This is a genomic window from Nitrosopumilus sp. (assembly GCF_025699125.1).
GTDB lineage: Archaea > Thermoproteota > Nitrososphaeria > Nitrososphaerales > Nitrosopumilaceae > Nitrosopumilus.
The window spans coordinates 509108-623326 of the sequence record NZ_JAILWC010000001.1; the positions used below are offsets into that span (position 1 = coordinate 509108).

The following is a 114219-nucleotide window of genomic DNA, read 5'->3' on the forward strand; positions in this document are numbered from 1 at the left end:
ATTGTAAATCATTAACAGAAAAAATATCAATTAATAATGTTCGAGTGGATATTGATGATAGAAATGAAAGTATTGGAAAAAGAATTCGTGAAGCAGAAAAAGAATGGATTAGATACATTTTGGTAATTGGTGAAAAAGAAACAAATTCTCAAAATCTAAGTATTCGTGATAGACATACAGGTACTGTTAGAGAACTGTCATTTGATGATTTCTTAAACGAAATAAATGAGCAAACTAGAGGAAAACCTTTCACAGGTTTGAATTTGCCGAAATATCTCTCAAAGAGACCGCAACTGATGGTGTAAAAAATGAGTTTTTTTGATTTATACATGAATAGGAATCCGCTGATTACGTCGTCTGATGATGACACTGAACCTGTAGCTACCGTCTTTGGTGTTCCGTTCGACTCGACTCACTCTTACAAACCTGGTTGTAGATTTGGACCTGACGCAATTCGTGATTCTTTTAACAACATCGAGATATTTCATCCTGATTTAGGAGTTAACTTAGAAACTGTAAACATTGATGATCTTGGTAATACTCGTCATACTGTTGTCGCATCTGAAATGATTGACATGGTCAAGAAAATTACAACAGAACTTGTTGCAAAACAACGTCAACTCTTCATTCTGGGTGGTGAACACTCTATCACTTATGGTACTTACACAAGTTTTCCAAAAGAGACAGGATATGTTGTGTTTGATGCTCATTATGATTTACGTGATGAGTTTGCGGATATCAAATTAAGCCATGCATCATATCTTAGACGGGTAGTTGAGGAGAGGGGCTCTGAAAACATTTTGCATGTTGGTGCTAGAGCCTTTGTAAAAGAAGAATTGGAGTTTCTTAAAGAAAATAATATCAAAACAATTTCTGACAGGGAAATTAGGGATGGAAAAGGCCCTCAATTACTAAAAGATTATGTGTCTACTTTTGATACCCTATATTCTAGTTTTGATCTTGATGTGCTTGATCCTGCGTTTGCCCCAGGTGTAGGAAATCCTGAAGCCGTTGGCATTACATCTAGGGAGTTGTTTGATATGATTCATTCATTTTCAGAAACAAAGGTAATTGGTGTGGATGTTGTAGAACTAAATCCATACCATGATAATGGATCAACTGCATCACTTGCTGCAAAAATAATCTCTACATTAATTGCCATGAATCTTTCACCTAATTAACAAAATATTCTTTTTCATGAATTCATTAAATTTGACTCTAGATTGCTTCATTTTTGGTGCTATTGCCTTTATTAGCTAGTGGCGTTGGGATTATCACGTGCTAAATAATCTTCGTGAAACACTTAGACCTACACTTGAAAAAATTGGAAAAGGATTTGCATCTACAGGATTGTCTCCAAATTTTTGGACAGTTATTGGCCTTGCATTTGCGTTGATATCTGCTGTAATTTACGGTATTGGAATTGAATACGGATTAATTCTAGGTGGGGTACTGTTACTTGTTTCAGGATTCTTTGATATGGTGGATGGTCAGGTAGCAAGAGTTACTGGTAAGACATCAAAAAAAGGATCTTATCTTGATTCTATGTTTGATAAAATATCTGAAGTTGCAATATTCTTGGGAATTCTGATTGGAGGATATGCAGAGCCTTATCTCGTTTTACTTGCAATCACTCTGTCATTATTGGTAAGCTATGCTAGAGCAAAATCTGATGCTATAAACATAAAACTTCAAGGAATAGGAATTGGTGAAAGAGCTGAGCGATTATTAGTAATTTCAATTGTTGGAATTATTGGTTTTATGGATATTGCGGTTGTAATTGTAGTGATTATTGCTGGTATAACTTTAATCCAAAGAATGATTGTTACTGCTAAAAACATCCATGAATAATACTAACGTAGTTTTCCACGTTTTCTTCTACTGTCTTCTGATCTAATTTTAAGAATTTTAAAATGAATTGCACATGAAATACAATACCATTTCAAGACTGTTGGAGATGCAATGTAAGCCCCCTGTGCCCGTAATTCTTTAGCTAATGTATGTTCCACCAAATTTAATCTGGATGTGACTTTTTTTGCTTTGTCTTTAGGAACTGTTTGACCGCAGTTTGTACATTGGACTGTACCTGATGATCCTTTTCCTCCTTTGGTACGTCCTCTACTTGCACGCTTAAGTGGCATGAGGATAAACAATTTTGCCTACTTATAATCTTGTGGACAAAAGGTTCTGTTGGGTTGTCGAATTCAATCAGTATATCTCTCACGAATACTGATTTTGTACCTGTTTCCTAGATTTCATATGGCAGAATCCACGGTTGATCATTTTGATCACCTTGATTGGTATTAATACAAAAATCATACTAGAATCAATGCAACAGCAAGATTTAGATCCTAAAAATTTTAGAAAGAATGAACTTGGCATAATTGAGCATGTAAATGATGTTAGTTTGGAATTTTCATCAATGCTGGGATTGGAGTTTCAGGCAGGACAAATTTACATGACTTTGCTGAGGGTGGGGCCCACTACGACTGGGGCATTGGCAAAAGAGATGAAAATTGACCGAAACAAAATCTATCGTGTAATCGAAGATCTTGTAAGTGCTGGTTTTGTTTCAATGACGATATCTAGCCCAAAATTATGTATTCCAACAGATCCTGAAAATGCGATTGAACTAGTCTTAAATAAAAAGAAAAAAGAGATAGACAAAATTAACAAATTCAAAAAAGAGATGATTCAAAAAATTGACGGCGTCATAACTGCACCATTTGGCACTTCAATTCCTACATTTCGTGTGATTCAAGGATTGAACAATGTTTATTCTAGTATTGGTATTTCCATTGAAAATTCTAGTGATGTGGTCTACATTGTTACCTCTATCAAAGACATTATTCGAATGTATCATAGTGACATCCCTGAAAAAATCAAAATATGTACAAAAAATGGTGGCAAAGTTTTTGTAATAACAAACTCTGATGAGAAAAAAATGTTGTCATACATTAAACGTCTTAATGCAACTGAAGTAAAAATTGGTAAACTTCCGTCAAATGGAAGAATATTGGCATTTGAAAATAAACAAATGTTTATGTCGGATTCTACCAATGTTAATGACTTTATGGATGAAAGCTCAGATATCTCATTATGTACTGATGCAACTGAAATGACTCATAATATTACAAAACTATGTCAATTTTTATGGGAAGTATCAACACCAATAAATTTAAAATAATTCTTCATATGAAAGTAAGATTGACTTTAATTCGATGATTTTATGTTAACTCTTCAACTGACACACTGATGTTAAGTAAATCTGAGATTGCAGTTGCGTTTGTAGTGGAAATTAATTGATTCGTAATAATTCCGTTGGCTGGAATGGATGACGTAGTTGTACATGCTGGGGTGCTACCGGCAGATGGATTGAATATTCCGATCGGCCCTTCAATTACTAGACATACTTCATACGAATGTGAATTAAGCGGATCTTCATTTCCGACTGAAAAATTTATCGCATCTGTCTCTATCACTCCGTTTACTGCAACTTCTTGAATGAAATCAATTGACGTAATATTGACACTAGGGGCGGGAACTTCTACATTATCGCTAGCGCCAATTAGATTGAATGAAAGAGGTGTTGAAATAGTAGCTCCGAAAGCCAAAGTCGATGTTGTTAAAATGGCAATTCCTATAATTGCAGTTATTGCTGTACTATTCATGATTTCTCCTAAAAATTTTTCTCGACGTATTGCCTCTGTTGTTTTTGATATTTTCAAATTTGTTCCAATAGGGAGTTTTACAGCTAGCACATCGTAATGGTTTATCATCAAACCTGGACAACCATTCATGTTCACAAATATCGCATTTCCACACCGGTTTTGTACCAAGCCCCATTACTAATGGTGTACACTATTTGAAATTAAACCGTGTTCTGCTTAAATTGAGCATATTTTTTTTACATTTGATATTGGTCACTAATATTGCATCTGAATTGATTCCAAAATGTGGATTTCTGTAATAATATGAATGGGAAAAATATGGAATTGCTAAATTTTACATAATTCAACCAAAAAAGATCTTGTTTTAATTCTAGTTGATTAATTTAAAATGTAATAATGCGTGGGCTTTGTCATAATTGCTTTCGGTCTGGTGTTGACCTTGTAATAGAAAAGGGCACCATTCTTTGTAAAGATTGTAATGACAAAAAAAATGCAAAAAACTAAATCTCTAGTCTCTAAAATAAAAAAAATGAAACTAGCCATATTTGCTCATTGTGCGATTGATACAATATCTATTGGTGATTCCAAATATGAACAAATTGGAGGTTCATCCTGTTACTGTGGAATCACTGCAAGGCAATTGAAATTTGATGTTGATCTTTTTACAAAATTCGGCCCTGACTTTCCTAAACAATATCTTGTTGAAAACAAAATAAATTTCATAAATTCTGAATCAGAAAAGAATACCACTAAATTTCTTATTTCAATTGATGGTTCCAATAGAACACTGCAACTTGAAAATGAGTGTGATCCTATAGATTACTCCAAAATAGATGCTGATGGGCATATTGTCAGTCCCATATTCCATGAAGTCTCTCAAGATGTTCTCAAAAAAATTAAAGACGACTCAAATTTTCTTTTTATTGATCCTCAGGGATTTTTGAGACAAAAAGATGCTCAAAATAATATTTTCTTACAAAAAACTGAACTTGATTTGTCAAATGTGAATGCAATTAAAATTAATCCTGAGGAAGGTGGATGTCTTGTTAATGGTTCTCATGATGAAATGATGTTGTCTTTACAAAAAAAAGGAGTTCAATATGTTCTTCTTACAAATAAGACCGATGTATCTCTTTTGGTAAAAGATAAAATTTATTCAATCACACTTCCAAACAAGAACATTCATGACACAACTGGAATCGGGGATATTTTTTGTTCTGCATTCACATGTACAATGTTAAAGGAAAAAGATTTTTTATGGGCTCTGTCTTTTGCCGGCGGAGCAGCTCAGGCTGCACTTGATTCAAAAAATATGGGATTGCAAAAAATCCCTCAAAAGGGAACAATTCAAAACAACGCATCGTATTTTTACAATTTAATAAAATTCAGAGATTTATAGCTCTCATAATTTTTTAAAAACTATTCTTTTTTTATAATGCTGTTTTTACGGATTTAGATTTTTAAAATCTAGACATTTGGAATCATATTCGTCCAAGTATCGTGGTTTTTTAGTTAAACTGTCTTCAACCCAAATTTCACACGTTTCAACATCTATGAATTTTTTATCTGAATCGTTGCTGGCAAATTGTACTATTAAAATTCCTAAAAGTATGACAATCAAAATTATCGGTAATTTTTTTGAAGCAATATCCATAAATCTGATTTGAAAATTTTCAAACTTAAGCCTATTGTTTTGAAATTATCTTGTAGGACATTATTTTCATGATGTAACTTAAAATCAACAAAGACAAATATTCAACAATCCTTTAATTTATTCAAAGCATGGATGGTCCATCAGAAATCAATTCTGTATACTGGGATGAACATACCAAGTCTTGGCAATACAAGATTGTCAAAGTTGAGGAATATCATGGATTTGTAGAATGCCAGCATTGCAGAAAACCTATGTCTCATAATGTGAAATCTGATGGCGAATTCAAAGTAATCTATGTTAAATGTGGATGCACTAGAGATGGCCGATAACCCGTAAATTCCAATTGGCTGTTTCTGACATACAAAATTTTACGCACAAAATACCAAATATTCTTTTATTATACTGAATTGATTGTTTCTTCTGTGCAAATAGGAATATACGGTTCTGGAACTGCAGAAAATGCAGCAAAGATAATCAAAAAAATTTTAGATGAAAATGCCATTAAATCATTTCCTATAACAAAATCAAAAACAAAACCTGCTGACTGCGTTATTGTTTTGGGGGGAGATAAGGGTGTGAGAAATTATTTTCATAGGACATTTGATTCCACTTCCCCTGTGTTGGGTATCAGTGAAGGAGAAGCAAGCGGATTCTTAGCACAGATTGAACTTAGGGAATTTTCATCATTTGTTGGTATTTTAAAAAAACAAAATTATACAGTTGAAGAAGTTCCGCGGCTTGGAGTCAAAATTGATGGGAAAAGTGTATACCCGGTTCTAAATGATGTTGCGGTATTTTCATCAAAGAGTGCCATGTTAATGGAGCATTCGTTGAGAGTGAATGGTGAGGAAGTGTGGCATGATAATAGCGATGGAATTATTGTATCCACTCCAATTGGTTCTTCTGCATATTCAATGTCTGCAGGTGGACCTGTTCTATTTCAAGATTCAGCAGTATTTGAAATAATTTCTGTCAATTCACTTGATGTCACAAGAAGACCAATCATTGTATCTAATGAAAGCCTGATTGAAATTGATGATGTCTCTGCAAGAATACATTGTGAAGCTATACTTGATGGTCTAGATAGATTCAAGGTGAACAAAACTGTCGAATGTACTCAATTTTTCCCTCCAGCTAAAATTATTCGTCTAAAAAAAGATTCTACGGCAATCTCTGCACTTGCTAAGAAAGTTCATTTGGCCGAAGAATTACTCAGCATGCCACCAAGCTCAAAATTACTGTTGAAAACATTAGAATATGAAGGCGCATTAACCCAAAAGGATCTTGTAAACAAGACATTGCTTCCTGACAGAACTGTTCGATTGGCATTAAGCCATCTATTGAAAAAAGGATATGTGAAAAAGAAAGTCTCCATTCGAGATGCTAGGCAGAAAATTTACCAAATATCTAAAATTGAATGATCATTCAAGAATCTTCTCTGGAAATTTTTTTTGTATGTGAAGTGTCATTTTCTACTGCTTCATCAATTCGTTTCTGAATATTTTTCTTAAAACAGTCATCAGAACAACAATCTTTTACACCTATCTCGTATACTTTACCGCATTCCTTACATTCTGTCAAAACTTACAAAAACTTGATTTTTTAAGTATATAGTGAAAACTGTCATTTCCCATAATTGGGATTCAAAATTCCCTATTTCTCAGATGCAGCCTTTACAAACGCCGCAAAAACTTCTTCCGGAAATCCCGGCCTGCTGTTGAACTCTGGATGGAATTGAACTCCGATATAGAATCTATGTGATGGAATTTCTAACATTTCCATTCTTTTTCCTCCGTCACTTTCTGCAGAAAATATCAATCCATTTTTCTCAAATTCTGGTATGTATTTTTTGTTTATTTCATATCTGTGTCTGTGTCTTTTATTTATGGAACCTGCGTTGTAAATTTTATGCGCCTTTGTGTTTTCTTTGATTATTATTTCATTTGCTCCTAATCTGAGTGATCCTCCCATGTCTGAAACATCTTTTTGTTCTGGAAGCAAATCCACTATTGGATTTTTTGCATCCGTCTTTATCTCAGTAGAATTTGCATCGTCTAATTTCAAAACATTTCTGCCAAATGCAATTGCTGCTAATTGAAATCCAAAACAAATACCAAGATATGGTATGTTTTTTTCCCGTGCAAAGTTTGCAGTATTAATTATTTCTTCAGAGCCTCTTGTACCAAATCCTCCTGGAACCAAAATCCCGTCATATTTTGTTAGTATGTTGTAGTCGGAAATTGACTCAGAATCTATCCAGTCTATATCTACTGATTTTCCAATTTTTGCACCTGCATGCTTTAATGCATGATTTACGCTAACATAACTATCTGCAAGTGTGACATATTTTCCCACCATTGCAATCTTTACTTTTTGGTCTTCATGATTTACCATGTTCTGGGCAATCTCATTCCATTTGTCCCAGTTAGCTGAAGCGTTAACCATTCCAACCTTACCAAATTTGGTAAATATGGAATCCATAATTCCTTGATCATACAGCATTTGTGGAACTTCAAATATTGAATTTGCATCATGACACGATAAAACATCATTTGGCATTACATTTGTAAACATTGCAATTTTCTTCTTCGTTTTTTCTTCTAACGGTAATGTACATCTGACTGCTAAAAAATCCGGCTGAATACCAATTCTTCGGAGTTCTTGTACGCTGTGTTGCGTAGGTTTTGTTTTTTGCTCTCCTACTACATCTAATGATGGTGCTAATGTTACATGAACAAAGATTACTCCTTGTGGCCCCTCCTCCACTCTTAATTGTCTGAGTGCTTCCAAAAATGGCAGAGATTCAATATCTCCTACTGTTCCGCCACATTCTACAATCAAAAAATCAAGTTTTTCTTCTTCAGCAATCTTTCTAATTCTATTTTTTATCTCATCCGTTACATGAGGAATTATTTGTACACATGCTCCCAGATATTCTCCTCTTCTTTCTGCCTCGATTACTGACGAGTATACTTGTGCGGTAGTAATATTGTGACTTTTTGGAATATTTTGATTTAGGAATCTTTCATAATTTCCAATATCCATATCGCATTCTCCTCCATCTTCTGTTACAAAGACTTCTCCGTGTGCAATTGGATTCATTGTCCCTGCATCATAGTTGAGATACGGATCTATCTTGATACATGATACTTTCTGGTCAGCTAATTGTAATAATTTTGCAATTGAGGAGGTAGTTACGCCCTTTCCAAGACCCGACATCACACCGCCTGTAACAAAAATGAACTTTGTCTGCACATTAATGAAACGAGTATCTGGTTTTTGTATGTTTTGTCGATCAAAATAGTTGAAATAGGAGTTTGTAGTTTGTTATTCTATGAGGTTCACTCTTGTTTTACCAGTGTTGTTTATACTGATTCTTGGTTCATCCACTCTTGCTTTTGCCGCATCCACATATGAAATCAAGATTCCTTCTGGTGCATCTGATCCTGGCGCTCCATTCTTTTGGTCAGAAAAATCGACTGGTGTGACAACTGGTGTCATTACGATTTACCCTGGAGACTCTGTTACGTGGAAAAACGCTGACACTGCATTTCATACAATTACCTCTGTAACTCAGTCCGGTGAAGAAAATGGTCTTTTTGATAGTGGTTTTTTTACTGCAGGTGATTCATACACTAGAGAATTTACAGAGCTAGGTGATTTTTATTATTACTGTAGTCTTCATCCTTGGATGAACGGGGTAGTTCATGTAGTAAAGAATCCCGGCAGTGTACAATCTATTTCTCGTGTAGCCTCGGGATACAGTGATGATGGATTGGGATTTGAAATAAAATACATTTTAGACACTAATCTTGCAAATGCTGTACATGTTGATCCTAATGGACGTTCTTTGACATTCACTATTACAGGCGATACTGAAAATGAACAAATAACTATAATTTTGCCACCTACATTAATTGAAAATCCTGATACTGTTTGGGTGGATGGAGAATTGGCAGAAATTCAAATTGAAGAAACTGCAACAGGCTCTAAATTAATAATCCCAATAAAACCTCATTCAAAAGAAATCAAAGTTATGGGCTCTTATGTTATTCCGGAATTTGGATTTTTGACAATGGCTATTCTAAGTATTGGTGTTTTTTCAACTTTGTTTGTTGTTCGATCAAAATTGTCAATTGTTAAGTAATTACACAATCGTACAGAAATTATTCCTTTTTTAAACAAGTTTTAGAAATTCTTGTAGAACTTTTTTTATTTTTCTTTGTGTGTATATTATTGAAGACATTCTAGTTTGGTGGTCATAACTGAAATGAAGTTCCCCCCTCCATGCATGTAAAATACTTGACCACCATCTTTGACGGTTTGATAATTACTTGAGAAGTGTTTGTTTTTTGAGCTTTTTTGTAAACGCTGCTATCGTTGATTCTAATTTGTTTTGAGGAGTATTTTCAATTAATTTCAAATATGCACTGCCCACAATTACTGCATCTGCACCTGCGTTGATGTATTTTCTCACATCATCTGGTGTTGAAACTCCAAATCCCACACCTATAGGGATTTTGCCACCTGTTTGTTTTTTAACATCTTTAATTGCTTTTAATGTATAATTTTTTATTCCTGTTTTGATACCTGTCGTACCATAAACTGCTACAAGATACAAAAATCCTGTGGATATTTTTGAAATCTTTTCTATTCTTTTTTTTGTAGTATTTGGAGATATTAAAAATACTGTGTCTGCATTGTTTTTGGCAGCATGTATGTATTCTTTTGACTCTTCAATTGACATGTCCGGAAGAATGAATCCATCAATTCCTGCATTTTTTGCATCTTTGATAAATTTTGAATATCCTTTATGATACAAAATATTTGTATATGTCATTAACACTAGTGGTATGCCTGTCTCTTTTCTTATTTTTTTAACAAGTGTAAAAAATTTATTTATTTTAGCTCCTTTTTGAAGTGATACAGTACTTGCATTCTGAATAACAGGTCCATCAGCTAGAGGATCTGAAAATGGAAATCCTAACTCTATGATGTCTGCTCCACCTTTGACAAGACCTCTTACTGTTGAAATTGTGGCCTTTTCATTAGGAAATCCTGCCATGATATATGAAATCAGGGCTTTTTGATTTTTCTTCTCTAATTCCATAAATTTTTCTTTAATCTTTGACATTTACTTGGCCTTGCTTGGTTTGATTATCTCATTTAATAAAAACTGTTTTGAACTATTCAATTATTTTGTTTTCAAATCTGATGAGATGCAGTTTAAAATTATGGACAATTTCTAATTCTCATTTATGCTATTAGTACCTGAAAATAAAATTATTAAAAATAAAAAACAAGGATTCAAAAGATTATTTCTTTTTTGAAGCCTTTGTTGTTTTTTTTGCTGTTGTTTTTTTTGCTGCTGTTTTTTTAGCTGCCATGTTTAGATGATTATTTGGATGAATTTCTACAGATGAAATTAAAAAAAATACACTAAATAGGTATTATTTGGTATGTGTTTTTTTATTTTTATTTAGATAATTTTGCACTTCTTCTACGTCTTTATCACCTCTTCCAGAAAGTGTCACTACGATTGATTCTGATCTCTTTCCTTTTCTAGCCACTTTGATTGCCTCAGCTACGGCATGAGCTGATTCAAGAGCTGGGATTATCCCTTCTGTTCTTGTAAGCGTTAAGAATGCATCAATTACTTCAACATCTGTTGCTGAACGGTATTTTATTCTCTTGGTATCTTTATAGTATGAATGCTCAGGTCCAACACCTGGATAATCTAGTCCTGCTGAAATGCTGTGTGTCTCAGTAATCTGCCCCTCTTCATCTTGAAGTAGATATGTCATCATACCATGTAGTACTCCTTTTGAACCTGCTGATAGTGTTGCTGAATGCATTTTTGATTTTAATCCTTGACCTGCTGCCTCAACACCAATGATTTCTGCATTGGTATCTACAAGTGGATAGAAGGTTCCTATTGCATTGGAACCTCCTCCAACACATGCAATTACAATGTCTGGTGTTTTGTTATTGATTTTTTTCATTTGAGTTTTAATTTCTGCACCGATCACACTTTGAAAATCTCTTACCATTACTGGATATGGATGTGGACCAACTGCTGAACCAAGAAGATAATATGTCGTCTCTACATTTGTAATCCAGTCCCGAATTGCTTCATTGATGGCATCTTTGAGCGTCTTTGATCCAGATTTTACAGGATGGACCTTTGCACCTAACAAATCCATTCTAAACACATTAAGCTTTTGACGTATGGTGTCCTTGTGTCCCATATACACTTCTGCGTTCATTCCCAAAGCAGCACATGCCATAGCTGTTGCAACACCATGTTGTCCGGCCCCCGTTTCAGCAATGATTCTTTTTTTGTTCATTTTTTTTGCTAATAGTGCTTGACCCAAAGTGTTATTGATCTTATGGGCTCCTCCATGCAACAAGTCTTCTCTTTTTAGATAGATTTTTGCACCACCTAGTTTTTCTGATAAATTTTTTGCATAGTATAATGGTGTTGGACGTCCTGCATACACTTTTAGATAATAGTCTAATTCCTTTTTGAAATTTTTATCATTTTTGAATTTAAGATAGTTTTCTTCTAATTCCTCAATTGCTGGAACAAGTGTTTCTGGGATGTATTTTCCACCAAATTCTCCAAATTTGCCATTTTTAGGATATTTCAATATGCATTCACCAATTTTTTTACCTGTTCTTGAATGTTGTCGCTTTTCATTATGCTTGAACCAATCAGAAATGCATCTGCGCCGCATTTTTTGAGATAATTGATATCTTCTGGTGTTTCGATCCCACTTTCAGATAGAATTATCCTTGATTTCTCGTATCCTTTTAGGACATACTCTGTAGTTTTAATATCGATCTCTAATGTGTCTAGATTTCTATTATTAATTCCAATGATGTCCGCATCTGTCTTTAGGGCATTTTCAAATTCTTCTTTTGTGTGGACTTCAAGTAAAATTTCTAATCCTTGTTTGTGTCCATAACTGATGAACTCATCAATATCTTTGAGGAATTTTTGATCAAATAATGACTGAATTACTAACATGTAGTCTGCACCTATCTTTTTTGCTGCATCGATCTGAATTTTATCAATCATGATGTCTTTCATTAATAATGGCACATCAAATGCTTGTCTTACTTTCATGAAAAATTCAGGGGAGCCATTGAATAGGTGTGGTTGAGTTAAAATTGACAATGCTTTGGCGCCTCCCGTAATCATCTGGTTTGCAATGCTTACCGGATCTGATGTAGTTCTAATCTTTCCAAGTGATGGTGATGCAAATTTAATTTCAGTTAAGAGTGTAGCATGAGGATTTGTTTTAATTATGTGCACGAAATCTTTACTTGATTTTTGCAGTTTTGGATTAACATCGTATACTCCATCATCAATTGCCATCTGAGAATTATTTACTAATTTTCTAAGAATGTTTTCTGCCATTATGTTAACTCATTTAATTTTGAAATGTCTCCTGTATCTGCAACAAATTTCTTTAGCAATGAAAATGCTTTACCGTCTTTAATTGTATTTAATGCAATATCTACGCCTTCCTCGAAATTATTGGCAATGTCTGCAACAATTAACCCACCAGCTGCATTTAGTGCTGTGGTCTCAATCATAGCTTGGGTTGCTGTATTGTTGAGAACTCCCACAAATGATTTTATGGCTTCTTCTTTTGTCTTGATTTGTATGTCTTCAAGTTTTGATTTGTGTAGTCCTACCACAACTGGATCAATTACATTCATCAATACTTTGTTATTTCTCAAAATACATACTCTGTTGGTAGCACTTGTAGAAAATTCGTCCATTCCATCATCAGAACGTACTGTCATGATGTTTTGTGCCCCCTTTCTTTTCAAAATTGCAGGTAACCTATCAAGGTATTCTATTGAGAATACTCCTATTAGTTGATTTTTGACTCCAGCAGGATTTGATAGCGGTCCTAGCAAATTAAATGCAGTTCTTTTTCCTAGTTGTTTTCTTACTTTAGATATGTGCTTCATTGCAGGATGAAATTTTTGTGCAAACATAAAACAAATGTTGTGCTTTAGCAAAATTTCTGAAATTTGTGCAGGCTCTAGGTTCAAATCATATCCAAAATATTCAAAAATATCTGCACTTCCTGAAATTCCAGAGCTTGAACGATTTCCATGTTTTGCAACAATTCCACCAGCAGCTGCTACGACAAATGATGCGGTAGTTGACACGTTAAATGTCTGAATCTTATCTCCTCCTGTACCACACATATCAATTATTCTTCCTCTGTTTTTTGTTTGGACTTTGAGTGAAAACTCTTGCATTTTATCAAGCATTCCTAATAACTCATCATCTGTTTCTCCTTTTTCTGCAAGGTATGATAAAAATTCTGTATTTTGCTCATCATCTGTTTTTCCTGACAGAATATCTGTCATGACCGAATTCATCTCATCATAATTTAGATCAGTTTTTTGTTGAAGTTTTGTAATGATCTCTGAAATCATTTTATCTCTCCTGATTCCGGCTTTCGTTTAATCTCATCAGTGACTGTATTTAGAAACTTTAGTGTGTGTTTGGGAATCTCTTCAAACTCTCTTTCTGAAAAACTCTCATAAAATACCCAGTCATCAAATTTTTTCATATAATTTTGAAAATCAAATGGAACGTTACTCTCTTTTGATGCATCATCGATTCCTTTTCCTACTGAATAAACAAAAATTAATGCCTCTCTTGCATTTTTTTTGAGATAATCTCCCACTGTGAATGGCTTTGGAATATCTGAAATTATTCTTTTATACAAAACTGATTTTTCAATATTTTGCATTGTGGATTCTATTGTAAATGTCAAAAAATTATCTAATCCTTTTATCTCTTTTTTCAGATCAACTGTTTCTAGATTTGTGTTTTTTTTAATGCACTGCTCTACTAACATATGAATAAAATCGTCTGGAATATTTTCATCTGAATAGTATTTTGTGAATCCATAGACTGAAACAAGTTTTTCTCTATCAGTAAGTATTTCTGTCATTGGAATCATCTCTTGCTCTATTTTGAACGTGATTTTTTCTCCTTTACTTGATTTATAAAATTCTCTAGAATCTTTTTACCATTCTCTGTCATAATTGATTCTGGATGAAATTGTACCCCTTGGATTAGGTATTTTTTATGTGTAATTGCCATTACTTCTCCGTCATCGTCAGCTGTGGCAGTTACCTCCAAAATATCTGGAATTTTTGTTTTATCTCCAACCAAGCTATGATATCGTGTTGCTCTAAATGGATTCTTTACATTTAGAAACAATCCTGAATTTGTATGCTTCACTGGACTTGTCTTGCCATGTCTAACACATCCTGCATTAGTTACTTTGCCACCAAATGCATGAATAATTCCTTGATGCCCTAAACAAACTCCTAGAATTGGAGTGGTTGGACCAATATCTTTGATAACGTCTGAACAAACACCAAAATATTTTTTATCTTCTGGTGTTCCTGGACCTGGAGAGATAATTATTCCATCATAATTATTTTGTTTAATTTGATCTAATGTAATCTTGTCATTTCGTATGACTTCACAGTCAACTCCTAATTCTCCTAGATACTGTGCAATGTTATATACAAATGAATCATAGTTGTCAATAATTAGAAATTTCATTTTGATGCCTCTTTTAGTGCTTGAAGCATGGCTCCTGCTTTATGTTCTGTTTCTTTGAATTCGTTTTCGGCAATTGAATCTGAAACAATTCCTGCCCCTGATTGTATGAATCCTTCATTGTCTTCAATGAAAATACTTCTAATTGCAATTGCAAAATCACAACAACCATTGTATGAGAAATATCCTACCGCACCCGCATATGGGCCTCTTGCTTCGGGTTCTAATTCATCAATAATTTCCATGGCTCTAACCTTTGGTGCTCCTGAAACGGTTCCTGCAGGAAAAACTGCTTGAAACGCATCAAACATATCGTTTTTAGGATCTAAATTGCCTATGACATGACTCACTATGTGCTGGACATGACTGAATCGTTTTATCTGCATCAATGATTCTGGATGGACTGTGCCATACTTGCAAACCCTTCCAATATCGTTTCTGCCCAAATCTACTAACATTGTATGTTCTGCCAGTTCTTTTTCATCATGAATTAATTCATCTGCCAACTGTTTGTTTTCTCTCTCATCATTGGTAATCTTTCTAGTTCCTGCAATTGGGAATGTTTCAACTTTGTCTTTTGTGATTCTAACTAACATTTCTGGTGATGCACCAATAATGGTTTTTCTATCCTGTTTTAAATGATACATGTATGGGGATGGATTCAGTTTTCGTAGTGTTTTGTATAATGTTAAGTGGTCTCCGTTGTTTTTGAATGCAAATTTTCTAGACAATACAACCTGAAAAATATCTCCATCATGAATGTATTTTTTTGCTTTGTTTACAATTTCAGAAAACTTTTCTTTATCCATATTTGGAGTCACTTCACTTGAATGAAATTCTTCAAAAATATCCTCTCCCATTATTAATTTGTCAAATCTATTCTCATCATGATAGAAATAGAATAATTTTTTGTGTAAATTATCATAAAGTATTCCATCATCATAAATTCCAAACTCCATTAATGGTTGTTTCGAATTATGCGAATCTGCAATATTCTCTACTAGTCTGATTGCATCATAGTTTACAACTCCTACTGCTCCTCCTAGGTATCTGTAACTTTGATCATCTGTTTTTCCTACTATCTTTTTTAGTTCTAAAAACGGGTCTGTGGTTTGAATCGTTTGTATTTTTCCATCCGAAATTATTTCAACTTTGTCTGAATATCCTTTGAAAACAATTTTTGGATCAAATCCCATCACTGAAGTTTCTGCCAAAACCTCCGGACCAGTTAATGATTCAAACAGGAATGAATGCGAGTAATTTCTTGAAATTTTATTATAAATTTGAAATTGGTTTTCAGATAAATCTAGGGGTATTATTTTTGCTTGAGCATTTCCAAAGATGTCCACCCATGTACAAAATTTTGATGTATTATTATTTAAATTGATGAGTGGGGGCAGACGACGCTGTTTTTGTTTAAAATGTTCATTCTAGGCATGATAAAGTTACGGTATAGTACGGTACCTTTATATCGTATTTGAATGTATGTTAATTACCATGCAGGGGGTTAATCAAACGATTATGCATAACATGCATAATCTTGTAAAATCACATTCTTCAGTTTCTAAGGTTGAATGCTATGTTTGTGGCAAAGGATTAGAAGATGGACATTGTATTACGGCAAAAACATTGCCTAATGGAACTGTTTTGTTCTGTGATGTGCACTATTCATTACAATGAACAGCGTATTTTAAATTGTAGAAATTGTTATGTCGTCAAACAATTCTTCTGCTTTCTTTATGATTTGTTTGTCATCTGCATCAGGTTCTGCTGAAATGAGTATCAAATTATCCCCAATTGGAACACTTATGAGCAATTGTTTTGTTCTTCTAGATGCAATATAGTCAATTGGTCCAAGAATATCGTCAAGCTCTTTTCTCATTTTAAAATCCAACTGCATTTGCATGTATATCATGGATATTTTTTCATCTTTGATCAACGGTGACTTTCCTTTTTTGAATCCACCTGCAATCAATCTTCCAAGTTCATTAATTATCCCTACATGCCTTACTTTTTCATTTTTAGATAGTTCTAAACACGCATCATCTAATTTTTTAATTTCTTTAGCAGTAAGCAATACCATTATGATCATATGCTGCATCCGTTATTTTTAATATACTTTTCAAAATCTTAGAACTGCTTTTACCCTCTAAAAACAGATTTATTTTAAACTCTCTTCTATTATGACCTTTTACTGTCTGTTTTGACATGAGTGTGTTGGTCATCTACTTGTCTTGGTACTCATAAATAGTCAAATGATCTTGAAAATATGTGGGACTTTCAAATCAAAATCTGTTGGGATTGAAATTGTTTTCGCCAAGTTCAATTAACGATAAATCTTTGGAATTTTTTGAATTTCTAAAATATGAAACAAAAATATTTCGTAATGATTCCACCATTCTAAAAAAGAATTTAATTGATGAAATACCTAAAAGTCTCAAAATCAAACAAACTCCGAGAAAACAACAAACACTAAAAAAATTTGAAAAATTTTTACAAAATCTTGATAACATATTATTCATCAAAATCTCTGATGATGAAATTTCTGAGATTAAATGGGATGATATTGATGATTTTTGTGGTTTATTGCGTTTAATTGAAAGAAGTGATGAAAGAAAGGTCAGGTGGGCATTATATCATTTATTTGCAAAGGGTAATCTTGAAATTTCTAAAACCCAATTAGCTGAATCATTAAAAGAATTCAAAATTAAACACTTTGATAAGATTCTTACCAAAATCATTAAAGCAGAAACACTTTCTGGACTTGATGCTGAATTTAATGGAACTACATTCATAATTAATCATGATGCTGGGGACAAATTGGTATCTCATTATTTAGCTGATGCCATCGAAGAACAGTCAAGGCGATCTCCGGGTGAGCTAGAAGAAGAAATTTTAAAATTGATTGATGAGGGTTCGTATTCTAATCAAGAAATTTCCCAATCTCTTTTAATTGATGAAGGCCTTGTATCTAGAACAATTAGTAAATTACGTGATCAAGATAAAATCATCTTGTCTAGTTTTGGTCAACGTGGTGCTAGATACTTTACTACAAATTGTGATAACTGTCCTTTTGGAACAACAAAAACATCCTGTAGAAAAGAAGCATTATCTTTCATCATTTCTTCATTTATGAAAGATTTTGAAGTGAATCTTTCTGCAAACGATTTTGATTCTGTTGAATCAAATCAGGCATTACTAAAAATTAAACGAATTATTATGATGGCACGAAAAGAAAAGAATACAAAACTTGAACGTAATCTAAGTAAGAATCTAGATGATATACTTTCAAAAGTAGTTGAAAAATTCATAAAAATTGAATTTCCAGATAAAAAATCTTCTGGTGGTTCTAAAATAAATTTTGGTGTATCTTCAGCCATATCTAATCTTCCAATATTATATCAATTAGGGCTTAGAAAAGGAGCACATGAAGGAATTCGACTCATGAATGAACTGTTACTAGAATCCAAAACCATGCAAAAGGAAGACCGTATGAAAATACAAAAACATGCTATGAAGGAAGCTAACAAATTTCTCAAAAATCTAGGCTTGGAATATAATAACTCTGTTTGATTTTGTTAATTTCTTGTTTTGCTCTATTGTCGTATTTTTAAGGCATCTTTTGTAACATTTTGGTATAATTGAATATCTCTCACTCAACTCACATCCAGTTATTTAAACTGCAAATGAATTGATTTCATTTAAAATGAACTCAATTATCTGATATTTTTTAAACAATACTTTTGTATCGTCAACAATTGCTAAATTATCGTGAACCTGCATTGGATGCCAAATCATATGATCCATCTATTCATTGTAATTACTGTGGTGAAAAATTAGATAATAAGATGGAATATTGTTCTGATTTGTGTAAAGAAAAAGATTCAATTTGGCACAACTAGACGTGGTGTTACTTTAATGGATTATTCAAACCCCAATATTGAAGAAGACGGAGTTGAAAGTAGATTCGACAAATTATATCCTGAATATGACTACTCTTTAAAATCCTCCTCTAAAGAAAAAGATCAAAGAAAAAAGAAAAGAATGAAAACCATGTATTGAAATTGTATTTCTTAATACGTTGATTATCTTTAGAATTATGAGTTGCGTATCTGTAACATATCTTGTTGATTGTAATTTGTAGCAATCAGAGTAAAAAACTATTTTTCTTAAAGACAAAATATGATAATCTAAAAATTATCTTTTTAATCTACAACACAACAGAACCGAAAAAAGATATGTTAATAGAATAAATTGTCCGTCGTGTTTATATTGACGAATAATTTCGTAGAAATGCCGTCACAAGGTTTGTAGGCAAAACCTAACTGAATAAAATCATACGGAAAGAAAAACCTTCAATAAAAATTTTAAAAATTAATTACTTCTAAGATGCATAGTTTTCACTGTTTAATTTTAGAAAAATGGAAAACAATTCGCCGTCTGGATGACGATTGTTAGTTTGTTGACGATGTTATCGTCTTTTAGCTGCTGCCTTTCTTTTAGGAGCTGCTTTTTTAGCTGCTGCCTTTCTTTTAGGAGCTGCTTTTTTAGCTGCTGCCTTTCTTTTAGGAGCTGCTTTTTTAGCTGCTGCCTTTCTTTTAGGAGCTGCTTTGGATGCAGCATTTCTTTTTCTAGTTATAGCTGCTTTTTTAGCTGCTGCACTTCTTTGTGCTTTAGTTTGTACCATTTCTAAATTTTTAATAATTTACTGTATCTTATACTACAGCAGTGAAATTTTTTTATCCAAAAATACCTTTTTTGTAATTTTTTATCTTTACCCAGATCAGTATTTGTAGTGGTATGTCTTCCAATTATTAATGCAAATAGTATTCGTATTAAACAAAATTTCTTCTAAATCAAAGGATATCATACAAAATTGAATCTTGAAAAAATAGAAAATTCTTTTAGATCAACTACCAACAAAAAATCCTCTTTTGCAAAAAAAGGCATGGTGTCTTCTGCATTTCCTGATGCCACAAAAGCTGGAGTAGAAATGCTAAAAAAAGGCGGAAATGCTATTGATGCGGCATGTGCTACAGCACTTGCATTAGGCGTATGTGAGCCTCAAGCTTCTGGACTTGGAGGTCAATCCATGGGAATTCTCTATTTTAATGGAAAATCCTATGCGATAGATGGTTCTAGTCGATCTCCTTCTTTGGCACATTCATCATTTTATGTTAAAAAGAAAAACCGTCGTTTAGGATACAAATCTACAACAATTCCGAGCACTTTGTCTATGATAGGATTTTTACATGAAAGATACGGTCGGTTAGAATGGCAAAAGATTGTTTCGCCATCGATCCATATTGCCAAAAAAGGATATAAAATTACACAACTTCAACATAGTTTACAGCAAAGAGAGTTGGATAATTTTCATTCAATTAAATCAAAATCTGGTGCAAAATATTTTCTAAAAGATGGCCTTGTTCCATATGATGTAGGGGATAGATTCATTCAGGATGATCTTTCTGAAACACTATCGTCTATATCCGAATATGGATATCGTATTTTTTATCACGGAAAAATTGCAAAAAAGATTGCAGCAGATATGAAAAAAAATCATGGTTTAATTCAAGAAGAAGATTTGGCGTATATCCCAGAGGCATTAATTCGAAAACCTATTAGTAGAAAATATCGTCACGTTACAGTTGTCACTTTACCTCCGCCTGCAGCAGGTAGAACTTTACTTCTTACATTGATGATGTTGAATCATCTTCCTTCAAAATTTCTTAGAAGTTCAAAACCTAGCTCATACCACTTTGTTGCTGAGACATTCAGAAAAGCATTCTTACATCGATTACAGCGGCCATTTAATCGTCATACATATGATCAAATCCAGGATAAATTACATTTACAAAGAACTTTTGCAAAACAAATGGCTGATTCTATTCATAATTCTATGGATGCTACTTTGCCTATGGAAGATCCTGATTTTGGAGGTGAAGATACTACGCATTTTTCAACTATGGACAATGAAGGCAATGCCGTTGGTATAACCCAATCAATAGAACTCGCATATGGCTCAAAAACTGCAGCTGAAGGTTTGGGATTTCTATATAATAATTACATGTCAGCGTTTGAATTTAACAATCCTAATCACCCTTATTTCATTAGACCAAATGCAATACCTTGGACATCTGTGTCCCCTGCATTAATTTTTAACAATTCTAAACTGTGGATGGTTGTGGGAAGTCCTGGAAGTCAGAGAATATTTTCTACAATAACTCAATTTCTATCTAGAATCATTGATGGTGATTTACCAATGGATCAGGCAATTGAGCGACCCAGATTTCATTGTTCTATTGGTGGTACTATTAGTATAGAAGATGGGGGATTTAGAACTGAAATTATTGATTATCTCAAAGAGATGGGCTATGACATTTCTGTTAAAGAACGATATTCATTTTATCATGGTGCAATTCATGCAACAATGAAACTGCAAACACAAAATGGATTTCAAGGAGTAGCAGAAGTAAGACGTGATGGGATCGCCGAGGGATTAAATTAGACCCACTGCCTGTTTTGTTATCTATTCCACATGGTGGAAGAAAGAAACCTATAGAACTTGATGGGCATTTGTGCATTACAAATAAAGATCTTTTTGATGACTCTGATCCTTATGTTATTGAAATATTTGATTTGGGAGAAAAAGTTCAACGTGTAATTAAGACAAATATTGCTAGAGCGTTCATTGATCTTAATCGTTCACAAGACGATTTGCCTCCAAAAAATCCTGACGGTTTGATTAAAAGTTCCACTTGTTACACAAAACCAATTTATCTTGATGGAAAAGAGCCTGATTCTTCTATGAGAACTTTATTAATTGAATTATACTATCTTCCATATCATAATTCCATACAGAAAAATCTTGATGAGTTGAAACTACAATTATGTTTAGATTGCCATTCAATGGCATCTTTTGCCCCCAGTATTTCACCAGACGGCAAGAATAATAAAAGACCAAAATTTTGTCTGTCAAATAATGATGGGCAAACCGCATCCGAAGAAATGCTGGAGTTATTGGCTTCGTGCATTTCCAAATCTTATGAAATTGATAGAAATGAAATTTCCTTAAATGATCCGTTTCATGGTGGTTATATTACAAAAACATATGGAAATAATCCTGTTCCATGGATTCAAGTTGAGATGAATAGAGATTTGTATATGTCAGATCCTTGGTTTGATAAAGAAACACTTACTGTAGATTTGGCACATTTACAAAAACTAAATGAGCAATTTGAAAATTCTTTAAATCTATTCTTTAAAGAATTCGATGGAGTGAATTCTTGGAAGTAGAAGTCACACAATTTCTTGCACTATTAGCATTACTGCTAGGTGGTGGAATGGTCGGTGCAGGAATTATGAAAAAGATAAAGTTTCCAACAATCATCGGATTTATTCTAATTGGGATGATTGCAGGTCCGTATGGACTTGGAATTGTTGATGATGTGGGGTTGATTAATCTTTTAGCAGAATTGGGAATAATCATCCTACTTTTTGTTGTTGGTTTAGAATTCAGTCTTCAGAAATTACGCAAAGCTGGAATGAAAGCAATCACTGTGGGGATGACTGAACTATCTATAATGTTTTTTCTAGCATACATTGGAGCATTTTCTTTTGGATGGTCGCATTTGGAGGCGTTATATCTTGCAGGAATTTTGTCGATTAGCAGTACTGCAATTTCTTTGAGAATAATGCGTGATTTAAAACTGGTTAAAACAAAAGAATTTGATACAATAATTACCATTTTAATTATAGAGGATCTTGCAGCCGTTTTACTTTTAGTGATTTTAGGAAATGCTTCTGATGGCGCCCAACTTGATTTTACAGGAATTGGGATTTTAATTTTACAGAGTATGACATTTTTTGTAATTGCTCTAGGCCTAGGCATTAAACTCATCCCAAAACTACTAGAAAAAATTCATGGATTGGATATTCCGGAGGGTCCGTTTATCACCGCTCTTGCTCTGGGATTTGGATTAGCAGTTTTAGCACATTTTCTTGGTCAAAGTTCTGCAATTGGGGCATTCATCATGGGAATGATAATTGCATCCTCAAAACACTCTGAAAGTATCACAAAAAAAGTACTACCTCTTAGGGACTTTTTTGGAGTGATATTTTTTGTATCGATTGGAATGCTGGTAAACGTTATGGTAATTCCGGATGTTGTTCTGATCTCCATTCCGATAATAATTTTAGCTGTGATTGGAAAATTCATTGGAAATTTCTTTGGAGCTTCAATAGGTGGGCATGGTATGATTAGTTCTTCCACTATTGGGTCTGTTTTGGTTCCTAGAGGTGAATTTTCCTTTATCATGGCAAAACAGGCAGTAGATGGAGGTTCAGTTAGGGATACATTGTATCCAGTTACAATGCTTGTTACATTGGCTACCATGTTTTGTATGCCTTTATTACTAAAAATACTTCCAACTCTTGCTGATAAACAAAGTCATATCCCGTTGAATGTTTTAAATCCAATTTTCATAGTTGGAAAATTCTTTAATAATTTGATGAACACTCCTGGTGATGACAGTCAGTTTAATAAAATTCTGAAAAAACACGGTCCAAAATTCTTCGTTAATTTGATGATTGTAATTGCAATTCTTGCACTAATTGATTATTTTCACGATTATATTGTAAACATAATCTCTACACTTGGAATTCCCCTTCCAATAGAGCCTGAAATTCTTTTAGCAATTATTAGCATATTGCTCATTGTCTATCCTGTTATCACAATGCTTGGTAAAATAGAAAACTTGGTAACTAATATCTCAGATATACTCTCTACAAAATTAATCCCTGCTGACACTAAACACATTGAAGAAAAACCCCTTCATAGATTGCTTAGAAATATTTTCTTTACTGGTTTTATTTTGATAATTATAGCTGTAATTCAACCATATATGGCAGATGTTGTTCTCTTACCGTTTTTGCCCTTTCTTATATCTGGAATTGGACTTACTATTGCAATAATTTTGATAGCCGATTCAGTGTTTGTATTCCAAAAACTATCTCATGGTCATATTATGGATAGCCTGATGAAAGAAGATGAAAGCTCTGAGCCTAAATAATTCTTTTCTGACTAATTCTCAAGGCTGACTTTCCTAAAAACACTGATATTAAAATAATACTTATGTATTATAATCTTAGATTCCGATACTCCATGGTGACTGAAAACAAAAAATCTGAAAGTTCTGATACGATGATTAAGAAAAAACAAGAAAAGATAATGAGTACTATAGAACATACAAAAAACTTGGGAAAAGAATCTTTGGGAAAGATATCTGAAGTAGGTTCAACAGGAACAGCATTTCTAAAATCAAAACCTTACTGGGGATCTTTGAAAAACAGCTCACAAAAAATTAAAGAAAAAACTTTGGAGCATGGTGCAGAATTTAAAAAAAATAGCCCTAAATTTTACAAGAAAATTAGTAGTGGATTTTTTTATTTCTTTGAATCAATAATAGGAAGAATCAAACTCGGTACCCAATATGGAACTCCTAGTCTTGAAATCTTAGAAAGACTTGCCAAACTCAAAGAACTTGGAATCCTTACAGAAGAAGAGTTTACAAATAAAAAGAAAAAAATCTTAGATAGGATCTGATAATGGCTAAAAATCTAATAATTTCTACGCTCGTTATCATCATTGCGGTATTAGTTGGTTTCATAATCATGACAAATTATGACTGGTTTTCCCAAGAATGGTTAATTGGGTTGAGTGTTATCGTTGGCGGTGTAATCGCTGAGGGCATTATACTTTATTTAAAAATTAAAAAATGACTCATTCAGTATGTCTTATGTCAATTATCATTGATTTGAGTTGTGATTAGGAAAATTTTCTAGTTTAGTTTATGAATATAATTAAATCATGTAGACAATGTGAAAATGAATCTTATGATCTGAATGGAGTTTGTTACTCTGCAAAATGTGCTTGGGGGATTTTATAATATAACGATGGCTGACGAGAACACCCATTTTTCAAAATATTTTTCCCTTCCGCAATTTATTGGAAAATCTGTCTTTGATAGTAAAGGGCATGATTGTGGAAAGATAAAATCTGTATTAGTTGATCCACAAAAATTTTCAATATCTGGCGTAATAGTGAAAAAAAGATTGTCAAAAGAATATTTTTTATCTCGAGACTATTTCGAAGAAATCAACGATTCTGGACTCAGTTTAAACACTGTTCCGATAAAACCTGGGGATAAAGTTGCAGATGTTGATGGAAAAAACATCGGCAAGATAATTCAAATCAATCTTAATCCTGATACGAACAAACTGGAATCTCTGGAGATAAAATCTCGATTCAGGTCAGAAATAATCTCTTCTGATAGAATTGTTGCAGTTGGTGAAAAAATCAAAATTAAATCATTCTAAACAGTTTTTTACGACAAAAAACAATATCTCCTTTTTTACCTTTTTCATTATCTTTATTTACTTTAAACATGATGCAGAGTATGCAAGCATACGTTCTGATAAATTGTAGCACTGGTAGTGAAACTACATTGATTTCTGAACTTAAAGAATTACCTGAAATAATTGAAATTAATGGAGTGTGGGGGAAGTATGATATTTTTATAAAAATATCTACTGCAGATCCTAATGGAGTAGAGCAGATTATCAAAAGACTTCGAAATCATCCTGATGTTGTAGATACCTATACCATGCATGTTTTATATGGACAAGGTGGCACAATCGACAATGAATAAAAATTCAACATAACGAATAATTAATTTCATTCATGTTCTGTTTATGATCAATCTCCTGTACTGTGCAATTTGTAATGAAAAGAAAACTCAAAAATTAAATCTTGTGATTCTAAATTCATTTAGATCTTGTAGTGTGGATGAATTATTTTTAATTTTGAAGCACACACAAGATAAAAATTATTAAACTTCTAATAGATTTTATCGGTATTATACGATCTGGTTCTGGGTAGGCATTCATACACAAAGCATTTTGGTCAATAAGTACTTGTAAGGGAATTGAACATAAGTTTTTAAAATTATGGGAGATTTGTTTGAGAATTGACTTTTGAATCTATTTTGTATATAGGAATTTTACTCTTAGCTGCCAAACTGTTTGGTGAAATCATGCATCGTATAAATCAGCCAACAATCTTGGGAAATGTTCTTGCAGGAATTATTGTTGGTCCTGCACTTTTTGCTCTTGTTCAACCAATTGACGAAATTGAACTGTTCATTTCTATTGGAGTGTTTTTTCTATTCTTTTTGATAGGCCTTGAAGAAATTGATCTTGCAGGCTTATTCCGTGTAATGCGCGGAAGAATTTTTGCTGGTTCTGCAGTTGCATTTTTAATTCCTTTTGTTATTGCCGGTATTTTTGGACTGGCCTTAGATATGGATTTTGTAAAATCATTTGCAATTGCCAGTGTAATTGCAGCATCTAGTTTGGGTGTTACTGCTAAAGTTCTAAGTGATCTTGGAAAATTAAAATCAACAATAGGTCTTGAAATTTTTACTGTTGCAGCACTAGTAGAATTTATTGCAATTATTGTTACAAGTATAATGATTCAGATCAATACTAGTGAAACACCTGAATTTTCTGAATTTATTTGGTTATTTGTTAAAATGATCATATTTTTTACTGTAGCTGGACTTGTTTCAGTCTTTATTTTGCCACGTTTTTTCCGTTTCATAAAAAAACATCTGCGTGTTACCCAAGTATATTTTGGAGTTGTAATTGGGGTAATCTTACTTGTTGCATATTTTGCTGAGATTAGTGGGGTTCATGGTGCTATTGGTGCACTGCTTTTAGGAATTGCTGTTTCCAGAATGAGTAAAGATGATTATAATGAAATTTCAAAAAATGTCCATGCAGTAGGGTATGGGATTTTTATTCCAATATTTTTTGCAGGAATCGGACTTCATTTTAGTACTGCATTTCTTGATTTAGAATTATGGGTTATTGTTGGATTTCTTGTAATAATGATTGGGGTAAAATTTTTGGGTTCGTATATTGCAGTACGTATAGCTCAAATGCGTCCTGCAACAACTGTGGCGTATGGTGTGATGTCAAAAGGTGCAGTTGATTTGGCATTGATGTTATCTTTACTACAAGTAAATATTTTAAACAATAGCCTGTTTTCCCTTTTGGTTCTTGGAACTTTAATGACCATGATAATTTCTAGCGTTGAACTTCAACGTAAATTAAAGAAAATCATACACTTTAAAGTAGGTACGATTGAAATGGGATTGGTTCCTGGTTATTTTAGAAGAGTTGTATCTGATATGACTGCCGTATCTGTAATTAACACAGCATTCCTTAAAACAAAAAAGAATCTCACAATTAAAGAATTTCTTAAAAATAATGACCTTGACAAGAAGCCCTTTTTGGTTTTTGATGAAAATGATGTCCTAGTGGGAATCATTTCAAAACGTGAAATTGAAAAATCACACAAGAAAACCCGTGATATTACTACTGTTGGAGATATAATGTATGAAAAATTCCTGACCGTATTGCCTAATGATTATCTATATTCAGTAATTCAAAAGATGAATTCTTATCCATTTGATATGATTCCAGTAGTTAATCCTGAAGAAAATAAAAAAGTCATAGGGATTATTTCAAATCAAGATATTATGAATTTACTCGTGGAACCTAAGAAATCCTAATTTTATAGGTTATCTATCATAATAGTTAAAATTTCAATTGCTTGTAATAATTGAAAATTCTATATGTGTGAATGCTTTCTTATAATTATGATCCCAAACAGAATTAAAAAGATTGTAATTCCCTTTGATGGTTCAATTCACTCAAACCATGCCTTTAACATGGCATTAAATCTTGCACAAAAATACAACTCAAAATTAATTCTAGTAACATGTGTTGAAAAGATTAACGGAAGTTGGTATGGTAAAGAATTTGCCCCCTCTTACAATAAAGATGTAAAACGATACAAGGAAAAAATTCTTCGAGAAACATCAAAATTAGAAGAAATTTCAAAAAAGAAGAAGATTAAAACCATAACAAAAATTTTTGTTACTGATTCAATTGTAGAACAAATTCTATCATTTTCAAAATCAAATAAAGTGGATGTGATTGTAATGGGCTCTCATGGAAGATCAGGAATTGATAAATTGATTCTAGGCAGTGTTGCCAATGGTGTTGTTCAAAGATCAAAAATCCCTGTTTTGGTAGTACGATAGAGTGCAAAAAATCCCTAATTTGGAATAGTCTATTGTTTATTTTCAATTATGAGATTCTAAATACCATTTAACTTTTCAAAAAACAGTGATTGGTTAAATGGAATTTGTTGAACTTGAGATAATTATTATTATGATGTTGGTTGGATTATATGCTCTTTTTAGCGGACTTGAAATTGCAATAGTTGGAGTGAGACGATCAAGAGTAATCAGATTATATAGAAAGCGTGTTCCTGGCTCTTCACCTCTATACAAATTAAAAATGAATCCTGCAATGATGACTTCTAGTGTTAATTTGGGAAATACCTTGGTAAATGTTGCATCCTCAGTACTTGCAGCAGATGTTGCAATAAAGTTACTTGGAAGTCAGGGCGTTGGAATAATAATTGGAATAATGACATTTGTGATTTTGATTTTTGGGGAAATATTGCCTAAAACATTTTGTAATGTAAATCCCGAAAAAGCATCTTTGAAATTCAGTAGGGTCTTACTTGTTTTCACCTATGCGATGTACCCATTTGTTAAATCATTAGAAATTCTAACTGGAACAATATTGAAACTTTTTGGAGGCTATTCTCCAAGACCTAAACCCATCACTGAAGATGAGATAAAGGAAGTAATTGAAATGGGTTACACAGAAAAAGCAATTGAAAAAGAAGAACGTGATCTTGCACGGAATGCATTAGAATTTGATGACAAACCTATTCAAGATGTAATGACTCCAAAAGATAATGTCTTTTCATTAGATGGAGCACTTACTTTATCTACAGTAATTTCAAAAATTGAAGATAAAGGATTCTCTCGAATTCCAGTTTATGAAAAAACAACTGAGAATATTGTTGGAATATTACACATATGGGATATTGCAAGGCTGTCTAAACAAAAATTCACCACCACTAAAATTAATACTATGGTAAGAAAACCATTCTTCATCTATTCTAGTGATAGAATAAGTAATCTTCTCATTGAACTAAAGAAAAAAGATATGCATATGGCTGTTGTTTTGGATGATCAAGATAAATTAGTTGGGATAATTACTGTTGAAGATTTGTTAGAGGAAATTGTAGGAGATATTGTAGGTGAGGCTAAAAAACAATGACACTACCTGAAATCTCAGTATTTTTTATCTAATTATTTAAATTCCTCAAAAAAACTAGTCGTGTATGCCTGAAACCCGTGAAAAACAACATGATGATTTTGATGTATTTGACAAAGTTAACCAAAGATATTTTTCTGAAATAGAGCATTCTGTTCCTCATTTTCAGCAAACATTGTTTGATTTACAAAATGAGTGTTACAAGTCATGGAAAAACACTATCAATGCAAATGTACAATTACAAAAAGAATTTTTAGGCAAATCTGGATTTAATTTCGCTTTGCCAAAAATTACTCAAAAAATAATTGATAATACTGGTGAGGAAATTGTAAAATATCGACTAGCCTGTATAAAAATAGCAATAACAACAATAGAATCGGGCACAAAAAATGTTAAAACCTGGAATGATAGTGCAAATACGTTTCTTGATTTGAATAGAGAAATAATGCACAGTTGGTTTTTGTCGTTTATCCCCAAAATAGACATTGAAAAATGAAAAAATCTACCATCGGCATTATCGTTATTGCAATCTCTGTTGCAGTATTTTATGGCATAATGAGTTTATTATGGCAACTCTAAAAATACAAGTACCTTTAACAAATGAAACATGTTTTTTACAAAATTAGATCTCTTTTTGCGAAAAATGATTTCTATTCTTCATCAGGATCGTCAGCTTTATCTCTGACTTTTTTGAGAATACAAAATTTACTTAATTTTTTGAGAAATCCCATTGATGTAGTTACAAACTAGAGCTTTATGTGTGTTGAAATTTTTGCTTGATCTCTACTCTTCATCAATTTTTTTGTTATATTCATCCACTTTGTAATTATATTCTTCAATCTCTTTGTTCTCATTATCGATGCCCTCTTCAAATAATTCAGGATTTTCTTCCTGGGCCTGTTTCATAAGTTTCTTGAATGTGTCAGGATCGTTTTTTTGAAGTTCGAGTAGAATTTTTCCTATTGATTTATCTAGGTTGCTCATCACTATTTATGATTCAAATCTCATATTTTTACTATTCCTAAAATCAATACCCAGAAGCCATGTTTCTGTTTTTCCCATTTGCTGAATAATCATATAGCATTCTTGCCTCTTTCCATTGATACCACACAAAATTCCATACTAGATCATCTATTGACTGACGTTCTTCTTCATTGATTTGTCTATCTCTTAGATTGTAAATTATTTTACTTCTAATTGTTCCTAGTCGTAATCCTAGCATTACACACTCTCTGTTGTTACTGGGAAGTTCTTTTCCTCTAAAACTGTTTGATTTTGAATCAAAAATATCAAAATGTTCCTCATGCCACCTGAATTTTGACTTGTCAAATATCTCAAGAATTAAAGTGATTGTGTCATAATCTAGTTTTTTCTGATCAAGTTTTTCTTTGATTATCTGCTCTGCTTTTTCTTTTCTTTGCTTGTCGAGTTTTCTCTCTAAATCTTTTAGTTCTTTTGATATTTTCTCTTGCATTAATTCAACACTGTGTAGAGTGGTAAATTGTCTCTTAATAACTATGAAATCAAGTTAAAAAATTATTAATCAAATCACACCCATTTCAAATATGCCATTAGATAAAATGCCTGATGTTGAGCAATACGTGCCAACTCACAAATCTGTAGTTTTACATGTAAAAGGTAAACCTGTAGCATGTATAATTGATGACGCAAGTAATGAATTGCGATTTAAATCCGTATCAAAAAATACTTCATTGAGGGCTAGTTTGATTGGTTTTTTAAACAAACATGATGATTTAGGTCTTCTATTGGGATTCAAATTAAAGGTTCAAACTGATTTGGAGAATTTTGAATACACTGTATATCCAAATGCTGAATTTATTGAAACAGTGATCTTTGATGAATCGATTTTTATTATTAACGAAAAATTGGAGCATCTTTTTTCTTTGAAAAAAATAGTAACTGATCAATTTGTTAAAACTAAAACAGAGTTTGACAAATTTCAGTCATTAATAAACAAAAAAACTTGAAATAACTGCTTTCCAAATATTCAATAAATGCATTTTTCTAAAATTTTTAATGACAAATTTTTCTCACATGTTAAAGATCAGAGAGCCTGAACTACTAGATCGTGAAGACGGTCATTGGTATAAGACAAAATTCGATGCAATTTATCCCTCTATTAGCACGATTCTTTCAGCTACTTCCTCTGATGAAAAACAAAATATCTTGAATACTTGGAGAGAAAATGAACCCGCACATGAATACATTACAGCACAAGCACAAGATATTGGTACACAATCTCATAAGATTATTGAAAATTATCTGAACAACTGTTTGTCTTTAGACGAGTTTGATTTGTTACCTATTGCTCATTTTAATAATCTAAAACCATACTTGGAACATATTTCTGATGTTACATCAATCGAACAAAGGATGTATTCTGATAAATTGAAGGTTGCAGGAACTAGTGATTTGATTGCCAGATACAATGGAGAATTATCCATCATTGATTACAAAACTAAAAGAAAACCTCAGAGGGATGAATATATGTATGAATATTATTTGCAAACTACTTGTTATGCTCAAATGTTTCATGAAGTAACTGGAATGAGAATCAACCAAGTCGTAATTTTAGTCAGTAGTGAAAAAAATACTCGTCAGGAATTCATTAAATCCTGTGATGACTATGTTGAACCTCTCAATGAAAGAATTGAAAAATACTATCTGAATAGTCTTAATTGACCATATCTGCCTAGATAATAAAACAAAGGCTTCTATAGTGTCAAAATTGCCAGAATCAGATATGAAGTATTTGTGTAGAACCTGCAAGAAAAAATGCGATGATATTCCAAAACATATGATGTCTGTTCACAATTTTTCAAAAACCATAGTTGAATCACAACTAAAGGCTAATCCTAATTGCTATAAAAATTCCTTTGAAATTATCGAATAAGCAAAAATAATTTTGTGTTTTAAAAATGATATAGGTTTAACTATATGTTCTAAATAACTGTGGTTGAATTTCTTTGAAAGTTGCATTGATCTATAATGAAGATGTTATTGATCCTAATGATGTAATTAATGTTTTTGGTATGACAACAAAAGAACATTACAGCACAAAGGCTGTGGAGAGAGTTGCAAGAGCTTTAGAAAAAGGGGGACATACAGTAAAAGTTGTTGAAGGCGATATTCATCTTGCTGATGAATTACGTGAATTCATGCCAAAGGTAGTTGCTGGTGAAAATCCTGGGATGGTTTTTAACATGGCATATGGTATTCAAGGTCAGAATAGGTATACTCATGTTCCTGCTATGATGGAAATGCTTGGAATACCATACATTGGATCAGGACCAGCAGGTCATGCAATTGTCCAAGATAAGGTTCTGACCAAGATTGTTTTACAAAAAAATAATATTCCGACACCTGGATTCTGGGTGTTTAGAACTCCTGATGATACTTATGATGATTTAGTTTTCCCTGTAATTGTAAAACCGAAACTAGAATCTACATCTATGGGGATGGAAGTGGTAAATAACTGGGACGATCTTCATGCCGCGGTAAAAGTACAGATTGAAAAATTTGAGCAAGACATACTGGTGGAGCAATTTATTTCTGGTAGAGAATTTGCAGTGGGGTTATTAGGAAATACCCCTAATGTAGATGTTCTTCCAATTGTTGAAATCAATCTTGATCATCCTGATCAAATACAAACAATTTCAGATAAAAAACAAAAAGGCGGTGTTAATAAAACATGTCCTGCAAAACTGTCCAAAGAAAAAACAGAGGAGATAAAGCAATTATGCATAAAGGCATTTAGCTGTTTGGGGCTCAATGATTACAGTCGAGTTGATTTCAGAATGGATCAAGATGAAAATCTTTACATTCTTGAATTAAATTCTATGGCAAGTCTTGGAATGAGTGGTTCTTTTTATTATGCTGGGCAGACTGCTGGGTATACATATGATTCATTAATCAATAAGATTTTAGATGTTGCAGTTATTCGATATTTTGGATCATCAATACAACCTCAAGATGCCGATGTTGATCTTACTCAACCATTACGTGTTGTTGCTAGAACCTATCTTAGAGGCCACCTACATAGTTTAAAGGAAACTCTGAGGGGATTTGTAAATCTAAATACTCATGTATATAATATTGAAAATGTAAATCAGTTAGGAGCGACAATTTCCAAGCGATTAAAGCATCTTGGGTTTAGGGAACATATTCACAGACAACACGAGGTTGGAAATTTCTATTATTTTAAAAATCATTCTGAATCTCAAAATGATGTTTTACTAGTATCTCATCTTGATACTCATTATGGGCCAGATGATTTGATTAGTTATTACGAGGATAATGACAAAATTGTCGGTTCTGGCATAGCTGAAAGTAAAGGTGGGTTAGCAGTTATGTTGGGTTCATTACACGCATTAAGATTTGCAAAAAAACTCAAAAAAATAAGATGTGGCATATTGCTTACCACTGATGATAGTTTGGGAGGTCGCTATAGCAAGAGATTTGTTAAAGAATATTCTAAAAAATCTAGATACATTCTTGGGTTAAAATCTGCAAGCAAAGATGGTGGAATAATTACTACATGTTATGGAAGAAGTGACTATCAGATTCGATTTACTAGTACGGGTGAACAATTAACTTCTGACATTCATGGCATAATTCCAGTTTTAGCAAAAAAATTATCTGCTATTGAAAAACTTTCAAAAGATGAAAAAGACTATCGGTTAAGAACTACTTCTATTGTTTCAAAGGGCTCTCATGGTCAGACTCCTAATTTTGCAACACTGACATTGATTTGCAGTTACAAAACAACAAAATTAGGTGATCTACTTGATACAAAAATCCAGTCAATAATGAAAAAGAGAGAAACTGGTTCACAAAAGTTAGATGTATCAATAAATAAAATTCAAACAAGGCCTCCTGTGGTAGAAGAGCCATCGGATACAAAATTCTATGAACTAGTAGATGATCTTGCTAAAAAACATGAAATAAAAATCAAAAAACACTCTCAACTCATATCTTCTGATATCTGTAATGTCCCAGTTAAACTTCCTGCATTAGATGGATTTGGCCCAATCGGCCATAATTATCGTTCGGCAAAAGAATACATTCTTCATGATAGTATTGTTGAGCGTGCAGCACTGTTGGCATCAGTTCTCTTCAAATGTGCTGAGAAATAATTTTTATTTTAATACTTTTTTCCTGTGTTGAATTAAACAAAACCTACAAGTTGACTATCAAACCTTACGAATAATTTCAGAATCATTGTTGACAAAATTTCCACATGTTTCACAAAGCCAAAATGTTACATTTTCTTCTTTCATCCATTTTGGTAACCTTCGACTATTACATGTTTTACAAAACAATGACATAATCTCTTGTATTTTTACCTCTATTTGTACTGGCGTTATTTTTCTAATTTGTAAAAATTACTGGTTATTCATTCCAAATAGGTTGAGTTTTTAGCCATGCAATCAAATCTTGATATAATTTACTTTTTTGCATGTTTAAAACTCCGATTTCTAAATTAGTTGATGATTTTACTGTTTTTGTATATTTTTCATAGACTGAAAAAATTATCTTGTCTAGAAACATCTCATTTTGCATTTCTTTTTTTGCCAATTCTTCAGATTCTGTCATGGCAAAACTTGCAAATAATACCCCATCCACCCAATATGCATTTGCTGCCTCCAAGGACGACATCATTCCAATCAAATCATCAAGATCTAGTTTAATCATATCTCTAACATAAATTTGATCATATGGTTTGTGTACAAATTCTGTCATGAAAATTCATTTTTTGTAGAGTCTAATGAGTATTTGGAAATTTTATAACTAGTTTTTCTTAAATTATATCATGACTGAAAATGATGATTTGTCTGAGCACGATCTATTTGTAACAGAGTTTCCAAAAAAAAATTTTGGAATTGTAGATTATCTTCAAGGACGGGTTCATTTTGCACTACTAGACCAGATGAAATTCATGAGTGCATCTGGCATGACTAAAACCCAAATCAAAGAAATAATTCTTACCAATATTACTGAAATCATTGATAATCTTGAGGAAAAAGAATCAGAAAGTTTTTGATTCCATTTTTCCTGATTCTGCCATTATAATTTTGTGGCATTGACAATAGCAATTTGTATGAGGCATGTCATGATCATTTCGGTATTTACACTCTTTTGTATGCTCTATCATTGACACTTTTGACAAAACCTGCCCGTCTATTCTTTTGTCGGATCCCGACTTAGTATGTTTAAGACGTGTTGAACAATTTGTTGTTGACCTCCTGCATGCATGTCTGTTCGTACTGAATCAGAGCCCATGCTGACAAAAATCAAATTTTCATTACCTAATGGGAACGTCATTCTTGTAATTTTTTCAAATGCTGCTACTGCATATAGCCCATCTCCAATTTTTGGAGACAATGCTTTTCTTCCTTTCCATGCAGTAGCTGCTCTTTTCAACGAAGCAGCTGTTTCTTCTGGAGATAGATAATTTGTAATTCCCTCTCTGTGGCTTGTAGCAAGAATGTTTCCTTCAGTGTCAGTGATTATGCTGTGTCTGATGTTGATGTCTGAATCCATTATTCTCTGTAAGAGATTTTCAAAATTCATACCAAATATGACCTGAAATATTACTTAAATTATTCTGAGACTCTTATTTTTGATTTTTGTATTCAAAATAGTCTAAAAATGCATCATTGAGATTCTTTAGCAATACTTCATCCTTAAATCCCGAATCTCTTAATTCGTTCCATTTTCGTTCGATCTCTTCTTTTAAAACATAGAGCGTTCTTTTATCGTCACAATGCATGTTGGATGTATCCTAATCTCAAATTTATGGATTTTTTTAAACTATTGATTACGTATTGTTAATTCTCTTTTTTCGCGATATTAACAACGTTTATCGCATTATATTTTCTGGCAAATATGTCTGTAGAAATTCTACTATTTTTTATCTATGATTTCAGATTTTCACTTACACCAATAGTTAGAACTATGTGCGTGATTATACCTAGACATATCATTCGTCAGAAATAAGCCATGATATTCCTATTGCTTCTTCCCATGATGATTGGTTATTGTTATCTTGCATGTTTTGTTATAGAATATTTTGTATTTAACATCGATGAATGATTTATCAGTATCAACAATATGTACAATTTAGTAGTGATTCTTTATATTCAAATTGAATAATCTTTGATGCCCGACCATAGATGGTGAGAAATTCAAATCTGTGTAGTTTTGAATCTCACCATTTTAATTTTGATTCTGCATACTCGCACTTTTCTCATAATAGTATTCTTGCTTCTTCAAGTCTTTTTCAGAGATTATCCGGCATTTTCTCATTGGAACCAATCTTGAAATTTGCTCGTATGTGTTCATATCTCTAACATCTGCCGCATATGCAATTTGCAATAATGGTGATTTTTCTTCAATCATTGGCTTTGCTTGTTCATATCCGCCACTTTGGCGCATTCCTGTTCGAAATAGACCTACATGTGTGGTACTTTTTGAAATTTGAGGATCCTGATAACAACAGATTGCAAACTCATCATCATCTTTTTCAATTATTGTTAATCGGGTGAATTTATCGCTCCAATCTTCTACTTCTTTTGCTATAGAAATTGCTTCTTTTTTGTCTTCAAATACTGTTGAAATCACCAATCTGTCTTTTTCGTATGCCCATGAAATGCCATAGAAATTTTTGTGCCAATTAATCTCATAAGACATGTTTTTTATCAAAAAATTATCAAATTAATGCTTTCGAATTTCTTTTTCATGGTTTGTCTGGATTTCCTTATGCATGATTAATCTACAGTATTTAAAAAAATTCCCTAGCACAGTTTTTTGCATTCGCATTGTCTGCTTGTAAAGATATTTTTGAACACTTCTAATCTTGACTGGACTATTGATGGTTTTACCCTTCCGACAATTTTGAACAATTTGATTCCAGTCTCGGCACTAGTGCCTTTAAGAGCCCATGATCCATTCTTCATACGATATGGCTGCGGGTTTTTCATTAGTACTTTTTTCCTTGCCTTGATATCGTATGCCTCAATTCCTGACATGGCAAATACTATCATAGAAACTATTACCGATTTGGAGTGAATTTTTTCACAGTTTTTAGTTTAAAATTAATTTTTAATCACGCATGGACTGATTCTACTCTGTAAAAATGAGATTATGATGCAAATGACAGAGATTTAATCTCACATTCACATCCTTCACGCTTCCCACAATAAGGGCAATTACAATCACAGTAGATCAATGCCTGATTGCATGATACGCATTTTGTGTACTCTGCAAAATCCTCCTTCAAAAAATCTGACCTCTCATGTGTAGTATACTGTTTTAAACTTGATAAATCACACGATTTGATTACTGTAAATTCGGTTTATTTTTTAATTTGAATCAAACAAACGTTTGAAAATTGATACAAATTTCTTTTATAACTTGAACTTGATATTATTTTGACGCCTTCGTATAGTGGTCTAGGCATGCTATAAACGACCACTATTCCAAGACGTCTTGATTTCGTTTTTTTAATAATGCCTCTTCAGGTGTTTTCTCTTTGTTCGATTCCCAATGCCAATTGTGATGTTTCTTCCAATGTTTTTCTAACTCTTCAACAGTTGGGTCTTTTCCAAGTGGAGTCCCACATAATTTACACTGCTTCATTGTTTATGTCCTTCTTTCTCTTTCGTGATTTTATTATAGGATGGCATTGTGTAGGAAGATTTTCATCATAATCCATCAGTTTCATCCATTATTCTTCAAAATTAAGAGTTTTGGATTTTGCCGTTTTTGTAATTTCATATATTCTTTTGAATTTTTTTCTTTTTTAAAATTGGTTTATTATTTTTTGTTGTATGAAATTTGGCTCTCTTTCTCTTTTTTTCTAAATCCATAATAGAATAAATTTTTCCAGTCTCGCAGAGTTTCATTTCTCCAGTAACTTCATCATGAAATGATTCTAATGTTCCACTTGATAATAAACCTCCAACTATATTCCATGTGGTGTCCTCTGAAATTTCAAACTTGTATGGGATGGTCGAAACTTTAGTAAAATACCCATTTTTAGAATTTCTTATGATGAACTGTTCTATCTTTTGTTCTGTAGTCAATGAAGGTTCTCTTTTTTGAAATCTTCTGAATGGTTTTCTTTCAGACAACATTTTTTTGAATCTTTTCTAGTATTTTAGTAATCATTTGGAGTTTATAGTGTCAGGATCATTATTGCCTGGCAAATACTTGTCCCCTAATCGCTCTTTCATCTTTTCGTCAAATTCTTCTTGAAGTCGGGTAAGATAGATCTCAGCTTCTGTCTCATCATCTGGAATGCCCGTATCTACATCATAATTGAATCCTGTTGCTAGATGATAAAACTCCTCAAAAAATTCTTTACAGTCAATTACATCTGCACTGGAATCAATTGACACTACTAAACAATTATTCTCATATCGAAAATTCAGGCAAATTTCCTCTTCTATCATTATGTCTGTCATTACGGCCATAAGATATGGTATGTATTGATTATCTAGTCTTACTTGGTCTTTGTTTGCAATCCATAACTCCTTCCCATCTATTAAATTATCAAAAGTTCTGACCGTTACATCTCTTATTTCTGAGTCCACAAATGCAAGTTTTGATTTCCAAGAATTTACTCCATAACCTCTTGGCTCTGTAAAAACTACGTCAAATCTGAGGTTTTCATTTAGTTGTTCAAATTCCCATACTTGCTTATTTGTCCACATGGGAGAATGTTGATCAATTAATTTCCTCGTACTTTGATTCAATAAACAATTTTCATAATTGTGTTGTTTATTCTTATCTTAAACTAGTTAATTCCTGATTTGAGATACTCTAGTGTACATTCTGCTAATTGTTTATCTGAATGTTTTTTAATATCATGTTTGCAATTTGGGCATTTTCCTGCTTGTCCTTCGTTGAATTCCTCTCCTACTTGTTTCATACAGCATTCCATTAATTCCGTTGTTGAATGAGATTCCATTAAGAGTTTGCATGTTGGACATTGAGTCAATTATTGAATTTATTTTTAACCGATTCTTAATAAATTATATTTGAATTTTCCATGGTTTTATTATGACTTTAGTTGATAAATTCCAAAGTAAACTACGCTGTAGTTGTAATGATGTGGTTCGTTTTGATATAATTGATGATATTGAATGTGATTGGGGGAATCATGTGGTAATTCAATGTCCTAATTGTGAGGAACTTTTTAGTATCGACAATCAATGCCCTGCCTTTCAAAATATCTCTAAACTAATTGATTGTAATGTGGGATTATATTCTAAATCTGAACTTACAAATTATTTATCAAGCCCGCACCCCTCTTAAATTTTTGGCCACAGATGATTTGACAATCAATGTCGTTTGGATTGCCAATATCCCAGCCTATCCATGGCGATATTTCTGATTAAAGAATAATCCTAAAAATAAAAAAGTGCGTAAAAATTGATTTGTCAAATCAAAATTTTACATCAAAAATTTTGTTGATTTTTCAGTCTTAGGAAATCAAAACATTCTAAGTTATTCAAAGTGATTTTTGGAATTTTTCTAATTGTGAGCATAATTGGATTTGTTTTGTATTTTGACATTTGGAGGAATAAATTCATCTGTCAAATTTACTTCAGCAGTAGACTGTTCAACAAATATTTGATGTTTTACTATCTGTGAAAATCCAATAATTTACTATTCATTTGAGTACCAAAATCCCAACAACGCATTAAAAAAATCAATTGATTAACGCAAATTTGATAACTCTGTTTTAAAATTTCATAGTTATCCAAACAATAAAATAAATCCCACAACCAATGCTGCAATTGAAATGCCCATGGTGATGTAAAATTTGGTATTCATTAATAATACTAATTTCTTCTAAAATTAATAGATTCGGTGTCTAATTAGATCTAAAGACTTTTTTTAGCAAAAATAATTTAGAACGCATAAAAAATTTAGAATCAAGTATTTCCAATCAAATATGACCGTAGAATCCTTGTTTTGCTAATTCATTATCTATAATATTGCCTCTGTACTCAGTACTACAGTGTGTGTTTTCAAGTATCTCCAACATTCTATTTGTTTTTTATTTGTATTGCGAATAGACGCCTCCTCATGGTATGCAAATGAAATCTCTGACAACTCATTTTCAAATTTATTTGATTTGCGGACATTGATAATCACAAAATCTTTTTTTGAGACATTAGTTGTTTTGCAGTAATTTCGTCTATCCAGTCATGTTAGGAATACTGAGGTTCATTTTGGCTCTAGATTCTAACATGTCTCTTGTTTCTGAAGAAATATCTTGTCTACATTGATAATTTAGAAAATGAAAGCAAGCATGTTTGAAATCTTTTTGCATCGACTCTTTGGGAGTTACGGCAGATTTCAAACAAGCAATCATCTTGCTTTCAACACTTCTAATGATTTTGATCTTCAAAAATTCTTAAAATAAAACATGTCTTGAAATTTAATCAAAATGGGTTGAAAAAATGATCCAATTCTTATTTTTCCAAAAACAGGTCAATTTTTGAAGAAAATGCTGCTTCAGGCACAGTGTGTTCATTGTGCACACACAGTTTCTTTTAGTTCTCACTATGTATAGTATATTGAGTCATCCGTTTGACGGTATTCCTACGTTTGCCTTAACCGACCATACCCCTAGAATTCGTTTGCCGTCAAACATTTTTCTTTAACAATATATTTTTCAGTCTTAAAATACATCTAAAATTGATTGATAATACAATGTAAAGGCGTGCAAAAAAATCACAGATTCGAGAAATGTGAGTTTATTCATGCAGGCAATTGGGGCGACATTTCGTTAATTGAACATCAAAATTTCCATAAATCCTTGGAAAATAACAACTATTCTTGGTTAGGCTTTGATTCCTCACAACCATTTGGAAAATTTAGTGGTCGTGATGGAAAGCGAATTTAATTCATTTTTAATGATTAATTTTATTTTGATATCCTATTATAAAGAAAAACATCCAATTTTATCGTCAGATAAGTGGTATGTGATATGAATGAAAATGATGTTGTTGTTTGGTCAAAGGAGACATTTCTCAAATGGTCTGATTTTCAAGCAGAATCAAACCCTGCAACATTTGAAGATTCTCATAGTGTAATAAAATATAGATTCACATGGACAATAAATTCTGAAAAAATCGATGAACAAATTTTATTCCTAATTGAAAACATTCGTATCTATGTAGAATTCTTTCCTCATCTTTCTTGGGTAAGAATTTTACAAAATACTGATCGTCTATTAAATCATGAACAAGGCCATTTTGATTTAGCAGAGATGATAAGACTAGAATACATTGAAAAATTACAAACTATGTTTTATGGAAAACATTTTCCCACTAGAGGTCAGAATGAAGAACAACAAAAACAGTTTGCAAAAGAAGATTCTGGAAGAATGATTGCTGAAGAAATTGAAAAACTAGAACATGTATTAGAACAACGACGTCAGGAATATGACACTGTGACTGAATTTGGTCATAATCTTGAAAAACAATTAGAATTTAATTTAGAATTTGATAAACTAAGATCTTAGATGATTTGAAAAGTCACGATGACTGATTTTTAATTACTTTGCTTTCGGGAATCGAATTTATGTAATTTACTAAACTTCTATAATATTTCAAATGAAATTCCAGATCTCTAATTTCAGTTTGTTTTAATTCTTCAAGTTCAGGACCAAAATCCCGTGTATCTGTTTGAATTTGATCTAATGTATTTTCATTTACTTCAATCATATGAAATAAACTGTGAAGCACTTCACTTTTTGTAAGTGTTCTTTCACATGATTTTTTCAGAATCATTTCGACCCAATCCATACTTAATGAAATTAAAATTATTATATCTGTCCCTGAATTGGATAAATTCTGACCTTTACTCTATTTTTTTTACTTTAGTCTAAAACAATTATTTTTTTCCTAGTTTCTTTTTTCTTTCCATGATTTCTTTATTTCTTTCAATGTCTGAATGAACTTCAACGTGCTCGTATAACTGTTCTTTTGATTCAAATAATTGTTCGCAATAGTAACATTGATGCATTCCAATATTACTTTGATCTTAGATTAATTGTTTTCCCTAAAATAATGATTTTCTATTCATAAAATCTGGATATTTTATCATAATTCAAACATCTAGAATGTCCATTTTCTGCCAATAAAATAAAAAAAGAATTAAAATCTGAATTAATTATCTTCCGTTTTGTTCTCTGATTTTTTGGGCCAAGTCTCCAAATGGATCCTCATGCCATTTCTCTTTGTTTAAATCAGCTCCAAGCATTCCTGTCTTTGGAAGTAAACCTTGCTCTGCTGCGGGTGCCAATACTGCATCTTCTGAGATGTAGTTTTGTTGATTTGCAGTGCCATAAGCAATTGCCCCTGCCATTGCGACCACACCAATAGCAATTCCTACGTAAATCATTGCATTAGACATGATTAGATTTCTTTTTGTTAATATTAATTCAGTAGGATTTCAATGCAATGCAGTGCATTTTTTAATGTGTTTCTAGTTGAATCTCAGAATTACACGAAGGCATTTTTCCTGTTTCGTTTTTGAAATCTTCAATCAATTTTGTTTGAAATTCTTTGGGGTTTTCTAGAAACACTCTTTGATATGATTGTGTTTTTTGTTTACATTCATTTCCCTCAAAATTTGTATCTACATATTTTGTAAATGTCTCTTCAAGATTATCTGTTTCTCCAATGTATATCGGTTCTTTACTTCTGTTATAGAGAACATATACTCCCGAGGCAGGTTTTACAAATTTGGCACTTTCAAGCCACACTCTCATTTTGTCTTCTAATAATTCCATAATATGTAATGATTTTACTAGATATTAAACAAGTTTCTCCTTTTCAATATTAAATATCATAAATCCTTATATTTACATCATAATGACGATTGCCTATCTTAATGGGGGATGTGCTAACGATAGTATTGCACATGAACTATTAGAGAAAATTACAAACAAATTTCAAAATTTTAAACAATACGCTTAAGTTCATTATTTTCAGATTATAGTCATGGTTGATTATGATCTAGATGAATATGAAACAATACTAATTGAATCAAAAATTAGAGAGGGAGTTTTTCATAAAGTTGTCAAAGACTTGAAAAGTGGAAAAGCTGTTTCTTGTTCTTGTAAATGCTGGAGTAAAGGTAACAAGCCTTGTGTGGGCATGAGAACTGTGGGTTTTGATAATTGATGGCATTCAAGAAAGGTATTCACAAATGTGTTGAATGTGAGAAGAAACAGAAAGAAGATCCACAAGACATGGGTTTATGTAGTAAATGCAGTGCAACTGAGACCAGACTAGAAAAAACAATATACAAAGAAATGATCAATGATGGAAGTTTTCCTTAGATTCTAAACCTTTTTGGACCTGTACTATTCGTCTAATTGTCCCCATTCTCGTTCAGGCTCCTCTAATTGATTCCATTTACTTTGAATTGCTTTGAAGAACTTTTTATTTTTCAACTGAACCATGACTTTGTAATACAAAATTTCTATTTAACCTCCACTCAGGAATTATACGTGAAAAACAACCCTAGATTCTAAAACTCTTTTGATAACACGCAATACGCTTAAGTTCGTACATTTTTCAAATATGATATGGCAGATCTTAAAACGTATGATAAATTGAATGAGGATATTCAATTCACAGAAGAAGAAACCGGAGAACTCTTGAAGTTAAGTGAAAAGGAAATATTGGTTTTGATTCTTTCTGAATTGAAAAAAATTACCGAAAATACGAAGAAATGAAACGAACAGTATATCTCACAATAGCCGGTGTTTCTTGGATTGGTTTGTTGATTGCATGGTTGGTATTGTGATTTTTGGAAAAAATCAATACGCTTAAGTTCGCACAATTCTCTAATAATTATTGAAAACTCTTTTCAAGGGCGTTATCATAGTTGCAGGAGTTATCTTTGTTGTTCTGTTGACTATAAGCAGTCTTGGATTCTAAACTCATCAAACTAAATTATCCATTCTGCCCAAATGGGCAATGTGCCAAACATGTTTCACGATGCCAATTTTCATATCTTATTCATGTATCTTCAAATGGAAGTTGCTCATTACAACATGACCAAAGTATTAGCATTGTTTCTGAATAGTCTTTTGAATTAAAGGGCGGTGATTATTCTAAAATCAAATTTTTTTTAGTGACTAAACGTTAAATTACTACAATGAATTTCTAAAGTGCATGGCAACCAGTAAAACACGTAAAGTAGATGCTGCAGAGTTAAAAAAATTACAAAAAGATGAAAAAATACGAAATGATGCTAGACGTACAGGTCAAAAAAAGGGCGTGAGCATATCTACGGATAAACCAAAACTAAAAACTGAAAAAGTTGATAGACCAGCACGTAAAACTACTAAAAAACGAGTTGCAGTTAGGTAAAACAGGAATCTAGATAAAGAAAAAAGAATCTAGGTATTAAACTAGATTGCTGACTTTTGATATCACTAGAACCCTCATGCTTTTAATATTGAGAAAAAATAGATTTGATCCTGTCTCTTATAGAAAAATTTCCTGCACATTTTACTCCACGTGAAATACAAAAAGAAATAATTTCAAAAATTGAAGAGAATTTAAAATCAGGATATAAAAAAATTATTTTATGTGCTCCTACTGGTGTTGGAAAATCCCTTGTAGGAGCTACTGTTTCTAATCATTTTGATAGTTCATTTACAGTTACTGCATCAAAACATCTTCAAGATCAATATATCAAAGATATTCCATTTCTAAAACCTGTTAAAGGTAAACAAAATTTTCCATGCTTGAAATTAATGGATTTGGAGAAAATTGACAATGACAGACGGGCTATGAGATGGGGTCTAACTTGTGATAAAGGAGTTTGTCAAGAGAGAGTCAGTAAAAACGGAAAAGAGATAGTTGAGATATGCAAATTCAAACCTACAATAAAACAAGTTGAAGATCATACGCAGGATGAAAAGTCCTGCCATTATTATTTACAAAAATACGATGCTCTTACATCCAAACACTCTCTGTGGAATTATCATGCATTTTTCACAATTATGAAATTCAACAAAAAACTTTTTGAAGATTATCTCGCCAGGAAGGTGACTGTCTTTGATGAGGCACATAAAATTGAGGACCAAATAATTCAATTTGTAGGGTTTGATATTTTCAGTGGACAAATTGATGAATGTAATCTGAATTCGGAAAAGTATGATTTCACAGATTTGGATTCGGTGATTAAACTAACTGATGATATGGCATACTCATATGCGAAAAAAATCCAAGATATCAAAGAAAGTTCTGCATTTCAAAAAGATCCTGACTATGAATTGCTCAGCGGATTGGAACGACGTCATGATAGAACGGCCCAAGCAAAAATTGACATCATGTCTGATAAGGATAATTTTGTAGTCAATGATCCCGTGAAAGATTTTAACGGAAATTTTAGAACAATTTCAGTAAGGCCTATAGATGTTTCAAAATTTACAAATGCCTTTTTTGAGACAGAATATCAAATATTCATGTCTGCCACAATTGACAAATCAAGTTTTTGTGAAAACATGGGGTTAGAAAAAGATACAGTTGCCTTTGTAGATACTGAAAAATCTCCTTTCCCTATTGAGCACAGGAGCATCGAACTTCTAAATATTCGAAGATTAAGTTATGGTTCTAATGATGAGGACGAGCTTGAAGTAATCAAAACAATTGATAGAATTTTAGATGAACATTCACATGAACGAGGTTTGATCCTCACATCTTCTATTCCCAGATGTCAAAAAATTCTTCGATATCTTTCCTCTAAAAACTCTAAACGAATCAGAATCTGCCACAGTAAAAACAATGACGGGAAATCACAAGATGATGTGATTTCAGAACATGCTTCTGATCCTACCGGTGTGTTATTGTCCTCTTCTCTTTGGGAAGGTGTTGACCTAAAAGATGATTTGTCCAGGTTCCAAATTATCGCAAAGGTTCCTTATCCAAATTACACAGAAAAAAGAACTAAAGCAAAAATGAATAAATTTCCTTTATGGTATACCTCTCAAACTTTAACTAAGATATTACAAGGGTTTGGCCGTTCAATTAGAAGTAATGATGATTGGGCAAAAACTTACGTATTGGATACTGCTGTAAATAATGTCTTTTTCAAGGGACAGCAGATGATTCCAAAGGCATACTATGACGTACTGGGAATGGAAAATCAATAGTTGAATTTAGAAAATAACAAAATCAAAAAACTTTATCCTTTGCGATCCTCAAAGTCATAGTCTGGAAAGTCATCATAACCTTCTATTATGTCAAAATCATAATCGGTTAGTTTCACGTTATTTTTAGCAAGTTTTTATTATTAGGTTTGGATTAAATGAATTATGAAAATTCTGTAATCTATATAGAATTTGAAATTTATCCTATTTTTGTCATTATATTCCTATCAAAAAATTCACGCCTGTAGGATTAATTTTAGAAAACCTGTAGTAGACAACAGTAATTTCATAGAATAGTATTATTTTTTCCTGTTATCCCTATGAACAATTCTTGATCTTGATCTATAAATCTTGTGGACGATTTGTTCATCATAATTCTGAAAATCTACAAAATCCTTATTTCATGATTACTTCTTTGTTGTCCCATGAGCGTGCCTCATTTCATTGTCAGCATCAAAGGAAAAAAAAGAATGTCTTCAAAAATTCGACTATATCTAATTGATAAAGAAAAACATTATTTTCTAAATGACGGCGTATTGAAAAATGGATTTAATCCAAAACTGTCTATTTCAAAAAATAGAGACAGCGTGTTATCTGCATTTTCAAAAATGGCTTTTTTGTTTGATGAAATAATTAGATTGAGAATAATCGGCTATTCTAACAACCGTGATAGTGCTGAATTGCTCTATCTGCTAAATCTTGTTCCAATTAATCGAAAAATTAGAACTTTTCTTGATTGGAAAGTGTTTGCACCAGAATTTACACGAAATATGTCTCGTTTATTTGAAGTCAGAAATGCTACTGTTCATTGTATATCTCTAAATGAAGTGAACTATGCCCCAAAAAACAAAATCTCTTTATCTTCAACATCTGGTTTTAATAAATTTGTGAAAGATTTTCAAAAAGCATGGGATGTATTGTTGAAAATTTATGTTAAAGAACAAGAAAAATTAGACTGGAAAAAACTGTCTCAAAAATTATAAGATTGCACTAGTAATTGCGCCTTGTGCTGCAGAACCTACTAGTGTTGCATATTTTGCCAAGGCACCTTTTGTGTAATTGGGTTTGGGAGGATTCCACATCTTTCTTCTTTCTTCTAATTCTTCTAGTGATACATGTAGATCAATTATGTTGGTTTCTGTATCTATTGTAATTTCATCATCATTTCTCACAAGTGCAATTGGGCCACCAACATATGCTTCTGGTGCAACATGGCCTACCATGAATCCGCGTGTTCCGCCTGAAAATCTTCCGTCAGTTACCATTGCAACTTTCTTACCCAATCCTTGTCCTACAAGTGCAGCAGTAGTAGCTAGCATTTCTCGCATTCCTGGACCTCCCTTTGGTCCTTCATATCTTATCACTACTACATGACCCTCATCTATTTCGCCTTTTGCAACCGCATCAAATGCATATTCTTCTCTGTCAAAAACACGGGCTTTCCCAGTAAATTTTGTCATTTCTACACCCGCTGTCTTGATTACTGCTCCTTCTGGTGCAAGGCTTCCTTTGAGAATTACTGCTGTACCTACCTGGTGAATTGGATTCTCAACTGATCTAACAATATGTTGTTCTACATCTGGCATTTTCATAGATGCCAGATTTTCTTTGATGGTTTTTCCAGTAACTGTCATACAGTTTTCATTTAACAATCCTTTTTCAAGAAGTTTTTTTAGTACAAATGGTATTCCTCCAATTTTATCCAATGAATTCATCACATAACTTCCTCCTGGCTTCATATCTGCTAAATGTGGTGTTTTCTTTCTTATTCTTTCAAAATCATCATAGGTCAAATCAATATTAACTTCATTTGCAAGTGCTAGCAAATGTAATATTCCATTAGTTGATCCTCCAACAGAATTCAACATCGTAATTGCATTTTCAAACGCTTCAAAACTCAAAATTTCTTTTGGCCTGATATTCATCTCTAATAATCTAGCACATGCGACTCCTGTATCATATACCATCTTGTTTCGTCTATCGTCTTCTGCAGGGGGACTTGCACTTCCTGGTAATGCAAATCCAATAGCTTCAGAAATTGATGCCATTGTGTTTGCAGTAAACATTCCACCACAAGATCCTGAATTTGGACAAGCAGTATTTTCAATATTTTTTAGAGATTCAAGTGATAATTGACCGGAGTCATATGCTCCCACTGCCTCATACACATCAACTATTGTCAATTCTTGTCCGTCAAGCATTCCCGGCATGATTGTTCCTCCATACACAAAAACTGATGGTACATTTAGTCTGGCCATTGCCATCATTGTTCCAGGTAAACTTTTGTCACATCCTGCAATTCCTACTAGTGCATCATATTGGTGTGCTCTGACCATTAATTCAATTGAATCTGCAATTACTTCACGAGAAACTAAAGACGATTTCATTCCTTCATGACCCATTGCAATACCATCACTTACTGCAATTGTTGAAAATTCTCTAGGTGTTGCACCTGCATCTGACACTCCTTGTTTTGCTTGTAGAGCTAATTTGGGAAGGTGAATATTACATGGCGTTGCTTCATTTCCAGTATGACAAACGCCGATAAATTGTTTAGATAAATCATCATCATTTAACCCCATAGCTTTGTACATTGCTCTTTGTGGAGCTCTGGATGTTCCTTCTACCACATTTTTACTTGAAATTTCCATGATGTCTAAATCTCAGTTTGCTATAATTTAGACTTTTATTACAATATTCCAATGAAAACTTTCATTGAGTTTAAACTCGTAGTCAAGAAATTTAGAGTGGTTTTATCTCACTAAAATTCAAAAGTTTTCATTGAAGAATGATTGAGAATTTTACTGATTTTTAGAATAATTCATACAAATAATCTGTTAAAATTATCTAAATCGATCCCAATGGCAATCACAGTTGCATCCCTTATGACAATGAATCCTCTTGCAATCAGAACATGTGTTTTGTCCCCAAGAAATAGGATTTATCATGTTTGATTTCATTCTCCAATAATCTTCTTCCACACATTACACGCAGGACAACGGTATGCCCTTTTAGACAGCATAGTTTTTGAGAATACATTGCCACAATTTTCGCATATTTTTAAATCATCCATTGTAATCATTATGTTATCACCTCAGTCGAAACAGTTTTGTTGATTTTCAAATGAGTTTTTTCATGGTCTAGTACTTTGTAAAAAGTATCTGTGTTTCCTTCCCACCTGTATTTACAAACTCTACAGTTATACTTAATTTTGATTCATCTCTTTTTCATGTTCTTTGAACGTGTTTACATCTTTTGATGTCTTGTTTTGGTTTCCTTTCAGTTTTGAAATTATTCTTTTTAACATGATTAACTATATTTCATCTTGCTTATCAACGACAGAGTAGTTGATTTGATAAGGGCTATAATCAACCACATGTTGGCTTAATAGGTAAGAAATGCTCTAAGACTTATGCTGAAAAATCTATTTGCAAGAGTAATAAGAAAACAAGAAAATTCATCAACTGATGAAAGTCCAGTCATAAAAATACTACATAAAATTAGAGATGAACTTGCCAATCAGATTTCATTGGCAAAAAACATAGATGAAAAAATAAACATAAAAACAATCTCTCAAAAGTCACATGAACTTGATAGAATAATCATAACATCCAATCTTTCTGATGAAGACAAACTGATGTTACAAAAATTTTCGGCAACACTTGTTAAAGGTGATGTGACCGTTAAGAGTCTTAGATATGAAAAACAGGATATTGCAAGAATACTTTCAAACCTGCAGGATGTTTAGATTCTTTTGACATACAAAACTCCCACCCAAGAGACATGTTTTCATGATGCCAAAGTCAAGATGGCAGGATACAGGAATTTGTACGAGTGTACACGATGCCATAAATTCATTCCCATTGATATATCAAAAGAGATAGTTCATACTTCGCTTGCATCCTAAACTCATATCGTATGTACTGAACTGATATGAATTAATTTCATGATGTCATTTGGCTGTCCTAAATTATCCAATGTGACTATGAGAAGTAATTCTTTCCCAAATGGAAAAATGCATCTCATCAGATTGTCGTATACTTGTAGCGTATAATTTGCATTGCCAATTTTTTCTGAAATTGTATTTCTAAAATTCCAAGATTCAATAGTGTGTTTTAAGGCAACCCTAACACTCTAAAATCCCTAAATGAAAACTCTGCGTGCTCACAATAATATTTTAATGCAAACCTTTTGACTAGAATCCAGACTTTATTGATATTGTTATTGAAAAATTTTCATTGAGTTTAAATTGTAAACATTTTGGAGAAAATTGTGGAACAAAAAGCCCTAGAATGTCCCGTTTGTAAAAGTAATAAAGCAACAATTGCGGGAGAAAACATAAAACTCAGTGGGCGATTTGAGGACAAAGAATTTCTTACAACTGAATTAACTGTATTACGTTGTACTAAATGCGGGTATTACATGTTCTTTGATAAAATGGCTCAATTTACAACAAAAGATGAATCAGAAAAACCTATTTGATTAATTCTCTGCTTTCTAATTTTAATAACAACGCATCAATTTCTTCTGGAGTTTCTGCACCATACGCGATTAGAATTTTATCGTCTTCTTGAATTTCATAATCTCTGATATCTGGAACTTGTTCACCGTTTATGTAAAACACAAGTTTGTAATCCTCATTAGTACAGAAACTTCTTCCATCTTGGAATACAAAGCATTGATCATCTAGACCTAGAGAAAGTGTGTCAAAGAGATATCCTAGTGTGACCCCTGTTGCATGTTTGTGGACTGTAGAGCCATCTCTTCCTTCAAAATGAATCCAACTTGATTTAATCTGATAAGCCGGAGCTGAAAAATCAAATTCATCGCCAAAAATAGATACCAATAACCCTGCATGTGAGTGTTCGCTGCCTAATGCTCCTGCATTTTCTGGCCCTCCAGGCACATTATCTGACATGTTGACAAATATCCATCCTGCATATCCTACAATAACTGCGATTACTGCTAGAACTCCTACGGCGATTAGAGTCTGCTTTCTTTTTTCTGCTGAATGTCTAGTAGCGTAATTATCACGTTTTAGTTCACGCTCTCTTCTTTCTTTTCTACCCATAGGATGCACACAGTTTGAAAATTGGCCTAATTAATCATTCGATAAAAACAATAAATAAAATCACAAAATGCTGATCCATATGAATTGTATTTTTTGTGAAATCTTAGATGGAAAAAGAGATGGACATTTACTTTATGAAGATGATTTTCACATTGCATTTTTAGATAAATATCCCATTGATGTGGGTCACAGTTTGATAATTCCTAGAACTCATCATGAAAGAATTACTGATATGGATTCAGAAGATGTTGGAAAAATATTTTCATTGGTGCCAAAAATTGCAAAGGCGATATTAGATGCAACTGGCGCAGATGCATTTAGTTTGGGCCAAAATAATGGAAGAGCTGCAAAACAAATCATCCCCCATGTTCACATACACATCATTCCTAGATATAATAGCAAAGGAACAGTTTGGACAAAACGTCAAATTTCTAGTGATGCTGAACTTGTTGAACTTTCCAAAAATATTCGTAGTTTTATAACTTAACCGTGACCTGGATTATATCTTAAAATGGCGCCAATCTTTCCCAAACTCGCAAGCATGTTTCCATGTTCTGAACTTCCTGAAATAACCTCTAATTGAGAACCGGTTTTTGCTGCTAATAATTCCAGATAGTCTACAATGTCTTGTTCATTTACTTCTACTTCCATAGCATTACAGCCTGGACATGGACTATTTGCAAATTCCGTTTTTTTAGGAATGACTTGTGGCCTCTCTACAATTTCTTCTTGAAAATGCTTGCATCTTTTGCAAATCCCTTCAACCCTATGCAAATTTGTGTTATCTGTAATCAGGACAACTTTGACAACATTGTTCTTTAGGAACTCTATTACTTCTTTTAATCCGTATGATCCTTTTCCAGAATTGGTGTTTATTTCTCTGAATAAATCTTCTACTAGTTTTTTCTCTTCAACCATTCTAAAGTCTCCTAAAATATCTGAAGATTTTCCAAAAGCTTCTCTAATTCCCTCTGCACCAGAGTACGAAGCGTCAATTGTATTGATGATCATATTTTGTAATCTATATTCTAGATAATTTCCATTAATGAAATCTTCTTTTGTAGGACCTGGTCCTGAAATCACCAAACCTTTAATCGGATAAATATCAATAAAATACTCTTTTGTTGTTTCTGCAACTCTATTAAAATAATATGTCAATTCCATCTCTCTGAGTTTTTGAAATCTTTTTGCAGATTGGCCTCCTTGTCTGTGTTTTCCTGCTACCCCTGAACCTGTTTGAGCTAAAACTTCAATTTTATCGCCATGTAATAATCCCCACCCTGCATCTTTTGCATCAATTGCCAAGAATCCAATTAAATTGTCATCTTTTAGCATATCCTTTAGAATGTCTACGTGAAAGTGATCATCACATCTGTACAAATATTGGTTCAAATCTTTTGGTGGCTCAATTTCCCAAACAGTAACAATTTCACTTCCAAGAGGCCCTCCTCCTTCTGGAGGCAGAGCACCACAAAAAACCACCAATCCTTTTTCTGGAGTTTTTTTATACATTTTTAGTCTCTGAACAACTTTACCTAGTGAATCTACCACATGTGATCTAGTAAGATCTGATTTGATGTTATCTGCTGTTCCTTGCTCTTGTTGAAGTGAGCTAATAATTTCATGAAGTTGTTTTCCTTTGGGTATGTACACTGTAATTAGCTCAGTTCCACGACCTGATTTTTTTGATAACTCTTCTAATATTTTTCGAATTTTATAGAGTTTAACTGAATCTTGCTTTTCTACGTCTATTTTCTTCATTTATGATTACTCCAGATCATGCGAATATTAATTTTGATTGTATTTGTTCTTCTTTTTCAAATTATAATTCTGCAAATGTTTTTAGAAATACTTCTAGTGGTTGATTTCCTCTAATTTTGATTATTTTGTTATCATTAAAAACCAAAAATGAAGGTGTAGCATCAATTCCTGCTTCTTTTCCAAATTCATGTAGTGCAATTACTTTATTTTGATATTTCTTTTCATCTAGACATTTGTTAAATGCATCTAAATCCAAATTTACTGTTTGCGCAAATTTATCCAAAGATTCCCTAGTAATCCATCCTGTTCTTTCTCCCCCCCAATTATTGTACAATTCATCATGATATTCCCAATATTTTTCTTGATCATCTGCACAATATGCCGCCTCTGCTGCTAAAAATGAATCAGAACCATTAAGTGGGAAATCCTTGAAGACTAGTTTTACTTTGCCTGTTTTGATATATTCTTCATAAATGATATCTAATGTATTTTGATGAAATTTATAGCAAAAAGTACATTGGTAATCCCCCCATTCTAAAATTGTTATTGGGGCATTTGGATCTCCCATTATTGGTGAACCGTTGTGAATCAGTTTTTGGACTGTAAGTAATTTTGAATCATGATTTTCAGGAAAATACACCATTAGCATTCCAGTTGTAATTCCAATTATTATGGGAATTGTTAACAGGTAAATTTTTGTCATGTTTTAAGAAAAATCATTATAACTAAATATCTTCGTTAATTTATAGCCGAGTCCACAATGTTGAATTTTAGCAGAAATTTCTGTAACAAATAGATCGTCTGATGATGAAATAATACTTACATCTGCTCAACTGGCACTAGATTTTCCAAAATATGCTTTTTAGTTTTTTTAGATCTTTTCCTGAGAATCTTTTATAATTGGACAAATTATCCAAGTGCTTAAATAGATTCAGATATTGCTTTGATTTATGTCTGAAACGAGACAAATTAGTGTGTCCAAAACTGGTGTATCCAAACTAGCAATAGTTGCACTGGCCATAATCTTTACAGCAGGATTATTTGTTGTAGGATTTGATCAAGGACATGTATTTAGTTTAGTTTATGGTGACCAAGCATTTACTGATCTTTATCTCCATGAACTCACTCATGATATGAGACATGCCGCAGGTTTTCCCTGTCATTGAATCCTTCATGAGGACATCTCTTTTTATTATATAGTATTAATTTCTGGCGTGTTTGATGATTTCATGACGCTTAGCTTTGCAATTGTAGAGTTATATCATGATCAAGTAATTGTAATTGAAAATCAACATCTTTTTGCATATGGAGAAAAGGGAGATATTCCTGAATTTTGGTAATACTAAGTTTGATATTTTGATTATTTTGGAATCAATTTATATCTAAAAAACAAATAACATTTCATTATAATTAACTATTCTAGTTCTTTAGAATGAGAATCAAAACATCTCGTTTAAATATCTGAAGTATTTTTTTGATATTTACATGTCAAGAAAAATCACTTTACCTCAATTAAAAAAATATGATATCACTCAAAAAGTCATAGAAGCATTAGCAGATTCTGAATCTAGAGCAATACTATTTTCAATTATTAAAAAAGGTAATACTGCTGCAGAACTTTCAGATAAATTAAAAATCCCATTAAGCTCTGTTTACAAAAAATTAGGAGATCTTGAAGAATTGACATTAATTGAAGTTGAAAAATGGTTACTATCAGATAAAGGTAGAAAATACAAGGTTTATCGAAGTAGAATCAGCAAGGCAGATATCTCCATTAGAAAACCTGAACCTACATTGACGTTGGTAGCCAATTAAGTGATTTTTATGTCAAAATCTAATATCATCCAACTATCTGAATTTGATATAACCCAAAAAATCATTGAATCGCTTACCAATGTTTGTACTAGGGCTGTTTTGTTTTCAGTTAAAAACAAATCAAAAGACGCAACACAGATAGCTGAAGAATTAAAAATTTCTCTTTCTACGGTATACAAAACACTATCTGTCCTTGAGGATCTTGCGCTTGCCGAAGTTGATAAATATATTATTTCTCCAGAAGGTAAAAAAATAAAACTTTATCGTAGTAGAATCGGAAAAGTTGAAATCACTTTAGATAATTTAGAGCCTAGTTTGAATTTATACCCGAACACCGAAAACCCTAAATCAAATACATGATTCATGTTCTCATTCTATAGAGTTAGAATAGTAATCTGGAATGAAGACCTACATTAAATAACTTAGTTCATCCTAATATTTTTGTAAATCATGAAACAACAAAACATGTTGACATTGATTGCTGTAATTGCAGTAATTGGTGTTACAACTGTATCCTTGGCCCAAAATGTCCAAGCTGAAAGTTTGGTTCCTGAATGGATCAAATCAAATGCTGGATGGTGGGCTGATGGTACTGTAGATGATGCAACATTTCTTAATGGAATTAAATTCCTAATTGAAAATGACATCATCAACGTTTCATCTGAATCAAACACTGTTGATGTTGATACCTTGACCATTGGTTTTATTCCTGTTGAAAAAGCTGATGAACTAACTCCAAAGGCACAATCTCTAGAAAAATTTTTAGAATCCAAACTTGGTATTGATGTTGAAATAGTGGTGCCAACAAATTATGAGACTATAATCGAAGGTATGAGATTTGGTCATATTGATGGAGCCTTCATGGATACTGGACCTGCATGGATTACTCATCAAAGAACAGGTGCAGAAGCTGTTTTGGCAGAACTTGTTTCTGGCAAAGTAAACTATCAGGCAACAGTTTGGGCATTAGCTGATAATGATTCTATTCATTCAATAGAAGACACTGTTGGCAAAAGAGTTGCATTTACTAGCATTACTGGTTCATCAGGATTTGTTAGACCTATGGGCACACTTGTCACTGATGGGCATATTGTAATTGAAGATGGTGGCGATATTGTTGCTTTAGAATCCGCACTAGCAAAAAACTTTGAAAGTTATACTTTTGCTGGAGGATACAAGGCTGCATTAGAATTGCTGCTCAATGACAATGTAGATGTTGCGTTTGGTTCAGATATTGCTCCACAACAATATCTTGAATTAGAAGATCAAGTTAAATTACGTCCAGTTACTACAATTGGACCTGTACCATCGCATGTGTTTATGGTAAGTGCTGACATGTCAGACTCTACCAAAAATGCACTTGTTGATGCACTAGTTGAACTCAATTATGATGAGAAAAACTACATTTTGAAGGATCTCTATGGCGCTGAAGCATTAGTTCCAACAACCACAACTATGCATATTGGCGAATTTGGAACTTTTATCGATGCTTTGACAGGACTAGATCAAGTAATTCTAGATAGTTATAACAAGAGCAAATAAAAACTGGGCATCCTGAAATGAAACAAATTCAGATGACCAAAAACCCTTCTTTTTCCTTAATTTCCACAAAGAAAATCATTCAGATGAATAATGTGTCAACATCATATGATTCTAAAAATTTTGCGCTTGAAGGAATCAATCTTTCAATTGACAGAGGAGCAAATTATGCTATTGTAGGTCAATCAGGTTCAGGTAAATCCACATTACTCAAATTAATGAATGGCATGATGATTCCAAGTAAAGGTACTATCAAAATTGATTATATGACTCCAAACATGAATAATAAAAAATTCAAAAAAATGATGCATGGAATTGGATATATTCCTCAAAGTTTAGGATTAGTAAAAAATATCAGTGTCTTTGAAAACATCATGATTGGCGCATTACCTAGATTAAACAAAATTCAATCATTGTTCAAAAAATTCCCTGATGATGAGATTCAAGAAGCAATGAAAATAATTGCTCAAGTTGGATTGAGTGGAAAAGAAAACCGTAAAGCATACATGCTCAGTGGCGGAGAAAAAAGAAGAGTCGCCATTGCTCGTGCACTCATGCAAAAACCCACAATTTTGCTTGCAGATGAAATCGTTTCAGAATTAGATCATGTTACTTCACGTGAAATTATGGATTTAATTGCTGAAGCTCAAAAAAGAATGAATCTGACTGCAATTATGGTTCATCATGATATTCAACTTGCATTAAAATACGCAAATAGAGTGGCAGTAATTAAAAAAGGTCAGAAAATTCTGGAAATTGGTGTTGAAGGGGACACAATAGTTGATTTTCAAACAGGGGATATGAATACTGAGGAAATTATGGAGATGTATGCAAATGACACCAAAAAATAACATCATCATAGGAATTATTGTTGCATTACTTGTCGCCGCATCATACAATGTAGATGCAAACCCGATGGAGTTTGTTGATGGACTACCAAATCTTGTAATAATTATAGATGAAATGCTTCAAGTTGAACCAAAATACATCCCTACCGCTTTTTTGGCAATGTTTGAAACAATTCAAATGGCATTTATAGGAACCGTTGTAGGAGTTGCAATTGCATTACCTCTTAGTTTGTTAGCTGCACGAAATCTGAACAGTAAATTTGTTTATGCTCCTACACGTGCATTACTGGCAGCAACTAGAACATTTCCCTCTATTCTATGGGCACTTTTGTTTGTAATTATGGTGGGCTTGGGTCCTTTTGCAGGGGTATTGGCAATCATAATGTACACAGTAGGATTTATTGCCAAATTACAATACGAGGTAATTGAAACAATAGATTCTGATCCGATGGATGCAGTTAGTTCCATTGGCGTTTCAAAATTACAGCTTATTCGGTATGTGGTAATTCCTGAATCTGCATCTCATCTTTTAAGTCAAATCCTCTACATGTTTGATTACAATGTCCGTCAAACAAGCATTTTGGGATTAGTTGGTGCAGGAGGAATAGGATTTTACATTATAAATTATATTAAATTCTTTGAGTATGGAAAAGCAGCAATTTTCATGATTGTGGTATTAGTTACAGTGTTGATCATTGATTGGGTTAGTGTAAAGGTTCGAGACAAGTACATAATAAAATCGCAACATGGAATGGAAGTTACTATAAAATGATTATTAATTAATTTTTTATGTAGTGATTTTATCTAATTGATTTGTTTCCGCAGCTATCTTTATCTCTCTTGCTATTCTTCTGCCCATACTCATTGATTCATTAAACAAAAGGGAATAGTACGGTGAGCCATCCATATAGATATTAGTTCCTGCTACAATTCTTGCTGAAAATTCAAATGATGTAAATTTTGCATTTTCGTCATATACTCCTTCTATACAAAAAGGGCCATTCATTCCAGGGAATACTATTTTTTTAGACGCATCGACAAAATTCTCTCCCATATTGTAGACTTCTTCTAAAAGAGATTCTCTCAAAACCAGAGGACTGTTTCCAATTACGTTAAATGATGGAACTTTCTTTGATTTTAATTGCTGTTCGGAGGGGATTCTAGCTATGCCTTCAATATCTGATTCATGTCTTTGATCAACTCCAAAAAATTCCAACTCTTCATTTAATGGTGAATAAAAGAATTGTAAATATGCTAAAACCCCTGCAGCATATTCTTGAATGTAGAGTGTTTCTTCTTTTGAAATTATTCCATCTGCAATCAATTGATTTTTTTTTATGTTGTAATCTTCTTCGTTTGCTGCCATAAAGTATCCTTTGCCACCTGCAGCACCCTGTCTTTTGACAATTACTAATTTGTTAATGTCTTTAGGATTTGAGACTGGTTTTGGAACTGGAAGTTTTGCTTCCATCATGAGTTTTTCTTTCATCTCTCGATCTGATTCCCATCTTAGAATCCACTTGTTTCCAAAAACAGGCGTCTTGATTGATTCAATTTCTTCCGAATTCATTTGAGCAATTAATGTGCCATGAGGAATCAATATTGCCTTGTTTTCTTCAAGAATCGATTGACATTTTTGATCTAAAACTTCTTTAAAAGAATCTACGAGAATTAATTCATCAATAAATGGAAATCTTCGATATAGTTTTTCACGTTTCTTTTCACATATCAAAATACTTTTGATTCCCTCATCTTTAGCACCTTTGAGCACTTGCAAAGCACAATGAGATCCTAATGTTGCTATGGCTACCATTATGATATTTTCAATTAACTTTTGTACCTTATGAACTATGTGTGGACGTGACGAATTGGAATACTTCGTCTATTAGTTCTACACTTAATTCTGATTTTATATTTTCAGGCACTATTTTTAGAATGAAATCATACATTGTGGTGTTTTTTGGAAGGCTGTCTCTTTCCTGTAAAAGCGAAAAAACTGCAATTCCATTTGAAATGATGGCAATCATTTTTTCTTTATCAGTAAGAACCACAAATTGGTACAAAAACCATGGTAATTTAATGTAAATCTAATTTAACAAAAATTAGATGTGTGTTTTAATAATGATGGTGTTTTGAACTGTTTGCTCAATTCCAGAATTATTATTTAAAAGTTCAAATTCCACATTATGGCCTTTTGTTTCTTCTACTGGTTGCTGCATTGCATGATATCCTACATATACTGCAGTTATGATAAACATTGCAATTACGAGTCCCATTAGAATATTCATCTTATTTTGATGTGGAATTCCTGCCGGCTATAAGCATTATGAAAAATATGGATTTTTTTGTGTAAAAATTAATTACACCATCAAATATGCAATAAAGTAAATTATGATTGAAACTGAATTAGGAAAATTACGTAGATCTCATTATTCTGATGAAATCAACCCCTCTATGGATGGATCTCAAGTAACAATAATGGGATGGGTCTTGACAATTAGAGGTCATGGGAATATTAGTTTTGCAACAATTCGTGACAAAAATGGAGATATTTCAGTTGTGGCCAAGAAAGGAGACTGTTCTGATGAAATACGTGAAACTATTTCATCATTAAAATCTCATTCATCTATTGCCGTTACTGGAAACGTCAAAGCTTCAGAAAAATCTCCTAGTGGGTTTGAAATAATTCCAACAGAATTAAGAGTTTTTTCCAATGTTGAAAAGATTCCCCCTTTTGAACCCACTGCAAAAACAGTGAAAAATATTGATACTAGATTAGAGGTACGACCTATTGATCTTAGACGAAGTTCTTTACAACATATTTTCAAAACTAGAAGCTTAGTTTTAAAATCAATTCGAGATTATTTTAATGAGCAAAAATTTATTGAAATCAATACCCCTAAAATGATTGCAACAGCTACTGAAGGCGGTGCAGCATTATTTCCGATATTTTATTACAATAAAGAAGCATTTCTAGCTCAAAGTCCGCAATTATACAAAGAGCAATTAACGATGAGCTTTGAAAAAGTATTTGAAATTGCACCTATTTTTAGAGCAGAACCTTCTAGAACAAATCGTCATCTTGCTGAAGCAATATCTATCGATTTGGAAGAAGCATTTGTGGATTATAATGATGTGATGAATAGAATAGAAGAAATTATAAAAATTTCAATAATGTCTGTGAATAAATATGTCAATGAAAATGCAGATGTTGAATTTACAACACCTTCTATACCTGAAACCATACCACGGTATTCTTATGATGAATTAGTTGATAAAATGCAAAAAGCTGGAGCGAAAACTGAATGGGGGGATGACCTTTATCCTTCTAATCTAAAAAAGATTGGCCTGGACGGATTCTATTTTATAAAAGATTGGCCACTGGCACCAAAACCATTTTACGTAAAGGATAGTAAATCCAACCCTAAAGTTTCTGAATCTTTTGATTTAATGTTTGGTGATTTGGAATTATCCTCGGGCAGTACCAGAATTGAAAAAAGAGAAGAGTTAGCCGAGAGAATGAAGAACAAAGGGATGAACACTGATGCATTTGAATATCATTTGGGGGCATTTGATTATGGTGTTCCTCCTCACGCAGGTTGTGGGATAGGTCTTGAACGACTGATTATGGCACTTACAGGCACAGAAAACATTCGGGATGTAACATTTTATCCCAGAGACGTTGACAGATTAACACCGTAGGTGTATTGAATGGGTATAGAAGAAGAAATAGAACATGTTTCAAAATTAATGAAAATCGATATAGATGATCATAAAGAACATGTTGAAAAAGTACGTATGATGATCAGTTATTTTGATATTTTAGATTCTGCAGGCGTTGAATCTGAAGAAATATCTGTGCATGAAATATCCCTTTCAAATCTGAGAGATGATGAATATATTCCATTTAATGAAAAATTAATTGAACAGTTAAAACACTACAAGGGAACATATGTTCGCGCACCCAAGATGTCTTCATGAACCTAAAGATATCAGCTCTTGAATATATTCAGGAAGTAAAAAATGGAAATATTTCTGCAGAAGATTATGTTGCAAAAACCATAGAGCGTATACAAAGTGTTGATGATAAACTTCATGCATTCTTATCTGTAAATAATAATGCTGTTGATCAAGCAAGAGAAATTGACAAGAAAATAAAATCGGGTAAAAAGGTAGGAGATTGTTTTGGAATGCCTATTTCAATTAAAGATAATTTATGTATCAAGGGAAGCAAAACTACATGTGCATCAAAGATGCTTGAAGATTTTATCGCACCATATGATGCTACAGTAATTACAAAATTAAAAGAACAAGATGCAATATTTGTTGGAAAAGTTAACATGGATGAATTTGCAATGGGGCTTACAACAGAATTTAGCGCATATGGTCCTAGCAAAAATCCTTGGAATATAGAATATGTTCCCGGTGGTTCTTCTGGAGGTAGTGCAGTTTCAGTAAGTGCATTTGAATGTGTAGCTTCACTTGGTTCTGATACCGGAGGTTCTGTTAGAAATCCTGCAAGTTTTTGTTCGACTGTTGGTTACAAACCAACATATGGTTTGATTAGCAGATTTGGCCTAATTTCATATGCTAACAGTATTGAGCAAATAGGTCCTCTTACAAGAACTGTCAAAGACACTGCATTTATGCTAAATTTGATTTCTGGAATAGATCCTAATGACAATACTACTATTGATAATCACCAGGAAGACTATCTGTCAGGCATAGATTCTGGTATTGAAGGCAAGAAAATTGGCATTATTCAAGAAATGATAGGAGAAGGAATAGATCCATCAGTACTTCGTGCCACAAAAGAGGCAATATCTAAACTTGAAGGATTAGGAGCAATTTGTGAGAATGTGTCCCTTGACATGGTGAAATACTCCGTGGCTGCATATTACACCATCACTGCGACTGAAGCCGGAAGTAATCTTGCTAGATATGATAACTTGAGATATGGTTATGACTTTCCAGTTGAAGGATATGAATTCAATTCTTATATTTCAAAAGCAAGAAAAAACTTTGGTCCTGAAGTAACAAGAAGAATGATTCTTGGTGGGTTTGTGCCATCATCTGGACACGCCGGAAAATATTTTCTAAAGGCATTAAAAGTTAAAACTAAACTTACAAAAGAAATCAATGATGCATTTGAAAAATTTGATCTGTTAATTGCTCCAACTGTACCGATACTTCCATTCAAATTTGGTGAAAAAATTGATAATCCTATCTCGTTATTCTTAGTTGACATAAATACAATCACTGCAAATCTTACAGGTAAACCTGCAATTTCCGTCCCATTTTCTCATTCAAATGGATTACCAATTGGAATACAATTAATTGCAAATTCAAATCAGGACAAACTATTGCTTCAAGCTGCTTATGCCTTAGAACAAACTGTTACTTTGCCGGTGGTACCGCTATGATTGGATTAGAAATACATTGCCAATTAACGAATTTGCAAAGCAAATTGTTTTGTTCATGTAAAGCAAACTATCGTGAATTTGAAATAAATGAAAACATTTGTCCTATTTGTATTGGATTGCCGGGAAGTTTGCCTAGATTAAATAAAGAAGCCGTAAAAAAAGCAACAACTATTGCGATGGCATTAAGCTGTACCACTCCTGAAAAAATTGCTTTTTTTAGGAAAAATTATTTTTATCCGGATTTACCTAAAAACTTCCAAATAACTCAACTCAACATTTATGGAGATACAAGCGTTGGAGGACATGGTTCCATCACGGTAGGAAATAAAAAAATCAGAATCACTCGAATACAGTTAGAAGAAGATCCGGGCAGGCTCGTTTATGAGGGAAGCTCATCAAAAAATATGATCACACTTGTGGATTACAATCGTGCGGGTACGCCATTAGTTGAAATTGTAACAGAACCTGATTTTGAAACTCCAAAAGAAGTAAGAGACTTTCTAAACATATTGTCAGATTTGCTTGAAAATCTGGGAGTTTCAGATCCTAGTTTAGAAGGAGCAATGAGAGCAGATGCAAATGTTTCAATTAAAGGTGGCAAAAAAGTGGAAATAAAAAATATTGGTTCATTTCATGATTTAGAAAAAGCTGTTCATTTTGAAATCACCCGTCAAGAAAGTTTGAATTCCCGTGATATTCCCATCATTCAAGAAACACGCCATTGGGATGATAAGAGAAAAATTACTGTATCTGCACGTTCTAAAGAAGAAGAACATGATTATCGTTATTTTCTAGAAGGAGACATCCCGTGGATTAAAATCGATACTGCAATCTTGGAAGAATTGAAATCAGAAATGCCTGAAAGCATAATCTCTAAAAAAGAAAGATATGTTTCAAAATACAATATCCCTGCCCAGGTGGCAGATGTTTTATCTTCGGATAAATTTTATTCAGATTTATTTGAAAAAGCACATACCGAAAAAAATGCTAAAGAAATTGCAAATATTATCACTACTGATTTGATGGGGTTAGTAGATACAAGAGAGAAACGGGAATCATCAAAACTTACTTCAACACATTTACGAGAACTAGCAGATTCAATACAATCAGGTAAAATTTCAAGAAATTCTTCTAAAAACGCATTACAAGAAATTGTAAAAAGTGGAAAAGATTTATCTGTAATTATTTCAGAATTAGATCTTGGAAATGTTTCTGATGCTTCGGAATTGATTGCCATTATTCAACAGGTACTTTCTGAAGAGCCTCAAGCAATAGAACAAATAAAATTAAATCCTCAAGCAATTAATTTTCTCGTGGGAAAAGTAATGCAAAAAACAAAAGGGAAAGCAGATCCAATTTTGACATTGGATTTGTTGAAAAAACAAATTGGTAGTTCATGACAGAATTATCCTTGACAGATATTGAATTTATCAAAATTCTTGCAAATTCTGACGCATCCATCCTTCAAATCGGCATGAATAATGCAACTAGAAAGAGATTAGATGAGCAAATAGGCGTAATTTTGAGAGAATATTATCGGGAAAATACGATGAATCTAAAAACTGGATGGACTGAAAAGTTTCTAAAAGCAGGAATCAATGAAGATGATGGAAAATCGGCCCTGGCATGTGCTAGACGACTTGGATTGGACATATCATAAATCAAAAAATCTTTTTACATCCTTTTAGTTTTCATAAAATTGAGTATTGTCCAATTTTGAATTTACCCCAACTGAAAAACAAATTCGTGAATCAAATATTTTTCAATTCATGAAAAAACACAATATCTCTTCCTTAGACGATTTATCTCATAAGGCCAAAGATAATTTAGAGTGGTATTGGGAATCTGTTGATAAAGACATAGGAATTGTTTGGGATGAACCTTATACAAAAACTCTCGATATGTCAAAGGGTATTGCATGGTCGAAATGGTTTGTAGGTGGAAAAACAAACATTTACAAATCGTCCGTAGAAAAATTTGCAAAATCAAATCCACAAAAAATAGCATATTATTTTGAATCAGAAGATGGTCGAACATCAAAAATTACTTATTCAGAATTGGATTCTAAAGTATCTAAACTTGCTAATGCTCTAAAATCATTTGGCATAAAAAAAGGAGATGTTATTGCAATTTATCTTCCGATGATTGAAGAGGCAATACTGGCAATTCTTGCTGCTTCTAAGATTGGTGCAGTTCAAACAACTATTTTTTCAGGATACAGCTCACAATCATTACATGTACGTTTGCAAGATTGTAAGGCAAAAATTCTATTCGTTTCAGACGGATTTCATCGAAAAGGGAAACCCATTTCTCAAAAACAAATAATGGAAAATGCAGTAAAAAATACCAGTGTTGAAAAAATCATAGTTGTATCATACAAAGGGATTGACAAATATATTGAATCTGAAAATACTATTTCATTCAAAAAAATCGTGTCTGATAAGACGGACTTGTGTGATACTATGGTAATGGATTCAGAAGATCCTTTGTTTATATTATATACTTCAGGCACTACGGGTAATCCCAAAGGTGTAATTCACAGTCATGGAGGTTTCTCAGTATTTGCGGGTCATCAATCTGCCTATCTGATTGATACGCATGAAAATGATATTTTGTTTTGGCCTGCAGATATAGGCTGGATCACAGGTCTCGTATGGAATGTTTATGGACTTTTGATCATGGGGGCGAGTGCTGTAATTTATGACGGCGCACTTGATTTTCCAACATCTGATAGAATTTGGAAAATGATGTCAGATTACAATGCGACTATCTTTGGAATATCCCCAACTGCTGTTAGATTGTTTAAAAAAAATAATGTAGAACCGTTGAAATCACATTCATTAGATAAAATCAAAAATATTCCTACTACGGGTGAGCCTCTTGATGAAGATTCGTGGTGGTGGTTGTTTGAAAAAGTTGGCAATAAAAAAATTCCTATCATGAATTTATCTGGAGGAACTGAAATTGGTGGTGCAATGTTGTCAGTATTTCCAGGAATGAAATTAAAACCATCTAGTGTGGGAATTCCAGTTCCCGGAATGGATATTGATGTTTTTGATGACGATGGTAATTCTGTAAAGGGAGAAAACGGATATTTGGTTATCAAATCACCTTGGCCCGCAATGACTCGAGGTTTGTTAAATGATGATGTTAAATATCTTGAAACATACTGGTCTAGATTTGAAAATATCTGGTTTCATGGAGATTATGTCTATGTAGATGAAGATAATTTATGGTATATGCGTGGAAGAACCGATGATGTGATTAATGTATCTGGCCATCGTATGAGCACAGTGGAAATTGAACACACAGTAATCTCACATGATAATATTTCAGATGCGGCTTCAATTGCAATTCCGGACGAACTTACTGGGGAGGCCATCGTTGTATTCGTTGTTACAGATAAAACACCCAACATAGATTTCGAATCAGAAATTTCAAACTATATTTCTGAAAAAATAGGGAAAGTTGCAAAACCAAAATATATTTTCAGGTTAACTGAATTGCCAAAAACCAGAACAGGTAAAATTATGCGAAGACTGTTGAAATCAAAATTGTTGGGAAAGGAACTGGGAGATTTATCATCACTTGAAAATCCTCATGTTTTAGATGAAATTCGTGAATTAGGTTGATAAAATTCACACATTGATATTTTCTGATTAACGTTTTACACCTAAATCTGCATGTGAGAAAATTGATTATTGAAATTTGTAGTTGATCAGCAGGTTAAAGATATCGAGATGCCTGAAAATCTTAAATTAAACACATTTTTGCAGGAATTTCATTCTGATTGCCCTCATCCTGAATGCAGTTTTGGATTCTACGGTTTTGCTTTTGGACAATCGCCGTTCCCAGTACCTACATTAATCCAAGATGCATTAGTAAAAAATGCATGTAAGGGTGCATATGCACCGATATCAGGAATTCCAGAATTACGTGATGCCATATCGAAGTATAACAAACATTATTTTGGAATGGATGTCTCAACTGAACGAATTCATGTCGGTCCTGGAACAAAAGAATTGATCTTTAATTTATTGGAAATTTTGCATGGAACAGTAATTTTACCAACTCCTGCATGGCTAGGATATCTTCCACAAATTAGATATTTGAAGAAAAACTACCATATGTTACCAACTAGATCAAATAAAAAAATATCTCCTACATCTCTAAAAAAACTAGCTTTACGATTACATGATAGACAAAAGATTCTGATTCTAAATAATCCGAATAACCCTACTGGGTTACTTTATAATAAATTGGAACTGGAAGAAATTTCTGATGTGTGCAGAGAGCAAAATATCACGGTAATCTCTGACGAAATTTATGCACAAACAACATATGATTTTCCAAAATTTGTAAGCATGGGAAAAATTTACCCTGAAGGCACATTTGTAACAAACGGATTATCAAAATCTCATGCTGCAGGCGGATATCGTTTAGGCTATGTGATTTTTCCTCAAGATACAGTAGATCTGAGTACCCAATTCAAAAAAATTCTTGCTACCGAATACACTGCAGTTTCAACCCCTATTCAACATGCGGCAGTTGCAGGATTTGAAATAAGTAAAGAAATGGAAGAGTATTTTGAAGTTACTCGCAGCATTCATCAAATAATGGGAGAATACACATACAATGGATTATCTTCTATTAAGGGGGTGACAGCTACAAAACCCGATGCGACATTCTATCTTTTAGCAGATTTTAATTATTACGCAGCTGATTTGGAAAAATCAAAAATTCTTACATCTCAGAAATTATCTGAATCATTGATAGTACATCCCTACCATACAGCAATTGTGGGTGGAGATAGTCTAGTTTTGGAAAGAACTGATTTTAGTGCAAGAATTGCTTATGTGGATTATAATGGTTCAGAAGTGTATCAAAATTATCTTGATAACAAACCAAAATCTAATTCTGAAAAAATAGCCTTTGTAGAGCATAATGCTCCAAAAGTTGTTGCAGGAATTGAAATGATTAAAACATTTTTTGACAATATTCAAACAACATCTGTGAGAGATTCACAATCTCAAAAAAATTCTATGATGACTCCCAACTAATCTAATTTTGATATTATCTGGTCATATTCATCTAAAGTGATTTCCCCTTTGACCAGTCTAGTTTGAAGGATATCTTTTGGATTTAAACCAATTATTGGTTGAATAATTTTTTTTATTGTATTTTTATTGATTGAAATTTGTTTTGAATTGCCATCTACTTTTTTCTTGATTCCAATAACTGCTCCGAACAATATCCCCAATCCTGCAATAGCAAGAGAAACTTCTGCTATTTCCGAATTATTGCTAATTTGTTGTGAATCATGAACAATAGATGACGCTTCAGCTTCTGGTATAATTTTTTTATCTACGAATTCTTGTACTGTAGAATTGATTTTGTTTTCTTTCCCTACTGCCTCTTCAATAGTTAACCCAGGATAGTTTCTATCAAACCATGATTTGTATAAAGCCTCGGTATAATATCGATCAATGTAATGTTGTGGATCTTTGTTTGGGTCAACAAAATCTGCAATTTTAGATTCTTCAACACTTGCATCAATAAGGGGCGTATCATCTATGGTGTTTTTGTTTTCTTCTTCAACGGGTGATTCTTCTTCCACATCAATATTTTTTTTTGCATCCTCTAAAATTATTGGTATGCCGTTTAATGAAACGTTAAAACTTGTTGTGATGCCTTTTGTCATGTTAAGAATGAATGCAGTTGCATTATACACTCCGTGTTCAGAAAAATTGTCATCAATTTTTATAATTTTGTCAAATGAGTAATCATGATTTATTGATGCTTGTGTAAGTTGAATGAATTCATCATCATGATCACGAATAACAATTGTCACCAATCCCTTAGAATTCTTTTCAACATTTCCAGAAAATTTTATCTGATCTCCTTTGTAAACAGAATCTGGACTAACATTAATATCGGTAACTTCTGCAAATATGGGGGAAATTGTAATTGCAATCATTAATGTAATTATTCCTGACAAGTATTTGATACTCCCAAGTATTCTCATGAAAAATAGTATGTTTTTTTTAATTTAAAACGAACGTATTATTTATTCAGTTTTTTAATACGTAAAAGTTAAATGTAAAATTATTGTTTTTGAATTTTATTCCCATCTGCTATTAATTGTTAAATGATTTCTTCTTGTCTCGGATTCGATCTGTGCAATTTTATTTCTTATTTTATTCGATAGAATTTCTAATACTTCTTCTGTTCTAACGGCGTTAAATTTGGTCGGTTTACTAAAAGTGGAGAAAACAACTCCTTTTCGTTGCAATGTGGATAATAATCTGTATGTTTCTGTTCTTGGAATGTTCAGAATTTTTGATATATTTGAAGCTGTTTCAATGCCATTTTTATTTAAAAACAAGAAAATTTTTGTTTCTTCAACTGTAAAATAATAATCTATAATCATTAGATTTAGTTTGTTGATTGTATTTTCAATTCCTAAAGAGGAATGCGTTTTATTGGTATTAATCACATCCATTAAGAATGTATGAAGATTTTTTAGACATTAATGGAAGTATGTCATATTGTATTACATCATGTTTTATTCCTAAATATCACATTCCCAGAAATGTGCCTAGAAGTATGTCGCCAAAAAACAATTGAATTAGAAATCCTCCTGTGATTAATGGGAGGTAAGGGATTCCTGGAGTAATCCAAGTGTCGGGTTTAGTACAAAACTCGTGGTTTTCTGCATGATGTAATTTCAAATCTAACCTTTTTTTACCTTTTTTAGTTTTTTCTATTGAAAATCCAAATTTTGGATTTTTTGCTCTATACCCCATGAATATGGCAATAATTTTTTTTCCAGTTGTTTCATCAAATCCTTCAAAAATATTTTTCCCCTTTAGATGTGCTATCGTATTTCTCAAAACATTAACAATGAATGGAATAACAAACAATATGACTGCGTTGGATAACGTTGTAAATGGTGTGATTGGGTTTTCACTTAATGTTGCCATTGGCGCAATAATTGCTAATGCTATAAGTGCAAAAGCATCAGCACCACCAAATAGACCTATTCTCCACATCAAAATTACAATTGGCGCAATAATTAATGCAAACCCTAATGTAAATAAATCAGACATTAAATCAGGGCTTAAAAATATGAGTAAAAACCCTACAATGCCAAATACGATCCAATAGTAATCATGTATTTCTCTTTTCCAAACATCGATAATTGATGCAACCACTAACATTATCAAAGCTAGACCCATTCCTACAACATGATAGTCAGGGAGTAATTCCATCCATTAGATTTGCATATGATGAACTATATTTGAAATGAAATGAAAAAGTCTTTTCTTTTTGTCATATTTTTTAATGATTTTTTTAGTTAAACTATGGATTGATTTCAAGTGTCACTATAATTCCGTGTTAGGGGGGGAAACGTGTTGAATTATGGAGAATTTTTCTTATATGCTAATATGATATTACTAAAATTTGAGATAAAAGACACAAAAGTGAGATTGGAGTTATTTGTTATTTCATAAAATTCATGATATTTTTGTGTAACATTATATATGAATGCATTAGATAAATTCGGGCTAACAGATCAACTAAAAACCCATATTTTCCACAAAAATTAAGTGTATTTCTAAATTAAATCAATATTCATGCCTGGATATTTTTTATTTTGAGTTCAAAATAGATAAAAACGATCAAGCCGATCTAACAAATTTAGCTTTACTACAATATAGTTTAGTGTTTTCTTAATGAAGATCCTGAAAAAAGATGGTAAAAGATACTCAAGAATCCGTATTTGATTCCGTTCCCGATTCCAAAATGTATGAATACAAACTATCTGTTGAAAAAGTTCAAACGGAGTTACTTCAATATGGGTTGACTTCTAATCAAAGTAAAGTTTTCATCTATCTTGGAAAATATGGTTCCAAAACTGCGCCCGAAGTGTGCAAATCTCTAAAATTACCAAGAACAGAAACATATCATTTACTTTCTGCATTACAAAATAAAGGAATTGTTTCTGCAACTTTTCAACATCCAATACAATTCACGGCATTACCATTAAACAAAGCAATATGGATATTAGTTAACGCAGAAAAAGAACGAGTAAAATCTCTTGAAAGAATGGAGCAAGGGTTATCAAAATTATGGGACAATATACCTACGTTTAATTCAATAGATTCAGATGTGGAAGAAAAATTCCAGATGTTGCAGGGTTCTAACCAAATACATTCAAAAATTACTGAAATGACAGATAGTCATAATGATGAATTTTTGATTTTAGGATCTGAAAAAGATTATCTTAAATTATATCATGGAGATTTTCTTGAATCTTTTGTTAAGTCAAAACAAAAATTTAGATTGTTAAGCGGGTGTTCTGATAAAACTACATACATATTTGATGATTTAGAGAGAAAAAATATCAAAAAATTACATAACGACATAAAAAATCATCTGTGTTTTATCGTAAAAGATGACTTTGAAATGCTGTTTTTTACTAAAAATGCAATGTCTCCAGATGAACCATTTGCTATGTGGACAAACTCTAATTCAATGGTATATGCAATGAAATTACTATTTGAATCGTTGTGGTCAAATTCTAAAAACATTCATTTGTAAAAACAACATTCTTGTTTTTTGTAAGACTTAAACTAGTACCCTTCTTTATATAGAAAATTTACGTTATTTTCTTTATTGATATGGATGCGACATACTCTAAAGTAAAGACAGGGATTCCTGGATTAGATTCGGTGATTTCTGGAGGAATGAAGTCGGGGCGCTCTGTGACAGTTTCTGGTCCTGCAGGAAGCGGAAAAACAACATTTGGCCTACAATTTCTCCATTCTGGCGCTAAAGATTTCGATGAACCAGGAGTTTATGTAACCATGTCTCAAAATATCCGAGAGATTAAAGATGATTGCAAATCATACGGTTGGGATTTTGACAATCTCATTTCAGATGATAAAATTTTAATGGTTGACGCCAGACCCTTTAAAATTCAAGAGGAGTTAATTGGAAAAGATGATTCTCTTTATAGAGGAGAACAATTGCCGTTTGAACATTTGACAAAATTAATTCTAAGTAGTATTAAACGCATTGAAGCAAAAAGAGTTGTAATCGATTCTGTCACTATTTTATCAATTCAATATTCAGATAAATTTAGTATGAGGCAGGGATTGCAAGCAATGGTTCAGGCACTAGAAAATTTTGGTGTGACAAGTTTAATTTTATCTGAAAATTCAGATCATTCTGAAATTCCTTTGGAATGGTTTGTAACTTCGGGAATTATTCAACTACGTCATACACGAACAGGTGATACAATGGAAAGAACTATCCAAATTACAAAAATGAGAGGGATAAAACACAGTGAACAAATTCACCCAATTGAACTTGATGCTGACGGAATGCACTTATTGCATCCTCGATTATTACCTTAATTTTTTCTTTTTTCTAAGTTGATGTGCAACTAATGGCAGGAATGCACCAACATCAGAAACAATTCCTAAAGCTTGCCATGTTCCTCTATCCATGAGTTTTGTTACTGTAGGTTGATTGATATCCACTACTATGACCTTGACATTAGCTGGAAGCATGTTGCCAGTTGCAATGGAGTGAAGCATTGTTGAAATCATGATAACCATGCTTGCATCTCTTACAATTTTTTTATACTCTCTTTGAGCTTGAGCAACATCTGTAATGACATCGGGTAAAGGTCCATCATCACGAATGGAACCTGCAAGTACAAAAGGAACTTTGTTTTTTATACATTCGTACATTATTCCTTTTTTCAATTTCTTAGTTTTCACCATATTTGCAATAGAACCTGCTTTGAATACGGCATTGATTGTATCCATATGGTTTCTATGTCCATGATATGCCAAAGTAGCATTGTGTACATTCATTCCCAAAGACGTTCCTAATGTTGCATATTCAATATCATGAACTGCTAGAGCGTTTCCCGCCAATACCCCGTCAATATAGCCTAATCTTATTAATTCAGATACTGAATCATCGGCACCAGTGTGTACAATTGCAGGACCGCCTACTATGACAATTTTTCCACCATTCTTTTTGGTTTCATAGATATCATCTGCAACTTGTTTTGCAATGTGTTGTGTTGGTCTTTCACTAGAGCTTGAACTTCCCATGAATTCAAAAACATTGACTCCTTCTCTTGGACGTTCAGGAGGTGTAATTTTGATTCCTTCTTCTCCAACAATTATCTGATCCCCTTTTTTTACATCTCTAACTGGAACGCAAAACGCTCTATTTCGTTTAACTACAATGCATTTATCCATCATCATATTTTCTACTTGAATCCATCTTTTTTTATAGAAAACTTGCGTGTGGTTGTTTGTTGTACTGTAAAAATCATCAGGCATCACATAATTCTTTGGAGATTTTTTTAATGTAATTTCTTTTTGTATTTTGGATACTGCACCTAAACGATAAACTGTCTCTAAAATTTCATCTAAATGTTTTTGATTTTTACCTTTAACTAATAATCTGACATATGATTGATCTTTTTTTCTTTTACCAATGTTGATTTCTTCTACTTGAAATTCTCCATGCAAATCCATAATCTTATCAAAGATCTTAGTTAGAATTGATGAATCAATTAAATGACCACTAACTTCAATTTCTTGAGAAAATTTGCTCATTTTATATCACTCAGTATAATGATAACTAAAGGTTACGTTTTTCTTTATCGGTAATGATCATACCGGCAGAATCACCTTTCCTTCAAATTTTGGTATATTATCTGCCTTGAATACTTTCTCCAAATTTTCTTTTTGTTTAGGAGTTACCCCTTGAACAATTGTTTTAGAAGAACCTGTTTTGTCAACTAATGCTAGAATATAACCACTGTTATCAGTTAAAACAAATCCTGCAGATTCATCTACAAATGCATATAGATTTTCTTCTCCAACAGGTTGCCAAATATTTGAAGTTGTACTTGCCAAGGCCAATGCAGGCATAGCACGTCCGTCTGTTAATGTATTTAGATACGCTCTTGCTTCTGCGACTCTTTTTTGTCCTAATTTTAATGCCTGAAAATATTGCATGTTCTCAAATTATTGAGTTGCTATAAAAACAATTTCGCTACAAAAGATAGTTATAGAATCCTAGTTATTTTGCTAATATGCCATTGACAAATAATGTCATCATAAAATTAAATGAAATAACTACAATGATTGAAGACAAATCAAAATTGTCCGAATCGGATATTTCAGTGATTAAATCTATTTTTCAAAATCTTGTTGAGAATAATGAGAGATATGATGTTGATGAAATTGAATTTTGGTTTGAGAATGAAGGTAGTTGGACTAAAAAAGAATCAAGAATACGGATTGCTAATCTTTCAAGTTATGTTCAAGACAAATACCAACAGACAGCACATCTAAGAATTATCTCTGATGATGACTGTGGTTGTGGAAATTAAATTTCTAACTGTTCTAGCAGTCTTCCAACAATTTTGGCGTTTTCGGATCTTTCATTTAAAATTTGTTTAAGACGGGTTTCATCTTTAATTTCTTCAGAGATGATTTTAAAATATTCGTCATCAAGATCGTTGTTTGATTGTAATCTCTTTATCACTTCAAACAAAATTCCAATAACTTGTTTTTGAGCATCAATTAATTCATCCTTATTTTTTTCAGACATTTTCTAATTAATTCTCGTCCACAATCTTTGTAAATAATTCTTTCAGAGTTGGATCAACAATGTCTTTTTTTGCATATTCAAAAAACGAGTTCAATTTATCTTTTGAGTGACCCTCTTTTTGATATATTTTGGCTTGAAGTGTCATTTCTAATCGGTCTATCTGATGAACTAACATAGATTCTTTAGATATGTCATCTTGGTATTCTTTCCAAATTTCTGAATAATTGAATTTAATATTTTCAGGTAATTTTTCTATAATTTCATTGAATGCATTATTTTCTAACTCTTTTTTATTTTCTTTGCTTAGTTGATCTGGTGTATAGTCTCCAATTCTTGCTTCAGCCAAGTCATGAAGTAAAACCATTTTGAGTATTTTTTCTGTATCGTAATTTTTCAAGTCAGATAATACCATACCCATAATTGCCATTGAATACGTGTGATCTGCAACTGATTCCGAATCATCTATCGAAAGTTTGTCAATCCATCCCTGTCTTGAAATTTTTTTAAGATTTGCTGCAGTTTTTAAGAAATCTACTATCATGATAAAATGAAATAATTGTTTTCTCCTAATGAATTTTCATATTTTATTTTCGAATCACATAATAGGTCATTCTGAGATGAAAAACTATTGAAAATTTACACAAAGACTGGAGATGATGGAAATACAGGTCTTCAAGGAAATTTTCGAATATCAAAGTCTCATCCAAGAATAATTGCATATGGTGCTGTGGATGAAGTCAATGCCGCATTAGGAATAGTTTTGACAAACATTCTAGATGACGATATAGGAAAACTTTTGACAAAAATCCAAAATGATTTATTTCTGGTAGGAGCCGATCTTTCAAACCCCAATCTAAATGATGTTAAAAATAGAGTTACACTAGAAATGATTCAAAATTTAGAACGCTCAATTGATAAATTTGAATCCGAACTGCCTCCTTTAACCAATTTTATTTTACCTGGAGGAAGTATTGCGAGTGCACAATTACATTATGCAAGAACAATTGTGCGAAGGGCCGAAACTCAAATAGTCCAATTAAGTGAAAAAGATGAAATTAATTCAAATTGTATCATATATCTTAATAGATTATCTGATTTATTTTTTGTAATGGGACGATTAATCAATAAGCGAAAAGGTAAAGACGACATTCTCTGGAAGATCTAAAAAGATAAACTTTCGCAGACGTTTTCTAACAAAGATTAATCAGGTCATTCTGGAAAAGTTGTAAAAACCGCATTAAAGGATATCTAGTGAACTGAAATTATCGTAAAAAGATTTGAGTCTTTATGTGATTGAATCTAAAATAACCTAACTTTAAAATAAATAACTTGAATTGATTGAATCTAAGAGTTACGGTTCGTATTTGTCGTAACAAGGTTTGTAGGTAGATCTAATTAGAGAAATCCATATAAAATGAAAACCCTATAACCCAAGAATTTAATTAAAAAACACAGATAAGTGGAATGAGGTAACTGAGCTTGATAATGTATGGGATTGGATTTGATGATTAAAAAATATTTATTTTTATTATTTTCTATTGGATTTTTTATTCCAATTGCATATGCACAAACAGTTGATGAAACAACATTATTAGAAAATGCTAAAAAATTTCTTATGGATAAACAATATGATGATGCAATTATTGAATTAGATAAAATTTTAGCAGGAGATCCAGAAAATGTCAACGCATTAATTGAAAAAGGACATATTCGTCTAATTCAGGGAAAATATGTAAAAGCATTTCAAAATTTTGAAAAGGCCTTGCAATTTGAACCTAAAAACATCCTTGCATTAAATGGTCAAGGGACCGCACAATACCATCTTAAACAATATGAAGATGCCTTGGATTCTTTTAATTCTGTTTTGAAAGTAGATAAAGATAATACTGTTGCACTTGTTGGAAACGGGAACATACTACTCAAAGAACAACAATACGATAATGCCATGTTATTTTTTAATATAGTGTTAGAACGAGAGCCCAATAACATTTCTGCAATGATTGCTAAAGCAAGTGCATTATCTGGTATTAATCAATATGATAAATCCCTTGAGTTACTTGATAAAATACTTCAATTAGATTCAGACAATATCTTTGCATTAAATGAGAAAGGTCAAGTGTATTTGGAGATAGAAGAATATGCATTGGCACGAGATGTTTTTACTGATCTGATGGAAATCAACGAAAATGACATTCAGGTACTGCTTGGGATGGCAGAGTTGAATTTCCTAGAAAATAAAAACATCAAAGCGGAGCAACTTTATGACAAAGCGTTGTTATTGGATCCAGATAATGTGGAAGGCTTGCTAGGAAAAGCCAATGTTTTAGAAAACCTAGGACGGTATGATGACGCATTAAGATATTTTGATGAAGCCTTGGAAGTAGATCCTGATAATTTGGAGGCATCAAATGGAAAAGATTCTATTTTAGAACACGAAGTAAATGCCTCATTGGATTTGATCTTGATAATTACAATTATCGGTAGTGTTACATCAGTTTTTTCTTTTATTGTAGTGATGATCAAAATTAAAGAAAATAAAAAATTACAAGAACGAGTACTTATTGCCGATGAACAGATTGAAGATATGGTTGATAAATTCATGAAAAGACAGAAAAAAATAGAAAAATCACCATAATTGATTTCATACATAATAACCAATCGCGGGGTTCAATGATAAGCAATGTTATTCCATAAACTGAGATTTAAGAAATAAAGAATATGAAGATAATAATATTTTTTATGGCATCCTTAAAGCCATTTCTTTCGTTTAAACCACAATATCATCATACCAGAAACAACAGCCATTCCGGTTAACATGGAAAAATAGCTTCCTTCCCATTGTAATTCTGGAACATATACAAAATTGGTACCATAGATACTAGCTATGAATGTAATGGGTATGAAAATAGATGCAATTATTGTAAGTGTCTTCATCACCTCATTCGTACGGTTACTAACACTGGACAGATATGTGTCAAGCATGCCTCCAATCACATCTCGTAATCCTTCGATAGTATCAATTACCTGAATTACATGATTGTAAACATCTCTCAAATAAGTTCTAGTATTATCTAAAATCAATATTGTAGAATCCCTCACTAGGAAATCAATAATTTCACGAGCAGGCCAGATTGATTTTCTCAAAGATATCATTCGACGTTTCAATGTTTGAATTGTCTGCATAGTTTCTGCAGTAGGATTTTGCATCAATTCTTCTTCTAATTCTTCAGTAATATCGCCAATTTTTTCTATAACAAGGAAATAACTATCAATAATTGCATCAATAATTGCATATGCAAGATAGTCACTTTTGAGATTCCTAATTGTACCTGTTTTACTTCTAAGTCTTTTTCTAATTTGATCAAAAAAATCAGCCTCAATTTCTTGAAATGTCACTACATGATCCTTTGCAAGAATTATTGAAATTTGCTCCAATTCTAGCTTTCCTGTTTCGCTTATGTAGTGAGGCATCTTCAACATGATCATAATGTAATTGTCAGAAATTTCAATTGAGGGTCTTAATTCGGTATTCATAATATTTGCCTGATGAAGAGGATGAATTTCAAAACTATTTCCAAACGCTTCAATTATTTTAGGATCATGTATGCCGATTACATTTATCCATGAAACATTTGGCTTGTCTTTGGATTCTAAACATTCTTCAATTTTTACATCACTTTTTTCTGTAATTGTTTCAGGATCATATTCCACTATGTCTATTCTGACATTTTCTACTCTTTGTTGTCCAACATGAATAAGCGCGCCAGGACTGTGTCCAATTGTATCTGCTAATGATGTTTTCTGAGTCATTGTTTTGTTGAGAATTTTTGAAATTTTTGTAATATCTTGCAGTCCGATATCTTTTGTCATTTCTTTAACTTTTGATGTCTTGCCAGCTACACCCACAATAATGAATCCTGCAACTATTGAAAAGATAATGCTGATTACTAATGGGACAAAATCACCCACAATTGCTGCCTGATAAATTGCCTCTACATCAGTTGCAGTCCCAGATTTTATAATTAATCCAATTATAGAATCTAGTAAGAAGAACAAGAAAGAAATCAAAGCACCAATAATTATTGCTGTGACTATAGTGATTCTTGGTGGAACTTCAATATTTTTTTCATCCTTGTAAGGAGATAGATATTTTTTATATCTAATTATCATTAGTGCCATAACTGTGATTATAATTGTAGAAATTATCCACCATGCTACTAGCCAAGGACCCTGTTGTGAATCTATTTGTTCAACTCCAGATATAAGATCTTGAATGTTGCCAGTTAACGGTAACGAAAGTAATGATGTGGCTATTCCAATGACAATTTGATACAAAAAAGCAAAAGTGAAACCATAAACCAACCTATTGATAATTATTCCTATTTTATTTCTCAAGTTTCACCCACCATTTTTCTAATAGATGGAGAATAAAAAAATTATTCATGTTTGAGTCCATGGAAATTATTTATCTCGGATAACATCTGATCTGCAAAGTATCCCTATAATGTAACAGTATCTATTTTTTACATATTTCATGATTATTTTTAGAACCTTTGAAGAAAAATTGTTCGTCTGAACTGAAACTAAGATGGACCCTACGGAGACATTTGGATGCTGTTGCAGTTCATTTATGTTTGAAAAAGAATATCATACAATAAGAGTTGAATGTGAAAATACTATATTTGAAACAATGTGAATATTACAATTCACATAACAGATTGGTTCAGAATTTGTAAAATAATTTGTAGATTTTAGTTTTGAGCAGAATCTAGAATGTTTTTTTGAAAATTCCCAATTACTCGATTAAAAACCACAAATGATAATGCAGCACCGATTCCTGCAAATGCAAGCATTGCAATGGTAAAATCAGAACCTGTAAAATCTAACAAACTGGAATATGGATCAAAATAAGGGGTTCCAGAACCTGCACTTGGATTTGAGACTACGGAATCCACCTTTGTTTTTGCCATATATAGTGATTCATCAACAGAATTGACCAGTCCAGTTCCAGAAATCTTTACAGGCAAACTAAAATCAGAATACCAATTTTTTATAGGATTAAGAAGGCTGCTTTCTGCTGTAACCATAACTAATGAAAGTGCAGTTATTGCTGAAACAATTCCCATTCCAAAGAATTTAGAAATAGAATTAAAGGATCGAATCAACAATTTACTTTGTTTTGTTTTCTCAGTAATCTTTGATGGAGTTATTATTATTGCAAGATTGGATGTTTTGTAATAATTCATGTTTCGTGCTTTGCAGTTTTTTTCAATCTTGGAAATTTGTATCAATCCAATCTGTTGCATTTTATCCAAATAATACTTTACAAGCTGCAGAGACATGTTTGTTTTTTGTGCAATTTCGTTTGCAGTCAATTCATTATAAAATAACAAATTCAAAATTTCTATGCTGGATTTGTTGGAGATAATTTTGGCTAAAATTTTTAATTTTTCATCATCCAAAGAAAAAATATTTACAGAATTACCTGCATGTAAATTGTCATTGCTCATAGACAACATATCATATGACAACATAGTATGTAAGTATTAGTGAAATAATAATTTCATCAAACGCTTTATGTGAATTTCACGTAGTTGTATCAATGAGTGAAAAGAAAACAATCATTGTAGCAGGAGTGATGTTGAGCCTTTTGATATTGCCTTCTGCCAGCCTTGCATTCGCACAATACATTCCAAGTCAGGGGCAAACTGGGCTTGATGACTTGATGAAACTCTCACAGGAACGAGTTAGAATGGCCAAAGAAAATCCACATACAGGCTCTGGAACCCCCATGTTTGCATTAGATGGAGTTCTAGGAGCACTGCTTTTATCCACTGGTGTGTTTGGTGGAATTGCCACTGCATTTTTTGTCAAAGGTCGCAAGGGAAAATATGCCGCAATGGGAAGGGGATGAAAATTCTCTTTTCTATTTTTTATGTAAGAATTCAATATCGCCTCGTTTTTGCACATACTCAATTTAATTAACTATTTTTTGCATGTATGAACAGTAATCATGACTTAATGAGATTTGGTATTTTTGAGATCCTTTATCTTTGGGAAAAGATATAAGAAATATTTGTTCAAACGAACGCATATTTTAGATGTTTATTCAAAAGGACAACCATTTTGACAAATCAAATTAATTTCTAAAAAATAGTGTGTTGAAAAATATTTTCTTAGTAAGATTTGTTGACAGTCACATGTGTCAACAAATAAGCATCGTTTTTCAATGACGGGACAATGTTGGCAGAAAACACAAGATCATTGAAAGTTACCTATCTTGAAGGTTTTAAGAAAGTACTAATCACTGATCGAGGTAAGAAGACAAACTTTAATTCCTCAACTGATTGCATTTTTCTAAGTGCCAGGGTAGCTCAGCCTGGGAGAGCACTCGGCTGAAGACCGGGCTGTCGCGCGTTCAAATCCCGCCCCTGGCATCGTATTATGTTCTGTATGGATTTCAATGAATAATATTTTCAATTATTTTTATCAAAATTGAGTGATTTTCACATCGTCAAAATAATCCAAAAATTACTTTTGATTTAATTTCTATAATTATGAACGATATACAATCATACAAAATCTTTAAAAACAAGGCAAACTCTTGTTTTTCGACATTCATGGCTGAAAAAAAGGCTACCAAAAAAGCTACAAAAAAAGAGACTAAAAAAATACCTTCTAAGAAAACTAAATCTAAAACTACAAAGATAGTAAAAACATCAAAACCCAAAACAAAAATCACAAAATCAAAGAGTAAAAAATCTAAAGAAGAACCCATTAGCGATATGGGCATTGTCATAGTTGATGACCATATTGAAATTGATCAAGAAAAAGTCAATGAAGAAAGACGGGCATACCTAGAAGAAGCAAGATCTCAAGAAGCCTTCGACTAGGAATCTTTATCCGATCCCATCACATATACAACATATGCGTGCATTGTGTCTTATTACAGTAAAACCAGGTAAAGTAGATACTGTTGTTGAAATTTTAAAGAAAAAACGAAAGATTGTCAAACAAATCATGGTCGTTACAGGCAGAGCAGACATTAGTGTAATTTTACAGGGCAATATTGACGAAATTAATGGAATGGTAATTGATTTTAAAAAAATTAAAGATATTGTTACGACTGAGACATTAATTGAAGTGGAGGTTAATTTAGGATGGTAAGAGCAATAATTTTGGTAAAATCCCCAAAAAAGCTCATTGCGGCCAGACTTCGAAAAATATCCTCTGTTTCAGATTCGTTCCCTACAAGCGGTCAATTTGACGCAGTTGCCATAATTGATGTTAAACAACTCAGTCAGATTAAAGACGTGGCCACTCTTATTCAGAAAATTAGCGGAGTAGAAAGAACTGAAACCATGGTTGAAGTCCAATAAAAAGGATTTAAACAACTTTGAGGTAGCATATCTGTGAACATCAAAAAAGTTGGAAATGTCATATTGGCTGTAAAAGACATTGACAAATCCATACAATTCTATCATGAACTCATAGGATTACCAATAAAAAATCAAAGAAGATCTTGGGTCGATTTAGGTACTTCCGGAGCCATGTTGAGTTTACATCCTGCATCTTTAACTGCACAGCATGTTGGAAGTTCTATTGATAATGGAATAACAATAGGATTTCTTGTTGGCGATGTTCAATCTGCAATTGATGAATTAAAAGAAAAAGGTGTAAGAATACATAGAGATATTGTAGAAAGGGATGCCGGCAAAAATGCAGTAATTTTAGATCCTGATGACTACCTAATTTCATTGTTTGAGCCAAACTTTGAAGACAAGGATCAACAAACAGGCGGATATCACGGATTTACACCATCTTAGATTATCTTTTTAATAAAAAGAATAATCTGAATCTTTTATTTTTCATAAATCTTAATATTGATTTATGTACATTGAAAAATTTACCTTCCTGGTCTTTTAAAACCTTGTTTGATGTTACAATTTGATGCAGATGATTTTTGGAATTTTTTATCGGGATTATTCTTTTTATTTTTTAGTTTTTCAGTATTTGAAATTTCTTCTATTTTGAAAACTTTCTTAATAGGGGATTTTGATTTGGGATTAATACTATAAATGATATTTTTATAGGAATTTTTTTGGAATTTTTTATCGGGATTATTCTTTTTATTTATTTTTTCAATGTTTGTTGACTTTTTTTTCGTCCACACAATATTTTTAATATTATGTGAAGATGATTTTTCTATATTATAATCCCCTAATGATTTATTCATATTACTTTAAGCCTTGAATATTATTAAAATACAACTATTAGATGATTTTCTTAATCGACGAAATTATCTGTTCTAAACCTTTTTCTTTTCTATCAATAGAAACATAGAATGTAACATCCTTTTTTTGCAAAATAACAATTGTAACGTTTTGATGTTGCAATATAACATGTTCTAATATTCCGACCGTGCCAATTGTTTCTTTTCTTAATGACATTAAAGTAGAAATGATAAAAAATTCATTTTTGACTTGTTCAGATTTTAATAATGGTTTTAGATCTGGTTTGATTATGCCAGTCAACGTTCTGCCATATGCGTTGATTACTCCGGCATAACGAATACTGTCAGATAATTTCAGAATGCTTTGACATTGTTTTCTATATTTTACTATAGCATCTTTCCATTTATCAGCAGGTGTTTTTGTCATAAACGGGCTTGATTTATTAAACTAATAAGGATTCTTACTAAAAATACGTGGAAAAATTATTTTTAATGTGTTTTTGAATTTGATTCTTTATCTAGTTTTTTCTTTAACTCTAAATTCTCTTTCAATAATTTGTCGTTTTCATTTTGAAGTGTTTCAACAGAATTATGTCTAGTATAAAGTGGATGTCCTGGAGGCATTACGTCTGAGCTCATTGTAAGTAATCCGGCAGCATGTTGTTGGTACATTTGTTGAAATCCTTGAAGTTTTTGATTTAGTGTTCCTGCATTCTTTAGAAATTGCTCTTTCATCGGATTTTCATAAATCTTGAACATTGGATTGGTTATGCCCGGAGGCAACCTTGGGAATTGGAATGCCATGTGTGGGATATTAGGATTGAGCCCGTAAAGGTTTTGAAGATGGTTAATTATCAAATTATCCATACTAAATCCCCTTATTTGCCATATTTCTGCATTGCTTTAGGCGTTTGATATACTATTTTGTAAAACCTCAGTCGTTTTTTATCAAATTGAGCTGATCGCTGATCCTTATAGATTCCATATTTAGATCGCTAGTACGCATAATGGAGTCAAAAAAGACATGTCTAAAATGTAAAAAAGACATTGAAGAAAGAGAACTGCACAAAATTGTGATTTACGTAGTTCAAGAAAAATTCACAGAGCACCATTATGAGCATGTTGAATGTCCTGAAAAATTTACAGTTTGAAATTTATCTAAAATTATCCTTTAAATTCATAAATTTTGTAAATTTCTCCTGTTAGCCTAGATCTATATTTCCATTCGTTATTTTTCCAAACTATTTGCAAAAAATTTTTTTGAGATGTTGGATGTAATTTTTGATATACATCATTTCCAATCAAAATTTGATTTGGTTTAGCGATATTTTGTATTTTAGCAGCAATATTCATTGCAGGTCCCATCAAATCAACATGGGACTGCTCTGCATCAGAACCATATCTTACTACAATATTTTGCCCAAAATCTATTCCAATCTTCACCATTAGATCTGGATAATCATATTGATTTAGAATTGGATTAATTCCTTTTTGAATAACGGTTATCATTGATTTTGCACAGTTTACTGCATTATCTGCAGCCAATAATGAGTTACCTTCTGCAACAAAATATCCAATTACTGCATCACCTACAAATTTTAACACATAACCTTGATGTTGTCTAATAACTGCAGCCATCTCTTGTGAAAATGAACTAACGATAATTGCGATTTTTTCAGCAGGCATTTCCAATGTCATCGTAGTGGAACCTACCAAATCCACATACAAGACAACCATATCCAATTTTAAAAACACATTTTTTCTTAGAAATTTTTCAGATTCATCTGCCATTCCAGAATACTCATAACCTTTTTTGAGGGATCCCCAAACACGTTTTTGTGTTTCCAAGATCATAGTTTCAAAATCTACTGTCTGTTCTTTATTTTTACTTAGAAGCATATCTACTACATCTGTATTACCCATGGATGTTTTAGACAATTTTTCATCTTTGTTTTTATCTATATTTTCAGTCATCTCATTTCATCATTCCAGAGGGAAATCTATCTTACAGAATAGATATTTTTGTCTTATTTCTGTATACGCCTTATCAGAATTGTCAGTCATATTATTATCACAATGTAAGCATAAATAATGCCATTTTCCATGCCTAAAATCTAAATTTTGTATATTTAGATATTAATGAAGGTTTAAGGAGAGCAACATTTTGTTATTTTTTGTGCGTTTAGGAACAAGATCCCCTAATGAATTCATTCAATTACTAAATCAAAGAAACGATATAATTCAAAAAAAATGCGTTAAAAAGATCTCAGAATTAACAAAAATGATCGATACAAAAGTTATGTTAGGCGATTCTACGATTACAGAGCAAAAAACATTTGATCCTAAATTGGTGACAGACTATTTTCAAAAAATCAATGATTCTCTTGGAGATTGGTCGGTACAAGATGTGTCGATCTCCAACAATGAGGATCTACGAAGAGTTTTCACAAAATTTGAAATTATGGAAGGGAGTTACTTGATATCAGGACATATTTCTTTACAATACCATGTTTTACTATATTATAAACCGGACCAAAGAGTAATTGATTGTCAAAAAGAATTAGCAGAAATTGTTGATATTACAAAAAATAAAGAAAAGGAACTTTCAGATAACAGTGATCAATTTGTGTTGAATAAATTAAAGGAAATGGGTTACAAAGACTTTGATCATCAGAAATTATTTGAAGTATTTTACGAAAATGATGAGTTTCGTGAAAAAGTTTATGCAGAAATAGAAAGAGATGCAGGGATAGATTTTAAAGAATTATCAGAAAAGAAAACAAAATTGTTTAATGAATTAGATTCTCTTTTAATTGAAACATATCAAACCAGTCCTGTGTTAATTGATGATGCTAGACTAGTTTCAGGTGAAGAAGGTTGTTTATGCACCATAGATTTGGAATTTGTGAAAAATGAAATAAAGGAAGGGTTGTTTGATCCTAGAAAAATGTCGGATTCAGTAAAAGAGAAAATCATGAAACGGTTGGATGAATTTGAGAAAATTTTAAGTTAAGATCAAGGAACCGGAAAATGAGAATTTTCTCAAAGGGGAGTTCCGATCCCTTGATATGATCTGAACGGTATTTTTGAACTATTTAGGCATATCTACAAATACAGGCATAAAAATTGACTAAAATTGTAATTTTTCTATAGAAGAAGTCAAATACGGCATTTCGTTAGCAACATTTCCAATGAACCCATCATATGATGAAATATTAAAAGCAAATTCATTACGAGGTAACGAAATTAAAAAAACACCATTAATACATTCTAGTACGTTTAGTGAATTTACAAACTCAGATGTTTATCTAAAATTAGAATTTCGACAAAAAACAGGTTCATTTAAAATTCGCGGAGCATATTATAAAATTCAATCATTATCTGAGGAAGAAAAAAAATATGGTGTTGTAGCTGCATCAGCTGGCAATCATGCTCAAGGAGTTGCATTTGCATCAGCATTAGAAAAAATCCCATGTACTATTGTAATGCCTAAAAATGCTTCACCTGCAAAAGTAGCTGCTACAAAAGGATATGGCGCAAAGGTAATCTTAGAGGGAACAAATTATGATGAATCGTCTGCTAAAGCAAAAGAGATAGCAAAAGTAACAAAAGCTACTATGATTCATGCATTTGATGATCCTCAAATAATTGCAGCACAGGGGGTTATAGGATTAGAAATTTTGGAAGATTTACCTGATGTTGATGAAGTTTATGTTCCAATAGGAGGTGGAGGATTAGCTGCAGGTACTGCAATTGCAATAAAAGAAAAAAATCCCAAGATCAAAGTAATAGGTGTTCAATCAAGATCATTTCCTTCTATGTATGATTCATACAAAAAAGGCTCCATCACTGCAAGTGGCGGTGCAAGAACAATTGCCGATGGCATTTCTGTAAGAGTTCCAGGCAAATTGACTTTTGAAATTATCAAAGAACTCATAGATGATATTGTTCTAGTAGATGACACAGAAATTACAAAAGCAATGTTTCTACTAATGGAACGAATGAAATTTGTCGTGGAACCAGCAGGAGCTATAAGTTTAGCACATCTCATTTCAAAGAAGCCTTCTCCAGGAAAGAAAGTTGTTGCGATTTTAGCAGGTGGAAATGTTGACATGTATCTTTTAGGTCAAATAGTAGACAAAGGACTTGCAGCAATGGGAAGATTGCTGAAATTATCTATTCTGCTACCGGATAGACCTGGCGCATTTAAAGAAATTGTAGATGAGATAACACTTGCTAACGCAAACATTGTTGAAGTTGTTCACGATAGACTTAGTTCTAATATCAATGCCGGTTCAGCAGGAGTGACATTAAGTCTTGAAACACAAGGTCAAGAACAAGCCAATTTATTGATTGAAGCATTAAGACGGAAAAATATCCAATTTACTCTGATGACCTAAATTTATTTGAATTTATTTTTGGCAAATTTTGAAAGTCCTTCCTTCTTTAATTGTTCTGATTCTTTAATCACAGAGTCATGTTGATTAGATTTATGCTGAATTAATTTCTTTTTTAATTCTGGAAATTCATTCGCAAGAATTTTCATGGCATAAATTGCAGCATTTCCTGCTTTATTAATTCCGACTGCAACAACAGGAGAACCTGAAGGCATTTCAGTTATAGATAATAGTGAATCCAATCCACCAAATGCAGAAAATTTTGAAGTGTTATTTTTTTTTGGATGTTTATCGTTATAGACTAGTATTGGAACACCAATGACTGGGATTACTGTATGTGATGCAATCATTCCAGGTAAATGAGCAGCACCACCAGCACCAGCAATAATTACATGAAATCCCATTTTTTCAGCATGTTGTGCATATTCTGCTAATCTGGAAGGGGTACGATGTGCTGAAACAATTTGATCTTCATGTTTAATTTTGAATTGATCTAATACTTCTGATGCATCTTGCATCACTCTACTATCAGAGCTTGAACCCATAATAATTCCAACTAAGGGTTTCTTGGAAAATATCATAATTATAGAAAAAACTTGAGAGTAATTATTTATAACTATTAGAAAAAACCAGACAAAATTGTTCAAATTAACATTAACTATTTTTAATCAATATCTGATGTCATTGTAATGGCAAAGGTTCTAGGGATCATCGGGGGAGGACAACTTGGAATGATGATCACAGAGGCTGCAAAAAAAATGCCTCAACATATATCAAAAATTATTGTTTTAGATCCTACTAAGAATTGCCCTGCATCACAAGTAGGCGCTGAACAAATCATAGCAGATTTTAAAGATAAAAATGCCATAGTTGACTTAGCAAACAAATCAGATATCATTACTTATGAAATTGAATCAGGCGACAGTACAATACTAAAAAATATTGAAAAAAATACCAAGATCAATCCATCCCCTGAAACATTAAGAATAATTCAGGATAAATTTTTACAAAAATCCTTTTTAAAAGAAAACAACATTCCAGTACCCGAATTTATCAAAATTGAAAATATTGAAGAACTTAAAACAGGATTGAGAAATTTTGGATATCCAGCTTTGCTTAAAGCAAGAAGAGATGCATATGATGGACGAGGAAATTATAAAATTGATTCTGAAAAAGACATACAAAAAGCATTAGATTATTTTAAGGGTCAAAATTTGTTATTAGAAAAATTTGTTAAATTTAAAATGGAGGTTTCTGTAATTGCGTCTAGAAATACTAAAGGTCAAATCAAAACATATCCATTAGTAGAAAACATTCATGAGCAAAATATTTTGCGTGAAACAATTGCGCCTGCAAGAGTGTCCCATGAAATAACAAAAAAAGCAGAAGTGATTGCTGAAAAAACAATGCAGGTTCTTAAAGGTGCAGGAATTTTTGGAATCGAAATGTTTGTAACACAAGAAGATGACATTGTAATAAATGAGATTGCACCAAGAGTGCATAATTCTGGACATCATACACTACAATCAACCAAAACATCCCAGTTTGAACAACACCTTAGAGCAATTTTAGGTCTTGAATTGGGAGATACAGAACTCTTACATCCCACCATAATGTACAATATTTTAGGTGATGTTTCATTTGAAGGAAAATATGCACCAATAAATATATCTGAAGAAAATGTTTTTTTGAAAATGTATGGAAAAGAAATTTCAAAACCTTTACGTAAATTAGGTCATTTTAATTTAGTTGCAAAAGAAGGGGAGACCATAGAAGAATTACTTAAAAAGATTGAAAAGATAAAAGAAAAAGTTGTTGTCAAACAAGTATCGTAACTTTCTAAATTTATCTAGTGCCCTGCACCATTATAGGTTTATTAATTAATAAAAAATTATGACAAACATGGTATCAATCCCTCATGTATTGTCAGGAATTTCTATTGTTCTTTTAGTTATTTATGGTGTAGATGTAATGGTAGGCGGTGGCGGAGCTGGTGAAGGATTCTTACCATTTGACGCTATGACTAGAGGTATTGGATTTGGCATGCCCCCCATAATTTTTTCATTTATTGCATTTTTCATATCTAAAAAACCCCCTTTCAAAGGATTGGGAATTATGTTAGTCATTACAGGAGTTTTGATCATTATTGGTGGCACAATATCTATGGCAAGTGCAGGAGAATCTGAAAATACTGCGAGAATGGCTGGTGAAGGGGGAGGACTAATTGCAGTGGGAGCAATTATTGCTGCATTAGGCGGAATAAAGATAAAAAAATCATTGTCAGCATAATGTCTTATGGCTATTTGTACAAAATGTCAAAATGAAGTACCAAAAGTTTATGACTGCGATCACACTGATTTTCAAGAATATTGTGTGGAATGTTATACAGAATTACATTACTATCTAACAGAAGAATAATGCCAATACATTACTTTATTAAATTTTAGAACCTTGAAAAATAGGCGTGATAATTCAGACTCGATCAAAGAAAACCTATCTTGAAAGAATTCAATCAAAGGATAAGGAAATCAGGCAAGGAATCGAGGCCATGATTAAGAATTTTGAGAATTTCTCTATGGAAAAATACGGTAAAGCTGAGATAATTGAGGATATCAAACTAATGAACAACGAACAGGTTTTTGATTTATTGCAGAGTTGGATTGATTGGAATACATTAAGTTCAGGAACTATCAAATTCTATTTTTCAAAATTAAAATCATACTTGCATTATTTTGGAATAAAATTGCATCCTCAAGACATCAAAGAAGAATTGACATTCAAAAGACAGATTCAAGAAGAACTTTACCCACTAACCGTTAATGACATTCAGACCATAACCAAAAACCTAAGATACAAACACAAAACGCTTTTCATATGCCAATCATCCTCTTTGATGAGAATCGGCGAGATGATGCAATTAAGGAAAAAACACCTAATTGCTGACAAGAAAAACATCATTGTCAAGATTCCTGCAAGCATAGCTAAATTCAAAAAGGGCAGAACAACATTTTTTTCAAAAGAGGCAAGCAGATTACTAAGGCCAATACTACGAGAACTGGACGAGAACGATTTAGTTTTTGGAACAAGTGAGTATCCAAAACATTCAAAGATAACAGCTCAAGGGGTTTTAAGAAACGCACATGATAGGATAGGCCTTAACATGAAATATGAAACAACAGGACGATATATGATAAACACACATTGTTTTAGGGCATTTGGCATTACTAGATTGTCACGCCATGATCCTAACTTTGCTAAAAAAATTGCTGGACAGAAAAGCTACTTGTTACAATATGATAGAATGACAGACGAAGAAAAATTAGAATTATACCAAAAACATGAAATTGATTTGCTAATTGATGATTCTGCAATAACTCAGGCAGAACTGGAAAAGATACAAAATGAAAAGTCAGAACAGACACAAAAAGACAATGAACAAAGGAAAAGAATGCAGGAGATGGAGGAAAGAATGCAGGAGATGCAAAAGGAGATGGTTCTGCAAAGATCTGCATTTGTATTCTTCAAGGCACAAATGGGAATGCCAACTCAGTTGAATCTGCAACAATTAGAGTCTCAAAACAACGAGAAATCGGCACTGAAATGGTAGAAAAAGTTTGATCCCATAATTGGAACAATTGAGTTTACATTATATTCATAGAATAATAAATTGTTACATGAAAAAACGAATTACAATAATGATTGACGATGATTTAGACAAGAAACTACGAATACGTCAGGTAAAAACAATTCAAAAAACTCAAACATCATTTAGTTATTCCAAGGCACTAAATGAGGTACTGCGAAAATCCATCTAAACAAAAATAAGAGTTTACTCGAAGATAATGCAATTATTAGGTATGAATATTCAAGGAATCTCTGCAATCCTCACAAAATAGTTTTTTTCCAGCGGAAGCATACATAACAAAAATGAAAAATCTAGTTATTTTAGCGATTTTCTCAAACTCACATTGACAATTTGAGAAAAACTAACATGTCCAGAAAAATCCTTTATCGTCTTTGCCTGTAAAATTCTGAGTTTTTTTATTATATCCTCATCAAACGAGACTGTAACTTTTTTTGTTGTCATAAAGATATTCTCAGTTCCAGAGCAAAGAAGGATAGTTGAATACTATCTGTTGAGTATGTGTCATTGCTGCAACATATTGAAATTTTGACAGATGAGGTATTGTCATAAGTGGTCATAATCTAATCATAATTGGATAAAAAATTGCTAGGTGGAGTTTTAGGTATTTTTACCTTAAAGGTTGTAGGTGAATTTGACACTGTGATTTCGCCTCCATGTGATTCAACAACAAATTTCACACTTACTAAACCAAAACCAGTACCGGTTTTTTTTGTAGTGAATAACGGCTTGAAAATATAAGGCAGATTCTCTTCAGAAATTCCATTTCCGGAGTCTTCAATTTCAAAAATAATCCAATTCTTTTCTTTCCCAACCCTGATATCGATACTTCCTTTTATCCCCACAGCCTGAATGGCATTGACAACAAGATTGTTAATGGCAATTGACAATTGTTCTCTGTCGCAAACAATGTCATAGTCATTTTTCGAGGTATTAATTTTAACATTATCGGGAATGAGAATAGAATCCATAGAATCTAAAATAATTCTAGATGTTTTTGTTTTAGATAAAACCGTGGGCTGATCTTTGACATAATTCAGCACATTGTTAACTTGGTTGACAATTCTATCTATGGAATGGCATATTCTGTCATAGTGTTTTCGTTTTTGATTGTCAGTTCCATATAGCATGGCTAAATTTTCAACAGATACCATGATGACTGAAAGAGGATTTCTTAAATCATGAGACAACCTGGATGCAATCTCGCCTATCTGCACCATTTTCTTCTGCTTGATCATTTCTTGAGCCTGTGAATCAATGATTTTTTTTAATTCCTTGATTGTGTTAATTTGATCCAGATTAGAGATATTTTTTAGAATTGTTGAGTTATCCTGCACGCATTATAAATGGTCTGGTATTATTTAATATATTGGTGTAACAATATCATTACAAGTGTATTCATTTATTCATTGATGGTATAATCAAGTCCGTTTTTGATCATATTCTTTTATGCACTGTGATTTGCAGAAATATATACACTAATTTATATAGTGTATAACTACATTTAATAATGTACCTATATTGTATAGTTAATAATTATGAGTTATGGGCATGATATTTTCATTGATGGTAATAATATCGATGCAAATATTGTGACTGAAGATTATGTGGTGATTTCCCTTGACAGGTAAATTTTTACAATCACGTTCAATCATTTTAGGAATTATTGTGATTTTTACTGTTTTTACAATATCATTGACTGAAACTATTCAACTCTCTGATGGATTTTCAAGTAAAAGCACTGCTGGTTGGGTTTATAATTTGAACCCTGGAGAATCTGAAGTTATGACATGGACCTTAACAAATTCCGAAGAAGTACCAATAAACATAGAATTTCGTGCAGAGGGTGAAGGTTCAGAATTGTTTGTTTTTGAAAAATTAGTAATTATGGAGCCAAAAGAACAAAGAGCATTTGAATTTATTGTGATAGTTCCTGATGACCATCCTAATAATATAGAATACAGACCAGTTTTGTTTGCATTAGAAAGAGCCTTGCCTTCTGACGGTGGCGCAGCAGCTGTTTTAATCAATTATCAAATGAGTGCAAAACCAATTATCAAAATTGGTGATGAACCTATTTACACAGCGCCAGTTATTGAAAAAGAAAAAATTGAAGAAAAACAATTAAAAAAAGAAACTCCAACTAAAGAAGATTTTTCAACCGCGCCAACTGAAACAATAGAAGAAAAACTGGCCAGAATTGCAGAAGCAAACAAAGATGTAAAAGATGATGATTCATTTGATAAATCTTTAAAAGAAGAACCAATGTCAGGATATGATCCAGAACCTATACCTGATCCAGAACCTATACCTGATCCAGAACCTATAACCCACACAATTATCAAAGAAGATGATATCATAGAGGGGGGAGGCGGATGTCTTATTGCAACTGCTGCATATGGAACTGAATTAGCACCTCAAATTCAATTCCTCAGAGAAATTAGAGACAATACGGTAATGAGTACTGTGTCTGGGATATCGTTTATGACTGGATTTAACCAATTATACTATTCATTTTCACCAACGATCGCCGACATGGAACGAAAAAATCCTATGTTCCAAGAAGCAGTGAGAGCTCTCATCACTCCAATGATATCCACTCTATCGATTATGACACTGGCAGAAAAAGGAAATGATGTACAGGTATTGGGATTAGGGATATTTGTAATTGTGTTAAACTCTGGATTGTATATTGCAGCTCCTACTGTAGCAGGTTATGTATTAAGTAAACGCCTAAGAAATTAGAAATATTGTAATAAATTAGTTCTTTTCCTATTTAGAATGATTTTAAATGTTGATTGTCATTAATTCTTGTCACAAATATATTCATTATACACTTATTATAATAGTGTAACACTAGTAAATAGAATGTTTATTAAAAACTAGGTTTAAGGTATTTTTAATGACATATAACATAAAAAATGCAACTTTCGTAATTGCCTTTGCAGCTCTAATGATGACTATACCATTTGCGACTGGAACTGTATTTGCTGATGAGATTGATGCAAACTTGGATGCAAACTGTGGATTCTCAACGTCCGCTCTTGCTGGTTTGGACTTTGGATCATTTACCGCTGATCAAGATGCAGCAACAGTTGGTGAGCAAGAAGTACAACTGACACCAGTTCCAGATACAGTTGCCTCAGCTAGAGTTTCTGTAACAGTAGATGACTGGTTTGGTGTAGGTACAAGAGCAAGTGGAACTATAACCTTAGCTAGTGCTGCTGTTGGCGACACTGTAACAATTGGTACAACTGATTATGATGCTATTGCAGGCCCAACATCTGGTACTAATTGGGATCAGAGAGGGGACGATATTGCTGATGCAGCAGAATTAGCAGCAGCAATCAGAGGTAACGAAGGAACGGTCTACAAAGTTTCTACGGCTGGTACTAACGTGGTTACTGTTAATACAGTATCTAGAGGTACTGCCCAAAATACAGTTGTATTAAGCGAAGATACGACTGGTAGTACCATAATTACAAGGGATTCTGCTGCTAGTACATCAACTAATGTACTCAATGGTGCAGTAGATACTCCGCAATTAATCATGGATGGCGAAACTACAAAGTTTGACATGAATGTTGGCAGTACAGCTAGTAATACATACAACAACCTGAGAAGTGTTATAACACTAGGTACAGCACAAGAAGTTCTTGGCGGTACTAACCCAGCACAAAACATCTTCTTTGCTTTGCAAATAGATCCTGCTAGTGCAACGTTTAGTAACTTACCATACGATGGCGCATTGACACAAGAAATCACAGTTACAGTAGAAAGTGCTTGTGATGGAACATAGATGCACACCACCCTTTTTTTCTTTTTTATTATACTAATTTCATTTAACATCACTAGCGTATATGCTGAAACTATTCATGCTTATCTTCTTGCAGATGGTGAAACAAATTTTGCTGATGATGAAATTGTTTTAGATAATGATGAAACTTTGGATATTTCTAAAAATGTTATAACTTCGGACGTAATTATCAAAAAAACAGTAGGAAAAGTCACAGTTGATTTAACACAAGAAGTCAAATTAGTTTCAAAGAAAGCCGGTGAAACAATCACTTTGAAAAATCCTCAATTAACTACAGTTAATGTTAAAATTCCTGATAAAACCCTAGTTTTGGCACCTGCAACATGGGATAAAAAAATATTTCCACCAAAAACCATTGCTGCTAGCGGAACTGTTCAATCGGGTTTTCAGACACCAACAAGTTCAATTCTTGTCGGGTCCCCTGATGTTGTCTTCCTATTTGATAAAGTAGTTACTATTATTTTGGAAGGCACAACTGGCCAGATAGCATACAAACTTCCAGGACAAACATCATGGATTCTAATCTCTACATGCCTTGGAACATATGATGCTCCAACCGATCCCCCCGTGAATGGGGAGTGCTCTATTTCTAATGGAGTAGATACTAAGATTATGACATTTCATTTTACTGAATTTACTTCTCTTTCTACAACTCCTGAAACCTCTACAATTACCAGTACGCCTACAAGTAGTTCTGGAAGTTCTGGTGGTGGGGGAGGTAAACGATCATCATCTGGTGCTCCCAGTTCCAGCGCCGAACATGCAGGAAGAATTCTTCCTGAAGGAGCAATTTCTGAAGCAAGAGCATTCCCAAATTGGTTTCAAACATCTCTGGTTACCTATTGGATTGAGAACTTGATAACGGATAACGAATTTAAAAATGCAATGAACTACATGCTAAACAAAAATATCATAAAAATCGATGTTGGAGAAGAAAAAGACATTCCAACATTAGACTTGGCGCCCTCAATTAAACAGCTATTCAGATTATGGTCTCTTGACAAACTTACGGATTCGACAATTATTGAAATTATAATTTATTACAGAACGGTTGGTGCATGGTAGTTATGATATACGTGAATTCAAGACACAAAATCAGAATTTAGTTTAAAACCTAGTCAATTAATCAAAATTCGTTTAATTTAAGTAAAAATTTTTCAATTTCTTTAGTATGCGAAAATTCATCTAGGGTTCCAGTTATTTTGTTAATTATATTATGGGATGATTTTCCATACAGATCTATTAAAACATCATTAATGTATTGAGGAGTTTTGTAACTATTTTCCAAATTACAATCATATTTTGAATGCAATTTTTCTGAAACTAACATCATCATTGATTCACCACCAATGTCGACAAGTGTTTGCTCAACAGCATAATTTATGAATGATTCTTTCACTGTTATCAAAATTGTTCACCTCTTGCAAAATTCAAAAGCACCACATTATCCGTTAAAAGGACTTTTGGCTTAAAAGGCGGTGTTAGATCAGACTGATCATAAATGATTGCATATTTTATTTTATATATAATAATACCGTGAGTAACGCTCATTATATCATTAATCAATCATATGAGCATAACACTCTAAGCATATAACACTTTTGTTTATGGTGTATAACATAAGATTTAGTGTATTTATTTTTCACATAAAAATTTAGACATTATTTCTCCATCATACAAAGATTTCAGAGCAGATACATTACATTCGGAAATAAATGGGTTTGTTGTTGTGATTTTATAATACATGAGGTCATCAGGATCTGTTGAATGCTGCAACCCTAATGCATGCCCCATCTCATGACGTGTGATGGCCGCTAACTTATTTTCGTCTAATTTGCTCGATTCGTAAATAGTGATTCTTGATTTCAATATCTGGTTCTTGTCCTCATCAATAATAGAACGTGTATATCCTGAATACCCCTCAGAATTTTTTTCATCCATTAAAAGGATCAGAATATCTCCATCATCACTAGTTGATTCATGAACATGTAACCGGATTGGTATATTGTATCGTAATTCTAAAGAGTCAAATTCATTTAATACGCCTTGCCACCCCTTATAGAACTTGGATGAGTTTTTTGATGTTCCTTTATGAGTATCTAAATCATTTATTTCGATAATTTCCTCGGACATTATTGATTCTTTAATCAGATCAATGTTTTTTTGAGATGTTTTTGCATGATTAATTATGTGTACATGAAAAATTCTTTCTGAATCAGATAATTTCCAAGACAGCCAAGTATCTATAGAATCCCCCATCAATGACTGGGTTATGAAATGACCTGATTCTAAAGGTTGAATGTTCGAATAATAGATGGAAAACATGATGACAGAAAATACAACAATTATTGAACAAAATAAGACAAAAAAATAAGATGTGTTACGATGCAAAACAGAGTCGAGTTTTTCGTATTTTTGATTTATTAATCCAAGTTGATTTGAAATCTGATCTATCTTTCCCTCCATAGCGGCAGAATCCTCATTTTGTTTGTCCAAATGAACATACACCATGATTAATAGTGTATCACTAGTATTAACCAGTATTGCTGGAAAATGAATGGAAAAAGGCAAAAATCAAATCAAAACATATCATTGGTTTAAATAAAAATCAATTTAACCTAGATACTGGAGAAAAATACTATGGATAACGTGGATTTTATGATCTTTCTAAGGATGTTGTCAAAAAAAGGATTTTTGGAAACATTATGGCACATTACAGATAAAAAACAAATTCATTATAATGAACTCCAAAAATACCTCATGAAAAAGAATATTGTGTCTAGTCAGGCATCAGTAACAATAATTCTTAACGGTTTAACTAACCTGGGATTGCTCGACAGAACAGTCGTTGATGGAAAGCCTCCAAGAACAAGTTATTCGGTCAACAAATTAGGCAAATCTGTCCTAACCCAGTTAAACAATCTAAAAAATACACTGTAGAACACTCAATCAAGCAGATAAAATAATTTACATTAAATTTATTAATCTTACACCACTATTACTGGTGTAAGATTATGTTTAAACCGGGTAAGAGTGAAAATAAGAAAAAACAAGAATTGCCCAAAGACCAAATGAAGAAAGCGTTGATTTCATTTGTAATAGAACAGAGTTTGATTGACGAGGGAGGGATAAAAGTTTTTGAAAAAACTATGGATCTTTTAAGAAAAAAATTTGGTTGTGATACATCTGAATGTCTTCATCATCCGGATTATTTGATTCAAATTTTAAATGACTTGCCAAAAAAAGCACATGAAAAAATTATTTTAGCAATTGAGGAGAAATTAAAAGAATTTGAATATCAGGAAGAGGTTAGGAAATTTACAAAAAATCTTTGCAGAATAGATAAAGTATCTTAAACTTGAATGATAAAAACAATATTTTAGAAAGCATTAACATCCCCTAAATATTCTTGAATAAAGTTAGATAAAAAATGAAAAGGATAGGAATCACTGTAAGAGTTTCAATTGCTTTCTGCTGGTAAAATGAAATATTTGCATTATTTTAGAAAAAATCATTGAAAAAGGCATATGCATCCACTGTGGGTTCAGACTACATCAGGTTCAATCTTAATCAAACATGATTCCAACATAAGACTTTGAGGTTTTGAGTTAACATTCTAGTATGATTTACAGTGTTGATTTAGTACCCCAAAATAGTCCATAATTTTGGAAGAATTTTGTAGTTTTATTACATTCATTTTTCTGTCCACATATGCAGTATGAGCATGCTTTTCCAGTTTATCAGAATGAGTGATTTTTAGTTTGGATTCACGGATTTCCTCGGCAAGATGGTTTTTGTACAAATTGGCCGCCTTTGTACTTCCAACATACAAGATATTATTTTGTTTATTATCACATTGCAACATAATGTCACTTGCAATCATCTGAATTCTTTGCGGATCTTCAGAAAACTTTTGTGAATCGGCATTCGTATCAAATCCATTTATATGAAAACATACCATTCTTGGTTGAATATCTATTGCGTAATCCAGCATAACGTATATTTAAAAAAACAGATACAACTGTTGATGCCAACATTAATGATGTAATTGCGAAAATAAGATTATCATGATACTATCTCGCTGGAATATATTCATATTTACATAATATGGGAGATTATGGTCTGTTCAAAAAATACAGACTATCCCTTATGTTCATTTTATGATGTTATGATAATGATGAAAATTCCATGTTCTCAATGTCATCAACGTTATGAATTAGCAACATCTGTGGAATATCTTATTAAAAGGGGATTGTTTCCTCATGACAAACATCTTTATTGCGAAGAATGCAGGCAATGATTTACAGTATAGAATGAATAATGCTTTTTTAAAAAATAAAAATAAAAGAATTATTCCAGATGAGACTTAATCTCTTCGTTTTTCATGAACATTGTCTACTAAAGGCACACCATCAGAAATTCCTGCTTGCCCATATGAGAAATGGTTTCTCTGATTAGTTCTCTCTTCTAATGCCTCAGATCTACTCAAGTCATTATCGATGACTAGATTTGGATGAACGGGACTGCCCGTGACGAAATGATTTCTCACTAAAGACACTTCATCAGATACTGAACTGCCCTCAATTCCATAGGCATATGTGCTTTCTACCCATATTGGCACATTCAGCATTAAAATGGTCAATATAGATAACATGCCAAACAGAACTGTTTTCCTCATTGAGAAGAGTTTTGGTGTTTCTGCTTCATATTCGATATCAAAACTTCCAATGTATTTGTTAGATTTGTTTTGTGTGGTGTTGTGTCTAATCATTATTTTACCCATCAAGATTATTCAATTAAGATTCTGTTTGTTTTGTAATTACAAACAATAATCATAGATCTAAAAAACACGATAATTTTAAATCCATCATAACTCACAGTCTATCGATATAATGAATCAAACTCATGACGAGATTTGCCTATTTGCTAAATTTACATAATTTTGAATATTATAAACAGAACAAAACCTTTACGACAAAGCGTCATAAAATCACGAGTAAAGTGGGGGGATACTGTTTTTATCGTCAATCAGTAAAAATAGTATCCTTTCAAACCTTTTTTAGAATATCATTAATCACTCTGGAAAAACTCACAGAACCAGACTCGGTTTTAATCATTTTTGCTTGAATGTCCCTTAATTTTTTTACCACATCATCTTGCAATACGATCGTTACTCGTTTTGACATGTTAGTGCTTTCCAACCTGTTTTAAAGTATAAGAGGTTTCTTCTATATTGTTACTCGCACATTCTGATGAACAAAAATAACTTGATCTATTTTCAAACACATGCTCTTAAAAAAATCAGAACATACTATACTATGAAACCTAGTGTGATTATAATTGATGATTATAACGAGGTTACAGATACTTTCTCAGAATATCTTAGTTTGTCATCAATTGATGTTTTGGCCATAGGACACAATGGTAATGATGCCGTAGAACTCTATAAAGTGCACAAGCCAGATGTAGTTTTGCTGGATTACATGATGCCAAAATTTAATGGGTTCTATGCATTACGAAACATTCACAAAATAAATCCTGATGCCAAAGTAATTTTTTTGACTGCTAGTTTGCGCCCCGATTTACCTCAACAACTAAAAGATGCAGGAGCAGATGCAGTATTGACAAAACCTATCAATATGAACAACTTAGTTGGATTGATTAAAACGATGCAATTAGGTGGAGTGACTCAAGTAAGTAACTAAGTTTCATAGTAAATAAAATTAATTTATTGTAATGAAAACAAAGATTGGAACAACTCTATAAAATTGGATAGATATTTCCTTGTTAGAATAAAAGAAAATGAAAACTAAATTTTTACTATTACTTGCACTTGTTTTTGCATGATGCCATCACAGTTTTATTTTTAGGACTATCATATATTCATAAACAAAGAATTCATGAGTAATTCTTAAAAGGTATAATTTTTGGATTTTTATGATGGGCAGGGTTGGTATGAATTCCAAATTATCTGATTGTGACAAGTGTTCTTGTACTGATTGGTATAGGAATTTGCACTAAAGTAGGTTTTCTAAAAGAGAAAAAGAAAATGACGGATTATGGACACAACTTACGCAAAAGAATTCTGATTGCTATCGGGGCAATCGCTGCATATTATTTGATCAACCTGCCATATCTTCTGATTAACGGATTTTTCAACCAGTATACATTGCAACAGGGCCTTCCGGATTATTTTATTTATAATGTAATCAAATTTGGAACAGTATCTGCAATCTTGTATGTTGCATTCATAGTGGTAAAGCCATCACTATTTCCAAAATCAAAAAAATACAAACGACTAGTACTTTGACAGTCATACTTATACCTACATCTGTAATTGCACTGCAAAGTGGATATATCATACCAGAACTAGAGCAAGGACTTTGCATAACCCATAGTGGCACAGCAAATGAGGACGGCAATTTTATTGGAAGTAGATCTCAGGGAATATCTACTGAATCTGAATGCAATGCAAGCTGTGAATTTAACAGTAAAACTAGCATGGGTGAAGACAAATTATGTGAGTTTCATGGCGTTTATGGAAAGACTGATTGGATAATAGATCCTAATAATGAGAACATTATTTTTAATTGACAAAATGAAAACTAGGTACAAAATAACAATTTTTGGAATTTTGGGGTTTCTTGGAATCAATAGTGTCATCAGTCCGTTTTTCTGTCAGGGTTTGAACTGAAATCGTTATACAATAAAATAATTTCAAACCTTTCTAAGGATTAACTATCCTTTTGAATTAAATCTGATTTCATCTAATATTGGATATGGGCAATTTCTTGTTCTGTGTTTTTTTGAATAGCGAAATATCATTATCTTTTAGAATCTCTTTTATCCATCCAAAAATATATGAAATTAGAATGCCGAAAACAAAATAATTTGGATTTCCTGTTGGAACCAATTGTTCAGGATCAAACATTCCGAGATTTTCTGAAATATTGTTGTCTTCTGAAACAACAAATAATGCAATTAATATCAAAGCGCCAATAATAAAGGCGATATTCTTGAATGCTTTAATTGTCGGTTTGTGTTCGAGAACAATTTTTATGAACACTCCTGCAAGTAATCCTCCAATTACCAATGGCCAATCCCATTCTCTTACTAAATTGTCTATGTTTTCAGACACAGTTGCAGGAATGGCTATGTTTTGTGGTATCTTAATTGTGTCTTGTGATAAAGTATAGACAACACTACCTACAGTAGTTGTAGGAAAAGATGCAGTTATCAAATCCCCACTGCCTACAAAAATTTCCTTGGACCACATGTTAGAAGAAACTGTTTCAATCAGAGAATTATCCACCAAAATTTGAATATTTTCTAAATTCAGAGAAGATTTATCCCCCATAGTTAATGCTGGATATACTTTGGCATAACCTAACTCGGAACTTTTTTGAATTGACAAGACCAATTCAGTACCATAAGTACTTGGAGAATATGTTGTTGGAGAATTTTGATTAATTAACGGATCTAAGAACTTGGAATCCTCATTAGTTGGTGGATTTTTTGCAGCTGGTTCATACGAATATGCCTGTCGGATGCTTAATGATTTACTATTACTTACTGCTGAATTGTATTCGGAATTCCCCAAAAAAACAGCATATACATCAATATTTTCTCCCCAATCGCCAGCAATGGTTCTTATGGAAAACTTTCCACGTGCATCAGTGGTTCCTGATGCAATAACATCACTGTCATTAAGATTAGAATTAGTTTTGATAATAATAGTTCCATAGGTGACACTATAGTTATCCGTAGTTTTTAGAGTTCCTTGAAAAACCATCTCCTTCCCAACTCTCTCAAATCCTGAAGCAGAATCAAGCTTGAGTATTGTGTCACGTTCAACAGCATAAGCTGGATTTTCTTCTAAGGTGAACAACATTAAAAAACTAACCAAGATGAAAAAAATTGGAAAGAATTTCACTCTTTTTAGCCTCTTGAGATTTTATTTTAATATTTCATTCTCATTTTATGAATCAACATTGAAGTATGCTTTTACATGAGATTGTCCCATATACCAGAGAATAACTGCATTAATTATGATTCCAATCACATTAAGATGTAACAAATCAAGTATGATGTTGATAATTGCCAGTGCTCGAATTAGAGTTCTTCCCCAAGATTTTCTGCTAAGTAAAGCATACATCATTACACCATTGATGATTCCAGTAATAATAAAAATTGGAACTAGAAATGGTGTGAGCATACCAAGTGAACCGGAATTTCCTAAAAACGGGATTGCAGAGAAAAAGAAAATTAGTAAAATGGAGCCTGCTAATCCAATACCATAAAGAATAGCAAATACTGTAATGCCTGTAGGTCTTGGCTCTTTTTTTGGCAGTGCTGACATGTACGTCGTGATTTTTTCCTACTAATAAGTATTATAATCATAGATTCTTGTAATATTAACATGAAAAATTCATAATGTTTTAAGAATATATTTTTCAAATTTCATAATGTAAATTCTAAAAACAACTCATCTATTTTTATTACATTCTTAACATTTATTATAATAATAACATATGCAAGTATACTTGATAAAAATCCCATTCAATAAAACTTACACGTTACTTGCGATCTCAATGTTAATTGTATTCACTTATGCTCCAAATGATGCCTACGCATGCAGCATAACTGACCTAAAGTCATGCGTTAAGGATGTAGTCAAGGAAATCGTTGATCCACTAATCAAAGGAATTGATGATGATATTGGAAAAGTAAAGGGTGACATTTCCACGCTTGATGCGGACTTGAAAAGAGATATCGGCGATGTAAAGGGGGAGATATCCTCCCTTGAAGGTGATATAACTAAAGATTTTGATATTGTAAAAAAAGATGTTGAGAAAGTTGAATCCAAAGTTGAATCAATAGAGTCATCCATTGGAAAAGACTTCTCAGGTGTCATTTCAGACATAAAGTCCGATGTGACAAAAATAGAACAAGACACAGAAAATCTGGAAAAGACAGTAATAAACGACATCAAAGAAGATGTGAGTGAAATCAAAAATGACATCAAAGAGATTGAAAAAGTCGTAGCGTCAGTTGAACGAATAGAGCAGAAAATAGTTCATTTTATTGAGAATGTGGCAGAGAATTTTTGGGATGATCTTAAAAGAGATCTTGGGTATGTTCTTTATGGAATCATCGCAGTGGTTGTAGGATACATCGTCATTAGAATCATTCAGTTTGCTTTGTGGCTACATGCATACTTGAGAGATGACGGTGTTGAGTCAAATACCAAAAAAATTGTCACTCAAAATGAACAGATAATTGAACTGTTGCAAAAAATTTCAAAAGATAAATAATGAATTCAAAAAGGATCAAATGTAATATTTGCGGAATATGGTTGCAAGGGGAAGGTTTTCTTGCAAGACATATTAAAGCATTGCACAAAAATGAGAAAATTATATCATGATGTTTTGTTTGTGTGATGTTTGTGTAAAGTTCGTGACAGATCTAATTTTTCTAAATAATTCTGTGATGTTGAAAAATACCTTTAAGGTAGATTCATAGTGTGGTGTTGCCATGTCTTATGATCTTTCTCTTCTTTTGTTGCCATCATTTATTACCGCATTTCTAGTTTCAGGAATATCTGTAATTTTTATAAGAAAAACAAGTTCATCTAAATTTCTCAAGTCTGTTTTTCTAATCACTGTATGGGTAATTTCCTCCATATCTGTTTTCTTGTTTTTCACTAGTGGGTTTAGGATTGTTTGATTTTTTGTAATTTTGATATGTAATCACCAATAATCATCCAAGATGGCATATGTGGCCTATTTTAGTCTCAAGTTTCAAGTTGATGATGGTAGATCAATCTATTTTGCATATGAACCCGATTAGGCGCAAAGTTCGATTCCGGTAGAACAAGAGATATGTGAAATGATACGTCTCGGCATAGCATAAGTCTAATCAGATAATAAATGACACCCACTAAACGATTCATGTCCCTTTCTTTAGTCCAAAAAGTCAGGCAAATCTACCCAAGAACTGTGTCAAAATTTAGTCTTATATCCTCCATATCTTGACAAAACCTGATTTTTACAGAACCAAAAAATCAAATAGTAAGGTTTAGGTTTTTTTATCTAACAGAAAAGGAATGAAATATGCCTACAGATAGAGAAATTGCAATTTATGCATTAGGAAAAACAGAAGGGGTGCATTCCATTGCAGAAACGCTTGGAAAAGGATTGGATGATGAAAAATACATTGAATCTTGGAAGAAAACAATGAACATGCTAGGAATAGACATGTCTCTAAAAGATCTTGAAAAAATATATGATGATTTTGCAATGAAAATGGAAGAGATTGTAAAATCAAATGAATCAAAAAAAACAAAATAGAAAATTTTCATATACTCTAAAAATAAGCCAATAATGTTGAAAGCAATAATTTTAGCGGGAGGTCGTGGAAAAAGATTAAGACCAATAACAGACTACATACCAAAACCCCTTGTTCCAATAAAAAATATTCCAATAATTGAATGGCAAATAAAATATTTAAAAAAATTTGGGATTGATGAAATAATTATTTGTACAGGATACAAACAAGATATTATAGAACATTACCTAAACATAAAAAATATTGGTGTTAAGATAAAATTTTCAGTTGAAAAATCCCCATTGGGTACTGGAGGTGCAATTAAAAAAGCGGCAAAGTTGATCAATGAAAAATCTTTTTTTGTCATTAATGGGGATACAATCACTAATATAGATTTGAAAGAACTCGCGAAAAAACAAAATTCCTTAGCATCAATTGAGTTGCGAACAAATTTTGGAATTTTAGAAACTAATAATGATAAAATAACAAAATTTAAAGAGAAAAAGGAAATTGTGGGCGTATGGATGAATGCAGGAATTTATTATTTAGAAAAAGAAATACTCAAAGATTTACCAGATAAAGGCGATATCGAAAAAACAGTTTTTCCAAATTATGCTAAAAAAGGCAAACTAAACACTGTAAAGTTTAAAAATGTGAGGTGGTATTCTATTGATTCCTTTAAAGATATGGAAGAATGTGCGTTAGAAATTGAAAAAATAATAAAATAAAATTTTAGGCCCCAGTTCTATGAAGTGTCACCATCATGTATGCTACTTCTTCAACAAATGCCTCATCTTTACTAATTGATGCATATTTTGTAGCATCATTCCAAAATGTTGGACGGGGATTCATTTTCTCAACAAAATCTTGTTCAGACATGCTTTGAATTCTAATTTGATCTGATAATACTCCACCTCAATGAAAATTAACTCAATACTAAAACAGAACACTAGAATATCCATTCAACACAGTATTTTCATGCGTATTGGGTTCAGCTTAGGCTCATTGCTTTCTGTAGATGAGGTTCTAAAATGCTCAGAGATTCTCTCAAAAACAAGTGTAGATACAATATGGATCCCCGAAACATGGGGCATGGAGAATTTTTCGATGCTCAGTGCAGTTTCAAATAGAACAAAATCTCAAAAAATAGGTTCATCAATCATTAATATCTATTCTAGAAGTCCCGCAACGATTGCAATGGGGGCAGCCACTGTAGATGTATTATCTGACGGGAGATTGATTTTAGGTCTTGGAACAAGTAGTTTACCAATAATTGAGGATTTTCATGGAATGGAATTCGTAAATCCATTGAAACGTATGAAAGAATATGTAGAAATAATTAGGTTGATTTTATCTGGAAAAGTAGTTAATTATAATAGTAGTAGTTTTAATTTGAAAAATTTTACATTATTGATTAAAACAAAAAGAGAGTTCATTCCAATCTATCTAGCTGCAATTAATCAAAAAATGGTAGATTTAGCATGGAGTATAGGCGACGGAGTAATTTTTTATTTGAGACCAATTGAAGAAATGAAAAAAACGATTTCAAAAATGCAATCACAAAATAAAATTGATGTCACATGTCAGATAATCACTAGCGTATCTGAAGATTCAGATGATTCTATAATACGTGCTAAAAAAACACTGGCATTTTATATTTCGGTAGGAAAAATTTATAGAGATTTTTTGGCTAGTAATGGTTTTAAAAATGAAACTAGTGCAGTATATGATGAATTTAAAAAGTCAGGATTTAAATCAAATCATGAATTAATTTCAGATTCAATGTTGAGATCATTAGTGATTGCAGGAACATCTGAAGAATGTAGAAAACAAATGAAGAATTTTCGAAACACAGGAATAGATTTACCAATTATTCAATTCAATCCAATAGGAGATGTTGTAAAGTCTTTTAGATTATTTAAAAAAACATTTCTGGATGATTAGAATGAAAAAGGTTGGCATCATATCTTATGGGATTACTCCTTTTTCAAAAGAGGATCAAAAAATAGAATCAGTTTTACTCAAATCTGTAAAGAATCTTTTTGAAAATAATCCCAGTATCAATCGAAATGATATCGATGCAGTTTTGGTTTCTACAAATAACAATTCAAAATATTTATCTCCTATTTTGTCCGAAATGATTGAAGCACATCCTAAAATTGCACACTCTATAGAGAGTTTGTGTAATTCAGGCACAAATTCAATAGTTTCAGCATATTCATACATTTCATCTGGATTGGCAGATATGGTGCTTATTTCTGGTGCTGAAAGATATGATAGTCCAGGACAGATTTTAGAGTGGGACAACTCAAGAGGAGAATACAAACATCCAATTTTTTGGGCCTCAATTTTTACAAAATCGTACAAACGTGAATTTTCTATTTCTGATGAAGAACTTGCGGTTGTACCAGTAAAGAATCACAAACAGGCTAAAGAAAACCCTAACGCAATGTCAAATAAGAATTTTTCAATTCAGGATGTGATGAATTCTAAAAAATTAACCGATGATATTAGATTGTTAGATTGTTCAAGACCTTGTACTGGCAGTGCATCAGTAATTCTTGCATCCGAAGAAATAGTTAGGAAAAATACTGATTCTCCTGTATGGATTACAGGAATTGGTCAAAAAACAACATCTGCAAGTTTTACAAAAAATACTTCATTTAGTTTCATGGAATCAACTAAACTAGCCGTGGAATCCGCATTAAAAATGTCAAATAGGGCCATTTCAGATATTGATGTTGCTGAAATTCATGATGCCTTTTCCGTTTGCGAACCCATGGCATTGGAATCATTAGGTTTTGCAAATTTGGGCAAAGGAATTGACATAATAAAAGAGCTACATGAAACAAATAATTTTAAAATAAATCCTAGAGGAGGATTAATTGGTTCAGGTCATCCGCTTGGAGCAACAGGCATAGCACAAACAATTGAAATTATCCAACAAATACAATCAAACGCAATGAATAGACAAGTTGATAATGCAAAGATTGGTTTGGTTCACAATATGTCAGCTGCGGCTACTTCGTCAACAGTATTGGTTTTAGAAAAATGAATTTTGAATCAGAGTTGCATAATGGAAATTTTTACATTCCTGAATGTACGAAATGCTTGAAAGTGGTATGGCCACCGTCTGAATTCTGTAATCATTGTTTTGGGGAAATATCTCTAAAGAAAAAGGCACATAAAGGAAAAATAATTGAATTTTCAAGACAAGACGACATGTATTTTTGTCTAGTTGAATTTGATGAAGAGATCAAGGTCATGGCAAAAATCCCAGACACACCAGAGATTGGTCAAACTGTAAAAATTTCAAAGTGTGGAATATCCAACGGGAATTATTTTTTTCAGGTTATTTGAATTTTGTATAGATATATGGTGTTTCAATTTCCTGATCAAATGTCCAAACAGTTGGAAGTGAAATAGTATCAATCACATCAAGATTATGTTTTTCAATTAATGTACTCCAACCTCCATTTTCTGAATTTCCAGACAAGTGTCTTTTCGAGTGAGTTCCAGCAAATACAATACAGGTGTTATTTTTAAGATCAGATATCGAACTTATTTTATCGATGATGTTAGTGGCTAAAACATCACCTCCCATTTGAGGCAATCCGCCTATGAAAAATACTGGATGAATTAATTTAATTTTAGAGTAATCAAATTCTAACGCATCTTCACATTTTGGATGAAAATTTTGATGTGTGGATTGACAAAGAGTGTCTTGTAATTTTACTAAAACATCATCAATTTCAATACTATGAGAAATTAACTTTAAAAAATTACCACAGAATGCAATTCGCCCATCACCAGAACCAATGTCCACCAATTCTGAATAACCCAATTGTTTTGCAAAGAATGTCATAACATATGCAGACATTATCCAAGTAGGATAAAATGGCTGACAACTTGTACCGTGTTTAATACTGTTAAGCCAGTATTCATTAATGTCTCCTTCATATACAGTACATGGTATGCCGGCAATTTGTTGTTCAAATGAATTAAAGTAAATTGGATTTTTTTTAGCGAAGTCGTGAAGTAAATTTAAATGATCTTCTGCAATGGGAAATTCTTTAGATGGCAGTAAAGGAATTACTTCTTGAATATGTGCACTTCCAGAATAATTTTTTGCAAAATCTTGTTTTATTAAAATTAAATTTTTAACTAGCTGGTTTAACACTATTTTTGTAAAACTAAAGGGGTTGATATACTCATTGCGATCTAGAAAGTTTTTTCTGATAAAATTAATCTAATTTCGGATTCTATTTTTTTTAATTCATTTATTGTAATCATTTTTAATTTTTCATTTTGAAGAATTTCATCAGGCGTAGGTTCCATTATTAATTGAAATTCCAGATGTTTTATAGTATTCAGATAGAAATCGCGTTGCTCAAATAATTTCTCAACAATTATTTCAGTCAACGATAAATCTAAAAAATACGCGTATTTATGGATTAGAAAATATTGGATTACTGGCTCATTGAATTAACAAACCCTCGAAATTTATTTCTGAATTAGATGTATGGACCCACTATTTTTAAAAACATTGGGATAAAAATGACCTTAATCTAACAATTTATTGAGTTATTATGTAATTACCTTCTTTTCTATATCTATAATTAGAATAAAATGTCAATGAGAAAAAAAGTTGCGGCATTGACAATAATAAAGCAAAAAACAAAAAAAGAAAAGAGTAAAAATAATCAAAACGCCGCAAGAACAAGAAGACAAAGAGGCTATCAATGGGAAGATGCCATTGTAAAGAGATTCAATAATACTGAAAAGTGGAAAGCATTTAGACTTGGCTCCCCAAGCATAGCATTACCAGATGTATTAGCTGTGAATACAGAAGCCAGTGCAATATTTACCATAGAAGCAAAATCGGGAACTAGTACATCACTTCCCGTTCCAGGAGATCAAATTGAGCGATGTTTATCTTGGATTAAGACTTTTGATATTTATGAAAAGAGAAATGTTTTGTTAGCATTCAAATTTTTGTCAAAAAAAAGAATCGATGTGGGAAAATATGAAAATAGAGAATTACGAGAATTTTTTAAGATTTGGGATGAATCAATAGAAATAACGGATTGTGTTTGTACCTATGAAGGGAAATTTTTTGCAAAAACAGATGGCAAAAGAAAAGAATTATTCCTAAAAGAATGTCAGATGCCCTTTAAAACAAAACAAAGAACTAGTGCCTAAGTGAATAAATGTACAAATCATTTTTTAAGGATAAGGTGCAACTGAAAATGTTGTCTGAAGAAAAAACAGATGTTGAATCAAGTGAGATTAGAACAGATGCGCTACTGGAAACTGTGTCTGATGCAGAAGTAAATTCGCGCATAAGTTTTGAAGAATTTACTGATGAGAGAATACTCATAAGCCATGATGCTTTTGGAAACAAACAAATGAAAATTAAGGTATTAGAAGTATCAGATGAAACACCTCCTTCAAAATGGAAGTTTGGGGATCGTGTCAAAGTTACAAAAATTCTTGTTACAATTAAACATCTTACAACTCAACAAGTTGAAGAAGGTGAATTTGACATAGAGGCAATTGAAAGAGAGTTAGCAGAAAAAAGGCACTATTCATCTACAAACAGATGGATTCCTGCAAGCGATATAAAAAATGGTTATGTGATAGGTTCCAAGCACACTAGATTAATCAGTGATGCATCAGCATTAGATTACATAGTATTTTGAATTTTTAATTCCTAGTAATAATTTGATGTAAAATTCAAATGTATCTTTTTTATTTTTAATGTAAGATGGATTCGGATGTTTTTCGAAAACGGAATCTCACAAAAATTAATTTTGATTATGAGGAATTGATAGGCAGAGACTTATCTAATACAAATATGAGTGGAGTGAATCTTAAGAATAGGGACATACATAATGCAGACCTTAGTTGCACAGATCTTAGAGGAGCTAACCTTAGTTATTCCATCTTATTTTATGTAAAACTAAGAGGTGCAGATATGAGAAATGCTGATATTTCTAATGCAAAATTATGGGATACAGAAATGTATGGAGTAGATCTTCGCGGTGCAGACATTAATGGTGCAGATTTGTTTTATGCAGATTTAAGAAATGCTGATCTAAGTGATGCAAATCTTAGTGGAGTAAATTTAAGACATACAAATTTTGAGGGGGCGATTTTAACGTCAGTAGATTTTACTGGTGCAAATTATGATTCACACACATTAGATACTTTATCTAAAAATGCAAAAAACACATTAAAGAAAAAAGGTAAAAGATGGTAAAAATAAATTTGTAATCTAAACTATGAATTCCACAGATATTTTGTTTACTCAATATGGACAGTGGCAAAAATCAAAACTGTGTTGATATAGTTTGGTAATTAGCATAACTTTTCAACCCCCGAGTCTAATGAACTTAAAAATACAGAAAATAACATGGATGGATCTGTGTGTAATCATTATTGGACTCCCAACGGAACATATTTTTGCATACATTGTGGAAAAGACATCTATGAAAATTGAGGATAAATTTAATCAGAATTTTTTAGAAAGGATACGATGGCAAGCAAATTTCAATACTGAAATCAAATGATAGCAACATAAGAATCACCATTAGTGAAGGATAAAGTAGAACTAGTTTATGGCAATATTGCCATACTGGGAAGTTTTTCGATAATTACTAGCATAATTATATTTGACTGATCTGCAAATGTTCATACTAAAACATCTGAAAAACATTATAAACAAAAGAATTTGAAAAACAGGTATGAGTACAAAAGAATTTGATGTTAATGGAACTGATTATAAAATTGTGTTAACAGAACAAGTAATTGGCCATGTAAATAATCTCAAATCACTATATAATGCAGCTTATGAAGATCCTGAAAGTTTTGAAGATGTGAGTTCAGAAATTTCAAGTACGATTAATGAGATTGCTAGTACTGTAGAACCACCGGCAACAGACAGTGATCTTGATGGTTTAATTCAGGAAATTATTAAAGCTGTAGATAGCAAAGCTGATGAAATTAAAAAAGAATTAGAAGCAAAAGAGAAACCTGTAAAAAAATCAAAATCTAAAAAATAGCCTCATTTGACTATAAACTCATAAAAATTTGGTGGATAAATTATATTCTAAATAAAATATACATTAGGATATGTCAAAAAGCTGCGAATGTGGAATATGTGGTCATCATAACGAATCAGAATGCATCGAAAAAGAATGTAAATGTTGTTTGAATTTTCATGAAAGGTCTGGACCAAAAAGAAAATAATTATTTCTCATGTTTGTCATATTTGTAACAGCTGCATTTTTTTACAATATGTCTAGAACAGCCAAATAATTTGTGATCTTTACATCCACATATTATGCATTTTTTCTTATCAGTCATAATTTCTCAATTAATCCCTCAACATCATAAATCATTTTTTTGTCTTCCAAGGATTCTAAAATTTTCAGTCTCATATTTTTTACTCTATGTACATCATCAGAATACAAAGGGATCATTGTGTCAATCTCTTGTTCAAATGAATAATTTTCCAGATATTGTTTGATTTTAGATTTTAATGGTCTAAAATCAGATAAATGGATATTCTCAAAACCAATTTTATTTACAATCACTTTTAGAAATCCATTAATTTTTAGCATTTCTTTTTCAATATTTTTAAGATCTCCTGGCTTATCTTTGATTTCTTTTAGATGATTATAAGATTCGAGAATCTGAACGAGTATGTTTTTAAGATGATCGTTATATGTTACCACAATAATTTTTGAGTTGCATCTAATCTAAAGTTTAGGAAAATAACTCCACTTGTCTAAAATGTACACATTTGCTTTAAATTATCAGTAAATATCTGTAAAGATAATGCAAGGAGATGCGTATCTAAAGTGTATTGATCCAAAATGTGGTTTAGAATATCCTGTTGAAAGTACAAACGTTCAATGCACCAATGGACATCTATTAGATGTAAAATACAAGAAGGTCCCTTCTACAGATTTAAAAGAAGTATTTTACAAAAGACGTAATTCCGAAAACAGTATTTTTAATGAAAGTGGAGTTTGGAGATTTAGAGAATTGTTGAATTTCTGTCAAATAGATACAGAAAATCTTGAAGAATGTTCAAAATACTTAGTGTCTCTAGACGGTGCAGAAGGCAGGCAATCAAAGCCATATCAAATGTCAAAAGCTGCAGACTTTATAGGAATTTCAACTAGAAATTTATGGTTACAGCCTGAAGGATACAATCCCAGTGGATCTTTCAAAGATAATGGGATGGCAACAGCTGTTACACATGCAAAGATGGTAGGAGCTAAGAAAATTGTTTGTGCATCAACTGGAAACACATCTGCATCTGCGGGGATGTTTGCGGCAAATGAAGGCATTGATTGTGATGTGTATATACCAGCGGGGCAAATTGCACCAGGAAAACTTAGTCAAGCTTATCAATTCGGAGCTCAAATTTTAGAAGTTAATGGGAATTTTGATGATGCATTAAAGCAATCCTTGGAGGATGCACAAAATCATGAAGGATATACTGTAAACTCTGTTAATCCGTTTAGAATTGAAGGTCAAAAAACAATTCCGTTTAGAGCGCTAGAATATTTGAATTGGGAAGTACCTGATTGGATAGTTTATCCAGGAGGGGCATTAGGAAATACTTCTAGCTGTGGAAAAGCACTGATGGAATTATATGAGTGGGGATGGATCAAAAAAATTCCTAGAATTGCAGTAATTAATTCAGAGGGTGCAAGTACATTATCGGATTTGTATAACGGAAAATTTGAAGATGAAGAAATCAGATGGAATAAAGGAAATCCAAATACAGAATTAATTTCTAGATATTATGAGCATTTAGATAAACAAGGAATTAAGCCTAAAACCAAAGCTACGGCCATTCAAATTGGAAGACCTGCAAATATTTTGAAAGGCTTACGTGCATTAGAATTTACAAATGGGGTGGTAACTACTGTGTCTGATTCTGAAATGCTTGATGGAATGTCAGTGGTGGGGTTAAATGGATTTGATTGTGAAATGGCATCAGGTGCTTCTGTAGTAGGCATTAAAAAGTTGATTGCACAAGAGATAATCAAAAAAGATGATGTCGTGGTTGGAATTTTGACAGGCAGACAAAAAGATGCGATGTTGCCAGTAGAATATCACCAAAATCCCAACAATATTTTTGCAAATCCTCCAAAAAATTAGGCACCTTTTTCTGTTAATTCAATTATGATTAATTTTTGTACATTAAGAGTTAAATCTAAGAGTTACAAAAAGAATTCAACCAAGCGATGGTGCATAATACATAAAATGAAT

General features: G+C 32.5%; 151 protein-coding genes and 1 tRNA gene (1 of these 152 running past the window's edge). 87 read left to right on the forward strand and 65 right to left on the reverse strand.

Annotated features, from left to right (window positions below; all coding sequences use genetic code 11):
* The 3 genes from K5783_RS03055 to K5783_RS03065 all read left to right on the forward strand — a co-directional run.
* Positions 1-305 carry the 3' end of a threonine--tRNA ligase gene (locus K5783_RS03055; protein WP_297472072.1) on the forward strand. The gene continues 1558 nt to the left of window position 1, outside the view, so the window shows 305 of its 1863 coding nt (coding positions 1559-1863); the start codon falls outside the window, past its left edge; it ends in the stop codon at positions 303-305.
* Positions 306-308: 3 nt separating this feature from the next.
* Positions 309-1181, forward strand: a complete 873-nt coding sequence (speB, locus tag K5783_RS03060; RefSeq protein WP_297472073.1) for an agmatinase — start codon at positions 309-311, stop codon at positions 1179-1181.
* Positions 1182-1278: 97 nt separating this feature from the next.
* Positions 1279-1851, forward strand: a complete 573-nt coding sequence (locus K5783_RS03065) for a CDP-alcohol phosphatidyltransferase family protein (RefSeq protein ID WP_297472074.1) — start codon at positions 1279-1281, stop codon at positions 1849-1851.
* 2 nt (positions 1852-1853) lie between these two features.
* Here K5783_RS03065 and K5783_RS03070 read toward each other — a convergent pair whose 3' ends face one another.
* Positions 1854-2141: a 30S ribosomal protein S26e gene (locus tag K5783_RS03070; RefSeq protein WP_109877128.1), complete on the reverse strand. Its 288-nt coding sequence runs from the start codon at positions 2139-2141 to the stop codon at positions 1854-1856.
* Between the two features lie 188 nt (positions 2142-2329).
* Between K5783_RS03070 and K5783_RS03075 the strand changes: the two genes are divergently transcribed.
* Complete coding sequence (locus K5783_RS03075) at positions 2330-3187, forward strand: TrmB family transcriptional regulator (protein ID WP_297472075.1); 858 nt, start codon at positions 2330-2332, stop codon at positions 3185-3187.
* A gap of 40 nt (positions 3188-3227) precedes the next feature.
* Here the strand turns inward: K5783_RS03075 and K5783_RS03080 are convergent, their stop codons facing one another.
* Positions 3228-3839 (reverse strand): hypothetical protein, encoded by a 612-nt coding sequence (locus tag K5783_RS03080; RefSeq protein WP_297472076.1) that lies wholly within the window; start codon positions 3837-3839, stop codon positions 3228-3230.
* Positions 3840-4200: 361 nt separating this feature from the next.
* Here K5783_RS03080 and K5783_RS03085 point away from each other — a divergent pair, with 361 nt between their 5' ends.
* Positions 4201-5070, forward strand: coding sequence for a PfkB family carbohydrate kinase (locus K5783_RS03085; RefSeq protein ID WP_297472077.1), 870 nt, complete (start codon positions 4201-4203; stop codon positions 5068-5070).
* 45 nt (positions 5071-5115) lie between these two features.
* On the opposite strand, the gene K5783_RS03090 is transcribed toward K5783_RS03085, so the two are convergent.
* Positions 5116-5325: a hypothetical protein gene (locus tag K5783_RS03090; RefSeq protein WP_297472078.1), complete on the reverse strand. Its 210-nt coding sequence runs from the start codon at positions 5323-5325 to the stop codon at positions 5116-5118.
* A 128-nt stretch (positions 5326-5453) separates the two neighbouring features.
* Here K5783_RS03090 and K5783_RS03095 point away from each other — a divergent pair, with 128 nt between their 5' ends.
* Positions 5454-5654 carry a hypothetical protein gene (locus K5783_RS03095; protein WP_297472079.1) on the forward strand — a complete coding sequence of 67 codons (201 nt, stop codon included), beginning with the start codon at positions 5454-5456 and terminating at the stop codon, positions 5652-5654.
* A gap of 93 nt (positions 5655-5747) precedes the next feature.
* The gene (locus K5783_RS03100) at positions 5748-6746 is read left to right on the forward strand and encodes an NAD(+)/NADH kinase (RefSeq protein ID WP_109877333.1); all 999 of its coding nucleotides are present in this window, start codon (positions 5748-5750) and stop codon (positions 6744-6746) included.
* 4 nt (positions 6747-6750) lie between these two features.
* On the opposite strand, the gene K5783_RS03105 is transcribed toward K5783_RS03100, so the two are convergent.
* On the reverse strand, positions 6751-6906 hold the full coding sequence (locus K5783_RS03105; RefSeq protein WP_297472080.1) for a hypothetical protein: 156 nt from the start codon (positions 6904-6906) through the stop codon (positions 6751-6753).
* 72 nt (positions 6907-6978) lie between these two features.
* Positions 6979-8580, reverse strand: a complete 1602-nt coding sequence (gene pyrG / locus K5783_RS03110; protein WP_297472081.1) for a glutamine hydrolyzing CTP synthase — start codon at positions 8578-8580, stop codon at positions 6979-6981.
* Positions 8581-8659: 79 nt separating this feature from the next.
* On the opposite strand from pyrG, the gene K5783_RS03115 reads away from it, so the two are divergent.
* Entirely contained in the window at positions 8660-9472 is an 813-nt protein-coding gene (locus K5783_RS03115) for a plastocyanin/azurin family copper-binding protein (protein ID WP_297472082.1), read from the forward strand.
* Between the two features lie 183 nt (positions 9473-9655).
* On the opposite strand, the gene trpA is transcribed toward K5783_RS03115, so the two are convergent.
* The 8 genes from trpA to K5783_RS03155 form a co-directional block, all read right to left on the reverse strand.
* The gene (gene trpA / locus K5783_RS03120; protein ID WP_297472083.1) at positions 9656-10459 is read right to left on the reverse strand and encodes a tryptophan synthase subunit alpha; all 804 of its coding nucleotides are present in this window, start codon (positions 10457-10459) and stop codon (positions 9656-9658) included.
* 316 nt (positions 10460-10775) lie between these two features.
* Entirely contained in the window at positions 10776-11975 is a 1200-nt protein-coding gene (gene trpB, locus K5783_RS03125) for a tryptophan synthase subunit beta (RefSeq protein WP_297472084.1), read from the reverse strand.
* Positions 11972-12748, reverse strand: coding sequence for an indole-3-glycerol-phosphate synthase (locus K5783_RS03130; protein WP_297472085.1), 777 nt, complete (start codon positions 12746-12748; stop codon positions 11972-11974). The genes trpB and K5783_RS03130 overlap by 4 nt, the downstream gene beginning before the upstream one ends.
* Positions 12748-13788: an anthranilate phosphoribosyltransferase gene (gene trpD / locus K5783_RS03135; RefSeq protein WP_297472086.1), complete on the reverse strand. Its 1041-nt coding sequence runs from the start codon at positions 13786-13788 to the stop codon at positions 12748-12750. Before trpD ends, K5783_RS03130 begins: the two co-directional genes overlap by 1 nt.
* Positions 13785-14312 (reverse strand): hypothetical protein, encoded by a 528-nt coding sequence (locus K5783_RS03140; protein WP_297472087.1) that lies wholly within the window; start codon positions 14310-14312, stop codon positions 13785-13787. The genes trpD and K5783_RS03140 overlap by 4 nt, the downstream gene beginning before the upstream one ends.
* Positions 14313-14329: 17 nt before the next feature.
* Entirely contained in the window at positions 14330-14935 is a 606-nt protein-coding gene (locus tag K5783_RS03145; protein WP_297472088.1) for an aminodeoxychorismate/anthranilate synthase component II, read from the reverse strand.
* Positions 14932-16281: an anthranilate synthase component I family protein gene (locus K5783_RS03150; protein WP_297472089.1), complete on the reverse strand. Its 1350-nt coding sequence runs from the start codon at positions 16279-16281 to the stop codon at positions 14932-14934. Before K5783_RS03150 ends, K5783_RS03145 begins: the two co-directional genes overlap by 4 nt.
* Before the next feature lie 341 nt (positions 16282-16622).
* Complete coding sequence (locus tag K5783_RS03155; RefSeq protein ID WP_297472090.1) at positions 16623-17024, reverse strand: DUF6659 family protein; 402 nt, start codon at positions 17022-17024, stop codon at positions 16623-16625.
* A 179-nt stretch (positions 17025-17203) separates the two neighbouring features.
* Between K5783_RS03155 and K5783_RS03160 the strand changes: the two genes are divergently transcribed.
* Both K5783_RS03160 and K5783_RS03165 read left to right on the forward strand, forming a co-directional pair.
* Complete coding sequence (locus K5783_RS03160; RefSeq protein WP_297472091.1) at positions 17204-18505, forward strand: hypothetical protein; 1302 nt, start codon at positions 17204-17206, stop codon at positions 18503-18505.
* Positions 18506-18850: 345 nt separating this feature from the next.
* Positions 18851-18994 carry a hypothetical protein gene (locus tag K5783_RS03165; protein WP_297472092.1) on the forward strand — a complete coding sequence of 48 codons (144 nt, stop codon included), beginning with the start codon at positions 18851-18853 and terminating at the stop codon, positions 18992-18994.
* Positions 18995-19403: 409 nt separating this feature from the next.
* Here the strand turns inward: K5783_RS03165 and K5783_RS03170 are convergent, their stop codons facing one another.
* Entirely contained in the window at positions 19404-19619 is a 216-nt protein-coding gene (locus tag K5783_RS03170; protein ID WP_264953960.1) for a hypothetical protein, read from the reverse strand.
* Positions 19620-19808: 189 nt separating this feature from the next.
* On the opposite strand from K5783_RS03170, the gene ggt reads away from it, so the two are divergent.
* From ggt to K5783_RS03220, 10 genes are all read left to right on the forward strand, one after another.
* Positions 19809-21440, forward strand: coding sequence for a gamma-glutamyltransferase (ggt, locus tag K5783_RS03175; protein WP_297472093.1), 1632 nt, complete (start codon positions 19809-19811; stop codon positions 21438-21440).
* A 14-nt stretch (positions 21441-21454) separates the two neighbouring features.
* On the forward strand, positions 21455-22228 hold the full coding sequence (locus K5783_RS03180) for an N-formylglutamate amidohydrolase (RefSeq protein ID WP_297472094.1): 774 nt from the start codon (positions 21455-21457) through the stop codon (positions 22226-22228).
* Positions 22219-24003, forward strand: a complete 1785-nt coding sequence (locus tag K5783_RS03185) for a cation:proton antiporter (protein WP_297472095.1) — start codon at positions 22219-22221, stop codon at positions 24001-24003. The genes K5783_RS03180 and K5783_RS03185 overlap by 10 nt, the downstream gene beginning before the upstream one ends.
* A 92-nt stretch (positions 24004-24095) precedes the next feature.
* Positions 24096-24536 (forward strand): SHOCT domain-containing protein, encoded by a 441-nt coding sequence (locus K5783_RS03190; RefSeq protein ID WP_297472703.1) that lies wholly within the window; start codon positions 24096-24098, stop codon positions 24534-24536.
* A 350-nt stretch (positions 24537-24886) separates the two neighbouring features.
* Positions 24887-25309, forward strand: coding sequence for a PRC-barrel domain-containing protein (locus K5783_RS03195; RefSeq protein WP_297472096.1), 423 nt, complete (start codon positions 24887-24889; stop codon positions 25307-25309).
* Between the two features lie 80 nt (positions 25310-25389).
* Positions 25390-25641 carry an Lrp/AsnC ligand binding domain-containing protein gene (locus tag K5783_RS03200; protein WP_297472097.1) on the forward strand — a complete coding sequence of 84 codons (252 nt, stop codon included), beginning with the start codon at positions 25390-25392 and terminating at the stop codon, positions 25639-25641.
* A gap of 318 nt (positions 25642-25959) precedes the next feature.
* Complete coding sequence (locus K5783_RS03205; protein ID WP_297472098.1) at positions 25960-27567, forward strand: cation:proton antiporter; 1608 nt, start codon at positions 25960-25962, stop codon at positions 27565-27567.
* Positions 27568-27654: 87 nt separating this feature from the next.
* Complete coding sequence (locus tag K5783_RS03210) at positions 27655-28101, forward strand: universal stress protein (RefSeq protein WP_297472099.1); 447 nt, start codon at positions 27655-27657, stop codon at positions 28099-28101.
* 97 nt (positions 28102-28198) lie between these two features.
* On the forward strand, positions 28199-29197 hold the full coding sequence (locus K5783_RS03215; protein WP_297472100.1) for a hemolysin family protein: 999 nt from the start codon (positions 28199-28201) through the stop codon (positions 29195-29197).
* Between the two features lie 64 nt (positions 29198-29261).
* Positions 29262-29690 carry a hypothetical protein gene (locus tag K5783_RS03220; RefSeq protein WP_297472101.1) on the forward strand — a complete coding sequence of 143 codons (429 nt, stop codon included), beginning with the start codon at positions 29262-29264 and terminating at the stop codon, positions 29688-29690.
* A 287-nt stretch (positions 29691-29977) separates the two neighbouring features.
* On the opposite strand, the gene K5783_RS03225 is transcribed toward K5783_RS03220, so the two are convergent.
* Positions 29978-30178, reverse strand: a complete 201-nt coding sequence (locus K5783_RS03225; protein ID WP_297472102.1) for a hypothetical protein — start codon at positions 30176-30178, stop codon at positions 29978-29980.
* 43 nt (positions 30179-30221) lie between these two features.
* A complete protein-coding gene (locus K5783_RS03230) occupies positions 30222-30668 on the reverse strand; it encodes a hypothetical protein (protein ID WP_297472103.1) in 447 nt (148 codons plus the stop codon).
* A gap of 91 nt (positions 30669-30759) precedes the next feature.
* Between K5783_RS03230 and K5783_RS03235 the strand changes: the two genes are divergently transcribed.
* From K5783_RS03235 to K5783_RS03250, 4 genes are all read left to right on the forward strand, one after another.
* Positions 30760-31182, forward strand: a complete 423-nt coding sequence (locus tag K5783_RS03235; RefSeq protein ID WP_297472104.1) for a hypothetical protein — start codon at positions 30760-30762, stop codon at positions 31180-31182.
* Between the two features lie 49 nt (positions 31183-31231).
* Complete coding sequence (locus tag K5783_RS03240) at positions 31232-31897, forward strand: PD-(D/E)XK nuclease family protein (RefSeq protein WP_297472105.1); 666 nt, start codon at positions 31232-31234, stop codon at positions 31895-31897.
* Between the two features lie 61 nt (positions 31898-31958).
* A complete protein-coding gene (locus K5783_RS03245; RefSeq protein WP_297472106.1) occupies positions 31959-32108 on the forward strand; it encodes a hypothetical protein in 150 nt (49 codons plus the stop codon).
* A gap of 73 nt (positions 32109-32181) precedes the next feature.
* Positions 32182-34350: a M20/M25/M40 family metallo-hydrolase gene (locus tag K5783_RS03250; protein ID WP_297472107.1), complete on the forward strand. Its 2169-nt coding sequence runs from the start codon at positions 32182-32184 to the stop codon at positions 34348-34350.
* A gap of 256 nt (positions 34351-34606) precedes the next feature.
* Here K5783_RS03250 and K5783_RS03255 read toward each other — a convergent pair whose 3' ends face one another.
* Positions 34607-34957 carry a hypothetical protein gene (locus K5783_RS03255; protein ID WP_109877326.1) on the reverse strand — a complete coding sequence of 117 codons (351 nt, stop codon included), beginning with the start codon at positions 34955-34957 and terminating at the stop codon, positions 34607-34609.
* A 70-nt stretch (positions 34958-35027) separates the two neighbouring features.
* On the opposite strand from K5783_RS03255, the gene K5783_RS03260 reads away from it, so the two are divergent.
* Positions 35028-35258 (forward strand): hypothetical protein, encoded by a 231-nt coding sequence (locus K5783_RS03260; RefSeq protein WP_297472108.1) that lies wholly within the window; start codon positions 35028-35030, stop codon positions 35256-35258.
* Positions 35259-35395: 137 nt separating this feature from the next.
* Here the strand turns inward: K5783_RS03260 and K5783_RS03265 are convergent, their stop codons facing one another.
* From K5783_RS03265 to K5783_RS03305, 9 genes are all read right to left on the reverse strand, one after another.
* Positions 35396-35788 carry a hypothetical protein gene (locus tag K5783_RS03265; protein ID WP_297472109.1) on the reverse strand — a complete coding sequence of 131 codons (393 nt, stop codon included), beginning with the start codon at positions 35786-35788 and terminating at the stop codon, positions 35396-35398.
* 43 nt (positions 35789-35831) lie between these two features.
* A complete protein-coding gene (locus tag K5783_RS03270) occupies positions 35832-35987 on the reverse strand; it encodes a hypothetical protein (RefSeq protein ID WP_297472110.1) in 156 nt (51 codons plus the stop codon).
* 446 nt (positions 35988-36433) lie between these two features.
* The gene (locus K5783_RS03275; protein WP_297472111.1) at positions 36434-36907 is read right to left on the reverse strand and encodes a hypothetical protein; all 474 of its coding nucleotides are present in this window, start codon (positions 36905-36907) and stop codon (positions 36434-36436) included.
* 104 nt (positions 36908-37011) lie between these two features.
* The gene (locus tag K5783_RS03280) at positions 37012-37245 is read right to left on the reverse strand and encodes a hypothetical protein (RefSeq protein ID WP_366939164.1); all 234 of its coding nucleotides are present in this window, start codon (positions 37243-37245) and stop codon (positions 37012-37014) included.
* Positions 37246-37690: 445 nt separating this feature from the next.
* Complete coding sequence (locus tag K5783_RS03285) at positions 37691-37855, reverse strand: hypothetical protein (protein WP_297472113.1); 165 nt, start codon at positions 37853-37855, stop codon at positions 37691-37693.
* 134 nt (positions 37856-37989) lie between these two features.
* Positions 37990-38301: a hypothetical protein gene (locus tag K5783_RS03290; RefSeq protein ID WP_297472114.1), complete on the reverse strand. Its 312-nt coding sequence runs from the start codon at positions 38299-38301 to the stop codon at positions 37990-37992.
* 81 nt (positions 38302-38382) lie between these two features.
* Positions 38383-38973 (reverse strand): hypothetical protein, encoded by a 591-nt coding sequence (locus K5783_RS03295; RefSeq protein ID WP_297472115.1) that lies wholly within the window; start codon positions 38971-38973, stop codon positions 38383-38385.
* 41 nt (positions 38974-39014) lie between these two features.
* Positions 39015-39149 (reverse strand): hypothetical protein, encoded by a 135-nt coding sequence (locus K5783_RS03300; RefSeq protein WP_297472116.1) that lies wholly within the window; start codon positions 39147-39149, stop codon positions 39015-39017.
* Between the two features lie 1275 nt (positions 39150-40424).
* Positions 40425-40637, reverse strand: coding sequence for a hypothetical protein (locus tag K5783_RS03305; RefSeq protein ID WP_297472117.1), 213 nt, complete (start codon positions 40635-40637; stop codon positions 40425-40427).
* A gap of 315 nt (positions 40638-40952) precedes the next feature.
* On the opposite strand from K5783_RS03305, the gene K5783_RS03310 reads away from it, so the two are divergent.
* A complete protein-coding gene (locus K5783_RS03310) occupies positions 40953-41135 on the forward strand; it encodes a hypothetical protein (protein ID WP_297472118.1) in 183 nt (60 codons plus the stop codon).
* Between the two features lie 84 nt (positions 41136-41219).
* On the forward strand, positions 41220-41756 hold the full coding sequence (locus K5783_RS03315) for a hypothetical protein (protein WP_297472119.1): 537 nt from the start codon (positions 41220-41222) through the stop codon (positions 41754-41756).
* 13 nt (positions 41757-41769) lie between these two features.
* Here K5783_RS03315 and K5783_RS03320 read toward each other — a convergent pair whose 3' ends face one another.
* The 4 genes from K5783_RS03320 to K5783_RS03335 all read right to left on the reverse strand — a co-directional run bounded on the left by K5783_RS03320 (position 41770) and on the right by K5783_RS03335 (position 43028).
* Complete coding sequence (locus K5783_RS03320) at positions 41770-42039, reverse strand: hypothetical protein (RefSeq protein ID WP_297472120.1); 270 nt, start codon at positions 42037-42039, stop codon at positions 41770-41772.
* Between the two features lie 88 nt (positions 42040-42127).
* Complete coding sequence (locus tag K5783_RS03325; protein WP_263970072.1) at positions 42128-42259, reverse strand: hypothetical protein; 132 nt, start codon at positions 42257-42259, stop codon at positions 42128-42130.
* A gap of 147 nt (positions 42260-42406) precedes the next feature.
* Positions 42407-42649, reverse strand: coding sequence for a hypothetical protein (locus K5783_RS03330; protein ID WP_297472121.1), 243 nt, complete (start codon positions 42647-42649; stop codon positions 42407-42409).
* 61 nt (positions 42650-42710) lie between these two features.
* On the reverse strand, positions 42711-43028 hold the full coding sequence (locus K5783_RS03335; RefSeq protein ID WP_297472122.1) for a GIY-YIG nuclease family protein: 318 nt from the start codon (positions 43026-43028) through the stop codon (positions 42711-42713).
* A gap of 211 nt (positions 43029-43239) precedes the next feature.
* Between K5783_RS03335 and K5783_RS03340 the strand changes: the two genes are divergently transcribed.
* From K5783_RS03340 to K5783_RS03365, 6 genes are all read left to right on the forward strand, one after another.
* Positions 43240-43422 (forward strand): hypothetical protein, encoded by a 183-nt coding sequence (locus K5783_RS03340; RefSeq protein ID WP_297472123.1) that lies wholly within the window; start codon positions 43240-43242, stop codon positions 43420-43422.
* Positions 43422-43580 (forward strand): hypothetical protein, encoded by a 159-nt coding sequence (locus K5783_RS03345; protein WP_160049217.1) that lies wholly within the window; start codon positions 43422-43424, stop codon positions 43578-43580. Before K5783_RS03340 ends, K5783_RS03345 begins: the two co-directional genes overlap by 1 nt.
* Positions 43581-43829: 249 nt before the next feature.
* A complete protein-coding gene (locus K5783_RS03350) occupies positions 43830-43979 on the forward strand; it encodes a hypothetical protein (protein WP_297472124.1) in 150 nt (49 codons plus the stop codon).
* A 442-nt stretch (positions 43980-44421) separates the two neighbouring features.
* Positions 44422-44619 (forward strand): hypothetical protein, encoded by a 198-nt coding sequence (locus K5783_RS03355; RefSeq protein ID WP_297472125.1) that lies wholly within the window; start codon positions 44422-44424, stop codon positions 44617-44619.
* A 104-nt stretch (positions 44620-44723) separates the two neighbouring features.
* On the forward strand, positions 44724-46409 hold the full coding sequence (locus tag K5783_RS03360; protein WP_297472126.1) for a helicase C-terminal domain-containing protein: 1686 nt from the start codon (positions 44724-44726) through the stop codon (positions 46407-46409).
* A gap of 422 nt (positions 46410-46831) precedes the next feature.
* Positions 46832-47389, forward strand: a complete 558-nt coding sequence (locus tag K5783_RS03365) for a hypothetical protein (protein ID WP_297472127.1) — start codon at positions 46832-46834, stop codon at positions 47387-47389.
* Here K5783_RS03365 and ilvD read toward each other — a convergent pair.
* Complete coding sequence (gene ilvD, locus K5783_RS03370) at positions 47384-49057, reverse strand: dihydroxy-acid dehydratase (protein WP_297472128.1); 1674 nt, start codon at positions 49055-49057, stop codon at positions 47384-47386. The two genes, K5783_RS03365 and ilvD, sit on opposite strands and share 6 nt — an antisense overlap.
* Positions 49058-49818: 761 nt before the next feature.
* Between ilvD and K5783_RS03375 the strand changes: the two genes are divergently transcribed.
* The 3 genes from K5783_RS03375 to K5783_RS03385 all read left to right on the forward strand — a co-directional run bounded on the left by K5783_RS03375 (position 49819) and on the right by K5783_RS03385 (position 50888).
* The gene (locus K5783_RS03375; RefSeq protein ID WP_297472129.1) at positions 49819-50154 is read left to right on the forward strand and encodes a hypothetical protein; all 336 of its coding nucleotides are present in this window, start codon (positions 49819-49821) and stop codon (positions 50152-50154) included.
* Between the two features lie 6 nt (positions 50155-50160).
* On the forward strand, positions 50161-50313 hold the full coding sequence (locus tag K5783_RS03380) for a hypothetical protein (protein ID WP_297472130.1): 153 nt from the start codon (positions 50161-50163) through the stop codon (positions 50311-50313).
* A gap of 365 nt (positions 50314-50678) precedes the next feature.
* Positions 50679-50888: a hypothetical protein gene (locus K5783_RS03385; RefSeq protein WP_297472131.1), complete on the forward strand. Its 210-nt coding sequence runs from the start codon at positions 50679-50681 to the stop codon at positions 50886-50888.
* Here K5783_RS03385 and K5783_RS03390 read toward each other — a convergent pair.
* A complete protein-coding gene (locus K5783_RS03390; RefSeq protein ID WP_297472132.1) occupies positions 50881-51477 on the reverse strand; it encodes a protein-disulfide isomerase in 597 nt (198 codons plus the stop codon). The genes K5783_RS03385 and K5783_RS03390 overlap by 8 nt on opposite strands.
* A 79-nt stretch (positions 51478-51556) precedes the next feature.
* Here K5783_RS03390 and K5783_RS03395 point away from each other — a divergent pair, with 79 nt between their 5' ends.
* Positions 51557-51964 carry an HIT domain-containing protein gene (locus K5783_RS03395; RefSeq protein ID WP_297472133.1) on the forward strand — a complete coding sequence of 136 codons (408 nt, stop codon included), beginning with the start codon at positions 51557-51559 and terminating at the stop codon, positions 51962-51964.
* Here the strand turns inward: K5783_RS03395 and prf1 are convergent.
* Both prf1 and K5783_RS03405 read right to left on the reverse strand, forming a co-directional pair.
* Positions 51961-53238, reverse strand: coding sequence for a peptide chain release factor aRF-1 (prf1, locus tag K5783_RS03400; protein ID WP_297472134.1), 1278 nt, complete (start codon positions 53236-53238; stop codon positions 51961-51963). The two genes, K5783_RS03395 and prf1, sit on opposite strands and share 4 nt — an antisense overlap.
* Before the next feature lie 61 nt (positions 53239-53299).
* Positions 53300-53941, reverse strand: a complete 642-nt coding sequence (locus K5783_RS03405; protein WP_297472135.1) for a thioredoxin domain-containing protein — start codon at positions 53939-53941, stop codon at positions 53300-53302.
* A 247-nt stretch (positions 53942-54188) separates the two neighbouring features.
* Here K5783_RS03405 and K5783_RS03410 point away from each other — a divergent pair, with 247 nt between their 5' ends.
* From K5783_RS03410 to phnE, 6 genes are all read left to right on the forward strand, one after another.
* The gene (locus tag K5783_RS03410; RefSeq protein ID WP_297472136.1) at positions 54189-54404 is read left to right on the forward strand and encodes a CbtB domain-containing protein; all 216 of its coding nucleotides are present in this window, start codon (positions 54189-54191) and stop codon (positions 54402-54404) included.
* Between the two features lie 319 nt (positions 54405-54723).
* On the forward strand, positions 54724-55053 hold the full coding sequence (locus K5783_RS03415) for a helix-turn-helix domain-containing protein (protein WP_109877321.1): 330 nt from the start codon (positions 54724-54726) through the stop codon (positions 55051-55053).
* Between the two features lie 9 nt (positions 55054-55062).
* A complete protein-coding gene (locus K5783_RS03420) occupies positions 55063-55413 on the forward strand; it encodes a winged helix-turn-helix domain-containing protein (protein ID WP_297472137.1) in 351 nt (116 codons plus the stop codon).
* A gap of 90 nt (positions 55414-55503) precedes the next feature.
* Positions 55504-56595: a phosphate/phosphite/phosphonate ABC transporter substrate-binding protein gene (locus K5783_RS03425; protein WP_297472138.1), complete on the forward strand. Its 1092-nt coding sequence runs from the start codon at positions 55504-55506 to the stop codon at positions 56593-56595.
* 17 nt (positions 56596-56612) lie between these two features.
* Positions 56613-57443 (forward strand): ATP-binding cassette domain-containing protein, encoded by an 831-nt coding sequence (locus K5783_RS03430; protein ID WP_297472139.1) that lies wholly within the window; start codon positions 56613-56615, stop codon positions 57441-57443.
* Positions 57427-58212, forward strand: coding sequence for a phosphonate ABC transporter, permease protein PhnE (gene phnE, locus K5783_RS03435; protein ID WP_297472140.1), 786 nt, complete (start codon positions 57427-57429; stop codon positions 58210-58212). The genes K5783_RS03430 and phnE overlap by 17 nt, the downstream gene beginning before the upstream one ends.
* 15 nt (positions 58213-58227) lie before the next feature.
* On the opposite strand, the gene K5783_RS03440 is transcribed toward phnE, so the two are convergent.
* Genes K5783_RS03440 through K5783_RS03450 form a run of 3 tightly spaced genes read right to left on the reverse strand, consistent with a single transcriptional unit; the run spans position 58228 to position 59728 of the window.
* Positions 58228-59253 (reverse strand): formate--phosphoribosylaminoimidazolecarboxamide ligase, encoded by a 1026-nt coding sequence (locus tag K5783_RS03440; protein ID WP_297472141.1) that lies wholly within the window; start codon positions 59251-59253, stop codon positions 58228-58230.
* A 28-nt stretch (positions 59254-59281) separates the two neighbouring features.
* On the reverse strand, positions 59282-59491 hold the full coding sequence (locus K5783_RS03445; RefSeq protein WP_109877081.1) for a hypothetical protein: 210 nt from the start codon (positions 59489-59491) through the stop codon (positions 59282-59284).
* A gap of 51 nt (positions 59492-59542) precedes the next feature.
* Complete coding sequence (locus tag K5783_RS03450) at positions 59543-59728, reverse strand: hypothetical protein (RefSeq protein ID WP_297472142.1); 186 nt, start codon at positions 59726-59728, stop codon at positions 59543-59545.
* Between the two features lie 103 nt (positions 59729-59831).
* On the opposite strand from K5783_RS03450, the gene aspS reads away from it, so the two are divergent.
* The 7 genes from aspS to K5783_RS03485 all read left to right on the forward strand — a co-directional run bounded on the left by aspS (position 59832) and on the right by K5783_RS03485 (position 67923).
* On the forward strand, positions 59832-61142 hold the full coding sequence (gene aspS / locus K5783_RS03455) for an aspartate--tRNA(Asn) ligase (RefSeq protein WP_297472143.1): 1311 nt from the start codon (positions 59832-59834) through the stop codon (positions 61140-61142).
* A gap of 9 nt (positions 61143-61151) precedes the next feature.
* Positions 61152-61421: an aspartyl/glutamyl-tRNA amidotransferase subunit C gene (locus tag K5783_RS03460; RefSeq protein ID WP_109877078.1), complete on the forward strand. Its 270-nt coding sequence runs from the start codon at positions 61152-61154 to the stop codon at positions 61419-61421.
* Complete coding sequence (gene gatA, locus K5783_RS03465; RefSeq protein ID WP_297472144.1) at positions 61418-62863, forward strand: Asp-tRNA(Asn)/Glu-tRNA(Gln) amidotransferase subunit GatA; 1446 nt, start codon at positions 61418-61420, stop codon at positions 62861-62863. Before K5783_RS03460 ends, gatA begins: the two co-directional genes overlap by 4 nt.
* Positions 62860-64263 carry an Asp-tRNA(Asn)/Glu-tRNA(Gln) amidotransferase subunit GatB gene (gatB, locus tag K5783_RS03470; protein WP_297472145.1) on the forward strand — a complete coding sequence of 468 codons (1404 nt, stop codon included), beginning with the start codon at positions 62860-62862 and terminating at the stop codon, positions 64261-64263. The genes gatA and gatB overlap by 4 nt, the downstream gene beginning before the upstream one ends.
* On the forward strand, positions 64260-64523 hold the full coding sequence (locus K5783_RS03475; protein WP_297472146.1) for a hypothetical protein: 264 nt from the start codon (positions 64260-64262) through the stop codon (positions 64521-64523). Before gatB ends, K5783_RS03475 begins: the two co-directional genes overlap by 4 nt.
* Before the next feature lie 109 nt (positions 64524-64632).
* Positions 64633-66495, forward strand: a complete 1863-nt coding sequence (locus K5783_RS03480; RefSeq protein WP_297472147.1) for an AMP-binding protein — start codon at positions 64633-64635, stop codon at positions 66493-66495.
* A gap of 69 nt (positions 66496-66564) precedes the next feature.
* Positions 66565-67923 (forward strand): pyridoxal phosphate-dependent aminotransferase, encoded by a 1359-nt coding sequence (locus K5783_RS03485; RefSeq protein WP_297472148.1) that lies wholly within the window; start codon positions 66565-66567, stop codon positions 67921-67923.
* Here K5783_RS03485 and K5783_RS03490 read toward each other — a convergent pair.
* The 3 genes from K5783_RS03490 to K5783_RS03500 all read right to left on the reverse strand — a co-directional run bounded on the left by K5783_RS03490 (position 67920) and on the right by K5783_RS03500 (position 70134).
* On the reverse strand, positions 67920-68888 hold the full coding sequence (locus K5783_RS03490; protein ID WP_297472149.1) for an SHOCT domain-containing protein: 969 nt from the start codon (positions 68886-68888) through the stop codon (positions 67920-67922). The two genes, K5783_RS03485 and K5783_RS03490, sit on opposite strands and share 4 nt — an antisense overlap.
* Before the next feature lie 96 nt (positions 68889-68984).
* Complete coding sequence (locus K5783_RS03495) at positions 68985-69359, reverse strand: helix-turn-helix domain-containing protein (protein WP_297472150.1); 375 nt, start codon at positions 69357-69359, stop codon at positions 68985-68987.
* An 82-nt stretch (positions 69360-69441) separates the two neighbouring features.
* A complete protein-coding gene (locus K5783_RS03500; RefSeq protein ID WP_297472151.1) occupies positions 69442-70134 on the reverse strand; it encodes an A24 family peptidase C-terminal domain-containing protein in 693 nt (230 codons plus the stop codon).
* 484 nt (positions 70135-70618) lie between these two features.
* On the opposite strand from K5783_RS03500, the gene K5783_RS03505 reads away from it, so the two are divergent.
* Together K5783_RS03505 and K5783_RS03510 are read left to right on the forward strand one after the other, a co-directional pair.
* Positions 70619-71467, forward strand: a complete 849-nt coding sequence (locus K5783_RS03505; RefSeq protein ID WP_297472152.1) for a TrmB family transcriptional regulator — start codon at positions 70619-70621, stop codon at positions 71465-71467.
* Positions 71468-71547: 80 nt separating this feature from the next.
* The gene (locus K5783_RS03510; RefSeq protein ID WP_297472153.1) at positions 71548-72285 is read left to right on the forward strand and encodes an ATPase domain-containing protein; all 738 of its coding nucleotides are present in this window, start codon (positions 71548-71550) and stop codon (positions 72283-72285) included.
* On the opposite strand, the gene K5783_RS03515 is transcribed toward K5783_RS03510, so the two are convergent.
* Both K5783_RS03515 and K5783_RS03520 read right to left on the reverse strand, forming a co-directional pair.
* The gene (locus K5783_RS03515) at positions 72277-73509 is read right to left on the reverse strand and encodes a TIGR00300 family protein (protein WP_297472154.1); all 1233 of its coding nucleotides are present in this window, start codon (positions 73507-73509) and stop codon (positions 72277-72279) included. The two genes, K5783_RS03510 and K5783_RS03515, sit on opposite strands and share 9 nt — an antisense overlap.
* A gap of 57 nt (positions 73510-73566) precedes the next feature.
* On the reverse strand, positions 73567-73914 hold the full coding sequence (locus K5783_RS03520) for a hypothetical protein (protein ID WP_297472155.1): 348 nt from the start codon (positions 73912-73914) through the stop codon (positions 73567-73569).
* 77 nt (positions 73915-73991) lie between these two features.
* On the opposite strand from K5783_RS03520, the gene K5783_RS03525 reads away from it, so the two are divergent.
* A complete protein-coding gene (locus K5783_RS03525) occupies positions 73992-74291 on the forward strand; it encodes a hypothetical protein (RefSeq protein ID WP_297472156.1) in 300 nt (99 codons plus the stop codon).
* Here the strand turns inward: K5783_RS03525 and K5783_RS03530 are convergent.
* Positions 74288-74512, reverse strand: a complete 225-nt coding sequence (locus tag K5783_RS03530) for a hydrolase (protein ID WP_297472157.1) — start codon at positions 74510-74512, stop codon at positions 74288-74290. The genes K5783_RS03525 and K5783_RS03530 overlap by 4 nt on opposite strands.
* A gap of 7 nt (positions 74513-74519) precedes the next feature.
* Positions 74520-75053 (reverse strand): HD family hydrolase, encoded by a 534-nt coding sequence (locus K5783_RS03535; RefSeq protein WP_297472158.1) that lies wholly within the window; start codon positions 75051-75053, stop codon positions 74520-74522.
* Positions 75054-75140: 87 nt separating this feature from the next.
* Between K5783_RS03535 and K5783_RS03540 the strand changes: the two genes are divergently transcribed.
* Complete coding sequence (locus tag K5783_RS03540) at positions 75141-75677, forward strand: cob(I)yrinic acid a,c-diamide adenosyltransferase (RefSeq protein WP_297472159.1); 537 nt, start codon at positions 75141-75143, stop codon at positions 75675-75677.
* 339 nt (positions 75678-76016) lie between these two features.
* Positions 76017-77147, forward strand: a complete 1131-nt coding sequence (locus K5783_RS03545; protein WP_297472160.1) for a tetratricopeptide repeat protein — start codon at positions 76017-76019, stop codon at positions 77145-77147.
* Between the two features lie 113 nt (positions 77148-77260).
* On the opposite strand, the gene corA is transcribed toward K5783_RS03545, so the two are convergent.
* Positions 77261-78907, reverse strand: a complete 1647-nt coding sequence (gene corA, locus K5783_RS03550; RefSeq protein ID WP_297472161.1) for a magnesium/cobalt transporter CorA — start codon at positions 78905-78907, stop codon at positions 77261-77263.
* Between the two features lie 356 nt (positions 78908-79263).
* Positions 79264-80022, reverse strand: a complete 759-nt coding sequence (locus tag K5783_RS03555; protein ID WP_297472162.1) for a winged helix-turn-helix domain-containing protein — start codon at positions 80020-80022, stop codon at positions 79264-79266.
* 92 nt (positions 80023-80114) lie between these two features.
* On the opposite strand from K5783_RS03555, the gene K5783_RS03560 reads away from it, so the two are divergent.
* The 6 genes from K5783_RS03560 (at position 80115) to K5783_RS03585 (ending at position 82338) form a co-directional block, all read left to right on the forward strand.
* Entirely contained in the window at positions 80115-80426 is a 312-nt protein-coding gene (locus K5783_RS03560; RefSeq protein WP_297472163.1) for a hypothetical protein, read from the forward strand.
* 449 nt (positions 80427-80875) lie between these two features.
* Positions 80876-80949: transfer RNA gene (locus K5783_RS03565), tRNA-Phe, on the forward strand.
* A 183-nt stretch (positions 80950-81132) separates the two neighbouring features.
* Entirely contained in the window at positions 81133-81405 is a 273-nt protein-coding gene (locus K5783_RS03570; RefSeq protein ID WP_297472164.1) for a hypothetical protein, read from the forward strand.
* Between the two features lie 34 nt (positions 81406-81439).
* Positions 81440-81679 (forward strand): hypothetical protein, encoded by a 240-nt coding sequence (locus K5783_RS03575; RefSeq protein WP_297472165.1) that lies wholly within the window; start codon positions 81440-81442, stop codon positions 81677-81679.
* Positions 81673-81891, forward strand: a complete 219-nt coding sequence (locus K5783_RS03580; protein WP_109877058.1) for an Lrp/AsnC ligand binding domain-containing protein — start codon at positions 81673-81675, stop codon at positions 81889-81891. The genes K5783_RS03575 and K5783_RS03580 overlap by 7 nt, the downstream gene beginning before the upstream one ends.
* 33 nt (positions 81892-81924) lie before the next feature.
* Positions 81925-82338 carry a VOC family protein gene (locus K5783_RS03585; protein WP_109877057.1) on the forward strand — a complete coding sequence of 138 codons (414 nt, stop codon included), beginning with the start codon at positions 81925-81927 and terminating at the stop codon, positions 82336-82338.
* Positions 82339-82418: 80 nt separating this feature from the next.
* Here the strand turns inward: K5783_RS03585 and K5783_RS03590 are convergent, their stop codons facing one another.
* From K5783_RS03590 to K5783_RS03600, 3 genes are all read right to left on the reverse strand, one after another.
* A complete protein-coding gene (locus K5783_RS03590) occupies positions 82419-82748 on the reverse strand; it encodes a hypothetical protein (protein WP_297472166.1) in 330 nt (109 codons plus the stop codon).
* A gap of 37 nt (positions 82749-82785) precedes the next feature.
* Entirely contained in the window at positions 82786-83172 is a 387-nt protein-coding gene (locus K5783_RS03595) for a hypothetical protein (protein ID WP_297472167.1), read from the reverse strand.
* Between the two features lie 62 nt (positions 83173-83234).
* Positions 83235-83612 carry a hypothetical protein gene (locus K5783_RS03600; protein WP_297472168.1) on the reverse strand — a complete coding sequence of 126 codons (378 nt, stop codon included), beginning with the start codon at positions 83610-83612 and terminating at the stop codon, positions 83235-83237.
* Between the two features lie 140 nt (positions 83613-83752).
* Here K5783_RS03600 and K5783_RS03605 point away from each other — a divergent pair, with 140 nt between their 5' ends.
* Positions 83753-83896 (forward strand): hypothetical protein, encoded by a 144-nt coding sequence (locus K5783_RS03605; RefSeq protein WP_160049216.1) that lies wholly within the window; start codon positions 83753-83755, stop codon positions 83894-83896.
* Positions 83897-83909: 13 nt separating this feature from the next.
* On the opposite strand, the gene K5783_RS03610 is transcribed toward K5783_RS03605, so the two are convergent.
* Positions 83910-84719: an adenylate/guanylate cyclase domain-containing protein gene (locus tag K5783_RS03610; RefSeq protein WP_297472169.1), complete on the reverse strand. Its 810-nt coding sequence runs from the start codon at positions 84717-84719 to the stop codon at positions 83910-83912.
* Between the two features lie 202 nt (positions 84720-84921).
* Between K5783_RS03610 and K5783_RS03615 the strand changes: the two genes are divergently transcribed.
* Both K5783_RS03615 and ilvA read left to right on the forward strand, forming a co-directional pair.
* On the forward strand, positions 84922-85758 hold the full coding sequence (locus K5783_RS03615; protein ID WP_366939165.1) for a hypothetical protein: 837 nt from the start codon (positions 84922-84924) through the stop codon (positions 85756-85758).
* Positions 85759-85936: 178 nt separating this feature from the next.
* Positions 85937-87145, forward strand: a complete 1209-nt coding sequence (ilvA, locus tag K5783_RS03620) for a threonine ammonia-lyase (RefSeq protein ID WP_297472171.1) — start codon at positions 85937-85939, stop codon at positions 87143-87145.
* Positions 87146-87147: 2 nt separating this feature from the next.
* On the opposite strand, the gene purE is transcribed toward ilvA, so the two are convergent.
* A complete protein-coding gene (gene purE / locus K5783_RS03625; protein WP_297472172.1) occupies positions 87148-87723 on the reverse strand; it encodes a 5-(carboxyamino)imidazole ribonucleotide mutase in 576 nt (191 codons plus the stop codon).
* Positions 87724-87831: 108 nt separating this feature from the next.
* On the opposite strand from purE, the gene K5783_RS03630 reads away from it, so the two are divergent.
* From K5783_RS03630 to K5783_RS03645, 4 genes are all read left to right on the forward strand, one after another.
* Positions 87832-88977, forward strand: a complete 1146-nt coding sequence (locus K5783_RS03630; RefSeq protein WP_297472173.1) for a 5-(carboxyamino)imidazole ribonucleotide synthase — start codon at positions 87832-87834, stop codon at positions 88975-88977.
* A 67-nt stretch (positions 88978-89044) separates the two neighbouring features.
* Positions 89045-89431 carry a hypothetical protein gene (locus K5783_RS03635; protein WP_297472174.1) on the forward strand — a complete coding sequence of 129 codons (387 nt, stop codon included), beginning with the start codon at positions 89045-89047 and terminating at the stop codon, positions 89429-89431.
* A gap of 175 nt (positions 89432-89606) precedes the next feature.
* Positions 89607-90749, forward strand: a complete 1143-nt coding sequence (locus K5783_RS03640; protein WP_297472175.1) for a site-specific integrase — start codon at positions 89607-89609, stop codon at positions 90747-90749.
* A 67-nt stretch (positions 90750-90816) separates the two neighbouring features.
* Positions 90817-90957 carry a hypothetical protein gene (locus tag K5783_RS03645; RefSeq protein ID WP_297472176.1) on the forward strand — a complete coding sequence of 47 codons (141 nt, stop codon included), beginning with the start codon at positions 90817-90819 and terminating at the stop codon, positions 90955-90957.
* A 125-nt stretch (positions 90958-91082) separates the two neighbouring features.
* Here the strand turns inward: K5783_RS03645 and K5783_RS03650 are convergent, their stop codons facing one another.
* Together K5783_RS03650 and K5783_RS03655 are read right to left on the reverse strand one after the other, a co-directional pair.
* Positions 91083-91229 (reverse strand): hypothetical protein, encoded by a 147-nt coding sequence (locus K5783_RS03650; protein WP_297472177.1) that lies wholly within the window; start codon positions 91227-91229, stop codon positions 91083-91085.
* Positions 91230-91348: 119 nt separating this feature from the next.
* Positions 91349-92122 carry a HAMP domain-containing sensor histidine kinase gene (locus K5783_RS03655; protein WP_297472178.1) on the reverse strand — a complete coding sequence of 258 codons (774 nt, stop codon included), beginning with the start codon at positions 92120-92122 and terminating at the stop codon, positions 91349-91351.
* A gap of 283 nt (positions 92123-92405) precedes the next feature.
* Here K5783_RS03655 and K5783_RS03660 point away from each other — a divergent pair, with 283 nt between their 5' ends.
* The 3 genes from K5783_RS03660 to K5783_RS03670 all read left to right on the forward strand — a co-directional run bounded on the left by K5783_RS03660 (position 92406) and on the right by K5783_RS03670 (position 95667).
* Positions 92406-93530, forward strand: a complete 1125-nt coding sequence (locus K5783_RS03660) for a CFI-box-CTERM domain-containing protein (RefSeq protein WP_297472179.1) — start codon at positions 92406-92408, stop codon at positions 93528-93530.
* Between the two features lie 157 nt (positions 93531-93687).
* Positions 93688-94584 (forward strand): hypothetical protein, encoded by an 897-nt coding sequence (locus K5783_RS03665; RefSeq protein ID WP_297472180.1) that lies wholly within the window; start codon positions 93688-93690, stop codon positions 94582-94584.
* Positions 94585-95667, forward strand: coding sequence for a hypothetical protein (locus K5783_RS03670; protein ID WP_297472181.1), 1083 nt, complete (start codon positions 94585-94587; stop codon positions 95665-95667).
* Positions 95668-95728: 61 nt separating this feature from the next.
* On the opposite strand, the gene K5783_RS03675 is transcribed toward K5783_RS03670, so the two are convergent.
* Both K5783_RS03675 and K5783_RS03680 read right to left on the reverse strand, forming a co-directional pair.
* Positions 95729-96010: a hypothetical protein gene (locus K5783_RS03675; protein WP_297472182.1), complete on the reverse strand. Its 282-nt coding sequence runs from the start codon at positions 96008-96010 to the stop codon at positions 95729-95731.
* Between the two features lie 227 nt (positions 96011-96237).
* Positions 96238-97098: a matrixin family metalloprotease gene (locus K5783_RS03680; RefSeq protein ID WP_297472183.1), complete on the reverse strand. Its 861-nt coding sequence runs from the start codon at positions 97096-97098 to the stop codon at positions 96238-96240.
* A 144-nt stretch (positions 97099-97242) separates the two neighbouring features.
* On the opposite strand from K5783_RS03680, the gene K5783_RS03685 reads away from it, so the two are divergent.
* Positions 97243-97542: a winged helix-turn-helix transcriptional regulator gene (locus tag K5783_RS03685; protein WP_297472184.1), complete on the forward strand. Its 300-nt coding sequence runs from the start codon at positions 97243-97245 to the stop codon at positions 97540-97542.
* A gap of 74 nt (positions 97543-97616) precedes the next feature.
* Positions 97617-97958, forward strand: a complete 342-nt coding sequence (locus K5783_RS03690; RefSeq protein WP_297472185.1) for a hypothetical protein — start codon at positions 97617-97619, stop codon at positions 97956-97958.
* A gap of 260 nt (positions 97959-98218) precedes the next feature.
* Here K5783_RS03690 and K5783_RS03695 read toward each other — a convergent pair whose 3' ends face one another.
* From K5783_RS03695 to K5783_RS03705, 3 genes are all read right to left on the reverse strand, one after another.
* On the reverse strand, positions 98219-98563 hold the full coding sequence (locus tag K5783_RS03695; RefSeq protein ID WP_297472186.1) for a hypothetical protein: 345 nt from the start codon (positions 98561-98563) through the stop codon (positions 98219-98221).
* Positions 98564-98968: 405 nt separating this feature from the next.
* Positions 98969-99373, reverse strand: coding sequence for a hypothetical protein (locus K5783_RS03700; RefSeq protein ID WP_297472187.1), 405 nt, complete (start codon positions 99371-99373; stop codon positions 98969-98971).
* 277 nt (positions 99374-99650) lie between these two features.
* Complete coding sequence (locus tag K5783_RS03705; protein ID WP_297472188.1) at positions 99651-99788, reverse strand: hypothetical protein; 138 nt, start codon at positions 99786-99788, stop codon at positions 99651-99653.
* A gap of 132 nt (positions 99789-99920) precedes the next feature.
* On the opposite strand from K5783_RS03705, the gene K5783_RS03710 reads away from it, so the two are divergent.
* The 3 genes from K5783_RS03710 (at position 99921) to K5783_RS03720 (ending at position 101196) form a co-directional block, all read left to right on the forward strand.
* Positions 99921-100307, forward strand: a complete 387-nt coding sequence (locus K5783_RS03710) for a two-component system response regulator (protein ID WP_297472189.1) — start codon at positions 99921-99923, stop codon at positions 100305-100307.
* A gap of 272 nt (positions 100308-100579) precedes the next feature.
* The gene (locus K5783_RS03715) at positions 100580-100912 is read left to right on the forward strand and encodes a hypothetical protein (RefSeq protein ID WP_297472190.1); all 333 of its coding nucleotides are present in this window, start codon (positions 100580-100582) and stop codon (positions 100910-100912) included.
* Complete coding sequence (locus K5783_RS03720; RefSeq protein ID WP_297472191.1) at positions 100909-101196, forward strand: hypothetical protein; 288 nt, start codon at positions 100909-100911, stop codon at positions 101194-101196. Before K5783_RS03715 ends, K5783_RS03720 begins: the two co-directional genes overlap by 4 nt.
* A gap of 169 nt (positions 101197-101365) precedes the next feature.
* Here the strand turns inward: K5783_RS03720 and K5783_RS03725 are convergent, their stop codons facing one another.
* On the reverse strand, positions 101366-102493 hold the full coding sequence (locus K5783_RS03725) for a hypothetical protein (protein ID WP_297472192.1): 1128 nt from the start codon (positions 102491-102493) through the stop codon (positions 101366-101368).
* Positions 102494-102580: 87 nt separating this feature from the next.
* Positions 102581-102961: a hypothetical protein gene (locus K5783_RS03730; RefSeq protein WP_297472193.1), complete on the reverse strand. Its 381-nt coding sequence runs from the start codon at positions 102959-102961 to the stop codon at positions 102581-102583.
* 232 nt (positions 102962-103193) lie between these two features.
* Here K5783_RS03730 and K5783_RS03735 point away from each other — a divergent pair, with 232 nt between their 5' ends.
* Positions 103194-103916, forward strand: a complete 723-nt coding sequence (locus K5783_RS03735) for a hypothetical protein (RefSeq protein ID WP_297472194.1) — start codon at positions 103194-103196, stop codon at positions 103914-103916.
* Between the two features lie 225 nt (positions 103917-104141).
* On the opposite strand, the gene K5783_RS03740 is transcribed toward K5783_RS03735, so the two are convergent.
* Positions 104142-104306, reverse strand: coding sequence for a hypothetical protein (locus tag K5783_RS03740; protein ID WP_297472195.1), 165 nt, complete (start codon positions 104304-104306; stop codon positions 104142-104144).
* A 408-nt stretch (positions 104307-104714) separates the two neighbouring features.
* Between K5783_RS03740 and K5783_RS03745 the strand changes: the two genes are divergently transcribed.
* Positions 104715-104951: a hypothetical protein gene (locus K5783_RS03745; RefSeq protein ID WP_297472196.1), complete on the forward strand. Its 237-nt coding sequence runs from the start codon at positions 104715-104717 to the stop codon at positions 104949-104951.
* Positions 104952-104987: 36 nt separating this feature from the next.
* On the forward strand, positions 104988-105656 hold the full coding sequence (locus K5783_RS03750) for a nucleotidyltransferase family protein (RefSeq protein WP_297472197.1): 669 nt from the start codon (positions 104988-104990) through the stop codon (positions 105654-105656).
* A 4-nt stretch (positions 105657-105660) separates the two neighbouring features.
* On the opposite strand, the gene K5783_RS03755 is transcribed toward K5783_RS03750, so the two are convergent.
* The gene (locus tag K5783_RS03755) at positions 105661-105807 is read right to left on the reverse strand and encodes a hypothetical protein (RefSeq protein WP_297472198.1); all 147 of its coding nucleotides are present in this window, start codon (positions 105805-105807) and stop codon (positions 105661-105663) included.
* 99 nt (positions 105808-105906) lie between these two features.
* Between K5783_RS03755 and K5783_RS03760 the strand changes: the two genes are divergently transcribed.
* Genes K5783_RS03760 through K5783_RS03770 form a run of 3 tightly spaced genes read left to right on the forward strand, consistent with a single transcriptional unit; the run spans position 105907 to position 108288 of the window.
* Complete coding sequence (locus K5783_RS03760; RefSeq protein WP_366939166.1) at positions 105907-106872, forward strand: LLM class flavin-dependent oxidoreductase; 966 nt, start codon at positions 105907-105909, stop codon at positions 106870-106872.
* 1 nt (position 106873) lies between these two features.
* Positions 106874-107983 carry a thiolase family protein gene (locus K5783_RS03765; protein WP_297472200.1) on the forward strand — a complete coding sequence of 370 codons (1110 nt, stop codon included), beginning with the start codon at positions 106874-106876 and terminating at the stop codon, positions 107981-107983.
* Entirely contained in the window at positions 107980-108288 is a 309-nt protein-coding gene (locus K5783_RS03770; RefSeq protein ID WP_297472201.1) for a zinc ribbon domain-containing protein, read from the forward strand. The genes K5783_RS03765 and K5783_RS03770 overlap by 4 nt, the downstream gene beginning before the upstream one ends.
* Here K5783_RS03770 and K5783_RS03775 read toward each other — a convergent pair.
* Positions 108281-109108, reverse strand: coding sequence for a hypothetical protein (locus K5783_RS03775; RefSeq protein WP_297472202.1), 828 nt, complete (start codon positions 109106-109108; stop codon positions 108281-108283). The two genes, K5783_RS03770 and K5783_RS03775, sit on opposite strands and share 8 nt — an antisense overlap.
* A 41-nt stretch (positions 109109-109149) precedes the next feature.
* The gene (locus K5783_RS03780) at positions 109150-109350 is read right to left on the reverse strand and encodes a hypothetical protein (RefSeq protein WP_297472203.1); all 201 of its coding nucleotides are present in this window, start codon (positions 109348-109350) and stop codon (positions 109150-109152) included.
* A 213-nt stretch (positions 109351-109563) separates the two neighbouring features.
* Between K5783_RS03780 and K5783_RS03785 the strand changes: the two genes are divergently transcribed.
* The 4 genes from K5783_RS03785 (at position 109564) to K5783_RS03800 (ending at position 111992) form a co-directional block, all read left to right on the forward strand.
* Positions 109564-110130, forward strand: coding sequence for a resolvase (locus K5783_RS03785; RefSeq protein WP_297472705.1), 567 nt, complete (start codon positions 109564-109566; stop codon positions 110128-110130).
* A gap of 47 nt (positions 110131-110177) precedes the next feature.
* The gene (locus K5783_RS03790) at positions 110178-110630 is read left to right on the forward strand and encodes a hypothetical protein (RefSeq protein ID WP_297472204.1); all 453 of its coding nucleotides are present in this window, start codon (positions 110178-110180) and stop codon (positions 110628-110630) included.
* Between the two features lie 65 nt (positions 110631-110695).
* Positions 110696-111190, forward strand: a complete 495-nt coding sequence (locus K5783_RS03795) for a pentapeptide repeat-containing protein (protein WP_297472205.1) — start codon at positions 110696-110698, stop codon at positions 111188-111190.
* A gap of 484 nt (positions 111191-111674) precedes the next feature.
* The gene (locus K5783_RS03800; RefSeq protein ID WP_297472206.1) at positions 111675-111992 is read left to right on the forward strand and encodes a hypothetical protein; all 318 of its coding nucleotides are present in this window, start codon (positions 111675-111677) and stop codon (positions 111990-111992) included.
* 300 nt (positions 111993-112292) lie between these two features.
* Here the strand turns inward: K5783_RS03800 and K5783_RS03805 are convergent, their stop codons facing one another.
* Entirely contained in the window at positions 112293-112667 is a 375-nt protein-coding gene (locus tag K5783_RS03805) for a hypothetical protein (RefSeq protein WP_297472207.1), read from the reverse strand.
* Positions 112668-112770: 103 nt separating this feature from the next.
* Here K5783_RS03805 and K5783_RS03810 point away from each other — a divergent pair, with 103 nt between their 5' ends.
* Positions 112771-114108, forward strand: a complete 1338-nt coding sequence (locus K5783_RS03810; protein ID WP_297472208.1) for a threonine synthase — start codon at positions 112771-112773, stop codon at positions 114106-114108.
* Positions 114109-114219: the final 111 nt, after the last annotated feature.

Coding starts and splice junctions, on each gene's coding strand:
- speB (WP_297472073.1), top strand. CDS start 309: ATGAGTTTTTTTGATTTATACATGAATAGGAATCCGCTGATTACGTCG.
- K5783_RS03070 (WP_109877128.1), bottom strand. CDS start 2,141: ATGCCACTTAAGCGTGCAAGTAGAGGACGTACCAAAGGAGGAAAAGGA.
- K5783_RS03075 (WP_297472075.1), top strand. CDS start 2,330: ATGCAACAGCAAGATTTAGATCCTAAAAATTTTAGAAAGAATGAACTT.
- K5783_RS03085 (WP_297472077.1), top strand. CDS start 4,201: ATGAAACTAGCCATATTTGCTCATTGTGCGATTGATACAATATCTATT.
- K5783_RS03090 (WP_297472078.1), bottom strand. CDS start 5,325: ATGGATATTGCTTCAAAAAAATTACCGATAATTTTGATTGTCATACTT.
- K5783_RS03095 (WP_297472079.1), top strand. CDS start 5,454: ATGGATGGTCCATCAGAAATCAATTCTGTATACTGGGATGAACATACC.
- K5783_RS03115 (WP_297472082.1), top strand. CDS start 8,660: ATGAGGTTCACTCTTGTTTTACCAGTGTTGTTTATACTGATTCTTGGT.
- trpA (WP_297472083.1), bottom strand. CDS start 10,459: ATGTCAAAGATTAAAGAAAAATTTATGGAATTAGAGAAGAAAAATCAA.
- K5783_RS03130 (WP_297472085.1), bottom strand. CDS start 12,748: ATGGCAGAAAACATTCTTAGAAAATTAGTAAATAATTCTCAGATGGCA.
- trpD (WP_297472086.1), bottom strand. CDS start 13,788: ATGATTTCAGAGATCATTACAAAACTTCAACAAAAAACTGATCTAAAT.
- K5783_RS03140 (WP_297472087.1), bottom strand. CDS start 14,312: ATGACAGAAATACTTACTGATAGAGAAAAACTTGTTTCAGTCTATGGA.
- K5783_RS03145 (WP_297472088.1), bottom strand. CDS start 14,935: ATGAAATTTCTAATTATTGACAACTATGATTCATTTGTATATAACATT.
- K5783_RS03155 (WP_297472090.1), bottom strand. CDS start 17,024: ATGATCATAATGGTATTGCTTACTGCTAAAGAAATTAAAAAATTAGAT.
- K5783_RS03165 (WP_297472092.1), top strand. CDS start 18,851: ATGGATTATTCAAACCCCAATATTGAAGAAGACGGAGTTGAAAGTAGA.
- K5783_RS03170 (WP_264953960.1), bottom strand. CDS start 19,619: ATGGTACAAACTAAAGCACAAAGAAGTGCAGCAGCTAAAAAAGCAGCT.
- K5783_RS03190 (WP_297472703.1), top strand. CDS start 24,096: ATGGTGACTGAAAACAAAAAATCTGAAAGTTCTGATACGATGATTAAG.
- K5783_RS03195 (WP_297472096.1), top strand. CDS start 24,887: ATGGCTGACGAGAACACCCATTTTTCAAAATATTTTTCCCTTCCGCAA.
- K5783_RS03200 (WP_297472097.1), top strand. CDS start 25,390: ATGCAAGCATACGTTCTGATAAATTGTAGCACTGGTAGTGAAACTACA.
- K5783_RS03210 (WP_297472099.1), top strand. CDS start 27,655: ATGATCCCAAACAGAATTAAAAAGATTGTAATTCCCTTTGATGGTTCA.
- K5783_RS03215 (WP_297472100.1), top strand. CDS start 28,199: ATGGAATTTGTTGAACTTGAGATAATTATTATTATGATGTTGGTTGGA.
- K5783_RS03220 (WP_297472101.1), top strand. CDS start 29,262: ATGCCTGAAACCCGTGAAAAACAACATGATGATTTTGATGTATTTGAC.
- K5783_RS03225 (WP_297472102.1), bottom strand. CDS start 30,178: ATGAGCAACCTAGATAAATCAATAGGAAAAATTCTACTCGAACTTCAA.
- K5783_RS03230 (WP_297472103.1), bottom strand. CDS start 30,668: ATGCAAGAGAAAATATCAAAAGAACTAAAAGATTTAGAGAGAAAACTC.
- K5783_RS03235 (WP_297472104.1), top strand. CDS start 30,760: ATGCCATTAGATAAAATGCCTGATGTTGAGCAATACGTGCCAACTCAC.
- K5783_RS03240 (WP_297472105.1), top strand. CDS start 31,232: ATGACAAATTTTTCTCACATGTTAAAGATCAGAGAGCCTGAACTACTA.
- K5783_RS03245 (WP_297472106.1), top strand. CDS start 31,959: ATGAAGTATTTGTGTAGAACCTGCAAGAAAAAATGCGATGATATTCCA.
- K5783_RS03255 (WP_109877326.1), bottom strand. CDS start 34,957: ATGACAGAATTTGTACACAAACCATATGATCAAATTTATGTTAGAGAT.
- K5783_RS03260 (WP_297472108.1), top strand. CDS start 35,028: ATGACTGAAAATGATGATTTGTCTGAGCACGATCTATTTGTAACAGAG.
- K5783_RS03265 (WP_297472109.1), bottom strand. CDS start 35,788: ATGAATTTTGAAAATCTCTTACAGAGAATAATGGATTCAGACATCAAC.
- K5783_RS03270 (WP_297472110.1), bottom strand. CDS start 35,987: ATGCATTGTGACGATAAAAGAACGCTCTATGTTTTAAAAGAAGAGATC.
- K5783_RS03275 (WP_297472111.1), bottom strand. CDS start 36,907: ATGTCTTATGAGATTAATTGGCACAAAAATTTCTATGGCATTTCATGG.
- K5783_RS03280 (WP_366939164.1), bottom strand. CDS start 37,245: ATGTCAGGAATTGAGGCATACGATATCAAGGCAAGGAAAAAAGTACTA.
- K5783_RS03285 (WP_297472113.1), bottom strand. CDS start 37,855: ATGAAGCAGTGTAAATTATGTGGGACTCCACTTGGAAAAGACCCAACT.
- K5783_RS03300 (WP_297472116.1), bottom strand. CDS start 39,149: ATGAAACAAGTAGGAGAGGAATTCAACGAAGGACAAGCAGGAAAATGC.
- K5783_RS03315 (WP_297472119.1), top strand. CDS start 41,220: ATGAATGAAAATGATGTTGTTGTTTGGTCAAAGGAGACATTTCTCAAA.
- K5783_RS03320 (WP_297472120.1), bottom strand. CDS start 42,039: ATGGATTGGGTCGAAATGATTCTGAAAAAATCATGTGAAAGAACACTT.
- K5783_RS03325 (WP_263970072.1), bottom strand. CDS start 42,259: ATGCATCAATGTTACTATTGCGAACAATTATTTGAATCAAAAGAACAG.
- K5783_RS03330 (WP_297472121.1), bottom strand. CDS start 42,649: ATGTCTAATGCAATGATTTACGTAGGAATTGCTATTGGTGTGGTCGCA.
- K5783_RS03335 (WP_297472122.1), bottom strand. CDS start 43,028: ATGGAATTATTAGAAGACAAAATGAGAGTGTGGCTTGAAAGTGCCAAA.
- K5783_RS03340 (WP_297472123.1), top strand. CDS start 43,240: ATGGTTGATTATGATCTAGATGAATATGAAACAATACTAATTGAATCA.
- K5783_RS03345 (WP_160049217.1), top strand. CDS start 43,422: ATGGCATTCAAGAAAGGTATTCACAAATGTGTTGAATGTGAGAAGAAA.
- K5783_RS03350 (WP_297472124.1), top strand. CDS start 43,830: ATGGCAGATCTTAAAACGTATGATAAATTGAATGAGGATATTCAATTC.
- K5783_RS03355 (WP_297472125.1), top strand. CDS start 44,422: ATGGCAACCAGTAAAACACGTAAAGTAGATGCTGCAGAGTTAAAAAAA.
- K5783_RS03365 (WP_297472127.1), top strand. CDS start 46,832: ATGAGCGTGCCTCATTTCATTGTCAGCATCAAAGGAAAAAAAAGAATG.
- ilvD (WP_297472128.1), bottom strand. CDS start 49,057: ATGGAAATTTCAAGTAAAAATGTGGTAGAAGGAACATCCAGAGCTCCA.
- K5783_RS03375 (WP_297472129.1), top strand. CDS start 49,819: ATGCTGAAAAATCTATTTGCAAGAGTAATAAGAAAACAAGAAAATTCA.
- K5783_RS03390 (WP_297472132.1), bottom strand. CDS start 51,477: ATGGGTAGAAAAGAAAGAAGAGAGCGTGAACTAAAACGTGATAATTAC.
- K5783_RS03395 (WP_297472133.1), top strand. CDS start 51,557: ATGAATTGTATTTTTTGTGAAATCTTAGATGGAAAAAGAGATGGACAT.
- prf1 (WP_297472134.1), bottom strand. CDS start 53,238: ATGAAGAAAATAGACGTAGAAAAGCAAGATTCAGTTAAACTCTATAAA.
- K5783_RS03405 (WP_297472135.1), bottom strand. CDS start 53,941: ATGACAAAAATTTACCTGTTAACAATTCCCATAATAATTGGAATTACA.
- K5783_RS03410 (WP_297472136.1), top strand. CDS start 54,189: ATGTCTGAAACGAGACAAATTAGTGTGTCCAAAACTGGTGTATCCAAA.
- K5783_RS03415 (WP_109877321.1), top strand. CDS start 54,724: ATGTCAAGAAAAATCACTTTACCTCAATTAAAAAAATATGATATCACT.
- K5783_RS03420 (WP_297472137.1), top strand. CDS start 55,063: ATGTCAAAATCTAATATCATCCAACTATCTGAATTTGATATAACCCAA.
- K5783_RS03425 (WP_297472138.1), top strand. CDS start 55,504: ATGAAACAACAAAACATGTTGACATTGATTGCTGTAATTGCAGTAATT.
- K5783_RS03430 (WP_297472139.1), top strand. CDS start 56,613: ATGAAACAAATTCAGATGACCAAAAACCCTTCTTTTTCCTTAATTTCC.
- phnE (WP_297472140.1), top strand. CDS start 57,427: ATGACACCAAAAAATAACATCATCATAGGAATTATTGTTGCATTACTT.
- K5783_RS03440 (WP_297472141.1), bottom strand. CDS start 59,253: ATGGTAGCCATAGCAACATTAGGATCTCATTGTGCTTTGCAAGTGCTC.
- K5783_RS03450 (WP_297472142.1), bottom strand. CDS start 59,728: ATGAATATTCTAATGGGACTCGTAATTGCAATGTTTATCATAACTGCA.
- aspS (WP_297472143.1), top strand. CDS start 59,832: ATGATTGAAACTGAATTAGGAAAATTACGTAGATCTCATTATTCTGAT.
- K5783_RS03460 (WP_109877078.1), top strand. CDS start 61,152: ATGGGTATAGAAGAAGAAATAGAACATGTTTCAAAATTAATGAAAATC.
- gatA (WP_297472144.1), top strand. CDS start 61,418: ATGAACCTAAAGATATCAGCTCTTGAATATATTCAGGAAGTAAAAAAT.
- gatB (WP_297472145.1), top strand. CDS start 62,860: ATGATTGGATTAGAAATACATTGCCAATTAACGAATTTGCAAAGCAAA.
- K5783_RS03475 (WP_297472146.1), top strand. CDS start 64,260: ATGACAGAATTATCCTTGACAGATATTGAATTTATCAAAATTCTTGCA.
- K5783_RS03480 (WP_297472147.1), top strand. CDS start 64,633: ATGAAAAAACACAATATCTCTTCCTTAGACGATTTATCTCATAAGGCC.
- K5783_RS03490 (WP_297472149.1), bottom strand. CDS start 68,888: ATGAGAATACTTGGGAGTATCAAATACTTGTCAGGAATAATTACATTA.
- K5783_RS03500 (WP_297472151.1), bottom strand. CDS start 70,134: ATGGAATTACTCCCTGACTATCATGTTGTAGGAATGGGTCTAGCTTTG.
- K5783_RS03505 (WP_297472152.1), top strand. CDS start 70,619: ATGGTAAAAGATACTCAAGAATCCGTATTTGATTCCGTTCCCGATTCC.
- K5783_RS03510 (WP_297472153.1), top strand. CDS start 71,548: ATGGATGCGACATACTCTAAAGTAAAGACAGGGATTCCTGGATTAGAT.
- K5783_RS03515 (WP_297472154.1), bottom strand. CDS start 73,509: ATGAGCAAATTTTCTCAAGAAATTGAAGTTAGTGGTCATTTAATTGAT.
- K5783_RS03520 (WP_297472155.1), bottom strand. CDS start 73,914: ATGCAATATTTTCAGGCATTAAAATTAGGACAAAAAAGAGTCGCAGAA.
- K5783_RS03525 (WP_297472156.1), top strand. CDS start 73,992: ATGCCATTGACAAATAATGTCATCATAAAATTAAATGAAATAACTACA.
- K5783_RS03530 (WP_297472157.1), bottom strand. CDS start 74,512: ATGTCTGAAAAAAATAAGGATGAATTAATTGATGCTCAAAAACAAGTT.
- K5783_RS03535 (WP_297472158.1), bottom strand. CDS start 75,053: ATGATAGTAGATTTCTTAAAAACTGCAGCAAATCTTAAAAAAATTTCA.
- K5783_RS03545 (WP_297472160.1), top strand. CDS start 76,017: ATGATTAAAAAATATTTATTTTTATTATTTTCTATTGGATTTTTTATT.
- K5783_RS03555 (WP_297472162.1), bottom strand. CDS start 80,022: ATGAGCAATGACAATTTACATGCAGGTAATTCTGTAAATATTTTTTCT.
- K5783_RS03560 (WP_297472163.1), top strand. CDS start 80,115: ATGAGTGAAAAGAAAACAATCATTGTAGCAGGAGTGATGTTGAGCCTT.
- K5783_RS03570 (WP_297472164.1), top strand. CDS start 81,133: ATGGCTGAAAAAAAGGCTACCAAAAAAGCTACAAAAAAAGAGACTAAA.
- K5783_RS03575 (WP_297472165.1), top strand. CDS start 81,440: ATGCGTGCATTGTGTCTTATTACAGTAAAACCAGGTAAAGTAGATACT.
- K5783_RS03580 (WP_109877058.1), top strand. CDS start 81,673: ATGGTAAGAGCAATAATTTTGGTAAAATCCCCAAAAAAGCTCATTGCG.
- K5783_RS03590 (WP_297472166.1), bottom strand. CDS start 82,748: ATGAATAAATCATTAGGGGATTATAATATAGAAAAATCATCTTCACAT.
- K5783_RS03595 (WP_297472167.1), bottom strand. CDS start 83,172: ATGACAAAAACACCTGCTGATAAATGGAAAGATGCTATAGTAAAATAT.
- K5783_RS03600 (WP_297472168.1), bottom strand. CDS start 83,612: ATGGATAATTTGATAATTAACCATCTTCAAAACCTTTACGGGCTCAAT.
- K5783_RS03605 (WP_160049216.1), top strand. CDS start 83,753: ATGGAGTCAAAAAAGACATGTCTAAAATGTAAAAAAGACATTGAAGAA.
- K5783_RS03610 (WP_297472169.1), bottom strand. CDS start 84,719: ATGACTGAAAATATAGATAAAAACAAAGATGAAAAATTGTCTAAAACA.
- ilvA (WP_297472171.1), top strand. CDS start 85,937: ATGAACCCATCATATGATGAAATATTAAAAGCAAATTCATTACGAGGT.
- purE (WP_297472172.1), bottom strand. CDS start 87,723: ATGATATTTTCCAAGAAACCCTTAGTTGGAATTATTATGGGTTCAAGC.
- K5783_RS03630 (WP_297472173.1), top strand. CDS start 87,832: ATGGCAAAGGTTCTAGGGATCATCGGGGGAGGACAACTTGGAATGATG.
- K5783_RS03635 (WP_297472174.1), top strand. CDS start 89,045: ATGGTATCAATCCCTCATGTATTGTCAGGAATTTCTATTGTTCTTTTA.
- K5783_RS03645 (WP_297472176.1), top strand. CDS start 90,817: ATGAAAAAACGAATTACAATAATGATTGACGATGATTTAGACAAGAAA.
- K5783_RS03650 (WP_297472177.1), bottom strand. CDS start 91,229: ATGACAACAAAAAAAGTTACAGTCTCGTTTGATGAGGATATAATAAAA.
- K5783_RS03665 (WP_297472180.1), top strand. CDS start 93,688: ATGACATATAACATAAAAAATGCAACTTTCGTAATTGCCTTTGCAGCT.
- K5783_RS03670 (WP_297472181.1), top strand. CDS start 94,585: ATGCACACCACCCTTTTTTTCTTTTTTATTATACTAATTTCATTTAAC.
- K5783_RS03685 (WP_297472184.1), top strand. CDS start 97,243: ATGGATAACGTGGATTTTATGATCTTTCTAAGGATGTTGTCAAAAAAA.
- K5783_RS03690 (WP_297472185.1), top strand. CDS start 97,617: ATGTTTAAACCGGGTAAGAGTGAAAATAAGAAAAAACAAGAATTGCCC.
- K5783_RS03695 (WP_297472186.1), bottom strand. CDS start 98,563: ATGGTATGTTTTCATATAAATGGATTTGATACGAATGCCGATTCACAA.
- K5783_RS03700 (WP_297472187.1), bottom strand. CDS start 99,373: ATGATTAGACACAACACCACACAAAACAAATCTAACAAATACATTGGA.
- K5783_RS03705 (WP_297472188.1), bottom strand. CDS start 99,788: ATGTCAAAACGAGTAACGATCGTATTGCAAGATGATGTGGTAAAAAAA.
- K5783_RS03710 (WP_297472189.1), top strand. CDS start 99,921: ATGAAACCTAGTGTGATTATAATTGATGATTATAACGAGGTTACAGAT.
- K5783_RS03725 (WP_297472192.1), bottom strand. CDS start 102,493: ATGTTGTTCACCTTAGAAGAAAATCCAGCTTATGCTGTTGAACGTGAC.
- K5783_RS03730 (WP_297472193.1), bottom strand. CDS start 102,961: ATGTCAGCACTGCCAAAAAAAGAGCCAAGACCTACAGGCATTACAGTA.
- K5783_RS03735 (WP_297472194.1), top strand. CDS start 103,194: ATGTTAATTGTATTCACTTATGCTCCAAATGATGCCTACGCATGCAGC.
- K5783_RS03745 (WP_297472196.1), top strand. CDS start 104,715: ATGCCTACAGATAGAGAAATTGCAATTTATGCATTAGGAAAAACAGAA.
- K5783_RS03755 (WP_297472198.1), bottom strand. CDS start 105,807: ATGTCTGAACAAGATTTTGTTGAGAAAATGAATCCCCGTCCAACATTT.
- K5783_RS03760 (WP_366939166.1), top strand. CDS start 105,907: ATGCGTATTGGGTTCAGCTTAGGCTCATTGCTTTCTGTAGATGAGGTT.
- K5783_RS03765 (WP_297472200.1), top strand. CDS start 106,874: ATGAAAAAGGTTGGCATCATATCTTATGGGATTACTCCTTTTTCAAAA.
- K5783_RS03770 (WP_297472201.1), top strand. CDS start 107,980: ATGAATTTTGAATCAGAGTTGCATAATGGAAATTTTTACATTCCTGAA.
- K5783_RS03785 (WP_297472705.1), top strand. CDS start 109,564: ATGAGAAAAAAAGTTGCGGCATTGACAATAATAAAGCAAAAAACAAAA.
- K5783_RS03790 (WP_297472204.1), top strand. CDS start 110,178: ATGTTGTCTGAAGAAAAAACAGATGTTGAATCAAGTGAGATTAGAACA.
- K5783_RS03795 (WP_297472205.1), top strand. CDS start 110,696: ATGGATTCGGATGTTTTTCGAAAACGGAATCTCACAAAAATTAATTTT.
- K5783_RS03800 (WP_297472206.1), top strand. CDS start 111,675: ATGAGTACAAAAGAATTTGATGTTAATGGAACTGATTATAAAATTGTG.
- K5783_RS03810 (WP_297472208.1), top strand. CDS start 112,771: ATGCAAGGAGATGCGTATCTAAAGTGTATTGATCCAAAATGTGGTTTA.